This is a genomic window from Pseudomonas sp. Ga0074129 (assembly GCA_001465025.1).
Classification (GTDB): Bacteria; Pseudomonadota; Gammaproteobacteria; order Pseudomonadales; family Pseudomonadaceae; genus Aquipseudomonas.
Genome location: LNDO01000064.1, coordinates 1 through 92,706, shown reverse-complemented (window position 1 = coordinate 92,706; position 92,706 = coordinate 1). Strand labels below are relative to the sequence as shown.

Here is a 92,706-nt window from a genome sequence, read left to right as displayed (position 1 = left end):
AAGTTATGGGTGAGGTGATGCAGAAGGCCATGGCTATGCGGCATGATGCTCCAGCTTCAATTCAATGACCGTGTTGCACTCAGCTCCTGCAACCGCCGTCGGTTTTCTGCATCGCGTTCTTGATCAGGGTCTGTAGCTCACCCTTTTCGTACATTTCCATCAGAATGTCGCTACCACCGACCAACTCACCGCCCACCCACAGCTGGGGGAATGTTGGCCAGTTGGCGTACTTGGGCAGGTTGGCGCGAATTTCCGGATTTTGCAGGATGTCGACATAGGCAAACTTTTCGCCACAGCCCATCACTACTTGCGCAGCCTTGGAGGAAAAGCCGCACTGCGGAGCGTTCGGCGAGCCTTTCATGTACAGCAGAACGGTGTTGTTGGCGATCTGCTCTTTGATGGTTTCGATGATATCCATTGGGCACCTCAGGACTTAACTACCCGACTCATGGGTCGGCACGGTGGCGGCATTGTAGCGAAAAGCCTAGCGCAATGCTCGGCCTTTGCTGTCTGTTTAGCCCCGCTTACGGCATTGATCAAGCCGCCTCAACGTGCACGGGCACACCATTGAGCGCAGCGTTGCCGGAGAGCTTGTCCAGGTAACGCTCATCGGTCAGGTCATTAGCACTGGCACCTGGCTGGGCAGTGGCAATGCCCATCTGCACACCAGGCCGGGCATGCCCCCAACCGTGCGGCAAGCTCACCACCCCGGTCATCATCTCATCGCTGGCGGCGACTTCCACCTCAATCATCCCCACCCGCGAGCGCACGCGCACTCGCTGTCCGTCGGCCAGGCCGCGCTGCTGCAAGTCATCCGGGTGCATCAGCAACTGATGACGCGGCTTACCTTTCACCAAGCGGTGGTAGTTGTGCATCCACGAGTTATTACTGCGCACATGACGGCGGCCAATCAATAGCAACTCGCCCTCCCCGGCCACCGGCTGTTCAGCAAAGCGCGCCAGATCCGCCATGATCAACGGCGCAGCAGCCTGAATCCGCTGGTTTGGGGTTTTCAAGCGTGCGGCCAAGTTGGGTTTAAGGGCACCCAGATCAAGGCCATGCGGATGCTCGCGCAACGTGGCCAGAGACAGCTTGTGCGGCGACTTATCGCCATAGGTGCCAAAGCGCAGCCCCATGTCGATCATTTGCTCAGGCGGCATGGACGGTTTGAGCGACGCGCCGGTTTTCGCGGCAAACGCCTGGGCCAAGCCAACAAAAATCTCCCAGTCGTGCAGCGCACCGACAGGCTTGTCCAACACCGCCTCATTGAAGCGGGTGACGTTGCGCACGGCGAACATATTGAACGTGGTGTCGTAGTGATCATGCTCCAGCGGCCCAGTGGGCGGCAGAATCAGATCGGCATAGCGGGTGGTTTCATTGATGTAAAAGTCGAGGCTGAGCATGAACTCAAGGCCATCCAGCGCCTGCTCAAGTTGACGACCATTGGGCGTCGACAACACCGGGTTACCCGCCACCGTGACTAACGCCCGCACCTGCCCTTCACCGGGGCTAAGCATTTCTTCAGCCAAAGCCGAAACCGGTAATTCACCGCCGTATTCCGGCAAGGCCGACACCCGGCTCTGCCAACGATTGAAATGGCCACCCGATGTGCTCGCAACGATATCTACCGCAGGCTCCGTGCATAGCACACCGCCTACACGGTCGAGGTTGCCCGTAACCAGATTGATCAACTGCACCAGCCACTGACACAAGGTGCCGAAGGCCTGAGTCGAAACGCCCATGCGGCCGTAGCACACGGCCGACTCAGCTGCGGCAAAGTCGCGGGCCAGTTGCCGAATAACCGCCGCGGGTACGCCACACTGCAGGCTCATCGCTTCGGCCGTAAAGCCAGACACGGCCTGACGCACATCATCCAGGCCATCGACCGGCAGATGACTGCTGCGACCCAGGTTCTCTTCAAACAGGGTATTGAGCACAGCCAGCAAAAGCGCTGCGTCCTGACCGGGACGAATAAAAATGTGCTGATCGGCAATGGCCGCGGTTTCACTGCGACGCGGATCAATCACCACCAGTTTGCCGCCGCGTTTCTGGATGGCCTTCAAGCGCTTTTCCACATCCGGCACAGTCATGATGCTGCCGTTGGACGCCAGTGGGTTACCGCCAAGGATCAGCATGAAATCGGTATGGTCGATATCCGGAATGGGGATCAATAAACCATGGCCATACATCAGGTGACTGGTCAGGTGATGCGGCAACTGATCAACCGAGGTGGCGGAGTAACGGTTACGGGTTTTCAGCAGTCCCAGAAAATAATTGCTGTGGGTCATCAGGCCGTAATTGTGCACGCTCGGGTTGCCCTGGTAGACCGCCACAGCGTTTTGCCCATGCTCCGCTTGAATTGCGCTCAGGCGCTCGGCCACCAACTCAAACGCCGCGTCCCAGTCAATAGCCTGCCACTCGCTGCCAATACGGCGCATGGGCTGACGAATACGGTCCGGATCATTCTGGATATCTTGCAGCGCTACAGCCTTGGGGCAGATATGGCCACGGCTGAAGGTGTCGTGCGGATCGCCCTTGATTGAGCGGATTTGCACAGTGCCGTCAGGCTGCGTTTCGGTTTCGATGCTCAGGCCGCAAATGGCCTCACAGAGATGACATGCACGGTGATGGAGGGACTTGGTCATGGCCTGGCCTCTTGTTCTGATTCGAGACGACCGGTCGGGTCGGCAGAATCCAACTATGGAACCCACCACGTCAGTAAACCAGCAGGTTTTGCCTTATGAATCGACAGGCATCATGCCCACCGATGTATGACAGCCTGCGGGGGTAATCGCGAGTGGTTTGCGCCTGCTCGTCATTTCCTTATAAGATCGCCGCTTCCCCGTTTCGTCGCATAGTGCGGCCCCAAGCCGTAGGTTCTGCCGTTTTCTTTATTCAGTCTGGCCCTTGAACCTGCGCCCCTGCTGTTAAAAGGTAGTTAACGATGAGCGCAAGACACTTTCTCTCGCTGATGGATTGCACACCGGATGAACTGGTGGCGCTGATCCGCCGCGGCATGGAGCTGAAGGACTTGCGCAACCGCGGCGTTCTGTTCGAGCCGCTGAAAAATCGCGTGCTGGGCATGATCTTCGAGAAGGCCTCCACCCGCACCCGCCTGTCGTTTGAAGCCGGCATGATCCAACTCGGTGGTCAGGCCATCTTCCTCTCGCCACGCGACACTCAACTGGGCCGTGGCGAGCCGATCGGCGATGCCGCCATCGTCATGTCGCGCATGCTCGACGCCGTGATGATCCGCACCTTCGCCCACAGCACCCTGACTGAATTTGCCGCCAACTCGCGCGTGCCGGTAATCAATGGCCTCTCTGATGACCTGCACCCCTGCCAGTTGCTGGCCGACATGCAGACCTTCCAAGAACTGCGCGGCAGCATCAAAGGCAAAACCGTGGCCTGGATTGGCGACGGCAACAATATGTGTAACTCCTACATTGAAGCGGCCATGCAGTTTGACTTCCAACTGCGCGTGGCCTGCCCGGAAGGTTATGAACCCAATGCCAAGTTCCTGGCACTGGCAGGCGACCGCGTACAGGTGATGCGCAGCCCTCAGGCCGCCGTGGCCGGCGCGCATTTGGTCAGCACCGATGTGTGGACGTCAATGGGCCAGGAAGCCGAAGCGGCCGAACGCCTCAAGCTGTTCCAGCCCTATCAGGTCAATGCCGCCCTGCTCGACCTGGCGGCACAAGATGTCGTGTTCCTGCACTGCTTACCGGCACATCGCGGTGAAGAGATCAGCGAAGAACTGCTCGACGACCCACGCTCGGCCGCTTGGGATCAAGCGGAAAACCGCTTGCATGCACAAAAAGCCCTGCTCGAATTTCTGGTTGAACCGGCGTACCACCACGCATGAGCCAAACCCTGCTGACCCTGCGCAACCTGAGCTGCGGCTACCACGAACATCGCGTGGTGCAGCAGCTCAACCTGCATCTGAAAGCCGGTGACATTGGCTGTCTGCTCGGCCCCTCCGGTTGCGGCAAGACCACCACCCTGCGCGCAATTGCCGGCTTTGAGCCAGTCTGTGAAGGCGAAATCCAACTGGCCGACCAGGTCATTTCCAAGGCTGGCTTTACCCTTGCCCCCGAGAAACGCCGTATTGGCATGGTGTTTCAGGATTACGCGCTGTTCCCGCACCTGAGCGTGGCCGAGAACATTGGCTTTGGCATCCGCAAACAGCCCAACTGCGAGCGGGTTACCCAAGAGCTGATGGAGCTAGTCAAGCTTGGTCACCTCGGCAAGCGCTACCCGCATGAGTTATCCGGCGGCCAGCAACAGCGCGTAGCCCTGGCGCGCGCACTGGCACCGGAACCGCAACTGCTGCTGCTCGATGAGCCGTTTTCCAACCTTGATGGCGAACTGCGTCGTCGCTTGAGCCATGAAGTGCGTGACATCCTCAAGGCCCGAGGCACCAGCGCGATTCTGGTGACCCATGATCAGGAAGAAGCCTTCGCCGTCAGCGATCACGTCGGCGTATTTAAAGAAGGCAAGCTGGAGCAGTGGGACACCCCATTCAATCTGTACCACGAGCCGCTGACACCTTTCGTCGCCAGTTTTATCGGCCAGGGCTACTTTATTCGCGGCCAATTGCTCAGCCCGGACGCGGTGCAAACCGAGCTGGGCCTGATCCTCGGCAACCGGGCCTACACCTGGCCCATCGGCAGCGCGGTGGACGTGCTGCTGCGCCCGGACGACATCGTCTACGACCCGGAAAGCCCGCAAAAAGCCCTGATCGTCGGCAAGACATTCCTCGGTGCGGCAACGCTCTATCGCCTGCAACTGCCCACCGGCAGCCAACTGGAATCAATCTTCCCCAGCCATGCTGACCATCACCCCGGCCAGCAGGTTGGCATTCGCGTTGCCGCTGACCACCTGGTGGTATTTGCCGCCCCCGGCAGCATCGCCGCGCAAGTTAACTTGGGCGAATCGGGCGTACGCCGCTACAGCAGCGACAGTTGATTAAGCCGGCAGGTGTAAACGGCCGCTGGCTACCAGCACCGCCTGACCGGCAATTTTGACCCGCTCACCGTGTAATTCGCAGTGCAGCTCACCACCGCGCGCCGAACACTGATACGCCGACAGCGACTGCTTGCCCAACACCTGCGCCCAATAGGGCGTGAGCATGCAATGCGTCGAGCCGGTCACCGGGTCTTCATTGATCCCGATGGCAGGGGCAAAGTAGCGCGAGACAAAGTCATGCTGCTCGCCCGGCGCACTGATCAGCAGGCCCAAACCGGGTAGCCGGGCCACAGCGGCCAAGTCCGGTGTACAGGCGCGCACAGCGGCTTCACTGGGTAAAATCGCCAGTAACTCCTGAACGCCCTGCCGCTCGTGCAAAGCCAGTACCTGCTGCACCGGCTGGCCCAACGCCTGTTCCACCTCCGCGCGAAGGTCATAGGGCTGCACCGGACGCAGCGGAAAATCCAGCACCAACTTATTGCCCGCGCGAGCCACCTGCAGCCGACCCGAGAGGCAGGTAAAGTCGATCACCTCACCCGGCTCCGCGTAGAGCTCAAACAGTACGTAGGCACTGGCCAGGGTGGCATGCCCACAGAGCGGCACTTCTGCCGCTGGAGTAAACCAACGGATATGCCAGGCAGCGCCCTCCTTCACCATAAACGCGGTTTCCGCCAGATTGTGCTCAGCGGCAATGCGTTGCATCAGCTCATCGTCCAGCCAGTGTTGCAAGCGATAGACCATGGCTGGGTTGCCACTGAATGGCTGTGTGGCAAAAGCGTCGACTTGGTGAAATTCAAGCTGCATGGGCGCGTCCTCAATGATTGGGTTCAAGCATGCCTGAGCCTTAAGGCGCATGAGCGCTACAGCCACGCGCTCATTGAGCCATACAGCACTTAGCCTTCACTGCGCACACGCTTAACCGCATCCAGCCAGCCGTCGTAAAGCTTTTGTCTGTGGCTATCCGCCATGCGTGGCTCGAAGCGTTGTTGCCGGTGCCAATGGCGCGCGATGCTGGCCAGATCACTGTACAACCCGGCTTGCAGGCCAGCCAGGTACGCCACACCGAGTGCGGTGGTTTCGGTGACTTCCGGGCGTTCGACCGGCACACCGAGGATGTCCGCGAGAAACTGCATAACCCAATTGTTTTCCACCATGCCGCCGTCCACACGCAGGGCGCTCGGCTCGGCAGCGCCGTCCTGACGCATGGCCTCGAGCAAATCACGAGTCTGGTAGCACACCGACTGCAAACCGGCAGTGACGATTTCCTTGATACCTGTGTCACGGGTCAGACCAAAGATCGCGCCACGGGCTTTCGGGTCCCAGTACGGCGCGCCCAAACCGGTAAACGCGGGCACCAGATACACTCCACAGGCATCGCCGGTCTGCTCGGCCATGGCTTCCGTATCGCGGGCATGGCTGATCAGCTTGATGCCGTCACGCAACCATTGCACAGCGGCACCGGCAACAAAGATGCTGCCTTCCACCGCGTAGGTAACCTTGCCATTGAGGCGATAACCCACCGTGGTGAGCAGGCGGTTTTTCGAAGTAACCGGCGTACTGCCGGTGTTCTGGATCATAAAACAGCCGGTGCCATAGGTGCTTTTGACCATGCCTGGTTCGAAGCAGGCCTGGCCGATCAGGGCCGCCTGCTGATCGCCGGCCATACCCAGCACGGGAATAGCTGCACCAAGCAGGCTCGCCTCGGTACGGCCAAAGTCGGCCGCGCAATCAAGCACCTCGGGGAGCAGGCTGGCGGGAATCTCAAACAGCTTGAGCAGTTCTTCATCCCACTGCTGGGTGTGGATGTTGAACAGCAGCGTGCGCGAGGCGTTGCTGGCGTCGGTTTTGTGCGACTTGCCGCCGGTCAAACGCCAGAGCAGAAAGGAATCCACGGTGCCAAAGCGCAGCTCACCGCGCTCGGCACGCTCGCGGGCACCCGGCACCTTTTGCAGAATCCAGCGCAGCTTGGTGGCTGAAAAATACGGGTCGATCAGCAACCCGGTCTTGGCCGCGACTGCGGCTTCATGCCCGGCGGCTTTCAGCTCGGCGCAATAGTCGGCGGTGCGCCGGTCTTGCCAGACTATCGCCGGATGGATGGGCGTACCGCTTTGCGCATCCCACACCAAGGTGGTTTCGCGCTGATTGGTGATGCCGATTGCTGCGACGTCCGCCGCATTCAAACCGCTCTGCTGCAACGCCTCGCGGCAGACCTTGAGTGTGCTCAGCCACAGCTCTTCGCCGTCATGCTCCACCCAGCCATCTTGCGGAAAGTACTGCTTGAACTCCTGCTGTGCGCGCGCCACGGGCAAGCCTTGGGCACTGAACACAATCGCCCGGCTACTGGTGGTGCCCTGATCAATGACAAGCAGGTAATGAGACATGGGAGTTCCTTGTTCTTGTAGGGAGTAAATCGTGTTGTTAGTGACGACCGATGGGCGCGAATTCGGCCTGCGTCAGTTGCGCCAGCACAGCGGCGTCCAGCTGCACTTCCAGCCCGCGCCGACCGGCACTGACATAAATGTTGGGAAACTGCTGCGCGCTGTTATCAATAAAGGTGCGCAGGCGCTTTTTTTGCCCCAACGGGCTAATGCCGCCGAGCAAATAGCCGGTGGCACGCTGCGCGGCAGCCGGGTCGGCCATATCGGCTTTCTTCACCCCGGCGACATGAGCCAAGGCCTTGAGATCAAGCGTACCCGCCACCGGCACGACCGCCACCAGCAACTCGCCCTTCTCACTGGCCGCCAACAAGGTTTTGAACACCTGAGCGGGCTCAAGATTGAGCTTTTCCGCCGCCTCCAGACCATAGGAAGCCGCTTTGGGATCATGCGGGTAACTGTGCACCTGATGCGCAGCTTTAGCTTTTTTCAGCAGGTCGATGGCAGGGGTCATGTTCGAATGTGAAAATAATCTGACAAAGTTGGCGTACCTTAGCCGATCTATTCGGCTTTCGGCAGCCTATAATGTCGCGCAATTTCAAGGATCTGACCCATGACCCTGCCGCCCCGCCAACACGACATTCTTGAGCTTGCCCGCGAGCGCGGCTACGTCAGCATCGATGAGTTGGCCCAGGCGTTTGCCGTCACCCCGCAAACCATTCGCCGCGACATTAACCAATTGGCCGACCAAGGCCTCTTGCGCCGCACCCACGGCGGCGCTGCCAGTGAAAGCTCCAGCACGCAGAACACCGCCTACAGCATGCGCGCCGGGCAGATGCGCGAAGAAAAACAACGCATCGCTGCGGCCATCGCCGCACAAATCCCCGACCACGCCTCACTGTTCATCAACATCGGCACCACCACTGAAGCCATCGCCCGCGAACTGCTCGGCCACAAAGGCTTGAAGGTCATCACCAACAACCTGCATGTGGCCGCCCAACTGAGCGCCAAGGCTGACTTCGAGGTGCTGCTGGCGGGGGGCAATGTGCGCAGCGACGGCGGCATCGTCGGCCAGGCAGCTGTGGATTTTATCCAGCAGTTCAAGGTCGACTTCGCTCTGGTCGGTATCAGTGGCATTGATGATGACGGCAGCCTGCTCGACTTCGATTATCAGGAAGTGCGGGTTTCCCAAGCCATCATCCACAACGCGCGCCAGGTCTTGCTGGCCGTCGACTCCAGCAAATTCGGCCGTAATGCCTTGGTGCGCTTAGGCTCGGTTGCACTGGTCGATCGGGTGTTCACCGATGCCGCGCCGTCCGCGGCCATCAACCGCCTGCTCGCCGAGCACAAAGTACACCTCGATCTGGTGTAAGACCGCCAGCACTGGCCTGGCACCTGCCTAGCCGACATCCCGTTACCAATTCCTCACAACCGCTGGGCGCGAATGCGCACATCGGGGTGGCGAAGCCGTGGATATTCGACTAGCATATTTTCGAAATTGAACATTCAAAGCTCAATAACGAATATTGGTGCCACCATGCCGTCTCGCCTCGCCAGCCCCACCCCACTTGCAGAAGTTTATGATGTTGCCGTGATCGGCGGCGGCATTAACGGTGTGGGCATTGCCGCCGACGCCGCTGGGCGCGGGCTGTCGGTGTTCCTTTGTGAAAAGGACGACTTGGCACAGCACACCTCATCAGCCAGCAGCAAGCTGATCCATGGTGGCCTGCGCTACCTGGAGCACTACGAATTCCGCTTGGTGCGCGAGGCGCTGGCCGAGCGCGAAGTGCTTCTCACCAAAGCCCCACACATCGTTAAACCAATGCGGTTTATCCTGCCGCATCGCCCACACCTGCGCCCGGCCTGGATGATCCGCGCGGGCTTATTTCTCTATGACCACCTGGGCAAGCGCGAGAAGCTCGCCGCTTCACGCAGCCTGCGCTTCGGCGCTGGCAGCCCGCTGAAGGCCGAGATCAGCCGTGGCTTTGAATATGCCGATTGCTGGGTGGATGACGCGCGCTTGGTGGTACTCAACGCCATGGCGGCCCGCGAAAAAGGCGCACATATTCACAGCCGTACCCGCTGCGTCAGCGCGCGGCGCAGCAAAGGGCTGTGGCACATCCACCTGGAGCGCAGCGATGGCAGCCTGTTCTCGATCCGCGCACGCGCCTTGGTCAATGCTGCCGGGCCTTGGGTGGCGCGGTTTATCCGCGAAGACCTGAAGCAGGAGTCGCCCTACGGCATTCGCCTGATCCAGGGCAGCCATATCGTCGTGCCGCAATTGTTCGAAGGCGAACAGGCCTACATCCTGCAAAACGAAGACCGCCGCATCGTCTTCGCCATTCCTTATCAGGAACGCTTCACCCTGATCGGCACCACAGACCGCGAATACCAGGGCGACCCTGCCAAGGTGGCGATCACTGACGAGGAAACCGATTACCTACTGAACGTGGTCAATAACCACTTCAAAAAGCAGTTGCAGCGCAGCGATATCTTGCACACCTACGCGGGCGTGCGACCGCTGTGCGACGACGAGTCGGATGATCCGTCGGCTGTGACCCGCGATTACACCCTGTCGCTCTCCGGCCATCCAGGCGAAGCACCGTTGCTCTCGGTGTTTGGCGGCAAGCTCACTACTTACCGCAAATTGGCAGAATCGGCCCTGACCGAACTAGCCCCTCATTTCCCCAAGATGGGGCCCAGTTGGACCGCCAGCAGCCTGCTGCCGGGTGCCGAGCAACTCGACAGCCAAAACTCGCTGGTTGAAGCCCTCTGCGACCGCTTTGGCTGGCTAACCACCTCGTTGGCGCGGCGATGGGCTAGCAGTTACGGCAGCCGCACGTGGGTCATGCTCAAGGGGGTGGTTAACTTAAGCGACCTTGGCGAGCACTTGGGCGGCGGGCTGTACACCTGTGAAGTGGATTACCTGTGTCGGGAAGAATGGACCATGCAGGCCGATGACATTTTGTGGCGGCGCAGCAAGCTTGGCCTGTTCACCACACCGGCGCAGCAGGCCAAACTCGACCGCTACCTGGGTATTGAAGCGCCGCGTAGCCCGGAAGATGCTCACGCGGCGTAAGGACTGGAATCCCTTAAAGTCGGCCTATCAGTTCAGCCATAAAAAAGGGCGACCGAAGTCGCCCAAATTGCCTTGCGTGCCCCTGACAGCAGAATCAGCCCTGCTTGCGCTTGTGCGAATCCTGCCAGATGAAATAACCGACACCAGCGAAGAAGGCGACCATCAGGCCGACGGTGCCGATACCGGCGAGAACTACGACATCGATAAACATGGTTGCCTCCTGCGTGAAGCCTGTGTGGGTATGGCTTCAAGTTAGCAGGGCAGATCCGAGCACTCTTGATCCAGATCAACAGCCAGCCCGCTGGGAATCGCGTATGCGCCGCTTAACTGATCCAGATCAAAAAACCAGCCAGTTGCAGCGACGAATCAGGGCTTTTTGGGTTTGCCCTTGGGCTTCTTCTTGGCTTTTGGCATGGGGAACGCCTGGGCAAAAGCATCACGCATGTCGTTGAGCTTTTTATCGTGCAGGTCGTGGATGCGCTTATCACGCTCGGCGGCGAAATCAATCAGCTTGTCGTCTTGGCTCATGGGCTTGGCTTGATCAAACGGAAGGTCAGATTAAGGCGCGGCGCGCAGGGTGTGCGCGTCTTCGCCACTTGGTGCTGCCAATGATGCTGGGTTGGCCCGCGCATGACCAGCAGCGATCCGTGTTGCAGATGCAGCGAATGCTCGATGCGGTTATGGCCTTTGCGGCGCAGGTCGAAGCGGCGTGTACCGCCCAGGTTGAGTGAGGCAATAAGCGGATTCGCGCCCAACTCGGCTTCATCGTCACTGTGCCAGCCCATGGAGTCCTGACCGTCACGGTAATAGTTGAGCAGCACACCGTTAAGCGGCTGCCCCGCCGCCTGCTCCACCTGCGCGCGAATCTGCGCCAGCAGCGGCGTCCAGGGCAACGGTTGATGGGTCAAGCCTGAATAGCGATAGCTGGCCTCGGCATCGCCATACCAAGCCACCAGACGTGGCACCGCCACATGCCGGCCGTAAATACGTACCTGCGGCTGCTGCCAGGGCGTTTGCTGCGTCAGCTGCTCAAGCCACTGATCTGCCACATACGCCTGCTGCCAGTGCGACAGCAACTGCAGGTCGGCATTGGGTAGCTGCAAAGGGCTTTCGGCGAATAGATCCACAGTTGCGACTCATCAAGATTCTGCGCGCAGTGTGCCGCGAGCACGCCTCACACTTCCACATCCACCCACAGGCCTTGGCGCGGTAATTCGTCGAGCAGCGCTTGATCGGCCTCATGCACCTCGCCTTCAGCCAACTCTTCCGGGCTATAGCCGTGGCGACGCTGGCGCCGACGCTGCTCCTCACGCAAGAGCAATTGCGATTCTTGCGGATGGCGCTTATCGAGACTCACACCACTTTCCTTGGCGCTTTCAGCGCTCGGGGTGACCGGCGGAATTTCCGGGCGCGGCTTGACCGCATCATGCTGAGTGGTCACGGGGGCCAAGCTATGGGGTATCGGCGGCAGCATCTGCATCACCCTCCTTTGGTCAGACTGTCGGCCAGGCATGCCTCGACTTGAACAGTGCCTCGCTACACTTTTGAGCATTCAACTTACATAAAGTGCCGCTATAGCTGATTGCGCCTTGGGCCTGAGCCCCGCGTTCCGTTACCATAGTCGGCTTTTTTACGCAGGAGACAAGCATGGCGCAGTATGAACCGGGGCAACGCTGGATCAGTGACAGCGAAGCGGAGCTGGGTTTGGGTACCGTTCTGATGCAAGACGGGCGCATGCTCACCGTGCTCTACCCGGCCACTGGCGAAACCCGCCAGTACGCCATGCGCAACGCACCCTTAACGCGTGTGCGCTTCTCGCCGGGTGATGAAATCACCCATTTCGAAGGCTGGAAAATGACCGTGCAAGAAGTCGATGACATCGACGGTCTGCTCGTCTATCACGGCCTCAATGCGCAGCACGAAAGCGTCACCCTGCCCGAGACTCAGCTGTCGAACTTTATCCAGTTCCGCCTGGCCAGTGACCGTTTATTCGCCGGGCAGATCGACCCGCTGCCCTGGTTTGCCCTGCGCTACCACACCCTCGATTACACCAGCCGCCAGTTGCAATCCACGCTGTGGGGCCTGGGCGGCGTGCGGGCGCAACCAATCGCCCACCAACTGCATATCGCCCGCGAAGTGGCTGACCGTATCGCCCCGCGCGTATTGCTGGCCGACGAAGTGGGTTTGGGTAAAACCATCGAAGCCGGCTTGGTGATCCACCGCCAACTGCTCTCCGGCCGCGCCAGCCGCGTGCTGATTCTGGTGCCGGAAAACCTGCAGCACCAATGGCTGGTGGAAATGCGCCGACGCTTCAACCTGGATGTCGCGCTGTTCGACGAAGAACGCTTTATCGAAAGCGACGCCAGCAACCCGTTTGAAGACTGCCAGTTGGCCCTCGTGGCCCTGGAATGGCTGTGTGAAGACGAAAAAGCCCAGGACGCGCTGTTTGCCGCGGACTGGGACCTGATGGTGGTCGATGAAGCGCACCATCTGGTCTGGCACCCGGAACACGCCAGCCCTGAATACGCGCTGGTTGAACAACTGGCGCAAGTGATTCCCGGCGTCCTGCTGCTTACCGCCACCCCGGAACAGCTCGGCCAAGACAGCCACTTCGCCCGTTTGCGCTTGCTGGACCCCAATCGCTTCCATGACCTGGCCGCCTTCCGCGCCGAAAGCGAGCACTACAAGCCGATCGCCGAAGCCGTGCAGGAACTGCTCGACCAAGGCCGCCTGTCAGATGCGGCGCACAAGACCATTCATGACTTCCTCGGTGAAGGCGGCGAAGAGCTATTGGCCGCTGTCAATGCTGGCGACAGCGAAGCCTCGGCGCGCCTGGTGCGTGAATTGCTCGACCGCCACGGCACCGGCCGCCTGCTGTTCCGTAACACCCGCGCAGCGGTCAAGGGCTTTCCTGATCGCGAACTGCACCCCTACCCGCTGGCAAACCCCGACGAGTACATGGAGCTGCCGCTGGGCGAGCATGCCGACCTGTACCCGGAAGTCAGCTACCAGGCACAGCCGGATGTGGATGATGAGCAACGCTGGTGGAAATTTGACCCGCGCGTTGAATGGCTGATCGACACACTGAAGATGCTGAAAAAATTCAAAGTGCTGGTGATCTGCGCCCACGCCGAAACCGCCATGGACCTGGAAGACGCCCTGCGTGTGCGCAAGGGCATCCCTGCCACGGTGTTCCATGAAGGTATGAGCATTCTCGAACGCGACCGCGCGGCGGCCTACTTCGCCGATGAAGAGTTCGGCGCGCAGGTACTGGTCTGTTCGGAAATCGGCTCGGAAGGTCGCAACTTCCAGTTCGCCCATCATCTGGTGTTGTTCGACCTGCCGGCTCACCCCGACCTGCTCGAGCAGCGCATCGGCCGTCTCGACCGTATCGGTCAGAAGCACCGCATTCAACTGCACGTGCCGTACCTGGAAAACAGCCCGCAGGAGCGCCTGTTCCAGTGGTATCACCAAGCGCTGAATGCCTTCCTCGCCACCTGCCCAACCGGCAACGCCTTGCAGCATCAGTTCGGCAGTCGCCTGCTACCGCTGCTGGAAAGCGGCGACGACGGCGAATGGCAGTCGTTGGTCGATGAAGCCAAAGCCGAGCGCATTCGCCTGGAAGGTGAACTGCACGCCGGCCGCGACCGCCTGCTGGAACTCAACTCCGGCGGTGCCGGCGAAGGCGAAGCACTGGTCGAGGCTATTCTTGAGCAGGACGACCAGTTCGCCTTGCCGATCTACATGGAGCAACTGTTCGACGCCTTTGGCATCGACAGCGAAGACCATTCCGACAACGCCTTGATTCTGCGCCCCAGCGAAAAAATGCTGGACGCCAGTTTCCCGCTCGGTGACGACGAAGGTGTAACCATCACCTATGACCGCGAGATGGCCCTGGCCCGTGAGGACATGCAGTTCCTCACGTGGGAACACCCCATGGTGCAAGGTGGCATGGACCTGGTGCGCTCAGGCTCGATGGGCAACACCGGCGTCGCGCTGATCAAAAACAAAGCGCTCAAGCCTGGCACCGTGTTGCTGGAACTGCTCTACGTCAGCGAAGTCGTAGCGCCGCGCGCCCTGCAACTGGGCCGCTATTTGCCGCCCATCGCCCTGCGCTGCCTGCTCGACGCCAACGGCAACGACCTGGCCAGCAAAGTTTCGTTTGAAAAACTCAACGAGCAGCTGGAAACCGTGCCACGCGCCAGCGCCAACAAGTTTGTGCAAGCGCAACGCGACAGCCTTGGCCCGCTGATCAATGCTGGCGAAAGCAAAGTCGGCACGCGCCATATTGAGCGCGTGGAAGAAGCCAAGCGCCGACTGGCGGCGGAAACTGAAGAGGAGCTGGCGCGCCTGATTGCCTTGCAAGCGGTCAACCCAAGCGTGCGCGACAGCGAACTGAACGCCCTGCGCAGGCAGCGCGAGCAAGGCCTGGCCATGCTCGACAAAGCGGCACTGCGCCTGGAAGCCATTCGTGTGCTGGTGGCCGGCTAAACACCACGCGCTACAGCGTGTCGTGATGTTTGGCACTCGCTGACGCGACCTACGGCCATAAAAAAGGGGCTGGGTTTATCAAACCCAGCCCCTTTTCTTTTTAGCCTGACTTAGCTACCAGAGCGCGCCTGCATGCCTTGCTGCATGGTGGCGGCATCACTGACAAAGCAGCGCGACGCTTGCAGCAAGGCCACCATGGTCACCAGCAGCGCCACTGGAATCAGGTACATGGCATTGTGCAGGCCAACAGCCTTGAAGGTTTCATTCATTTCACTGGCACCCGCCGCCAGCATGGCCGCGTTGGAGTAATGATCCGACAGCATGCCCACCGCCAATGGGCCAAGGCCACCACCCAGCAGGTACAGGCCGGCAAAGAACAACGCCATGGCCGTGGCGCGCAGGCGCGGCTCAATCACATCCTGAATCGCGGTGTAAACGCAGGTGTAGAAGTTGTAAGCAAACAGCCAGCCGATGCTGAACAGCGCGACAAACACGGCGACTTCAACGCGTCCAGCCAGCAAGGCATAGCCGGTGGCCAACGCCGCGATCAACATGCTGACGGCAGCAAAGACCAGACGGCCTGTCGCCCAGCGCTGGTGAATCTTATCGGCCAACCAGCCGCCCAGCGTCAGCCCCACCAAACCGGTCAAGCCAACGATCACGCCCGTGGCCATTGCAGCCTGCTCCAGCGGCAGCAGAAAGTAGCGCTGCAGCATTGGCACCATAAATGAGTTGCACGCGTAGGTAGCAAAGTTGAACGCTAAACCCGCCATCACCAGCCACCAGAAGGTGCGAATGGCCATGACCTTGCGCAGCGGTTTCTCAACGGCTTCAGTGCTCGACTGCACCTGCTCGGCCGCACCACGCTTGGGCTCTTTTATAAAAAAGATAAACACCGCCAGAATCAAACCCGGCACGGCTGCGATAAAGAACGGCGCGCGCCAGCTGTCGAAGGCTTCAACCATCGCCCCGATGGTGAAAAACGCCAGCAGCAAACCAATGGGCAGGCCCAGCATAAAAAGGCCCATGGCGCGTGCGCGTTTGTGCGCAGGGAACAGGTCACCAATCAAGGAATTGGCCGCTGGCGCATAACTGGCCTCGCCAATGCCCACGCCCATGCGGATCAGCAGGAAGCTCCAGAAGTTCCAGGCCAGGCCGTTCACCGCCGTCAGGCCACTCCACACGGTCAGGCCCCAACCCATGATCTTGCGCCGCGAACCGGTGTCTGCCATGCGCCCCAGCGGCACACCGGCAATGGCGTAAACGATGGTGAAGGCCGTGCCGATCAAGCCCAGCTGCAAGTCGCTGAGGCTCCATTCCATCCGAATCGGCTCAATGATGATCGCCGGAATGGTGCGATCAAAGAAATTGAACATGTTGGCCAGGAAAAGCAGAAACAAAATGCGCCAGGCATTCGCCGCTTGGAGGGACTGCTGCATGGAATTGATCTCTGATTGTTGTTATTAGGGCACGCTACCGGCGCCTGGTCAAAAAGCTAAACCAGCACGCTGGAGGGCAATCTAGAGCCTCTGACAAGGGCTGTCTGTGACTATTTGTAGTGTGTATGCCGAGTAATCGACTACCGCGCCGAGCCACGCGACACAACAGCCTGCTAAAAAACCTGCCAAGTCAATACAGTTAAACCCGATCAAACAGCGAGATTTTCTGTTTTTCATGCTACAAACAAGGCAGTTGAGTGCAATGTGGCCAATTGCCCGCCCCCTCTCGTCAGCTGCTGGATGTCTGGATATGAAAACAAAAAAAGAAGCTGTGACCCCACTCGCGACTGAAGCCACTCTGGCTGACTTGGCTGACACCTTACTTCCACCGCTTGAACCCTTACCGCCACCCGCCCCACTGGTGCCGGTGCACGTCGACGGCAGCGGTGAGCAGTACATGTACTTCACCGAGCGCGACATTGATCGCATCCTCGACAACCTCGACGGTTTGCGTAGCCTGGTGTTCCCACCCGCGCCGCATGACGAGGAACACGACCGGCGCGTACAGCATTTCCCCTCGGTGTGCTTGATCGGCCTAGGCCGCTGCGGCTCGAACATCGCCCTCGATGTCGCCTCGCTGGTCTACAACGCTCGGCAGTTCTACCTGAGTGAATTCAAGAACGAAGATAAAACCGTCACCGAGCAAGACTTCCGTCCCACGCGCTGGATCCGCAGCAACCTGCTGCGTGCACCTAGCAAAGACAGCAAGCCAGTATTCCTGATCGAGCCGTTGGTTATGCTCGGCGACCTGGACAAAGACATCGAGGGGCGTATCCGCTTCTCGCGCAAGGGCGAAACCAGCGGCTTCCTGAGCGACTACAGCAAGATGAAGATCATGGACCTCTCCGAGGTGCATGCTGGCGGTGCGGGTAACGCGCCAATTCTGGGTCAGTACCTGGCCAAGATCATCCTGAACAAAGACACCCAGCGCTTTACCAACGAAGACTGGAAGTTTATCCACAGCTACCTGATCGACTCGTGCGGCATCAAAGCCAACCAGTCGCGGTTGTACTTCTACATCTTCAGCGCTGGCGGCGGCACCGGCTCGGGCATGGCCTCGGAGTTTGGCCTGGCCCAGCAATTTGCTTATATGAGCAAGACCTTCGACACCAAGAACTTCGACGAAAGCCCGGAGAACCGTGACCACAGCTTTGTCTTCGAGCCGATCTTCACCAGCGGCATTTGTATCCTGCCGAACATCTCCGACCGCCGCAGTGAAATGTCCGAGGCGCTGCACATCAACGCCGGCCGCTTGCTGTGCAAGTACCTCGCGGAAGAGTGGGACTTCTCCTACAACTTTGACAATGAAGAGAACAGCGAAGAGAGCGTGATGCGCCGCATCCGCCCATGGAACGCCATGATGCTGATCTCCAACGACATCATGCGTTACGCCGAAGAGAGCGATGACGGCAATATCCAGAACATCGACGTCAACGCCATGGAGCGCCACGCCAACCAGTACATCTCCCAGCAAATCTTCAACATCCTCACCGCTCAAGCAGTGACCACTGACTACGACCAGAACTACTTCCGCCGCGCCGGCATCGACATTGGTGAAACCATTCGCCTGGACGCCAACGACTTGTTTATGAGCCTCGCCGGCCCGGTGGCCGTGGCCTATGCCGAGTCAGTGGTGCCAGAGCAAAGCGCCGCTGCGCTGGACAAGTTCCGCGTGCTGGAAAAAGAACCAACACGGCTGAATATCGACGACCTGTTCTTCCGCTCCATCGACCTGCCGCACTTCAACAAAGTTACCCAGGCCATCGAAGGCATCAGCCTGCTGCCGATTGAATCCAAGCGTTATCGCGAAGCGCTGCAGCAGTACAAAGCCAGCGGCTATGACGCGGCGCAACTGAGCGATTTGCACTTCTTCAAGAATTGCTCTTCGGTGGTCTCGATTGTCTCGCTGCCCAAGGATTACAAGCTGTCCTACATGGACCTGAACCGGCTGAAGACCCACCTCAACAGCCTGTTCCCTAACACCACGCTCAAGCGTTATGCGCTGGTGATCGGCGCGTCAGCCAACCTGTCGCTGACCACCCTGATCGCCAAGAGCCCGTGCCTGTCGGATGACTTCCTGACGCTGATCGTCGCGTTCATCAAGCGCTGCTTCGCCCGCGATCCGCACCGCTTCGACGAGACGCTGGATAACGCCATTCTCGATTTCATCATGCAGGAAGAGTTTGATGAAAGCCGGGTCGACGCCATGCTCAACGAGTTCGAGAACCCGGCGAAAATTCTCGACACCAACTGGTACGCGATCAAGCCAATGTATGAGAAAAAGTACCGCGAGCTGATTCACGATCAGAGCAAGTTCGTCTCGATCAATGACATTCGCCTGTCGCGCGAGAGCGTGAAGAAATCCATCAAGTACCTGCGTGAGATCTACCGCCACCGCATCGGTAAAACCCGCGTTATCTCGCTCAACAAGTACGCGGAAGACAAGCACGAGTAAGCCTCAACACCTGCACACCGACGCCAGCGCGTCAGTGTGCAGGTGGTTTACCCCTTCTGCCACTCGCTTAACCAGCCCAGGCTGGCCAGAGTACCCGCCTCACCCGGCCGATATTCGGCCCCCAGCCAACCGTCATAACCGCTTGCGCGCAACGCATCCAGCAGCGGTTTAAAGGCTAAGTTGCCCGTACCCGGAGCGCCACGCCCCGGCACATCGGCAAACTGCACATGGCCTATCCGCCCGGCTAACAGTTCAATACCGGCCTTAACGTCCAGCCCTTGGCGCGCCATGTGATAGAAATCGTATTGCGCCCGCACGTTGGGGTGCGCCACCTGCGTGAGCAACTCAAGTAGCTGCTCTGGGATGTTGATCAGAAAGCCCGGCATATCGAGGGGATTGATCGCCTCAACCACCACGCCAATGCCCAGCAGCTGAAAGGCCTCACCGGTTTTGCGCAGGTTATTGATTAAGCAAACCATCGCCTGCTGCGGCTCAAGCCCTTCGGCCAAACGACCGGGCAACACATTGACCAAGGCCGGACGCACTAGGGCGGCGTAACTCAAGGCCTGTTGCAGCGCCGCATCAAATTCGTCCTGGCGCTCGGGCACGGCGGCCAAACCCGCGCCGCCACTTATCAAATCGCCGGCTGGCAAGTTGATCAAACGCAGCGGCATGTCAGCGGCCTGCAGCGCCTCTTTCAGGCGAATGGCCGCCAGTTCATAAGGAAACTGAATTTCGACGCCATCAAAGCCAGCGGCGGCGGCGGCCACCACACGCTCGATCAACGACAACTCGCTAAATAGCAGCGACAGGTTGGCAGCGATTTTCATGACTGCGACTCGTGCACCGGCGACTCGCGATACAGATCAACCAAGGTAGCGGGATCGCGTTCCAGATTGCCGTGGCTGCCATGCTGGCGCATCAACTGTGCGGCCAGACCGCTCAGCGGTGTGGCACTGCCTATCTGCTGCGACAGCTTTACCGCCGTGTCGAGGTCTTTAAGCAGGGTGCGCACATGCCACTTGATGGGCTCAAACTGGCTGGCTGCCATCTGCGGGGCGAGGATTTGCAGCGGCTTTGAGTCGGCAAAACCGCCAGCCAATGCCGGCGCGATGAGGCTCGCATCCACTCCAGCCTTTTCCGCCAGCGCCACCACCTCGGCAATCACCAGTGCATTGCAGGCCACGATCATCTGGTTGCACACCTTGGTCACCTGCCCCGCCCCCACATCGCCCATGCGCGTCAGGCGCTGCCCCAAGTGAGAAAGAATGGGTCGCAGCCGTTCAATGTCTTCTATCCGCCCACCCGCCATAATCGCCAAGCTGCCTGCTACGGCCCCTGCCGTGCCGCCGGATACAGGCGCATCGACCCACTGCATGCCGCAACGGGCATGCAGCTCAGCGGCCATTTCGCGAGTGGCTGCCGGTTCCAGGCTGGAGAAATCCACCAGCAATTGTCCAGGCTTGGCCGTTTCAGCAATGCCGCCGGGGCCAAAAATCACCTCACGCACCACCTCGGTATTGGCCAAACACAGCATGACGATATCGGCCTCAGCGCAGAGCTGTGCAGGCGTCTCGACCACCCGTGCGCCCAAGGTTTGCAGGGTGGCGCACTTATCGGCCGTACGATTCCACACTGATACGGCATAACCGGCAGCCAGTAATCGTTGCGTCATGGGCAAACCCATCAGGCCAATACCGGCGAACGCCAGGCTGGGCAATGTGTCAGGCATGAGGATTCTCCGAAACAAACAAGGACGTGGGCATAAGCCACAAAGTCAGCCGGTCAATGCGCCAATGAAGGCTCGTGGCGCTCCTGAGCCAATACCCAGGGCGCTACTACCACGGCCCAAAGTGCGGGGTTACGTGTCAGCAAGTCTTCGGCATGCGTGTCTTGCGCTTTGCTCAGCACGCCTTCGGCAAGCCAGGCCGCTACTTTGTGCTGCTCGTTTTGCGCCAGGGCTTCGGCTACGGCAATAAGGTCTTGGCGACCGTCCACCAGCAACAAAGCGCCACGGGCGAAAAAAGGTTGGAGTTCTAGCCAGCTAATAGCTGCAGTTTCTCCAAGCAGCTTGGCATAGAGGGTGCTAGGTTGTTCTGTCATGGATTGACCTGTGGTGAATGACCGCCAAGTGGCCGGCGCAGCATGATAGCGCCGGCCCGCAGTCAGGCAAATTCGCGACGTTGGACAAGCCGTTTAAGACACGCCGTTTTTATATACATTTATTGCATTAAAGCGACACAACCCGGCTCTTCCCCCGACTAGCTGCTTTTCAAGCCGCAAAGCCGCGCTCTACACTGCACCGGTACAGTTGCCGGGGGGATGGCCGGGGAAAACCCGGTTCTGCAGCTTTGGCCGCCAGAACTAAAAAAATCAAAACCAATAAGAGTGGAGCATGTATGAACAAGGCTACTAAGCAGATTTCCAAGCTGTTTGCCGCCATGGCCATGGCAGGTGTTGCCAGCTATTCGGTAGCGGCTGACACCATCAAGATCGGCCTGGCCGGCCCGGTTACCGGCGCTGTCGCGCAATACGGTGAAATGCAGTTCATCGGTGCCAAAATGGCCATCGAGCAAATCAACAAGGCCGGCGGGGTAAACGGCGCTCAACTCGAAGGCGTGGTCTACGACGACGCTTGCGACCCCAAGCAAGCTGTGGCCGTGGCTAACAAAATCGTCAACGACGAAGTTAAATTCGTCGTGGGCCACCTCTGCTCCAGCTCCACTCAGCCAGCGTCTGACATTTACGAAGACGAAGGCATCCTGATGGTAACGGCAGCATCCACCAGCCCGGACATCACTGCCCGCGGCTACGAACTGGTGTTCCGCACCATTGGCCTGGACAGCCTGCAAGGCCCAACTGCTGGTAACTTCATTGCCGACAAGGTCAAGCCAAAAGCTGTTGCCGTGATCCACGACAAGCAGCAGTACGGTGAAGGCATTGCCACTGCGGTCAAGCAGACTCTGGAAAGCAAAGGCACCAAAGTGGTCATGTTCGAAGGCATCAATGCCGGCGACAAAGACTTCTCCGCGATGATCGCCAAGCTCAAGCAAGCCGGTGTGGACTTCGTCTACTACGGTGGCTACCACCCGGAGCTGGGCTTGCTGCTGCGTCAGTCGGCTGAGAAAGGTCTGAGCGCCAAGTTCATGGGCCCTGAAGGCGTAGGCAACAAGGAAATCTCGGCCATTGCTGGCCCGGCATCCGAAGGCCTGCTGGTGACCCTGCCGCGTTCTTTCGATCAGGACCCACGCAACCAGGCACTGGTTGATGCGTTCAAAGCCAAAAACGAAGACCCAAGTGGCCCGTTTGTGTTCCCGGCTTACGCCGCCGTTCAAGTGATCGCTGAAGGCATCACCAAAGCGGGCGACACCGACACCGCCAAAGTGGCCGCCGCACTGCGCGCCAACACCTTCGACACCCCGACCGGCAACCTGGCGTTCGATGAAAAAGGTGACCTGAAAGACTTCAGCTTCGTGGTGTATAACTGGCACCAAGACGGTACCAAAACCGAAGCCAAGTAACCTTCCCGCCTGAACCCAAAGCCCACTGCCTGCGCAGTGGGCTTTGTTTATTAAGAAGAATTCCGGTTGCGTGCTGCGCCATAAGCGTTGCCTTGCACGACGGCCCAGGAGTTAGGCAATGCCTGAACACTATCACTACCTGCAACAGTTGGTTAACGGCCTGACTGTTGGCAGTACTTATGCGTTGATCGCCATTGGCTACACCATGGTTTACGGCATCATCGGCATGATCAACTTCGCTCACGGCGAGGTTTACATGATCGGCTCTTACGTCGCTTTTATCGCGATCGCCGGCCTGACCATGATGGGCCTCGACAGTCTCCCGCTGCTGATGATCGCTGCCTTTGCCGGCAGTATCATTATTGCCAGTGTGTATGGATACAGTATCGAACGGGTCGCCTACCGCCCCCTGCGCGGCGGTAACCGCTTGATCCCATTGATTTCCGCCATTGGCATGTCGATCTTTTTACAGAACGAAGTGCTGCTCGCGCAGGATTCGAAAGACAAAGCCATCCCCAACTTGCTGCCCGGTAACTTCGTGCTGGGCGAAAGCGCAATGAATGGTGTGGTGATTTCCTACATGCAGGTGCTGATCTTTGTCGTCACCTTTGTCGTGATGCTGGCACTGACCGCGTTTATCTCGCGTTCGCGTCTTGGCCGCGCCTGCCGCGCCTGTGCCGAAGACATCAAGATGGCCAACCTGCTGGGCATCAACACCAACAACATCATCGCCCTGACCTTCGTCATCGGCGCTGCACTGGCCGGTATTGCTGCGGTATTGCTGGGTATGCAATACGGTGTGATCAACCCACACGTGGGCTTCCTCGTTGGGATCAAGGCCTTTACTGCTGCAGTTCTAGGCGGTATCGGCAGCATTCCTGGCGCGGTGCTGGGTGGTCTGCTGCTAGGCCTTGCTGAAGCCTTTGGTGCCGACATCTTCGGTGACCAGTACAAGGACGTGGTGGCTTTCAGCCTGCTGATTCTGGTTCTGCTGTTCCGTCCTACGGGCATTCTCGGTCGTCCGGAGGTTGAAAAAGTATGAGTCTCGTCATCCGCAAAAACCTCAAAACAGCCTTTTTCAGCGCCCTGCTGGTGCTGGCATTGGCCTATCCGGTGCTTGGCCTGAAGCTCACCACCGTTGGCATCAAGCTCGAAGTGCATGGGGCCAGCCCCGCCATCCTGTGGACCATCGCCGGCTGCGCCATTGCCATGTTCTTCTGGCAGCTGTTCCGTAGCCAGTTAACGGCCGCCTGGAGCCATGCACCCAAGCTGCCAAGCATGCCGGCACAAGCCAGCAACTTCCTCACCCTGCCTTCTACTCAGCGCTGGGTAATTCTGGGTCTGATCATGGTGGCGCTCGCCTGGCCATTTTTTGGCAGCCGTGGTGCCGTGGACATTGCCACGCTGATCCTGATCTACGTAATGCTCGGCCTGGGCTTGAACATCGTGGTCGGTTTGGCCGGCCTGCTGGACTTGGGCTATGTCGGCTTCTACGCCGTAGGCGCCTACACCTACGCGCTGCTGTCGCATTACTACGGTTTTGGATTCTGGATCTGCTTGCCGATTGCGGGACTGATGGCGGCCTTCTTCGGCTTTGTGCTGGGCTTCCCGGTGCTGCGCCTGCGCGGCGACTACCTGGCCATCGTGACCTTGGGCTTTGGCGAGATTATCCGCATCCTGCTGCGCAACATGACCGAAGTAACAGGCGGCCCCAACGGCATCAGCAACATCGAAAAACCCACGTTGTTCGGCTTGTCGTTTGACCGCCGCGCAGCGGAAGGCATGCAGACCTTCCACGAGTATTTCGGCATTGCTTATAACGGCATCAACAAGGTGATCTTCCTCTACTTGATCGCCTTGGTGCTGGTGTTGCTCACCCTGTTCGTAATCAATCGCCTGCTGCGCATGCCGATTGGCCGAGCGTGGGAAGCACTGCGTGAGGATGAAATCGCCTGCCGTGCGCTGGGCATGAACCCAACGGTAATCAAACTCTCGGCCTTCACCTTAGGCGCAGCCTTTGCCGGTTTTGCCGGTAGCTTCTTCGCCGCCCGCCAGGGCTTGGTCACGCCGGAGTCGTTCACCTTTATCGAGTCGGCAATCATTCTGGCCATCGTTGTACTGGGCGGCATGGGCTCGCAACTGGGCATCATCCTGGCGGCAATCGTGATGATTCTGCTACCGGAACTGATGCGTGAGTTCAGTGAATACCGCATGTTGATGTTCGGTGCCTTGATGGTACTGATGATGATTTGGCGTCCGCAGGGCTTGCTGCCCATGCAGCGCCCGCACCTGGAGCTGAAACAATGAGCCGCCCTATCCTTGAAGTAAGCGGCCTGTCCATGCGCTTCGGCGGCCTGCTGGCCGTCAACGGGGTAAGCCTGTCGGTCAATGAAAAACAAGTGGTGTCGATGATCGGCCCTAACGGCGCGGGCAAAACCACCGTGTTTAACTGCCTGACCGGTTTTTACCAACCTACATCGGGCAGCGTAAGCCTGGATGGCGAAGCCATAGCAGGTTTACCCGGCCATAAAATCGCGCAAAAAGGCGTGGTGCGGACCTTCCAGAACGTGCGTCTTTTCAAAGACATGACGGCAGTGGAAAACCTGCTGGTGGCGCAACATCGCCACCTCAACACCAACTTCCTTTCCGGGCTGTTCAAAACCCCGTCGTTCCGCCGCAGCGAGCGCGAGGCCATGGAATATGCCGCGTATTGGCTGGATCAGGTCAACCTGACCGAGTTCGCCAACCGCACGGCAGGCACTCTGGCTTATGGCCAACAGCGCCGCCTGGAAATCGCCCGCTGCATGATGACGCGACCGCGCATCCTCATGCTCGACGAGCCTGCAGCCGGTCTAAACCCGCGTGAAACCGACGACCTCAAGGCGCTGATTGGTGTGCTGCGTGACCAGCACAACGTCACCGTGCTGCTGATCGAGCACGACATGAAACTGGTCATGAGCATTTCCGACCACATCTACGTGATCAACCAGGGCACGCCTCTGGCGGACGGTACACCGGAGCAGATCCGCGAAAACCCGGACGTGATCAAAGCCTATCTGGGGGAAGCGTGATGCTGTATTTCGAGAATGTTTCCACCTTCTACGGCAAGATCCAGGCGCTGCACAGCATCAACGTTGAAGTGCGTCAGGGTGAAATCGTTACCCTGATCGGGGCCAACGGCGCAGGTAAATCCACCTTGCTGATGACCTTGTGCGGCACACCGCAAGCCAGCAGTGGCAGCATCCGTTATCAGGGTGAAGAACTGGTCGGCCAGGACACCCCCAGCATCATGCGCAAGAGCATTGCCGTGGTGCCGGAAGGTCGCCGGGTGTTCTCCCGCTTGACCGTGGAAGAGAACCTGGTGATGGGCGGTTTCTTCGGCAGCAAAGCCGACAATCAGGAGCAAATGGACAAGGTGTTGCACCTGTTCCCGCGCCTGAAGGAACGCTTTGCCCAGCGCGCAGGTACCATGTCGGGCGGCGAGCAGCAAATGCTCGCCATCGGCCGCGCCCTGATGAGTAAACCCAAGCTGCTGCTGCTTGATGAGCCGTCGCTGGGTTTGGCACCGATCATCATTCAGCAGATCTTCGACATCATCGAACAACTGCGTAAAGACGGCGTGACGGTGTTTCTGGTTGAGCAAAACGCCAACCAGGCGCTCAAGCTAGCCGACCGTGGCTATGTGCTGGAAAACGGGCGCATCGTCATGCAGGGCAGCGGTCAAGAGTTGCTCAACGACCCGAAAGTGCGCGACGCCTACCTGGGCGGTTAAGCACTCGGGGCTGCTGCAAAAAAACCGCTCTTTAGGAGCGGTTTTTTTATGCCGCGAGAAATGCCCACCACCACAACGTCCAAACAAGCCTTGACTTGCCATGCTGGAGGGACGGCATGATTAAAACCCAACCACTCGATGCATACGCGCTTCGTGTCCACATCTACCCCGTCAACAAGGATGACCCATGGCCTTATCAAGAACCTCGCTACTGGTACTCGCCTGCGCCCTGCCACTGACCGCATGTGCGGCGACACCGGATGCGCTAAAGCCCTTCCCGCAGGCGCAAAACGGTCAACAACGGCATGTCATCGAATTACCCGCACAACCCGATGAAGCGGCTTTCAAGGTTGAGTTGATTGCCGGCAAAACGCTGGCGGTGGACTGCAACCAGCAGCGCTTGAGCGGGCAATGGCAGGAAAAAACACTGCAAGGCTGGGGTTACACCTACTACGAACTGAGCCAAGTCGGCCCTGGCATGAGCACCCTGATGGCCTGCCCCGATAACAACCGGGCTAAGGCTTTTGTCCCGGTTGCCGGTGAGCCGCTGTTGCTGCGTTACAACAGCCGACTGCCGCTGGTGATCTATGCACCCGGCGATGTAGAAGTGCGCTATCGCATTTGGTCAGCGGGCGAGAAGACCAACACCGCTCCGGTCAAATAAGCTGACTAAGGCGCGGCAAACACTGCCGTCCAGTAAATGCCCGCATCGCTTTTCGGGTCACTGGCGTAGGCCGCGCCCAGCTCAGTGAACAACGGGCTCATCAGGTTGGCGCAATGTGCCGGGCTGGCTAACCAACCGGCAACCACCTTGGCTGGGCTGTCCAACCCGGCGGCAATGTTTTCCCCCACCCGCTGGCCGCTGTAACCCGCCAGCTCTGCACGGTCTCCTGGCGTGCGGCCATCACGGTCCTGATGATCAAAGAAGTTGCCGTTGGCCATCGCACGGCTGTGTTGCTCAGCCGTTGCGCCCAGGGTGGCATTCCAGGCCAACGGTGCAGCGGCGTTAAATGCCTGAGCGCCGCACTGACGTGTCGAACTGCGGGCCTCATTAATCTGCTGCAAGAGTTTCTGCCCTTCGGCCTGCCAATCACCCAGACGCCCGGCGAGCATGGGTCGAGCCAGCACAATGCGCCAGTCGCGATCGGCCCGGCTGATGCCGATATCGACAAACTGCGGATCCAGCACAATCTGGCAGAAGCTGTCCTTGATGATCTGCAGGGCGGCATTGGCATCACGCGGGCCAGAAAGGCTAATGGCCTGCACGTTGACCATCGGATAGCCACTACGGGTCATCGCCGCCTGCAAATCACTGCGGCCAACGGCAGGTAACAGCAAGCGCGCGTCCGCCGCCAGAGGTGGCAACGGCGGCGAGGCATCTTTGCCACAGCGCTGCACATCACTGCGATAGAGGTTGATCAGGCTGAGCAGTTGCGCTTCCTCGGCTGCATGCGCGACGCCCGACTGCCCCATCACCAGCATCAGCGCTGCACACACCCCAAACCAATACCTTGTAGCCATAAGACTCCCCAATAAACCGCACCACGGCTGTATAGAAGCCGATCTTGGCGCACCTTGGGTTTGGAAACCAGATCCAGATCATGCCGGGCGCATGATCAGCTAGGCATCAGACGTAAACGCTTACGCCGCCTTTGGCCTGTAGCCAATCGCGGTAGGTGGTAAGCGAGTTGGTTTGTTGATCGCCGTTGTAGCCGACAAAGCTGTCGCTTTTATCCAAGCCGGCATCGACCAGCTTGTTGATTTGCGCCAGCAACTTGGCCGCATCATCACGGTCCATATTGGCCACGTCTGGCAGGGCGATTTTGCTGTTGGCCACTTCCGGCTCGGCCACGGCGCGAAACCGGTCGCTGGCGATGGCCGAGCTGGCACCGCTGCTTTGCGCATGCATGGCGCGCAATAATCCGCCGCGGCTACTGTCCACCAAGTTGCTGGCGAAGCGGCGAATTTCCGCGAGTGGGTCTTTTGCAGCAGCCGGGCTGGATTCAGCTTTTTCGCTACTGGCAGCGCCAGCAGGTGCAATGGTTTTCGCGCTGTTGGCAAAGTAGCTCGCGAGTGGCGAGTTGGCGGAAATACTGGTCATGGCGAGTCCCTGCGACTGTCAGTTGCACAGGCCTAAGCAGGATATGGGCCATACGCTTGCAGCCAAGGCCACAAGCGGATCTGACCCTTAAGCACGGCTATTGAACGCGGACAGATTTTGCCGCGTTGGCCAGTGGCTTGCCGCCAAACGGCAGCTTTTGCGCAAGCCAGAAACGACAGCGCCCGCGCAATCTAATGCGCGGGCGCGAGCAGTAAATGATTAGGCTGCACGCCATGCAGGCAGCCCGTAGGAATTAAACCGCGCGCAGTTGCTCTTCAGCGAGGAAGTCTTCACGCAGCAGCGCGTCTTGGCTGATATCGGCGGCGTCATCAGCCTGCAGTGGAGTGGCGCGTTTGTTACGCAGCTTGCCGAACTGATGTTCAAGCGCGTGGTGCAGTTTTTCGATGGAGCCGTCGATGGCTTGCTCGAGTGATTCGGCTTTGTGGGTGACGGAAAGTGGTTGCAGGCCTTTTGGCCGTGCTTCGATCTGGCAACGTTTGTCGTGTGCGCCAGCTTTGGCGCCATTGTCGTCATGCAGGTGGACAACGATACGGGTCAGTTCGTCGTCAAAGCGTTCCAGCTTGCTGGCAACACTGGCACTTACCCACTCAACCAGCCGTGCGCTGCCTTCGATATGGTTATCGCTGTGAACTTGGATTTGCATAAAGCTTTCCTTCTTCAACTGTTCGCGAATAGCGCCGCTCAACTAAGCGACAATCTCAGCCTACGCCACCTAGCCCCCCTTTAGGCAAGCCCCCAAATTGAATATCTTCAGCCCGTCGCCCCGGTCGTGACCTCGCCAATGTGGCCAATGCCATGCGCTCCGTGGGTTACAGGCTGATGACAGCAAATCAAACAAAAGTTGTCCGAAGCGTTAAAACGCATCAGCTTTTGAGGCGATAGCCGGTTTTAAAAATCCAGCCCACCGCCAAAATGCACAGCAGCAAAAAGCCCAGAATCATGGCCAGGCTCAGCCCCACATTCACATCGGACACACCGTAAAAACTCCAGCGAAATGCGCTGATCAGGTACACCACCGGGTTGAACAAGGTCACGGTCTGCCAAGCCGGCGGCAGCATGCTGATCGAGTAAAACGCGCCACCGAGGAAGGTCAGCGGCGTGACGATCAGCGCCGGCACCACCTGCAATTTCTCCCAGCCATCGGCCCACACGCCGATGATGAAACCGAACAAGCTGAAGGTCAGCGCGGTGAGCACCAGAAACGCCAGCATCCACAGCGGGTGAAGAATCTCGAAATCGACAAACAGCCGCGCGGTAATCAGGATCACCAAACCGAGAATGATCGACTTGGTCGCCGCCGCGCCAACATAGCCAATCAGGATTTCCAGGTAGGACACCGGCGCGGACAGCAGCTCGTAGATGCTCCCCGAATACTTGGGCATGTAGATGCCGAACGAAGCGTTGGAAATGCTCTCGGTGAGCAGCGCCAGCATGATCAGCCCTGGCACGATAAACGCGCCGTAACTGACGCCCTGCACTTGAGTCATGCTCGAGCCGATGGCCGAACCGAATACCACGAAGTACAGCGAGGTGCTGATCACCGGGGTGGCGATGCTTTGCAGCAAGGTGCGCCAGGTGCGCGCCAGCTCGAACAGGTAGATGGCCTTGATGGCATACAGATTCATGCACGTGCCCCTTTTACCAATTCGACAAAAATCTCTTCCAGTGAACTTTGGCTGGACTGCAAATCCCTGAAATCGATGCCGTGCTGGGCCAAGTCCTTGAGCAGCTCGGCAATGCCGGTGTGCTCACTCTGGGTGTCGAAGGTGAACACCAACGCACGGCCCTCATCACTCAATTCCAGCGGGTAACGGGCCAGCTCGGCGGGGATGCTCACCAGCGGCTGTTGCAGTTGCAGAGTCAGCTGTTTCTTGCCGAGCTTGTGCATCAGCGCCTGCTTGTCTTCCACCAGAATGATCCGGCCCTTGCTGATCACCCCAATGCGATCGGCCATTTCCTCGGCTTCTTCGATGTAATGGGTGGTGAGGATGATGGTCACGCCACGCTCACGCAGACGGCGCACCATGTTCCACATGTCGCGGCGCAGCTCGACGTCGACGCCGGCGGTGGGCTCGTCGAGGAACAGAATCTGTGGCTCGTGGCTCAGCGCCTTGGCGATCATCACCCGACGCTTCATGCCGCCGGACAGTTCGAAAATCTTTGCGTCGCGCTTTTCCCACAGCGACAGGTCTTTGAGCAGTTGCTCCAGATAGGCCGGATCGGGCTTCTTGCCGAACAGGCCGCGGCTGAACTTCACCGTCGCCCAGACGGTTTCAAACACATCGCTGACCAGCTCCTGCGGGACCAGACCGATCTGCGAGCGCGAGGCGCGGTAGTCCTTGATGATGTCCTTGCCGCCCACCAACACCCGACCGCCGCCTGGATTGACGATGCCGCAGATGATGCTGATCAGCGTGGTCTTGCCCGCACCGTTGGGGCCGAGCAAGGCAAAGATTTCGCCGGGGCGAATGTCCAGATTGATGTCCTGCAGCGCCGGATGGCCGCTGGCGTAGGTTTTGTTCAGCTGTTGAATCGAGATCACCGCGTGCACAAAACCTCCTACGTGGGGCAAAAGCGCCATTGTAGGGAGTTGTGCCGGCGGGCGGAAATGCCGAACGCAGGATGGGGTGAATTAGCATTGAGTGCCGGTGTAGACGACTGCTAGGCTGACCCACGTTCGACCTCAGACAAGGACATCGACCATGGCGCTTCGTCACCTCCTCGCCAGCCTCAGCGTGCTCGCCCTGCTGGCTGGGTGCAGTTCACAGCCTGCCGCCGAACAGGCCGCTGAAATCAGCGGAGCCTGCAACGTCGACAACATTCGCGACGTACTCGGGCAAACCGCCAACGCCAAACGCATCGAGCAGGTGCAGCAACAGTCCAACGCCGCCACCCTGCGCGTCCTCGCCCCCGGCGACGCCGCCACCATGGATTACAACCCGCAGCGCCTGAATATCGATATCGATGAAAGCGAAGTGATCATCCGCCTCAGCTGCGGTTAAGCGCCCTTCGGTTAACTAAGCCCCGCAGACCGGGCATACTGGCGCACCTGTAAACCAGTGGGCCGCCCGCATCCATGCGTATTCACGTCACCTTTATCGACCGCGTTGGTATCACCCAGGAAGTGCTGGCCCTGCTCGGCGGGCGCAACCTCAACCTGGATGCGGTGGAGATGGTGCCGCCCAACGTTTATATCGACGCCCCCACCTTGAGCCCCGAGGTGCTGGACGAACTGCGCGAGGCGTTGTTCAAGGTGCGCGGCGTGCAGGCGGTGACCATCGTCGACATCCTCCCCGGCCAACGCCGTCATCTGCAACTCGACGCCCTGCTGGCGGCAATGACCGACCCGGTACTGGCGGTCGACAGTCAGGGCAGCGTGCTGCTGGCCAACCCGGCATTGATTGAGCTGTGCGGCCAGCCTCCCGAGGGGCTGAGTATCGGCGAGTTGTTTGCCGACAACCCGCTGCAACTTGAATTGCTGGAGCACGGCTTTCGCCTGCCGATGCGTGAAGTCACGCTCAAAGGCCAAGCCCTGCTGCTGGACGCGCAGCCCATTACTGAAGGCGTGGAGGGCCACGCGCGGCAACTGGCGGGCGGCTTGCTGAGCCTCTATGCACCCAGCCGGATTGGCGAACGCCTGGCGGCGCTGCACCACGATCATGCCGAAGGTTTTGATTCGCTGCTGGGCGACTCGGCAGCCATCCGCAACCTGAAAGCCCGTGCACAACGCGTGGCCGCGCTGGATGCACCACTGCTGATTCAAGGCGAAACCGGCACCGGCAAGGAGCTGGTCGCACGCGCGTGCCATGCCATCAGCACGCGCCGGACTGCGCCATTCCTTGCGCTCAACTGCGCGGCATTGCCGGAGAACCTCGCCGAAAGCGAGCTGTTCGGCTATGCGCCCGGCGCGTTTACCGGCGCCCAACGCGGCGGCAAACCGGGCCTGCTGGAACTGGCCAACCAGGGCACGGTGTTTCTCGATGAAATCGGCGAGATGTCGCCCTACCTGCAGGCCAAGCTGCTGCGTTTTTTAAGCGACGGCACCTTTCGCCGGGTCGGTGGCGAGCGTGAATTGCGGGTCAACGTGCGCATTCTCAGCGCCACTCACCGTGATCTGGAAAAGATGGTCAGCGAGGGCAGCTTCCGCGAAGACCTGTTCTATCGCCTGAACGTCCTCAAGCTGGACGTGCCACCGCTACGCGAGCGTGGCCAGGACATTCTGCTGTTGGCGCGCCACTTTATGCAGCACGCCTGCGCACAGATTCAACGCTTGCCCTGCCGCCTGACGCCCGACACCTACCCGGCATTGCTGGGCAACCGCTGGCCGGGCAATGTGCGGCAATTGCAGAACGTGATCTTCCGTGCGGCCGCTATTTGCGAAAGCAATCTGGTGCAGATTGATGACCTCGATATCGCCGGAACGGCGGTGGCGGCGCAACAGGCTGACGGCGAGGTCGAAAGCCTAGAGACGGCAGTGGCCACGTTTGAGAAAGCCCTGCTGGAAAAGCTCTACCCCAGCCACCCATCCACACGGCAACTGGCGGCACGCCTGCAAACGTCACACAGCGCCATTGCCATGCGATTACGCCGCTATGGAATACCGGGCAAGTCGTGAGGGTTGGCGTTTAACGTGCTTAATTAGAGTGTGCGGACAGCGCCCCGGATTACGCTTCGCTATCCAGGCTACGAGACTACGGGCTGCGCGACGTTTACGGGGACGTGGGCGCAGTAGCCCGGATGCAATCCGAGGCCGCTACAAGAGCGGCCCAGATTCAGCTCAACTCAGCAAAGGCTCAAACCACGAACTTTTGCAGATTTGCCATCATTTCTTTCATGGCTTCGATGTTGTCCTTCGGGTGAGCAGCGCCGTCGAAGTCGCAAATCTGCGCAAAATTGGCCGCTACATCTTCCGGGCTGAAACCTTCGCGCGGGTCAAAACCGGCACCCAAGCTGCGTTCCCAGCGGACTTTACCCATCCAGCCGCCGCCGACTTCAAACAGGCCTGAGGTTTCTTCGCAGGCATTGCTTGCCAGGTACACCACCAGCGGGCTGACCAGTTCAGGCTTGAGTTGCTCGAACACCTGCGGCGGGATCAGACCTTCGGTCATGCGCGTGCCGCCCGTAGGGGCGATGGCGTTGACGAAAATGTTGTTCTTACGACCTTCGATGGCCAGGGTGCGGGTCAGGCCGTACAAGCCCAGTTTGGCCATGCCGTAGTTAGACTGACCGAAGTTGCCGTAGATGCCAGAGGTGGATGAGGTGAAAATCACCCGGCCATAGCCTTGCTCGCGCATGTGCGGCCAAGCGGCGCGGGTGACTTTGTAGGCACCCTCAACGTGGACCTTGTAAACCAGCTCCCAATCAGCGTCTTCCATCTTGTGGAAGGTCTTGTCGCGCAGAATGCCGGCGTTGTTGACCACCACGTCGATGCGGCCAAAGTTGTCCAAAGCGCACTGCACGATTTTTTCGCCATCGGTCACCGAGTCGTGGTTGGCCACTGCGGTGCCGCCTGCGGCGCGAATTTCTTCAACCACCTTATCGGCGGCCGATGCATTGGCGCCTTCACCGTGGGTGCTGCCGCCCAGATCGTTAACCACCACTTTGGCACCGTGTTTGGCAAACAGCAGCGCATGGGCACGACCCAAACCACCGCCAGCACCGGTAACGATTACAACCTGATCTTGAAAACGGATGGCGTCGCTCATGCAGCATTCCTCGGCAGATTAACAATGTCCTGAGTGTCCAGCAGACGTGCTCGGGTCACAATAGATACAAGTCACGCTGAATGGTGCGCGATAAAGCAGCGGGATAGTCAGGTAAGGCAAGCGCATTAAAGGTGCCCGTTCGTCGCGGCTAAAGCCCCTCCCACACCTAGCGTCAGTTGAAATCAGCGGTGGGAGGCGCTTTAGCGGCGAATGCTATGGGTCTTCTGTTTCACGCAGTGGCGGTACGGATCAGGCTCATGTGGTTGTACAGGTGCAACACATGCGCTTGCGCGTAGTCGGCATGGCTGAGCGCGCCGTAGGCGAAATGAGGTTGCAGCTCGCCTTGGTACGCCGCGAAATCGCTGAAGGCCTGCTGTAAACGTTGCAGCGCCTGGGCCAGCGTGGCCGGCGAATTAAGTGCGGCAGCACCGGGAATGACCTCATCCAGCGGATGACGCATCGCTCCGCGCGCGGCAAATACACTAAAAGCCAGCGGCCCGACGCTGCTGCGAAACCACTGGGGTTTGAGTTCGGGATAACCGCTGATGGAGTACTCAATACTCTGCGCGCAGTGGTTGAACACCTCAGTGGGGCTCCAGCCCTTGAGGCTCAGCAAGGGCTTATCCACCAAACCGGCCAGCACCTGCTGCGCGCCTTCCAGCGTCACAGCCGCAGGCGCGTCGGCAACGGGCAGCGCCCAAAAACCAGCCCCCACTAGGGCCACGCCGCCCAGGGCCGCGCCTTTTAAAACAGTGCGTCGTTGCATGCAGCAGACTCCAAACGTTGACGAAATTGCAGGTAATGCTCAAGCACCTGTTCAGGGGCTTCGGTTTGTGGGTAATGACCAATGCCCTCGAGCAGCACGGTATCGGCGTTGCTGATCAGCTCACGGTAGCGCGCCACCATGTGCGCACCGGAGATGGGGTCCACAGCGCCATCAATCACCCGCATCGGCACGCGGGTCGCCTGCATGGCGGCCACCCAGCGATCACGCTGCACACGGCGCTCCGGCATGTAACGGATCAACCGGTGCATCACCGCCGGGCCATCATTGGCGGCAATCAGGCTCCAGAAATCATCCAGTTCACGGGCACTGGGCTGGGTCTGCGGGCCGAACACCTTGGCAAAGCTTTGCGCCAGCTTTTTGCGGCTGAACAACCGACCGATCAGCGGGCCAATGGGGCTGAGCAATAGTTTTTGCACCAAGACCGGGTGGTGGGTTTCTGGAAACAAGCCGCCATTGAGGAACACACAGCTCGCCAGTTGTGCGCGGCCTGCTTGATGACGCGCCAGCAACTCTTGCGCCACGCTGTCGCCATAGTCATGGGCCAACACATGCACCGGTTTGCTGACACCCAGATGCGCCAGCAATGCCTGCTGCAGATCAGCCTGTTCCAGAAGGCTGTAGGCATGCCCGCGAGGCTTGGCCGAATCGCCGAAGCCGAGCATGTCACAGGCAATCACCTGGTACTTTTCGGCCAGCGCCGCCCACAGGTAATGCCAATCCCAACTGGCGGTCGGAAAACCGTGAATCAGCAACAGCGGTTCACCCTGCCCGGCTGTCCAGTAACGAATGGCATGGCCGTTAAAGCTGAAATCCAAACCCGCCGCACGCCACTGCGCCAGGGCAATACCGGGCAGCGTACTCATGCGGCGTAACCCGGCATCTGCTGATCGAGTTTACGCAGCAGGGCCGGCCACGGCAGAGCGCCGCCCATGCCCTGTGGGCTTTTCATCACCCCAGCCATCATCGCCCGTGCGCCGTCGAGAATCGCTTGCGGGATATGGATCAGCTCCGCCCCACCGCTCTGCGCCATCACCTGAATTTCGCAGGCACGCTGCAGGGTGAACATGCCGAGGAAGGCATCGGCGATGCTGCCAAAAGCGGTCAGCAGGCCATGGTTGGGCAGGATCATAAAATTCTTGTCGCCCAGATCCGCCTGCAAGCGCGCCTTTTCATCGTGGTTCAGCGCCACCCCTTCATAACCGTGGTAAGCCAGGCTGGCGAGCACAAACAACGACTGTTGCGACAACGGCAGCAAGCCCTGTTTCTGCGCCGAAACGGCAATGCCTTGCGGGGTATGAATGTGCAACACACAGCCGACATCGTGACGCACCTCGTGCACGGCACTGTGGATGGTGTAACCCGCCGGGTTGATGTCGAAGGGGCTGTCCATCAGCTTGTTGCCGGCCAAATCGATCTTCACCAGGCTGGAGGCGGTGATTTCGTGGAACATCAGGCCGTAGGGGTTGATCAGGAAATCTTCGCTGCCGGGGATCTTGGCGGAAATATGGGTGAAGATCAGGTCATCCCAGCCATACAGGGCGATCAGGCGGTAACAGGCAGCGAGGTCAACGCGGGTTTGCCATTCGGCGGCAGACACTTGGTCTTTGAGGTTGGCAACAGGCAGAGCGTGGGCGGCAGTCATGGTTGATCCCTCAGCATTTGTTGTTATGAATGCCGAGGAGTCTAGCCAGTCTGCAACTAAAACGAAGTTGCTCTGGCGGCCAGCATGGTGGCCTTAGGGGTCACAGCAGTTCGGGGTAGCCGCGCAAAAGCGGCCATTCATGCTGCGCCAGTGGCTCATCTCGCAGCAGGCTGAACCCGGCAAAATCAAACCCCGGAGCGACTGTGCAGCCAACCAAGGTGAAATCGCCCAAACTGCGCGCCGCCTGCCAGGCGTGCGCCACCACCGCACGCTGCGGCATTTGCTCCGCCGCCACAGGGCCAAGTCGCTCATGCCGAACGGGTTGATCCGGCTGTTCGGCAATCAGCAACTCAAGCGGTGCGCCTTCATAGAAGTGCCACAGTTCATCGGCATCCACCCGGTGCCAACGGCTGACGGCACCGGCGGGGAGCAGAAACACAATCGAGGTGCTGCACAACCTGCCATCAGGCGCTGTCTGCGGCGACTCAAACAGGCGGCGGTAATAGCCGCCCTCTGGATGCGCCTGCAAGTTCAGCGCTTCGATCAACGCCTGCGCGCGCGGGTGCATCAGTTTTTTAACGCCGCTATAAAGTCGGCCAACCAAGGCTCGGCATCGGTCTCGGGTGTGACGCTTTCGCTGCTGTCCAAACGCAGCATGGGCTGCACTTCACGCAGGCCCAGTTCGGCATACAACTCACGAACCAACTCACCACCGCCGCAAAACGTGTCGCCATAGCTGGAATCACCCAGGGCGATCACCGCGCCCGGCAGGCCGCTCCAGGCGGGCAAATGATCACGGATGGCGTAATACAGCGGCTGCAGGTTATCTGGCAATTCGCCCATACCGGTGGTTGAGGTCACGGTCAAAAAAGCCTCTGGGGCAAAGGCCTGCACGTCGGCCAGCGTTGCCCGCGGGTTGTGCCAGGCGTCAAAGCCAGCGGCTTTCAGCACGCGCTCAGCGTGACGGGCAACTTCCTCGGCGGTGCCGTAAACCGAGCCGGAAAAGAGGGCGATCTTCATGCAAAACTCCGAAACATACAGAACCAAGTCGATAATCACGGCATTATGCCGCAAGTAGACAGCCCGCCCGGATGTTTTAGAATGCAGCGGACATAGACTGGGAACTCGCCTCATGATCAACGCCAAACTGTTGCAACTGGTGATCAACGCCTCCAACGACGGCATCGTGGTTGCCGAACAAGAAGGTGATGACAACATCCTGATCTATGCCAACCCGGCTTTTGAAAAGCTCACCGGCTATGCCAGCGAAGACATCCTGTATCAGGACTGCCGTTTTTTGCAGGCGGGCGACCGCAACCAAGCCGGTCTGGATGCCATCCGCGAGGCCGTCAAGCAGCACCGCCCCTGCCGACAGATCATTCGTAACTACCGCAAAGACGGCAGCCCGTTCTGGAACGAGCTGTCGATTACGCCGGTGGTCAACGATGCCGATCAGCTGACCTACTACATCGGCATTCAGAAAAACGTCACCGAACAAGTGCTGGCCGAAGAGCGCGTCAAAGAGCTGGAAGCTGAATTGGCCGTACTTAAAGCCGAACTGGAAAATCTGCGGGCGACGACAGGCCGTAACTAAACAGCACGCGCGCGGTCACAACTGTTCCAACGCTCGATATAGACCGCGCCCATGAATGCCCCTGCCCTGCTGACGCAGGCTGAACTGGCCTTTATCCGTCAGTTGCAGCAAACCTCAAGCCCACCTGACACCACTGTGCAGGTACAGCCAGACCTGCTTGAGTCGCTCAACGAGTTTCTCGCGCAGTATGCCGCCACCGAGCAACTGAGCCTGAGCGCACACGTCGCCAACCAGTTGCTGACCTTTGATGTGCGCCTGAACGACGATCGCTTGCAGCTGAGCGCCCCGAAAATAGTCGATGAAGGCGACATTAATCGTGCCTGGCGCTCACCGCTGCCGCAGCCTATTGCACTGCAAACCCCAAGCGGAGAGCCCAGCGGTTTGTGGATTCATCAACTTTCGTTAAGCGGCGCGCTGATTGAACAAGGCACCAGCCACGCACCAGCCGAACGCTTGCAACTGCGCCTGCCGATGGAGGACGGTCACACTATTGAGATCATCGCTGAGTTCGTTCGCCCAACCGAAGGCGGCCTGCTGGCTTACCAACTCCATGCAATCGATGCCCACAATGATGAACAACTCCGCCGTTTTATTTATCAGCGACATCGCTGCGAACAACACTTGAATGCAGAGCCGATTCAGCTGCAAAAAAAAGACCCGCGATAATCGCGGGCCTGAGGTGCAGGAAAATCCTGCAGTAGGGATAAAAAAATCCGACAGTCGAAAAGGGCGTAGATGACTATCGGATTGCGCAGTCGTATCAGGCGGCGAATTCCTCTTCGCTAAAGGCCATCAAAGTGCTCTTGCCGGCTTTTACTTCGGCCAACAAGCTGTCTGTTTCGGTCAGCACGCGTGCCATGTAGAAGTCGGCGGACTTCAGCTTGGCGCCATAGAAAGCTGTTTCGGTGCTGCCTTCGGCGAGCTTGGCCTTGGCCACCGCCGCCATGCGTGCCCACATCCAGGCCAGGCTGGTCAGAGCGAAGAGGCGCAGGTAAGGGGTTGCTGCCGCACCGGCCTGCTCGGGGTCTTTCATGCCTTCGGTAGCAATCCACATCGTGGCTTGCTGCAGTTGCTTGAGTGCAGCGCCCACAGCAGCCACATGGTCGGCGTGTGCATTGTCTTTCAGCCAGCCTTCGATCAAGCCGAAGTAGTTGCGCACCGCGCGGCCGCCACCCAGCGCCAACTTACGACCTACCAGGTCAAGCGCCTGAATGCCGTTGGTGCCCTCGTAGATACGCGTGATGCGGGAGTCACGCACCAGTTGCTCGATGCCCCAGTCTTCGGTGAAGCCAGAGCCACCCAACACCTGCAAGCCTTCGTTGGCGCTATTGAAGCCCTCGTCTGTGAGGAAGGCTTTAACCACTGGCGTCAGCAGTTGGACCAAATCATCGGCGCGCTCGCGAACGCTCGCGTCTTCGTGATCGTGGGCAACGTCTTCATGCAGGCCGGTGAAGTAGGCCAGTGCACGGCAGCCTTCAATGGTGACCTTCTGACGAAGCAACATGCGACGTACATCCGGGTGCACGATGATCGGATCAGCTGGCTTGTCAGCCGCTTTCGGCCCCGACATCGAACGGCTTTGCAGACGCTCTTTGGCAAAACCCAAGCTGACTTGATAAGCGCTCTCGGCAATACCCAGGCCTTGCATCCCGACCATCAAGCGAGCCGAGTTCATCATGGTGAACATGCACTTAAGGCCTTTGTTCGGCTCACCGATCAACCAGCCTTGCGCACCTTCAAAGTTCATCACACAGGTGGCAGAACCCTTGATACCCATCTTGTGTTCCAAACCGCCACAGAAGGCCGGGTTACGGCTGCCATCTTCAAGGAACTTAGGCACCAGGAACAAAGAGATACCTTTAACGCTGTCCGGAGCATCGGGCAGCTTGGCCAGCACCAGGTGCAGGATGTTGTCGACCAAATCGTGCTCACCGCCGGTGATCCAGATTTTGGTACCACTGATGGCGTAGCTACCGTCGGCCTGAGGCACAGCACGGGTGCGAATCAAGCCCAAGTCGGTGCCGCACTGCGGCTCGGTCAAGCACATGGTGCCAGTCCACTCGCCGCTGATCAGTTTTGGCAGGTAACGTTCTTGCAACTCGCGGGCACCGTGAGCAGTCAGCGCGTTAATGGCACCGTGAGTGAGGCCGGGGTACATGCCCAAAGACAGGTTGGCGGAGCAGACCATCTCTTCAACCATCATGTTCAGCACATGAGGCAGGCCTTGGCCGCCAAACTCGGTGTTGCACGCCAGGGCAGTCCAGCCGCCTTCAGCAAACTGCTTGTAGGCCTCGCGGAAACCGTCAGGCGTTTTCACCGTTTTGTTCTGCGGGTCGTAATGGCAGCCCTGCTTGTCACCTGAGCCGTTCAGCGGAGCCAGAACGTTCTCGGCAAGCTTGGCTGCCTCTTCCAAAATGGCGCCACCGAGGTCGTTTCCGAACTCGCGCTGACTAGGCAGCGACTGCAAGGTGGCATAAGCATCGAGCACCTCGTCAAAGACGAAACGCATGTCACGAAGGGGTGCGCGGTATTGGGTCATGTTGCTAAGTCCTCAGGCTGTACAAGTAGAGACAAGCTGTACATAAACATTTCATGTACAGCTTTTGTATAGCCAGAGAAGGTAAATGGCAAGTAATTTTTTGTACAACCTGTACAAGTAAATTACGAAAAACAGAAATTCTGGGCAACACTAAGGCTTCGCCCACTCAGCAGCAGGCGAAGATCAAGAGGCGTTAAACGCTTATTCAGGTATCGAGGTGACCGGCAAGAAACTGCTGCAGGCGGCGCTGCATCAACCGCCCTTCACTGCCCAGGCAGGCAATCGGTGAGCCGCTTAGGCTTTCTTCGGCCAAGTCTGCACCGTCACCGGCCAGCACCAACGGGCAATCCAAGGTCAATGCCAGGCGGGACAGAACGCGTGGCAGGTCATCGGCCGGCGGCTGATTGGAGAACAGCACCAAGGCTTGCGGCTGCACTTTTTCACAGACCAGCGCCAGCTCTTCAAGCGGCTGCCCAAGACCAAGGACGCTGATGGAGACATCACTGCCGCCCAGCAGCAAACCGGCAACCAGCAATTCCAACTCACGGCAATGCCCAGGCAGCGCGGCCAGCAGAACGCGCTCATCCACCTGCGCACGCATCACCTGCAAGCGCTGCAGCGTACGGGCGCGCAAAAAGGTATCGAGAAACAGCCACTCACTGGTTTGACCATACTCATCCTGGCGCAACAGGTACTCCTGCCAAAGCGGCATGAGGATGTCCTGAAACACCACAGGCAAGGGGTAGCTGGAAAAAATCTGCCCGTACAGGCGATCCAGCCCCGCTTCATCAAAGGCACCGATCACGCGCCGCAGTTGGGCCTGCCACTCGCCCCACTCACTGGCGCTGACTTCTTCATAGACCGGGGCGCTGGCTGATTTAATCGCACTGCTTTTCGCCAGAATTTTGCCGACCTTGCTGACCGCAACACCACGCTCAATCCAGGCCAAAATACTGCGCACCGACTCAATGTCGGCCTGCGAATACAAGCGATGGCCGCTGTCGGTGCGGGTTGGCCGGATCAAGCCGTAGCGGCGCTCCCAAGCGCGCAGGGTGACCGGATTGACGCCCGTCAGGCGCGACACCTCGCGGATAGGAAACAGCTCTTCCTGCTTGAGGGCACTCGAAACGAGGGACGAAGCACCAACGAGATCGGACATGGGCGGAGGCATCGCAGAAAAAAGGATGCGCGCATTGTAACTCAGCTGTTTAGCGCATACTTTGTACAAGACCTATACAGAGCGTTAAACCATGATCAATCAACCACAGTGGCCCTTAACCCTCTATTTCGACGGTGATTGCCCACTCTGCGCCCGCGAAATTCAACTGCTGCGCCGCCGCGCCGACGAGCATCGCCTGAACCTGGTGGACATCAGCCTGGGCGACTTCGACCCCGCCGTAGTCGGACAAAGCAAGCAGACCCTGCAAGATTGCCTGCACGCCCGCTTTGCCGATGGCCAATGGGTCACCGGTCTGGACGCGACGCTGTGGAGTTGGCGCGCTGCCGGCTTAGATCGTTGGGCCGTACCGCTTACCTGGAAGCCTTTGCGTCCATTGCTTGAACTGGGCTACCTGTTGTTTTGCCGCTTGCGCCCGCACCTGAATTGGTTGCCGCACCCTCAAGGCAGCAAGCGCTGCACGGACAAACAGTGCGACATTCATCAGCGCTAGGCGACTGGCACTCAATCAGCGCAAAGGCATCCACAACCCCGGATCGGCCGTTAGCAAAACAGGCCGACCGATGATTTCGTCGTGGCTCTCCGGCTGCAGCAATAACACCTTGCGCACACCGCAGCGCAGCAAGCGTGATTTCACAACAGGCATGGCGGGCCACAACGACCGCCCAGCGGCAAAGTGCACCGCACGCACAGCGCCGTCGCTCATCACCACCCGCACGTGGTAGCCACTGCAACGCAGCGCCAAAACCTCTACTCGGCGAACCCGCCCACACACCACCGCCACACACAGCTGCCAGAGCTTCATAGCCACACCTGTACAATAAAAACCAACTTGTACACGATTAAAACAATTTTATTGGCACTAAGCGAAACAAAAATATCGATGCAGCTCAATGAAATAGGCGATCCAAGCAAAAACAGACGAGTAACCGCACAGCGCGCATGGTTGTACAAAACCAATCACTGGTATAAGTTTGTTCTAGGTTCAGTCGAGGCCGCGTCTTACTGGTCAGGTATCCCGGCGCGACATCGCTGAACCCACCCCTTTTCTTGTGCAGAGTCGACCATGAGCGCCAGCACCGCCCCCATTCTGATTACCGGAGCCAGCCAGCGAATCGGCTTGCACTGCGCGCAGCGCCTGTTGGCCGATGGCCACCCGGTGATTGTCACGTACCGCACCCTGCGCCCGGCTATCGAGGAGCTCAAAGCGGCAGGCGCAATTACTCTGCAAGCGGATTTTGCCAACGAAGGGCAAATCCTCGCTTTTATCGAGCAACTGAAGTCGCACACCGACAGCCTGCGCGCCATCGTGCACAACGCCTCCGACTGGCATGCGGAAACGCCAGGCGATGAAGCGGCGGTGTTCACCCAACTGTTCAACGTGCACATGCTCGCGCCTTACCTGATCAACCTGCATTGCGAAGGCTTACTGGCCCAGTCAGCCGTTGCCGACATCATTCATCTAAGCGATGACGTAGCGCGCAAAGGCAGCGCCAATCGCCCGGCCTACTGCGCCAGCAAAGCCGGTCTCGACAACCTTACGCTGTCGTTTGCGGCCCGTTTTGCCCCCCGAATCAAGGTCAATGGCATTGCCCCGGCATTGATCATGTTCAACCCCGATGACGATGCGGCTTACCGCGAAAAAACCCTGAAGAAATCGGCTCTGGGTATCGAGCCAGGCCCTGAAGTGATCTACCAAAGCGTGCGTTATCTGCTCGACAACCCTTATGTCACAGGCACAACTCTCACCATCAACGGCGGCCGTCACCTGAAGTGATGCAGCTGCGAGGAACGATCATGAATCCACAAATGCCCGAGCATTACCGCGAAATCCTCGTCGGTGTCGGCGAAAACCCAGAACGCGAAGGTTTGCTCGACACACCCAAGCGCGCGGCTAAAGCCATGCAGTACCTGTGCAATGGCTACCACAAGAGCCTCGACGAGGTGGTTAACGGCGCACTGTTCGAGTCGGATAACGACGAGATGGTGATCGTCCGTGATATCGAGCTTTATTCACTTTGCGAACACCACATGCTGCCTTTTATCGGTAAAGCCCATGTGGCCTATATCCCGACTGGCAAAGTCTTGGGCTTGTCCAAGGTGGCTCGCATCGTTGATATGTTTGCTCGCCGCCTGCAAATTCAGGAAAACCTGACCAAGCAAATCGCCGATGCCATTCAGCAGGTAACCAATGCTGCAGGTGTGGCGGTGGTGATCGAAGCCAAACACATGTGCATGATGATGCGCGGCGTCGAGAAGCAGAACTCGATCATGACCTCCTCGGTGATGCTGGGTGCGTTTCGCGAGTCGTGCAACACCCGCCACGAATTCCTGCAACTGATTGGACGGGGTAAATAATGCCGAGACTTGAACCTGGCATGGCGCGCATTCGCGTCAAGGATCTGCGCCTGCGCACCTTCATCGGCATCAAGGAAGAGGAGATCAACAACAAGCAGGACGTGTTGATCAACCTCACCATCCTCTACCCGGCAGCCGATGCGGTGCGCGACAACGACATTGATCACGCCCTCAACTACCGCACCATCACCAAAGCGGTGATCCGCCATGTGGAAGAAAACCGCTTTGCCTTGCTGGAGCGCATGACCCAAGAAATCCTCGACCTGGTCATGGTCAACCCTGACGTGCGCTACGCCGAAGTTGAAGTCGATAAGCTACACGCGCTGCGCTTTGCCGAATCGGTGTCCATCACCCTCTCCGCGCACCGTTAACCTTTACCTGCCTCACACAGACTCCCGGCGCTTCATGCGCCGGAGCCGTTGCCGTAAATCGGGCATGCTCTTATCATCGCCGCCATCACCCCCCGCCTGCCCCCAGAGAGCATCGCCATGACCGAGCAAGAACGCCTCGAACTTGAAGCCGCCGCTTTTCGCAGCCTGGTGCAACACCTGCGTTCACGCCCTGACGTGCAGAACATCGACATGATGAACCTCACCGGTTTCTGCCGTAATTGCCTGTCCAAGTGGTTCAAGGCCGCAGCAGACGACATCGGCGTCGCCATCACTCCCGACGAGGCCCGTGAAGAGGTGTACGGCATGCCTTACGCCGAGTGGAAAACCAAGTACCAGAAAGAAGCCAGCGCTGAACAACAGGCGGCGTTTAATAAAGGAAAATCTTGATGTCTGCCCTACACGACTTTCGCACCAAGCTGCACGGCGAGCATTTTATGTTCGCCGAGACCCTGGCTTTTATTGCGCAGCACTACCAGTACCAACCCAGCGCCTTTAGCAATGGCAACGTGCATAACGCCGCCGGGCAGAACGAAGGCTCGTGCAAAACCCTCGGCCTGGCGCTCCTGGAAAATTTCAGCTTGGAAGAAACCCTGCGCTGCTTTGGCGAGCATTACCGCAGTGTGCTGGCCACCCCAGACGACAGTGATCACGGCAACATCCGCGCCCTGATGAGCCATGGCCTGGTCGGCGTTCAATTTGAGCAGCCATCGTTGCAGCGTATTAACGCCTGACAACTACGACCGCTTTGTGCAGACTCTTGCGCAGCTGTCGGCAATCGCTGACAGACAGCGGTCAGGCGGCGTTTTAAGCTGCGCGCCACAAGTCGACCGAGCGCTCAACGGCTGCAGCCCCCGATCAGCCTAACGCGCTCGCCACCTGCCGACATGGAGTCGCGTACATGCAACAAACCCTGGTATGGAAGCCGTGGCACAACCCTGGTGTAGAAAATCTGCGCCTGAACATCGACGAGCATGGCATCAACGCAACCAGCCACCTGATGCAAAGCCTACGTGGCAACAGCATCGTGGCCAGCTACGTGATCAACTGCGATCCGCGCTGGCGCTTTCGCCGCCTGTGGCTGAAAGTCGACAACCATGGCCAGCGCAGCCTCAATCTCAGACGTGACGTGCGCGGTAACTGGCTGCTCAATGGCGAGCTGCGCCCAGACCTAAGCGAATGCCAGCAGGTGATGCTCTCCGACTCGCCCTTTACCCACACCCCTGCTTTGCAGCGCTGCGCCTTGGAAACCGGGCAGAGTGAATCCCTGCAAGTGGCCTACATCGATTTGCTCACCCTGACCGTAGAACCACGCCGCCAACGTTATCAGCGCCTGCGTGACGAGAACGGCGGCACGCTTTATCGCAGTGAGTCACAAGGCCGCCCAAGCCACGAACTGATGGTTGACGAGCACGCCTTGCTGGTCAAAGCCAGTGACCAGTTTCTGCGCATGAGCTCGCGGGATTTGAAACTCAATACCTGGGTTTAAACCGCCACAACTGATGTGGAAGGGGCTTAAACCACGACACAATCACTGCAAAAGCTCGCCGCTAAAGCGCCTCCCACGCAGTTTTGCCATCGCCACACAGTACCTGCCACATAAAAATGCCGCTCACCTGATTCAGGTGAGCGGCATTGCGGTTTACATCAAGTCTTTCGCACTCACAGACCTACTGCCCGTCGAGGTAACGCTCCACATCCAGGGCGGCCATGCAGCCGGCACCGGCCGAGGTAATCGCCTGGCGATACACATGGTCGGCCACATCACCCGCGGCAAACACACCGGGGATATTGGTGGCGGTGGCATTGCCGTCGCGCCCGCCGTCGACCACCAAGTAGCCATCCTTGAGCAGCAACTGCCCCTCAAAAAGTGAGGTGTTTGGCGTATGGCCGATGGCCACGAACAAACCGTCGACGCTCAACTCGTCATAGCTACCGTCATTGTTCTTCACGCGTACGCCGGTCACACCCATGTTGTCGCCCAGCACTTCAGCCACTTCGGCATAGAGTTTGAGCACGATCTTGCCTTCGGCTACCCGCGACTGCAGTTTGTTCTGCAGGATTTTCTCAGCCCGGAAGCTGCCACGGCGATGAATCAAGGTCACTTTGCTGGCGATGTTAGCCAGGTACAACGCCTCCTCCACCGCTGTGTTGCCACCACCGACCACAGCCACTTCGCGGTTACGGTAAAAGAAGCCATCGCAGGTGGCGCAGGCGGAAACACCCTTGCCCATAAACGCCTCTTCACTCGGCAGCCCGAGGTAACGGGCGCTGGCACCGGTCGCAATAATCAGCGCATCGCAGCTGTAGGTGCCGCTGTCGCCCACCAAGGTGAACGGTTTACCAGCCAGATCCACGGCATTGATGTGGTCATAGACAATTTCAGTTTCAAAGCGCTCGGCATGCTCCTGCATACGCTGCATCAGTGCAGGGCCGGTCAAGCCGTGCACATCGCCCGGCCAGTTATCCACTTCCGTGGTGGTGGTCAATTGGCCACCCGCCTGCAAACCGGTGATCAGCAGCGGCTTGAGATTAGCGCGGGCAGCGTAAACGGCAGCACTGTAACCCGCAGGACCAGAACCCAGAATGATCACGCGGGCATGACGATCAGCAGACATCAGCAACTCCTTAACAGCGTGCAGTAAAGGGAGGCTTTCAGAATTACCAGGGGAAGGCAGTCAAGTTGAAAGCCCCGCAAAGGGACAATGCCGCGCAGCCTATGCGCGGCAGCCATCCTGCGGAAATTTGCATTGCCAATGCCAGGCATAGGCAAGCCCTATCAGCCCCGACTGAATCGTTAGCACCCATTGCAGAAGCTTTCACCGGCCATGCAAAGCCGGTAAGGTCGGCGCGACTTCAACCTAGAGGAAACCTCACCATGTCTGCCCCCGTGCTGACCGGTCCGCAATACCTGGGCCAGGGCCTTAAACTGATCCTCAGCCCCGGTTTACGGCTGTTTGTGCTATTGCCGCTGACCATCAACCTGATTCTTTTTAGCGGGCTGATCGTTTTGTCCATGCAGCAATTCGCCGGCTGGGTCGACACCTTTATGCCAACCCTGCCAACCTGGCTGAGTTTTCTCGAATACGTGCTGTGGCCGCTGTTTGTGGTGCTGGTGCTGTTGATGGTGTTTTTCACCTTTAACCTGCTGGCCAACATCATTGCCGCGCCGTTCAACGGTTTTCTGGCGGAAAAGGTCGAAGTGGTGGTGCGTGGCCAGGATGACTTCCCACCCTTTAGCGGCGCAGAGTTGATGGCCATGGTGCCACGCACCCTGGGCCGTGAGATGCGCAAGCTGGGCTACTTTTTACCGCGCGCCATCGCCTTGTTGATCCTCAGCTTTATTCCGGTGCTGAACATTCTGGCCGCGCCACTGTGGTTGCTGTTTGGCGTGTGGATGATGGCTGTTCAATACATCGACTACCCCGCTGACAACAACAAGATGAGCTGGGACGACATGCTCGCCTGGCTGCGCGAGAAACGCTGGCAGAGCCTGAGTTTTGGCGGCGTCACCTACCTGTGCCTGCTGGTGCCTGGGCTCAATATCGTGATGATGCAGGCCGCCGTGGCCGGTGCCACGTTGTTCTGGGTGCGCGAGCGCGGCTAAGCGCCTTGCACCTCAAGCCCAAGTCAGGAAGCTGCGCAGCCCTCAAGTACAGCGCGCAGCGCCTGCATGGAGGCCTGCGATTCACGCTCGATGCGCCGGCTCAGCAGCAGGCTGTTGGCCAGGCGCATCAGGGCGTTGTCAAAGCCGTATTGCAGGGTGCGAATAAATTCGCAACCGCCCTCCACCGCCACACATTCGTAGGTCAACAGCAAAGCCAATCCATGATCGCCTCGGGCGCTGGCTTGCCAGCGGCGGCCGGGTTGGTAGTCGAGTACATCCCAACGCAGATGGCCCGCACGACCACCAGCATGAATGTCTTCTGCAAACACTTCCCCTGCAGCTAACGCCCCTTCGCGACCATAAATGCGCAACGACGAGGGATGCCACTGCGGCCAGTTGGCCGGTGCAGCGGCGTAACTCAACACCTCGTCCGCTGAACGTGACAAGCGCAGGCGATGCTGCTGGCAGTTCTGCTCATGGTCCGCTTCAGGCTCCCAATGCAGGGTGCCGTAGAGCCAATCCATAAGCGGATGAACAATACCGAAATTGCGGCTGTGCATCAGATCACGGCGATGATGCAGTGTGTGCAAACGGCGCATCTGGCGGATCCACGGCAGGCGCGACAACGGGTGCTCAGCAGGCAGGTGTTCACAGGCATGCACCACCTCGTAACTCATGTAACCGAGCAACATGCTGCCGGCAACCAAGGCCGCCAGGTTGCCGTCGAGTTGCGCCAGCAGCCACCAGACGGCCAGCAACGGCAGGCTGTAGAGCACGATCAGCCACGCCGGGAACAGAATCACCCGCCAGTCGCGCGGCATGTCATAACGCATCAACCCTTCAACAAAAAAGCTGTGGTGGTCGCCCGTGTGGCGCTTGTAGAACAGCTGACCGAAACGCGTTTTGTTGTGCCCTAGGCGCTTGTGCACCTGGTATTCACCCCAACTGAAAAACACCAGCGTGAGCGGCACCAGCAACCATTGCCAAGCCGGTACGGCATGCAGCGTACTCGCCAGCAGCACCAGGCAGGTCAGGCCATAGAGCAGCACAAAAGCTGCATGCAGCCAGGGGTTGTAAAGCGGATGAATGGCTGCCCGGTAACGTGTGCGGAACGCCTGGGCATTGTCGTTGTTATAAGCCATGGCAAAACTCCTCTGCGGATTGACAGGAGTTTAGGCGCGGGCGAATCATTCGGATAATGGATAGTTCAAAAGAGCATTATTCTTGATCACGAATTTGCGCCAACTCGACCTCAACCTGCTGCTGGTTTTCGACGCCCTGATGCAGGAAGGCAACCTGACCCGCGCCGCCGAGCGCCTGCACCTGAGCCAATCGACGGTGAGTAACGCCCTGGCGCGTCTGCGCCAGCAACTGGGCGAGGAATTGTTCCTGCGCACCGCGCGCGGTATGACCCCCACCGCCCGCGCTCAGGCCTTGTATGTGCCAGTGCGCCAGGCCCTGCGCCTGTTGCAAAGCGGGCTTGGGCCAACCGCCGCATTTAATCCGCAAACGCCGCACACGTTCAGCCTGTCGCTGAACGACTACGCGCAGACCGCTTTACTGCCACGTTTGCAGGCGCATTTGGCGCATATCGCAGCGCAGGTTGAATTACAGGTGCAAGTCGACGACGCCGACTCGCTGGTGCAACGCCTGACCAGCGGCACGCTGGACCTGGCCATCGACTATCTGCATTTCGAGTGCGCCGAACTGCATTACGCGCCCCTGCGTGAAGAACCGCTGGTGGCCATCGGCCGTGCCGGTCACCCGGCCTTTGTTGGCGGGCTGACCCTGGAGGGTTACCAGCAAGCCCGGCATATCAGCGTGACCCCACGGGCCGGACGCGGTTCGCCGCTGGAGATCGTGCTGGGTTCGGCCAAGGTGCGGCGGCACACAGCACTGCACCTGCCCAACTACTTGCCGATCCCTGCCATCGTCGCGCAAACAGACCTGCTCGGCACTGTGCCTGCACGCCTGGCTGCGGCGCTTGCGCCCCTGCATGCCTTGCAGAGCGCGCCACTGCCGTTTGATATGCCGCCGGTACAGGTCAGCCTGATCTGGCACCGGCAGCAGCAACACGACCCCGCGCATGCCTGGCTTCGCCAACAATTGATAGACCTGCCCGACTGACACATAACCGCCACCTAATCGTCACAGTCACTACACACCAGCAGCCGACACTGCAGGCATGAGCACAGCTACCCTGCATATCGCGCTGATCAGCGAAACCTTCCCGCCGGAAATCAACGGTGTGGCCAATACCCTCGGGCGCCTGGTCGATGGCCTGCGCGGTCGCGGTCATCGCGTGCAACTGGTGCGCCCACGGCAATCCAGCGACCCACGCACAGCCGCCACTGAAGATGAACTGCTGACCCGTGGCTGGCCGCTGCCCGGCTACCCCGGTTTGCAGTGGGGGCAATCATCCATGCACAAATTGCTGCGCCGCTGGCAACGTCAGCGCCCGGACGTGCTGTACATCGCCACCGAAGGCCCGCTCGGGTTGTCCGCCCTGCGTGCCGCGCGGCGTTTGCAGATCCCGGTGGTCAGCGGTTTTCACACCAACTTTCAGCAATACACCGGGCATTACGGCTACGGCTTACTGACCCGCGCCCTGACCCACTACTTGCGTGGGTTCCATAACCGCACGCAAATGACCTTGGTGCCCAGCGCCAGCCAGCGCATCGAACTGCAACGCCGTGGCTTCGAGAACCTAGCCATGCTGGCGCGCGGCGTCGACAGCCAACTGTTCCACCCGGCCAAACGCAGTGCCGACCTGCGTGCGCAGTGGGGGCTGGGCGATACAGACATCGCCGTGCTGCATGTCGGCCGCCTGGCCGCCGAAAAGAACCTAGCCCTGCTCAGTAAAAGTTTTCTGGCCTTGCAACAAAAGCATCCAGAGCGGCGCTTGAAGCTGATTCTGGTCGGCGACGGCCCGCAGCGCAGCGCCCTTCAGCAACAACTGCCCGAGGCGGTTTTCTGCGGCCTGCAACGCGGTGAAGCACTGGCCGCGCATTACGCCTCGGGGGATGTATTCCTGTTCCCCAGCCTCTCGGAAACCTTCGGCAATGTGGTGCTTGAGGCGCTGGCTGCAGGCCTTGGCGTGGTGGCGTTTGACCAGGCCGCCGCCGCGCAACATATCCGCCACGGGCATAACGGTGCGCTGGCGGTGGCGGAGGATCAACAGGGTTTTATAGACGCAGCCAGCGAGTTGATCAGCAACAACGAAAGCCTGCGCCGGGTGCGTCTGAATGCACGGTTGCATGCCTCACGCCAAGGCTGGCCGGCGATCGTCGAGTTATTTGAACAGCATCTGCGCTGCGCCATGCAGCCCGAACAGGAACTGCCAGCCGGCAGAACTCAGCATTGAACAAACAGCTGTGGGAGGCGCTTTAGCGGAGATCTTTCAGCACCGTAGCGCTGATACCGCAAAAGCTCGCGGCTAAAGCGGAACGCCGCCCGGCCCCTCCTACAACCTGCGCTCTGTTGGGCTTCGCTACGCTCAACACCAACCTACCTAATATGCGCCTGGTCATCCGGAGCAATCGCGGGACAACTCAGCGGCCCATGCAACACTTGATTGAAGCGAAAGCCTATATCAACACATCCAAACGTTTGACCAGACGCACCTCCTGCGCGCTGATCGTGGTGCCGTATGCGAGCACTTCCACACCGGCACTGACCGCTTCACGCAGGGCCGCGGCATAGGCCGGGTCGATTTCTACGGCTGGGCGCACGGCATCGATTTCGCTCAGGTTCACGCAATACAACTGCACCGCACGCGTGCCCGCACGGGCCAGGCTGGCCAGTTCACGCAGGTGTTTACTGCCACGCTCGGTGCGTGCATCAGGAAATGCGGCGACGCGATTGCCTTCGAACCCCAGCGTTACGCTCTTAACTTCGACAAACGCCGCGCCCTGCGGGTAGTCCAGGCGAAAGTCGATGCGGCTGCGTTCTTCGCCATAAGGCACTTCGCGCTTGAGCTGCGTGAAGCCATTGAGTTCGCTGATCACACCGGCGTGCAGAGCCTCTTCAACCAAGGCATTGGCGCGCGCGGTGTTGATCACGGCCAGGCGGCCATGGGGTGTTTCGCCAATCTCCCAGCTACCCGGCAATTTGCGTTTGGGGTCGTTGCTGCGGCTGAACCAGATGCGCGCACCCTCGCTCATGCAGTTGAGCATCGAGCCGGTGTTGGCGCAGTGGATCGTCAGGGCCTCGCCGCTGGCGGTCTCAATGTCGGCGAGAAAGCGCTTGTAGCGGCGCAGCAAGCGCCCCTCTTCCAACGGGGGGTCAAAGCGCATGAGCGCGCCAACTGATCAGCCCGCGCTTGATGCGGTCTACGGCCTGCTGCAAGCGCGGTAAATCCTGGGTGTAAGCAAAACGCACATGCTGCGCAGCCTGGTAGCGGCCAAAATCCAGACCCGGGGTAAAGGCCACGTGTTCGGTTTCCAGAAAGTGCTGACAGAAGGCAAAAGCATCACCGCCAAAGGCGCTGATGTCGGCATATAAATAGAAGGCCCCTTCAGGCTCCACCGCAATTTTGAAGCCCAACTCACGCAGCGCGGGCAGCAGGAAATCACGGCGCTGCTGAAACGCATGACGGCGCTGTTCGAGAATCTCCAGGGTCTGCGGTTGAAAGCAGGCCAACGCCGCATACTGGGCCATGCTCGGCGCACTGATGTAGAGGTTCTGCGCCAGTTTCTCCAACTCCGGCACTGCCGCCGGGGGCGCCACCAACCAGCCCAGTCGCCAGCCGGTCATGCCGAAATACTTGGAAAAACTGTTGAGCACAAAGGCGTCGTCGTCCACTTCCAGCACGCTGGCGGCGTCCACCCCGTAGGTCAGGCCATGATAAATCTCATCGACCACCAGATGCCCGCCACGCGCCTTCAACGCCTGTGACAGCCCGCCCAGCTCATCACGACTGAGCAAGGTGCCAGTTGGGTTGGCCGGGGATGCGACCAACGCGCCGACGCTGTGTTCATCCCAGTGCCGATTGATCAGCTCGGGGGTGAGTTGATAACGCACCTCCGGCCCCACCGGCACCAGTTGCGCGGCGCCTTCAACCAGACGCAGAAAGTGCCGATTGCACGGATAACCCGGATCGGCCAGCAACCAGTGTTTGCCGGGGTCGACCAGCAAGCTGGTGGCCAGCAGCAAGGCACCGGAACCGCCTGGCGTGATCAAAATACGCTGTGGATCAATCGTCAGACCGTAACGTTGCGCGTAGAAACTGGCGATCGCCTCACGCAGCGCTGGTAAACCGCGTGCGGCGGTATAGCGGGTGTGCCCATCGGCCAGCGCTGCTTGGCCGGCAGCGACAATCGGCGCGGCCGTGGTGAAATCCGGCTCACCGATCTCCAGGTGGATAACATCATGACCATCGGCCTGCAATTGATTGGCACGGGCCAACAAGGCCATCACATGAAAAGGTTCTATGGCGCGGCTGCGCGCACTGTAGGGCTGGGCCATGGGGCTGCCTTGGTTGGAATAAAGAGGCGGATTCTAAAGCATACCCGTCTCAGCTTCGACAACCGGGAGTGGCGCAGGGGGAGTTGTTCTGGTAAGTTCGCCCGCTTGCAGCCGCAGGGCCAGTTCTACTCGACGTAGAATCGGCAAGGGACACCGTCCTGCGCAGTGGATTAGAGAGAGTGAGAGGCGGTCATCCATGCCCACAAAAGCAAAAGCAAAAAGCAGTCAATTGACTCGTGGTTTCGAACCCTACAAAGAAACAAAGGGCGAGGAATACATGAGCGACGGGATGCGCGTCCACTTCACCGGCATCCTCAATAAGTGGAAGCTGGAGTTGATGCAGGAAGTTGATCGTACTGTGCACCACATGCAGGACGAAGCCGCTAACTTCCCTGATCCCGCGGATCGCGCCAGCCAGGAAGAAGAATTCAGCCTGGAACTGCGTGCCCGTGATCGCGAGCGCAAACTGATCAAGAAAATCGACGAAACCCTGCAACTGATCGAAGACAACGATTACGGCTGGTGTGACTCGTGCGGCGTAGAAATCGGCATCCGCCGACTCGAAGCCCGCCCAACAGCGACCCTGTGCATTGACTGCAAGACGCTGGCGGAAATCAAAGAAAAGCAGATCGGTTCCTGATCTGACCCAGAGGGTGCTTCGGCACCCTCTGTTGTTTCTGCCTTGCGCGTGTGCAACAGCCTATGACCCCACCTGCTTACACGGGCCGTTTCGCCCCCACCCCAAGCGGTTATCTGCACTTCGGCTCCTTGGTCGCAGCACTGGCGTCCTACCTCGACGCGCGCGCGGTAAATGGCCGCTGGCTACTGCGCATGGAAGATCTCGACCCGCCACGGGAAGTGGCCGGTGCTCAGGCGGGCATTCTCAGCACGCTGGAGAGCTATGGCTTTGAGTGGGATGGCGAACTGGTGCGCCAGAGCACACGTCACGCTGAATACGCCGCACTGGTCGACCGCCTGCTCAATCAGGGCCTGGCCTATGCCTGCACCTGCTCGCGCAAACAACTGGAAGGCCATCAGGGTATTTACCCCGGCACCTGCCGCAATGCCGGGCACGGGTTTAGCGATGCCGCCATTCGCCTGCGCGTCCCCGAGTTGGTTTACCGCTTTACCGATCGGGTGCAAGGGGAATACCAGCAGCACCTGGGCCGCGAAGTCGGGGATTTTGTGATTCGTCGGCGCGATGGCCTGTACGCCTATCAACTGGCCGTGGTGCTTGATGATGCCTGGCAGGGCGTCACCGATGTGGTGCGCGGGGCCGATTTGCTCGACTCCACGCCACGCCAGTTGTACCTGCAAGAATTGCTCGGCCTGCCACAGCCGCGCTACCTGCACGTGCCGCTGATTATCCAGCCCGACGGCCACAAACTGGGCAAGTCCTACCGCTCGCCCCCGCTACCCGTCGACCAGGCCACGCCGCTGTTGATTCGCGCCCTACGCGCCCTTGGCCAAGCGCTGCCGCACGCCGCCGATTACGCCAGCCCCGGCGAACTGCTGCGCTGGGCCAGCCAACACTGGGACGCCACTCGCATCCCGCGCTGCCTGACCCTGGCCGAAGCGCAACTGCGTTAGCCAAGCATTCATTTGTGCTTATGTCCGTTAGCGAACAGACACCCACACACTGCGCTCTGTAGGGTACTGCGAATGCTGCGACAGCATTCTTAAGCGCTGTATGCGAGCGCCTTCGCCTGCACCGACCAGGCCGTACTGAATTCGCAGGTCCGCTGTCGCGGCTTCTCAGATGGGTATCGCGCCTCGACACCCATCGCGCACGCCTCGATGGCTGGAACCGCGCCACATGACCTCAGTCTTCACTGCCCTGCTGCGCCGTACATCCGGCGTTTCGCCATGGTTTGATCACGCCCCGGTGCGCGAGGAGCTGTTCGGCATCGAACGCCTCGAACAACACGCCGCAACCTTGGCCGCCGCCCAGCAAGTGCACAGTAAACCGCCAGCGGTATTGTCGCTGCACCGCCGCCTGGACGATAACGCCAAAGTGCTGCTCGCCGCCTACCGCGCCAGCGCTGCCGAACTGGCGCAGGGGCGCGGCGTGGTGCCAGCGGCCGAGTGGCTGTTGGACAACTACCACCTGGTCGAAGAACAAATCCGCGAAATCCGCGATGACCTGCCGCCCGGCTACTACCGCCAACTGCCCAAGCTGGGCGTGGGACCGTTTGCCGGTTACCCACGAGTGCTGGGCTTGGCTTGGGCCTTTATCGCCCACACCGACAGCCATTTCGACCCCGACACCTTGCAGCGTTTTATCGTCGCTTATCAGCAGGTCCAACCGCTGACCATCGGCGAGTTGTGGGCAGTGGCCATTACCCTGCGCATTGTGCTGATTGAAAACCTGCGCCGCCTGGCCGACCAAATGACCGCCGGACGCCAGGCTCGGGCCGAGGCCGACGCGCTGGCCAACCGTTTACTGGAACCACAGACCGGGCCGTTATTGCGCGACAAGCTACTCAACGAACAGGCAAACGCGCCCCTGAGTGAACCCTTTGCCGCACAACTGGCAAAGCGCCTGCGCGACCATGATCCACTGACCACGCCTGCCCTCGGCTGGCTGGAGGATCGCCTCGGCGCGCAGGGCAGCAGCCTTGATGAAGTGGTGCAACATGCGCAGCAGCGTCAAGGCGCGTCCAACCTCACGGTGCGCAATATCATCAACAGCATGCGCCTGATTTCCTCCATCGACTGGGCGCAACTGTTCGAGAATGTCAGCCTGGTGGATGCCTGCCTGGGCGCGCGCAGCGACTTTGCCGCGATGGATTTTGCCACCCGCAACCACTACCGCAGCGCCATTGAGCAATTGGCGCGGGGCAGCACCTGCAGTGAGTTGGATGTTGCCGAACGCGCCTTGCAGGCCGCGCACCAGGCGCGCCAAAACCCAACCTGCGACCCGCGTTGCAGCGACCCCGGTTATCACCTGATTGCTGAAGGCCGCAGGGCTCTGGAACAGCAGATCGGCTTTCGTCCACCGCTGCGTTTACGCATCAGCCGAGGCCACATCCACCTCGGCATGCGTGGTTATGTGGCCGCCATTGTTGGACTGGGCAGCGTGCTGTTGGGTCTGGGGCTATGGCTGCTTGCAGGCCAAGGCGTCAGCCACGGCTGGCTGCTGGCACTTGCTGTGCTGGGTTTTCTGCCCGCCAGCGAAGTGGCCACTGCGTTGATTAATCGTGCGGTCAGCGCCAGTTGCGGGGCCATGATTCTGCCCGGCCTGGAGTTGAGCGAAGGGGTGCCCAGCCACCTGCGCACACTGATTGCCGTGCCGACCCTGCTGGGCAGCGAGGCCGACCTGCTGGAACAGATCGAGCGACTGGAAGTGCATCACCTGGCTGGCCAGGGTGGCGACCTGACCTTTGCCCTGCTGACCGACGGTCTGGATGCCGAGCAAGAACACCGGGCCAGCGACGACGCCCTGCTGCAACTGGCGAGCAGCGCCATTGCGCAGCTCAACCTGCGCTATGGCGCCGGTATGGGTGGCAGTCGGTTTCTGTTGCTGCACCGGCGTCGCCAGTTCAACCCCAGCGAAAACACCTGGATGGGCTGGGAGCGCAAACGCGGCAAGCTGCACGAACTCAACCGCCTGCTGCGCGGCGCAGCTGACACCAGTTTTTGCAACGTGCCCGGGCTCAGCCAGCGCATCCCCGCAGACGTGCGCTATGTCATCACCCTGGATGCCGACACCCGCCTGCCGCGAGATGCCGCGCTGCGCCTGATCGGCAAAATGGCCCACCCGCTGAACCAGCCGCGCTTCGATGAGCACCTGCAACGGGTCGTCGGTGGCTACGGCATTCTGCAACCCCGGGTCACCCCTGCACTGCCCTTACAGCGTGAAGGCTCGCTGTACCAAAAGGTTTTCTCCAGCCCAGGCGGCATGGACCCGTACGCTGCGGCGGTGTCCGATGTGTATCAAGACCTGTTTGGCGAAGGTTCCTTTACCGGCAAAGGCATCTACCACATCGATACCTTTGAGGCTGCACTGGCTGGCCGCGTGGCAGAAAACAGCCTGCTCAGCCACGACCTCTTCGAAGGGGTTTTTGCCCGCGCCGGGCTGGCCTCGGATGTCGAAGTGGTCGAAGAATTCCCCTCGCGCTATGACGTTGCCGGTAAACGCCAGCACCGCTGGACCCGCGGCGATTGGCAGTTACTGCCTTGGCTTCTCGGGCCATGCAGCGGCCCACAGGCGCTGCCGAGCATCGGCCGCTGGAAGATGCTCGACAACCTGCGCCGCTCGGTGCTGGCCCCCACCACGCTGGCGGCCCTGGGCCTGAGCTGGTGCTTGCCCATGCCAGCAGCACTCAGCGCCAGCCTCATGCTGTTGGCCAGCCTGCTGATTCCGGCGTTGCTGCCGCTGTGCTTCGGCCTGCTGCCGGCGCGTGCCGGAATTCGCTGGCGCAGCCACCTGGGCACCCTGCGTGACGACCTGTTACTGGCCGTGCAGCACTGCGCCCTCGACCTGAGTTTCCTTGCCGACCAAAGCTGGCGGATGCTCGATGCGATCAGTCGCACCTTGTATCGCCTGCTGATCAGCCGTCGCCACCTGTTGGAATGGACCACCGCAGCACAAGCCGCCATCAGCCCACGGCTTAAGTTGCCCGGTTTTTACCGTGGCATGGCCGGCGGTACCGTACTCGGTCTGCTGATAGGCGCTGCGGCCCTGCTCGTCTCACCTGCCAATTGGCCGCTGATACTGCCCTTTGCCGTACTTTGGCTCAGCGCGCCCGCCATTGCGCTGTGGGTCAGCCGTTCGCCAGCCGCAAGCAAACGCTTGGTTATCGAGCCTGCGCAAACCGTCGAACTGCGCCTGATCGCGCGCCGCACCTGGCGCTTCTTCGAAACCTTCGTCACCCCCGCAGACAACCAACTGCCACCGGATAATTTTCAGGATGATCCCAAACCCGTTATTGCCCACCGCACCTCACCGACCAACATGGGCCTGTACCTGCTCTGCGCCATTGCCGCGCGTGACTTCGGCTGGATCGGCACCCAGCGCAGCCTCGACCGCCTGCACGCCACACTGACAGTCATGGCGCAATTGCCGCGTTATCGCGGGCACTTCTACAACTGGTACGACACCCAGAACTTGCACCCACTGGCACCGGCTTACGTGTCCTCAGTTGACAGCGGCAACCTGGCTGGCCACCTGCTGGTGGTGGCCAATGCCTGTGAAGAATGGCTGCACAGCCCCATCAGCCTCGATGCGCGCCAGGGCCTGCAAGACAACTTGCAACTGGCCTGCGCCACGCTGGCGACAATGTCCGCCGCTGCCAGCGAGCGCGGCCGCCAGATGGATGAGTTGCTGCAACAAATTGCCACCGATCTACAGGGCAGCCAGCCGCTGCTCAGCCTTCTGCCCACCCTTCTACGTCTGACTGACAAAGCCGCGCTGTTGGCCAGCGGCATCGCGCAACTCGACGATGAGCAGCAAGTGAATGACCTGCAGTTTTGGCTGCAAGCACTCGCCCAGGCGATTGGCGATCTGCTGCACGATGCGCAACTCACAGATACGCAACGCAGCCAACTGCATGTCGACCTGAGCCGCACCGCTGCGCAAGCGCGCGCCATGGCCCTGGCCATGGATTTCGCGTTTTTGTTAGAGCCTGAACGCAAACTGCTGTCCATTGGCTTCTGCCTGGCCGACAACAACCTCGACAGCAGTTGCTACGACCTGCTCGCCTCGGAAGCACGCTTGGCCAGCCTGTTCGCCATCGCCAAAGGGGATGTCTCAACCCGTCACTGGTTTCGACTGGGACGCACGTCCACCCCGTTGGGCAATGGCTCGGCACTGATTTCCTGGTCGGGGTCGATGTTCGAATACCTGATGCCCTCGCTGGTTATGCGCGCGCCAGCCGGTAGCCTGCTGGAGCAGACCAACCGCCTGGTGGTGGCACGGCAGGCCGCCTATGGCGCGTCGTTGAACATCCCCTGGGGGATTTCCGAATCAGCCTACAACGCCCGCGACATGGAGCTGACCTACCAGTATTCCAACTTCGGCGTGCCGGGCCTTGGCCTCAAACGCGGCCTGTCCGCCAACCGGGTGATCGCGCCCTATGCCACGGGGCTGGCCACCATGGTCGACCCACACGCCGCGCTGGCCAACTATCAGCGGCTGGACGCGTTAGGCGCTTTGGGCCGTTACGGCTTTTATGAAGCGCTGGATTTCACCCCCACGCGCCTGCCGGATGAACAACCCTTCGCCATCGTGCAGACCTTTATGGCCCACCACCAAGGCATGACCATCGTGGCCATTGCCAACGCCCTGCATGACGGCCAAATGCGCGCGCGCTTTCACCGCGAGCCGATGATTCAGGCTTGCGAGCGGCTCTTGCAAGAACGCATGCCGCGCAATGTTGCCGTGGCCCATCCGCGCGCCGAAGAAGTCAGCGCCTGCGCCGCAGCGGCCGACTGTGCCTTGCACAGCGAACGACGCCTGAACCACTTCAATGGCGGCCCGCCGATCACCCACCTGCTCAGCAACGGCCGCTACAGCGTCATGCTCACTGCCAGCGGCGGCGGTTACAGCCGCTGGCGCGACGTCGCCGTGACCCGCTGGCAAGCCGACAGCACCCGCGATGCGCATGGCTCCTTTATCTTTCTTTGGGACATGCACAATGACCTGCACTGGTCACTGGGTGCCCAACCCAGCAGTCACAGCCCCTACGACGAAGTGGTGTTTGCCGAAGACTACGCCAGCTACAGCCGACAAGATGGCTCCCTCGGCACCGCACTGGAAGTGCTGGTTTCCGGTGAGGATGACGGTGAAGTACGCCGCGTCTCGCTGACGAACAGCGGCCGTGTCATGCGGGAAATCGAACTGACCTCCTACGCTGAACTGGTACTGGCCAGCGCGGCCAGCGACAGCGCTCACCCGGCGTTTTCCAAACTCTTTGTGGTCACCGAATACCTGCCAGCCTTTGCCGCCCTGATTGCTTCGCGACGCCCGCGCAGCGCCAATGAGCAGCCGCTGTGGGCCGCACACTTTGCCGTGGTGGAAGGTGAGCAGAGCGCCGCTGTGCAATATGAAACCGACCGTGCCCGCTTTCTCGGGCGCAGTTGCGCCCTGCATGCCGCTGCGGTGATCCGCCAGGGACAGGCGCTGTCCGACACCGTCGGTACGGTTCTCGACCCGATTTTCTCGCTGCGCCAGCGGGTGTTGATCGCGCCGGGCAAAGTCGCCCGCGTGGCGTTCTGGACACTGGTCGCCCCCACGCGTGAAGCCCTGCTAGACCTGATCGACAAGCACCACGACCGCAGCGCCTTTGACCGGGCCAAAACCCTGGCCTGGACCCAAGCCCAGGTGGAGTTACGCCACCTCGACATACTCGCCGCCGAAGCGGCCGACTTTCAGCGCCTGGCCGCGCCCATTCTGTATGTGGATGCGCGTTTTCGGACACCCGCCGCCAGCTTGCTACGCGGTTTGGCAAGCCAGTCGATGCTGTGGTCGCAAGGCATTTCCGGCGACCTGCCGATCGTGCTGCTGCGCATCAGCGATGCCGAAGACATTGCCCAGGTCAAACAACTGCTGCGCGCCCACGAATACTGGCGCATGAAACGCCTGGCGGTTGACCTGGTCATCATCAACGAGCATGCCTCGTCCTACCTGCAAGACTTGCAAGTGGCCATCGAAACGGCCGTGCGCAGCAGCCAGTCACGTCCACGTTTTAATGCCGAATTGGCGCAGGGTTCAGTGTTTGTGCTGCGCGCCGACTTACTCAGTGGTGCATTTCGTGAACACCTGCAAGCCGCCGCGCGCGTGCTGCTGCTGAGTCATCGCGGGGCCATTGCCGAGCAACTAGCGCGCCTGCCCGCTTGCCCCCGCCCAGCGCCCGCCAGCGCGCTCAACCACAGCGCCCAGCCCATCCCGGCCGTGCTCGCCACACCGCCCAGCCCACTGGAATTGGCCAATGGCCTGGGCGGGTTTGATCGGGATGGCCGCGAGTACGTGGTGCGCCTCGACGCCTGGAGCAACACCCCGGCACCGTGGATCAACGTAATCGCCAATGCGCAGTTTGGCTTTCAAGTGTCCGCCGAAGGCAGCGGCTACACCTGGGCCGACAACAGCCGGGAAAACCAACTCACGCCGTGGTCCAACGACCCGGTAAGCGACCCGCCCGGCGAGGCGGTGTATGTGCGTGACGAGGACAGCCTGGCGCTGTTCAGCCCCACCGCTCAACCGCTGCGTGACAGCGGCCACTACGAGGCCCGCCATGGCTTTGGCTACAGCCGCTTCAGCCACCAAGCCAGCGGCATCGCCATGCAGTTGCTGCAATATGTCGCGCTGGATGACCCAATCAAGATTTCCCGGCTAACCCTGCATAATCTCTCGGGGCGGCCACGGCGGTTAAGCGTCAGCACCTATGCCGAATGGGTGCTGGGCAGCACGCGGGCGGCCAGCGCCGCGTTTATTGTCAGCCAGCGCGACAGCAGCACCGGCGCGTTGTTTGCCAAAAACCCCTGGAGTATCGCCTTCAACCAGCGCTGCGCGTTCAGCGACCTGGGCGGCCGACAAAGCAGTTGGACGGCTGATCGTTGCGAATTTATCGGCCGTAACGGCAGCCTCGCTCAGCCTGCCGCACTCGGTCGCCAGGCAGCCTTGAGCAACAGCTTGGGCGCCAGCCTGGACCCATGCGCGGCGCTGCAATGCCAGGTGGAACTGAACGCTGGAGAAAGCATTGAAGTGCTTTGGCTGCTCGGCCAATGTGCCAGCGACGCGCAAGCCAGCGCACTGATCACGCACTATCGCCAAGCGGATCTGGACGCCGAACTGGCCCGCGTCGAACAGCACTGGCAAGGCGTGCTCAACGCCGTGCAGGTGCAAACGCCGAGCCGCGCCATGGACATCATGCTCAACGGTTGGCTGCTCTATCAAACCCTGGCGTGCCGCGTGTGGGCGCGCGCGGCGTTTTATCAAGCCAGCGGGGCCTATGGTTTCCGCGATCAACTGCAAGATGGCATGGCCTTGAGTTTCGCCAACCCGGCGCTGACCCGCGCCCATCTGCTGCGCGCCGCCAGCCGTCAGTTTATCGACGGCGATGTGCAGCACTGGTGGCTGCCGCACTCTGGCCAAGGCGTGCGCAGCCACATCTCTGACGACCGTGTGTGGCTGGCTTACGCCACCGCGCACTACCTGCAGAGCAGTGGCGACACAGCCATTCTTGATGAGATGTTGGACTTTCTGGACGGCCCGCCATTGGCCGCCGACGAGCACGACGCCTTCTTTCTGCCACTGCCCGCCGATGCGCCAGCCTCACTCTTTGAGCATTGCGCCCGCGCACTCGACCAGTGCCTGACGCTGACCAGCGAGCGCGGCCTACCCCTGATGGGCGGCGGTGACTGGAACGATGGCATGAACCGCGTGGGCGAACGCGGCAAAGGCGAGAGTGTCTGGCTGGGCTGGTTTCTGCTGCGCACCCTTGCCTTGTTCACACCTTATGCCGAGGGTCGCGACAGCGCCCGCGCCACGCGCTGGCAAGCACATGCCGAACGTCTGCGCGCCGCGTTGGAGGCTCACGCCTGGGATGGCCAGTGGTATCGGCGCGCCACCTTTGACGACGGCACGTGGCTGGGTTCGGCGCAGAACACGGAATGCCGCATCGACTCCATTGCCCAATCCTGGGCGGTGTTGTCGACCAGCGCCGACCCACAGCGCGCACGCCTGGCCATGGCCGCCTTGCAGCGCGAGTTAGTTGACGAAGACGCAGGCATCGCCCTGCTGTTCACCCCGGCGTTCGACCAAACACCGCTGGAGCCCGGCTACATCAAAGGCTATCCACCGGGCTTGCGGGAAAACGGCGGGCAATACAGCCATGCGGCCATGTGGGCGATTTTGGCTTACTGCCAACTGGGTTCAGGTAATCAGGCATTTGCCCTGTTTGACCTGGTCAACCCGATCAACCATGGCAACAGCCCAGAGGCCTGCCAACGCTACAAGGTCGAACCCTATGTTCTGGCGGCTGATGTCTACGCGGTGGCCCCGCATGTGGGGCGTGGCGGCTGGACGTGGTACACCGGGGCTGCTGGCTGGATGTACCGCGCCGGTGTTGAGGGGCTCTTGGGGATTCGCCGTGAAGGCCACTGCCTGCTGCTAAACCCGTGCATCCCTACCGACTGGCCAGGCTTCACTGCGCAGATCCGCTTGGGCGAGAGTCATTATGAGATTGAACTCAGCAACCCCATGCAGCGCAGCCAGGGCATTCGCCAGGCGTGGCTGGATGAACAACCGCTCGTGTGTGCAGACGGATCACTTAACGTGGCGTTGGAGCCTGGCACGCATCGCTTGCGGATTGAGCTGTGACAAGACCGCCCGGCAACAGCGAGCAGGTTAGATGAAGGGAGGTAACGTAGGGCGCGGGGCGCAGCCCTACGCCTTTGGCTGAAGCCTGCTGGGCCGCCCATTGCGTGCAACACGCAATGGGCACACAGGTTTTACAAGCAGGCCTTGACAGGCCGTTGAAAAATGTAGGCGAGGCAGGCAAGACAAGGCGCTACGTAGTAACAGCCTTCGGCTGGTCAAAGCGGCGAGGAAGCGGAGTTTACGTGCTGTAAATGAGCATTACTCGTTTCACTCGCCCCTTCGGGGTCGCACTGAAGCGCGTTAGCCACAGCGGCTTGCCGAGCCTGTTTTTAACGCAGTATTGCCAACGTAGGTAGTTTTTCAACGACCTGTCAGATGCGGCCCAGTAATAGCAACACCACCAGCACAATAACGATCACGCCCAGACCGCCCGTAGGCCCGTAACCCCAGTTTCGGCTATGCGGCCAGGCGGGGATGGCACCGACCAATAGCAAAATCAACACGATCAATAAAATGGTACCCAGGCTCATGGCGTTCTCCTTGATGAGTCATAGCAGCACGCCGGAACAACAGAAGCCGATATGGCTCCCAAGCGTTCCGGCATTCTGCGCGTCATCACCTGAGCCGTCGGTGCGCCAGCGAACCGATGACCTCAGCCTTGTGCACTGGCCAGTGCCGCATCGACGATCTGCTGCGCCTCGCTAAAGATGCGCTGCAAATGCGCCGCATCGCGAAAGCTCTCGGCGTAGATCTTGTAAATGTCTTCAGTGCCCGATGGCCGTGCGGCGAACCAGCCGCCCTCGCTGATCACCTTGATGCCACCAATCGCCGCGCCGTTGCCGGGTGCCTTATCCAACACCTGGGTGATGCTGTCACCGGCCAGGTCACGGCTGCTGATCTGCGCGGGCGAAAGTTTACCCAGGGTTTTCTTTTGCGCCGGTGTGGCGGGCGCATCGACGCGATCAGCATAAATCGCGCCGAATTCATCACTCAGGCCTTGGTACAGCTCACCTGGATCACGCCCGCTAACGGCGGTCATTTCCGCGGCCAACAGGGCCAGGGCGATGCCGTCTTTGTCAGTGGTCCAGACCCGGCCATCACGGCGCAGGAAGGTCGCACCAGCGCTTTCTTCACCGCCAAAGCCCAGCGAACCATCAAACAAGCCACTGGCAAACCATTTGAAACCTACCGGCACTTCCTGCATCGGCCGCCCCAAGCGTGTAGCCACACGGTCGATCATCGCGCTGCTGACCAGGGTTTTGCCCACGGCCGCGGTGGCGCTCCACTGCGGACGGTGTTGGAACAGGTAATCGATGGCCACGCTGAGGAAATGGTTGGCCGGCAGCAGGCCAACGCTCGGCGCAACAATACCGTGGCGGTCGTAGTCGGTGTCGCAGGCGAAGGCGATGTCATAGCCATTTTTCAGGCCAATCAGACGCTGCATGGCATGACTGGAGGACGGGTCCATGCGGATCTGCCCGTCCCAGTCCAGGCTCATAAAGGCGAACTGCGGGTCGATAATCTCGCTCACCACATGCAAGTTGAGGCCGTACTGCTCGGCGATACGGCCCCAGTAATGCACGCCAGCGCCGCCCAGCGGATCGACACCCAGACGCAAACCAGCAGCGCGGATCGGCGCAAAGTCGATGACATTGCCCAGGTCATTCACATAGCTGCCGAGGTAATCGTATTCCTGAACATTGGCCGCCTGCCGCGCCTGCGCCAGGTGCATGCGTTTGACTTCGTGCAGGCCGGCTTCCAGTAACGCGTTGGCGCGGTTCTGCACCCAGGTGGTGATGTCACTGTCGGCTGGGCCGCCGTTTGTGGGGTTGTACTTGAAGCCGCCGCTGTCCGGCGGATTGTGCGACGGGGTGATGACAATACCGTCAGCCAGGCCGCTGCTGCGGCCCTGGTTGTACACCAGAATCGCCTGGCTGATGGCGGGTGTAGGGGTGTACTCACCGCCCGCCGAGATCATGGTTTGCACGCCATTGGCCGCCAGCACTTCGATGGCGCTTTCCAGCGCAGGCTGCGACAAGGCATGCGTATCGGCCCCGATAAACAGCGGGCCATTGATGCCCTGTGCCACGCGGTAATCACAAATGGCCTGGCTGATGGCCCACACATGCGCCTGATTAAAACTGTGCGCCAATGAGCTACCGCGATGCCCAGACGTGCCGAAAGCCACACGCTGGCTGGCCACGCTCAGATCGGGTTGCAAGTCGTAGTAGGCGGCCAGCAGCGCGCTGATGTCAGTCAACAAGGAAGCAGGTGCCGGCTGACCGGCCAAAGGGTGCATACGCGGGCTCACAAAAGGCTCCAGAAAAATACTCAACGGGTAAAAACGTGTGCCAGTCTACCAGCTCATCAGGCGCAAATAGGCCGTCTTTGCACGCTGATGCCTAGGTGCGATAGCGCACTGACAAGCCACGCCCAATCGCACATTCTAACCACCCATGATGCTCGCCCTAGTGGCAGAGCAACTGGGTTATTTGCCTGGCCAGGACGGCTCCCTGACGCAGTAGGCCCCTTTGTTGACGCTGAGCCAGCCTCCACAATGTGGAATCACTTCATGCACAGGTTCGTTAGCCATCACTGGGTTCTCGGTTACAGCACACTGTTGCTGAGCATGCTCAGTACAAACGCGCACGCTGACTGGCTGTTCGCTCCGCAGGTATTCACTCAACCCGTCACCCTTGAGCGAACAACCACCCCTCAAGACGCCGATGACTTAACCCTACCCCAACAGCCAGAGCCCGCTGCCCGCGCACTGCGTCACAGCGCATGGCAACTGACGCCCAAGGCCGACCCCGCTGCGCAGGTACACCCCGAACCTGAAGCCGCACCGCCCGGCCTGCGTTTTTAAGGCCCATGCCAGCACAGCGCTAACTGCGCCGCCTCACAAGGGCGGCGCAGCCATGTTTAACCCACTGCAAGACAGGAAATACACCCATCATGGTCAACCGCATTCTGATCATCACCAGCAACAGCCATGATGCCGCGACACTGGAAGAGGCGCTGGAGCGAGCCCAAGATGGCCCTTTCGCCATCGAATGGGTCACCCGCCTCAGCTTGGCTCTGGAGCGTTTAGAGCCTGAACAGGGCCACGGCATTGACGCCATTCTGGTAGACCTCGCACTCCCCGACAGCCAGGGCATGGACACTTTCAATGCGCTGTTCGCGCGGGTGCCCAGCATCCCGATCATGACCCTCAGCAACCTCAATGACACGCAGCAAACCAGCGAGGCGATTCGCAGCGGAGCCCAAGGCAGCTTGTGCAAAGGTCACTTCGACAGCGCACTGGTGCCGCAATCGCTGCGCAATATCATTCTGCGCAAGGCGGTCGAAGAGGCGTTGTTTGATGAAAAAGCACGCCAGGCCATTACGCTCAACTCCATCAGCGACGGCGTCATCGGCACCGACCTGCAAGGCAATGTCGACTACCTCAACGCAGCCGCTGAGCGCATGACTGGCTGGCTCCGCGAGGACGCACAAAACCAGCCCATAGAACGCGTAATGCACCTGCTGCACCACAAAACCCGCGAAATCGTGGCTAGCCCCACGGCCAAAGTGTTGCTGGAAAACACCTGCAAACTCTTGGCCTCCGGCACGCTGCTGGTGCACCGCGACGGCCACGAGTCGATGATTGAAGACTCGGCTGCGCCCATCCACGACTCAGCGGGGCGTATTAAAGGTGCGGTGATGGTGTTCCACGACATCACCGCCACGCATGCCATGAGCGAAAAGATGACCCACCTGGCGCAGCATGACAGCCTGACCAACCTGCCCAACCGCGCCCTGCTCAACGACCGCATCAGCCAGGCGCTGGCACTGGCCGAACGGCACAGCGGTCAATTGGCCCTGCTGTTTATTGACCTGGACAATTTCAAACACATCAATGACTCACTCGGCCACGGCATCGGTGATCAACTGCTGCAAAGCGTTGCGCAACGCTTGAGCGATTGCGTGCGCAGCGCCGACACAGTCAGTCGCCTGGGCGGTGATGAATTTGTTGTGGTGCTCAGCGAACGTCACAGCGTCGAGGATGCGGCACTCACCGCCGAGAAAATTCTTACGACCCTCAGCCAGGTGTTTGTCATCGACGAGCAACAACTGCACATCAGCGCCAGCATTGGCATCAGCACCTACCCAACGGACGCCGACAACGGCGCTGATCTGATTCGCCATGCCGACACGGCGATGTATCAAGCCAAAGAAGAAGGCCGCAATAACTACCAGTTTTTCCGCCGCGAAATGAACGAGCGCGCCGTGGAGCGTCAGGCGATTGAAGCGCACCTGCGCAGTGCCATGGAGCGCGAGGAGTTCGTTGTGCATTACCAACCCAAAATCGATTTGCAAAGCGGCCTTATCACCAGCGCTGAAGCGCTTGTGCGTTGGCAGCATCCCACCTGGGGCACCATCTTGCCGGGGCGTTTTATCCCCATCGCCGAGGCGTGCGGTTTAATCGTGCCGCTGGGCCGCTGGGTGCTCCAGCAAGCCTGCGATCAGGCCAAGCGTTGGGAGAATTGCGGGTACGACCTCAACTCCGTCGCGGTGAATATTTCCGCCTTGGAGTTCCGTCGCCCCGACTTTATTGCCAGCGTTACCCAAGCCCTGGACAAGAGCGGACTGCAGCCAGACAAACTGCAATTGGAGATCACCGAAGGGGTTTTGATGCGCGATGCCCAAGCCAGCGCCGACATCCTGCAACAGCTGAAAAAACTCGGCGTGCAGTTGGCTGTGGATGACTTTGGTACAGGCTACTCCAGCCTCAGTTACCTCAATCTATTCCCCATCGACGTGCTGAAGATTGACCGCTCGTTTATTGAAGCGATTAGCGACTCCAATGGTGTCATCGTCAGTGCGGTGATCGCCATGGGGAATAGCCTCAAGCAACGGGTGATCGCTGAAGGCATCGAAGAAAAGGCGCAACTGGTGTTTTTACGTCATCACCAATGCGCCGAAGGTCAGGGCTTTCTGTTCAGTCATGCGGTGAGCGCCGAACACTTCACCCACCTGTTGCGCAATGGCATCAACTCGCCCATCAACACCCTCACAGGTGAAGCCTGAGGGTTTAACCTGCGCGGCTGCATCAGGCTAAACAGGGGGGCAGCGTGCAAGCACGGCTAAAACTGCGCCTGATAATCCGCCACCAGTAAGCCGTAACACTCGCAAGCGGCCTGCTCCAAACCCTCGCGATCAAGCACGATGATCTGCCCGCGCCGATAGCTGATTAGCCCCCGCGCCTGCAGGGCCGCCGCCGCGATAGAAACGCCGCTGCGGCGCACCCCCAGCATGTCCGCGAGAAACTCATGGGTGAGGTGAAAGTGGTTGGCATGTGAGCGGTCTTGAGTCATCAGTAACCAGCGCGCCAACCGCGGTTCAATCTCATGAAAGTGGGTGCACGCAGCGCTCTGCGACAACTGCACCATCACCACATATAAATAGCGCTGCAAAACGCGCAGCAGCGCCGGGCTGTTGGCTATCTGCTGGCGAAATAGGCTGCTACTGATACGCAAGGCACTGCCTGAGCCTTGCACCACGGCACGTAGAGGTGCCAGCCCAACGCCTAGGGCCAGGCTTGCGCCCAACACGCCTTCGTTGCCAATTAATCCCATCTCCAACGGTGGGTGCCCTCGCAAGGTGGTCACCAGCGAGATAAAACCACTCAAGGGAAAGTACACCTGGCGAATTGGTTGGTTGACCTCTTGCAGCACAGTGCCAAACACCAACTGAGTGGGTTCGCAATTGTCTAACAACTGTTTGCGGGGTTTGCTCGGCAGGCTTTCGATCAGGTGACTGAGAATCCGCAGCGGTGCATTAACAAACATGCAAGTGTCCAGAGCACAACGCGGGCCAAAGAATGGCGCGATGGCGGTGCTTGACGCCATCACCGCTGCAGTCTGCCCTATACCACAGTTATGACTCTGTGCGCTGCGGCACTGAGGCCTGGGCTTTAGCAGCACGCCCTGTTTTGTAAGGCAACAGGCGATCGGTTTCACGCTTGACCACCTCATAGCACTCACAAGAAAGGTGTTCGAGCTTGTCCCGGTTAAGCACCGTAATCAAACCACGGCAATAGTCGATGACCCCCAGGCGATGCAGCTTGCCAGCGGCTTCCGTTACGCCTTCGCGGCGCACGCCAAGCATGTTGGCAATCAGTTCCTGAGTCATGGCCAACTGATTGCCCGAAAGCCGGTCCAGCGATAACAACAACCAACGGCACAATTGCTGATCGATGCTGTGGTGGCGATTGCACACGGCCGTTTGCGACATCTGCGTGATCAAGGCCTGGCTGTATCGCAGCATCAAATTCAGCATCTCACCATGACGGTTAAATTCTTCTTTGCAGCGCTTGCCCAACACGCGATACGCACTGCCGGCACTTTGCACAATGGCGCGGTTGGTAGTGCTCTCACCGCCCATAAACAGCGCGACACCAATCACCCCGTCATTGCCCACCACGGAAATTTCGGCCGATGCGCCGTTCTCCATGACGTACAACAACGACACAATCGAGTCAGTCGGAAAGTACACATGGCGCAGCGTATCGCCCGATTCGTACAGCACCATGCCAAGCGGCATGTCCACCAATTCAAGGTGAGGTATCAGACGCTCGCGCGCCTCAGAGGGCAACATGGCAAGCAGATGATTTTGCTGCGGACTGGCTGGGGCGGCGGACATCACTGTCTCCAAAAAGTGAGTAAACAACCACTGCTACTCCTGGGCTGCACGCCTAGCATAAGCGATTCTCATTATTTATCTGTTCGATACCGCACATAGGGTTGTATGCAGCGCGGTTGGCCATTACCGGCTATCCTTGCCGACCTTTTTGCGCCGCAGGATGACCACCATGAAAGCCCAACTCGAAGAACTGATCAGCAAAATAAGCTCGGGCTGCCTGCTGGCCGAAGAAGTGGCGCGCATCGCCGATGAAGCCGCCCAGGCCTATGCCGACCCGCAGGCGTTTCTTGCCGCCAACCCGGATATCAACTTCGACGACAGCTTCCCCATTCCGCTGGGCGAGTGGGTAGTGGTTGGCAGCCTGCCGGAGACAGTGCTGTTTCAGGCCGACAGTTACGACGCGCTATTCCAGCAGGTCACCGAATCGTTCGGCCCGCAGGTGAGCTTTGTGCTCAAGCCCAAGCAATTGGTGAAAGTCGAACCGCTGAAAGCGCTGAACCGCATTCAAGTGCAGCTCTCCAGCCTCAGCCCGGAAACCCAAGGTTATGTGCTGCTGGATTTCAGCGAACCGCTGGATGACGAACTGCAAGCCGTGCTGGTGTACAGCAGCGACCTGGCGCGGGTGATGGAGTTGGCGGTGGAAGTGGGCATCTACGCCGCGCCAGCTTATGAGGCGCTGAAGGCCGCACAAAACGAGGAATAGAGAGCCTCAGGCAGCTGAGTTTTCAGCGCTGCTGCCGACGCAACTCCGCCAGTTTGGCCGCCAGGGCATCCAACTCGGCGCTTTGCCCCGGCGGCAATTGACGCAACACGGCCTGGCTCAGACGCATCTGTTTGATGAAGCGCCGGCAGTGCTGACACATGGCCAAATGCATACGCACCGACAGGCGTTGGCGCAGGCCTAACTGCCCATCGAGAAACTCACTCGAGCGGGCCACCAGCTCTTTACAACTCAACATTGGTCAGTCTCCTCAAAATGCTCCAGGGTGGCAAATACCTTGAGCCGTGCGCGGTGCAGCAGCACCCGTACATTGGAGAGCGAGACCTGCAAAAGATTACAAATATCTTCCAATTCCAGGCCTTCACGCTCACGCAGGTGCAGCACGCTGCCTTGCATCTCGGAGAGGCTGGCCAGGGTTTTCTCCAGGCATTCGCGCAATTCGTCCTCGGTCAACAAGGCGTCCGGGGAGTCGTGATGCCAGGCATGCGGGGCCAGCAACCAGTGGCCATCTGCACTGAAACGCTCATCCCCCACGCTGCCGTGGGGCGCGGGAATATCGTCGAGTAGCACTTCGCGGCGATTGCCCTTGAGGCGGGTTTTCGCGGTGTTGGCGGTGATGGTCAGCAGCCAGGTTTTCAGGCTGGAGCGTGCCTGAAAACCATCGAGGCCACGCACCACGGCTAGCCAGGCGTCCTGCACCACTTCATCGGCATTACGGCTGCCGACAATGGCAAAGGCCACCGCACGCATCGCCCCTTGGTAGGTGGCGACCAGCTCGCGGTAGGCCTTCTGCTCGCCTGCACGCAGACGAGGAAGGAGATCAGCGTCATTTACCGACATGGTCAAAATCGCCTTAATGTCGTAGCGAGCGCAGGGCAGGCAGCGAAACGCAGTAACAGCCGCAGGCTGGTCAAACAGGCGAGGACGCGGAGTTTACGAGTTGTAAATGAGCAGTCCGAGCCTGTTTTCAACGCAGCATCCCCAAGCGCAGTAGACATTAAGGTGATTTTTAATGCTTACGGAGGATCACGCTACCAATCGAGTAGCCCGCACCAAACGAGCTGAGCACACCCAGCGCGCCGCTCGGCAGGTCTTCCTGGTATTTGTGCAGGGCGATCACCGAACCGGCCGAGCTGGTGTTGGCGTAGGTGTCGAGAATCACCGGGGCTTCGCCTGGCTCGGCGTCGCGACCGAGCAGCTTGCGCGCGATCAGCAGGTTCATGTTGAGGTTGGCCTGGTGCAGCCAGAAGCGCTTCACATCACTGACATTCAGCTTGTTCTCGGCCAGGTGGGCGGCAATCAGTTCGGCGACCATCGGGCACACATCTTTGAATACCTTGCGGCCTTCTTGCACAAACAGTTTGTCGCGCGCGCCGATGCCCTCTTCCGCACAGCGGTTGAGGAAGCCGAAGTTGTTGCGGATGTTGTTGCTGAATTGGGTGATCAGCTTGGTGCCAACGATGTCGAACTGGTAGTTCGAGGTGGCTTGATCGGCACGCTCGATGATCACGGCGGTAGCGGCATCACCGAAGATAAAGTGGCTGTCGCGGTCACGGAAGTTCAGGTGGCCAGTGCAGATTTCCGGGTTGACCATCAGAATCGCGCGAGCCTGACCCAGTTGCACGCTGTTAGCAGCGGCCTGAATACCGAAGGTGGCCGAGGAGCACGCCACGTTCATGTCGTAACCGAAGCCCTGAATACCCAGTGCAGCCTGTACTTCAATCGCCACAGCCGGGTAGGCGCGCTGCAAGTTCGAGCAGGCGACGATCACCCCGTCGATATCGGCGGCGGTTTTACCGGCACGCGCCATGGCTTCCTTGGCGGCACCCACGGCCATTTCACAGAGGATGCCCCAGGTGTCATTGCTGCGCTCAGGAATGCGCGGCGTCATGCGCTGCGGGTCAAGAATACCGGCCTTATCGATGACAAAACGGCTCTTGATGCCCGACGCTTTTTCAATAAAGCCGCTGCTGGACTCGCTCAATGCTTCTACTTCACCACTGGCAATCGCCGCCGCATTTTCGGCGTTGAACAGCTGCACATAGGCGTTAAACGATTCAACCAACTCATCGTTGGAAATACTGTTAGCCGGGGTATAGAGGCCGGTACCACTGATCACGACGTTATGCACAGTCATTCCTCTTGTTCTTCGCCGCAGGCAGCGGCCGGTTATGCAATGCGCCCTGGGTTATAAAGACCGTAGGCAGAATAGGCTGACAGGCTCAGTAAACTCGATCCATGAAACGTCCTGTTACGTGCCGCAGAGTTTGCCACAGCCAAAGGGGCTTCGTCCGCTCAGCACGTCAGGCCGATTGCAACAAGCTGCCGGCTATTGAAGCAAAGATGCACGCAACATCGGGCAAGACACATCCTGCAGCGCCCGTCAGACGGCGCGAGCAGCCTTGCCGGGCGCTCACCCATCCGGGCGATAGTGGATTGTCGGACAACCGATATGCTGGCCTTTCCTAATAACAAGAAAAGGCTCCCACCATGCGCACCCTGATTGTCTTCATGCTGCTGAGTTTCAGCTCCTTGAGCCAGGCCGCTGTCGGCGTATTCCCCGACAGCACCTTCCAGAACCTGGATCACGGCCTGTACTGGTTTGGTTATGGCGAGAGCTGGCAGAAAGCCGTGCCCGGCCAGACCAACGCCTACTACGTGGCCAGTAAGCCGACGATGATTTATATCCACGGCTGGCAGAACGGCTCGACGCAAAAGAAAAACCGCGAAACCTTCAACCGCAAGGACGCTGGCGGCCCGGACCTCGACCTGGCGCATGCCTGGTTGGCGGCGGGATACAACGTGGGGGTGCTGTACTGGAACCAATTCGCCGATGAAGGCGAAGTGAGGGATGCCGAAGCCAAAATCTGGACCGCCACCGGCCCACGCGCCATGCGCTGGCGCAACAGCAGCGGGGTGTACAGCACGGGCCCCACGCAGTCAGCCAGTGATCTGCTGTTCAACAGCTACCGCACCAACCTGGCGGGCTACACCGGCAACAACATCCGCATTGCCGGGCACTCGCTGGGCAACCAAATGGCCATCGTCCTGACCAAGAAAATCAGCGATGCCGTCACCGCTGGCACGGTCAGCAGCAACCTGCTGCCCAAACGCGTCGCCCTGCTGGACCCCTTCTATTCCAACAATGCCAAAAGCTACCTGGGCAATCGCTGGGTGGGCGAAGTGTGCCGCACCTATGTCAGCGAGCTGAAAACCAAGGGCGTGATCTTTGAAACCTACCGCACCTCCGGGGTGAGCAGCACCGGGTTTATCGGTGACAGCAACACAGGCCTGATGCGCATGACCGCCTTCACTGAACTCAAGCCTTGGTATTTCAGCTCCACCCAACTGACCGAGAAGCACAACGCGGCCGTGTGGCATTACCTGTGGTCATTCAGCAGCAACCCACCGCTGATCCGCGGCACCAGCAACCAAGCGGCCTCAGCCAAAACCAGCGACAGCCGCATCACCACCCTGATGAACGGCACGAAAAAGCTGGTGCATGATCAAGGCGCGTACAGCAAAGAACCGTCTGACGACACTTTCACCGAAGCCAATCGCTAGCCCGCACAGCGCCCTGCTCAAGCCAGCAGGGCGCTGCCTTTTTGCGTGGCACTTGACTAAGCAGTCAGCGCGTGAAAAAACAAAGCTCCGCAGGTGCCCACCTGCCTCCCCGAGCTTTTGGACACCTGCCTTATGGCCCTGCATACCTGGCTGCTGTTTGTCACCGCTGTCACAGGCCTTGCCCTAACTCCTGGCCCTAACGGCCTGCTCGCCCTGAGCCATGGCGCACGCTATGGACACCGCAAAACCCTGTTCACCATCAGCGGTGGCGTGCTCGGTTTTACCTTGCTGATGGCCTTGTCGATGATCGGCATCGGCACCCTGCTGCAAGCCTCGGCACAGGCGTTAACCGTCCTCAAATGGCTCGGCGGGGCTTACTTGATCTGGCTCGGCATTCAACTCTGGCGCGCACCAGCACTGCACCTGACGAGCGTTGAAAACGCAGGCCTCGTCAGCCACGCCAGCTTGTTTCGTCAGGGTTTGCTGTCAGCGCTTTCCAACCCTAAGGTGATTCTGTTTTTCGGTGCGTTTCTCCCGCAGTTCCTCGACCCCACGGCTGACCTCTGGCTGCAATTTGCGCTGATGGCCCTGACCTTTGCTCTGATTGAAGGCAGCGTCGAATACCTGCTGGCACGCACCGCACACCGCATACGCCCCTGGCTGCAACGCAGTGGCAAAGGCTTTAACCGCAGTTGCGGCGCGCTGTTTGCGCTGATGGGCGCCGCATTGCCCATGGCCCGCTAATTAATGAGGACGCAACGGGTGCTCAAACTGATTGCCGCCCTGCTAATACTGCCTGGCTGCGTATTAGCGACTGAAGAACGTCCGGTGCGTTTTTCCATCAATGAAAGCTGGGCCATGCCGATGGTGAAAATCGAGCAAGGTCAAGCCGTCGACGGCATCCTCTTTGACCTGCAACACCGCCTGGCAGCCAAAATCGGACGCAAGGCTGAACTGGTGGTGATGCCGCGCCTGCGTGTGCAACAGGCGCTGGAAATCGGCGAGATCGACGTGCGTTGCTACGTCAGCCCCAACTGGTTAAACAACAGCCATTACCACTACATCTGGAGCCTGCCGTTTATGACCCAGCGCGATTTGCTGGTCAGCCGCCAGGCCGAGAACCGGCGCGTGCAAAACCTGCGCAACCAGCGCATTGGCACTGTGCTGGGCTTCAGCTACCCAGCACTCGAAACGCTGTTTAACAGCGGACAACTGGAGCGTGAAGATGCCCGCACCCAGCATCAGGTGCTGCTGAAACTGGCCGCCGATCGCTATCAGTACGCCATCAGTAATGAACTGTCACTGCACTGGTTTAACCGGCAGCAACCACCCGGCCAAAAGCTCCACGCCCTCAGCGAAGTGGAGGCCGAGCCGATTGCCTGCATCGTTCGCGACGCACCGGATGTACCGACCATGGCCCTGCTGCGCGCCATGGTGCAGATGAAACAAGACGGCGAATTCGACGCCCTGCTCGCCCGCTACCGCTGAACTCAATCCCCCACCGACGCCGCCACTGGTCTGCACGAGGCTTGCCTTGCTTCTTTTAGTTAGTTAGCCTAACAAAATACAAAGGAGCACAGCATGACCCTCACCGACAGCCTGAAACGCCTGCAATGGCACATGTGGCACCACTGGCGGCAGTACGCCCAGCACAGCGGCAGCATGGACTTGAGCAACAGTGAACTGGATTACCTCTACGCCCTGATCTCTGCCGAACACGGCCTGCGCCTGACCGAACTGGCTGAGCGCATGAATGTCAGCAAGGCCAGCGCCAGCACCATGGCCAGCAAGCTGGAAGCGCGCGGCTATTTGCAGCGCCAGCCCTGCGCTGAAGACGGACGCGCCATGCGCTTGCTGGCCACGACCAAATCCAGCGCACTGGAACAGGAAGAACGTGATGTCTACGTGCACACCGCCGCCAGCCTGGCCGAGCACCTCAGCCCGGAAGAAATGCAGCAACTCAGCCACCTGCTGGCAAAAGCCTGCCAAAGCCTCGAAACCGATTGATACCACCGCTTACCCGTGACCCTCTTATGAACAGCCACAGCCTCACCCGTACCTTCTGGCACTACACCATCCCGGCCGTCGCCGCCCTGATGATCAGCGGCCTGTACATGGTCGTAGATGGCATTTTTATCGGTCACGCCATGGGCGCAACCGGCCTCTCCGCGATCAACATGGCCTGGCCACTGTCCGGCGTCATGCTCGCCATCGGCATGATGATCGGCATGGGCAGTGGCGCGCAGTGCTCACTGGCGCAAGGCGCTGCCCAGTGGCCGCAAGCACGCAGCTACCTGGCACAGGCACTCTGGCTGCTGGTGATACTGGGCATCCCGACTGGTGCGCTGGTAATCCTGATCGGCCCGGCGTTTATGGCCATGCAGGGCGCACAAGGGGAACTGGCGGCGCTGGGCAATGACTACCTGCAAGTGATCGGCTGGGCCGCGCCGCTGGTGTTTGGCTCTATCGCCCTGCCGCTGTTGGTGCGCAACCTCGGCGCACCGCGACTGGCCACCCTAGCCATGCTGGTCGGCGCACTGACCAACGTCGCACTGGATTACCTGTTCATCATCGTCTGGCAATGGGGCCTGCATGGCGCGGCGCTGTCCACGGTGATGGGCGAAAGCCTGTCGGTGTTGATCTGTTTGGGCTACATCTTCAGCCGGCACAACCCGCTGAGCCTGCAACGAGCGGCCTGCCGCTTCAACTTGCACCACAGCCTTGAGTCACTGACCACCGGCTTTTCCAGCATGTTGATGTACCTCTACATGAGCCTGGTAGTGGTGTTGCACAACCTGCTGTTTATGCACTACGGCAGCCCGCTGCAGGTGGCTGCCTATGCCATCGCCGGTTACCTGATGGCGTTTTATTACATGTTTGCCGAAGGCGTTTGCGGCGGCATGCAGCCCTTGGTCAGCTACTTCTACGGAGCCCGCGAACCGGACAAAGTGCGCCGCGTGCTGCGCCTGGGCTTGCTCACGGCGGTCGGCAGTGGCCTGCTGATGACGGCGGCCCTGCTGCTGTTGCCTAAAGCCTTTGCCAGCATATTCAGCGGCAGCGATGAGGCCTTGCTCGACGCCAGCGCCACGGGTATTCGCCTGCACCTGTTCGCCATGTTTCTGGATGGTTTTATCGTCCTAGCCGCCAGCTTCTTCCAAGCCATGGGCCAGGCCCGCAACGCCACGTTGGTGACGGTGGGCAACATGCTGATCCAACTGCCCTTCCTGGCCATTCTGCCGCTGATATGGGGCCTCAACGGCGTCTGGCTAGCGCTGCCGCTGTCCAACGTCTGCCTGAGCTTGGTGGTGATCTGGATGCTCTGGCGTCAGTTGCAGCAGCTAAAAACACTCAACAAAGCCTCCCCATGAACGCAAACGCGGAGCAGCCGCTGTAAGTGACGCACGAGCAAGAGCATCACTTACAACCTTCAAACCTTGCAGATAAGAACCCAACTACAGCGCATAACGCGCACGGGAGCGGAGGCTGTTGTTATCAAGCACCGCTCGCTCAATCTGGATCGCCAATCTTGAGCACCAGCCGAATGCCGCGCAGGCCCTGCTCGCGCTCACGCTGCAAGGCATAGCTGGCCAGTTCAGCCATGGCCCGGCGATGCACATAGGCCAGGCTGTCGATCAGCGTGGCGCTGTTGCGCAGGAATTCGACCGGTTCGCCGGCCTGGGCATTCAGTCGTGGGCAGCGCAGGCGTAGATAACCACCCAGCGTGCTGCCATCGAGCAAGGACTGTGGAATCTGATCCGCCGCTTTGAGCAAGCGCAGGGCCAGATCCTGATAGCGCGACAAGGCATCCTGGCTCAAGCGCTCAGTAAGACTGTCCGGGTTCTGCTGATGCCAATCCAGAAAACGCTCGGCCAGCTCACGGGCCTCCAGCAGGCGCGCATAGTCGACATACAGCTTGCTTAATTGCAGCGCCAGACGGGTTGTTTCACGCAGCGCCGTGGTTGCACCCGCCAGGCTCAACTCCAGACGACGCCGGTATAACGAAGCAGCCTGGAGTAACTGCAACTGCGCCGGTGTCTTGCCCTCATCGATTTGTCGATACAAGGGCAAGTGCTTAGCCGGGTCAAACGCCTCGCTGTCACTGAGTCGCGAGGTCACCCCGTTGCGCTGCAACTCGCCACACCAGGCCAGCGCCACCCGTTGGTCTTCATGCGCTTCAGCCTGGGTCCAGGCCTGAGTAATTTCCGGAGAAAGGCGGCGCAATTCGTCAATTACAGCCTGCCAGCCCAGCGTGGCATGGGCTGCCTGAACCGGCTGATGCAACGCCAGCCAGGGCAGGTTGCGCCATTGCCGACCTGTCCATTCCCAAAGCTGATCAAGCGCCTCTTCGCGCTGGGCGCTGATCTGGAAGATCTGCTGGCTGTCCTGCAACTGCTGCTCGTCATAGTCCAGCCCTAACTCCGCGTAGTACGCCTGGGTGACACGCTGGCAATGCTCGGCGAAGTGCTCGAACAGAACGGCCGCCGGGCGGGCGTCATGCAAGTAGCCAGGCGCCTGCAGGGTTTCACTGTGCTGGATACGCGCCAGATCGGCTGGGTGCGTGTGCCAGTAGCGGGTACTGCCCTCTTCGAGGCTTTGCTCCATCTGCTGCCGCGTGGCCTTGCTCATGCTGGAAGTCTTCTCGGCAGTGGCGTGCGGCATATCGCGCAGAAGACGACGCTCACGCCAAGTACGGGCATTCTGCTGATCCACTTCGCGCCAGGCCCAAGACAACGCACGCAGCTGCAAGGCACTGCCACGAAATGCCGCACTCCCGGCGAGCAAACTCTCGTAGCGGTCGGCGTCGAACTCCAGCTGCCGCGACAGCGAGCGGGACAGGCGAAAGCTCAGCCAGAAACAGCCACGCATCAGCAGCCGCGACAACTCGATACCCTGCTGCGCCACCCAGATGGCCAACTGCAGAATCCACCAGGGATCGTTTTCCAACCATTCCTGAAGGCGATCATCCCAAGGGTCGCGGCTATTGCTGCGCACTTCCAGCCAGGCATTGACCGAGTTGACCAGGAAGTTACAGCGCATACCCAGACGCTGAGCAAAGTGGCCAAACTCGTGCCCCAGTACGCCGACAAACTGCTGCACGCTCATCCCGGCAACCAGTGGCATGCCGATGGTCAGCACCTTGCGGCCAGAAAAGAACCCACTCCAGCCATCCTCGAAATGCACGCTGGCATTCACTTCATTGGACAGCTGCACCGCCACCGGTGGGCGCAGGCCAATCGCCTGACACAACTGGCTGATCACCAACTGCAAACGCGGTTCGCGGGCCAGATCTAGCTCCAGCGGCTTATCGCCACGCTGGCTAGGAAGAAAGAATGGCCGCGCCATAAACAACAGCAAAATGCCGCCACTGATCGCGGGAACGCCATAGATGCAAAGCAACAACCAGATATTGCGCAAGCCGCCGAGGTATTCGTGGATATGCATCAGGTACCAAGCAAGTCCCACGCCCAGGCCAATCACCAACCCTGCATAAAGCGTCGGCACCAGCAGGCAGCAGAGCGTGACCAGAAACAACTGCAGGGCATAGGCCGGACCGGGGCGGGCGCGCTTAAGGCCCTTCTGGGCTAACTCCTGCAAGACCTTCAGAGGGTCGACTGCCGCAGGCGTGGCAACCTCTTCGACCGAGACTGCCAGGCCTGCCTGTTGCAACCGACTGCACCAGCGCTCGGCACTTGGCTGATCCAAACTACTCTTGACCACCCGCCGTGCCGGCGGCAACAGGGCCTTTACCTGGGCCTCGGAGAACTTCAGCTGCGTCTGTAGATGCTGAGCAATCTGCTCAGGCGTAAACCCGGGCAATGCCCGGCCACTCAGCACAACACGGAACGACACGGCGATCCCTCGCGACAAATTGAAATGGGTGATCAGATTAACAAAGCGTGCAGCACTCGCGGCCTGTCACACATGACTCAAGTCACTGACAGCTGAGCAGTATTTGGGGCGGGCGCACGTTCATCTAGCCCCTGCGCCTCAGGCTGGCCATTCCAGACCTGCAACGGCCGCTCGGCCCCCTTCAGTAACCAACCACTGCGCCCACCGACTAGGGTGCTGACTGCATGCGCACGGCCAAATGGATTGTGCCGAGCCAGCAACAACACACTGTCGCGCAGCCAGGCCAAGCTGCGGCTGTGGGATTGGAACAACGGGGTGAGCAAACGGCTGGCTTGGCGGTAGTAGCGCAGGTGATCACGCCGGCTGCTCGCATAGGCGGCGAATACCGCTGACCAGTCGCAGTCCGTCGCTGTGTTCTGTGCGGTAACAGCTGCGCAGAGAGCCGCCGCATCCACCAAGGCCATATTCGCGCCTTGGCCCAGTTGCGGGCTCATGGCATGGGCGCAGTCGCCAATGGCAATTACCCGGCCGTCGTGCCACTGCTGCATGCGTACATCGGCATACACCGCCTGGCTCAGTTGTTCAGGATGCTCAATAAGCTCAACAAATGGCTCGGCCGCGCGGCCGGCCAGTTGCAGCACCTGAGCTTTCCAGGCAGCCAATCCAGCTTCGCGCCAGGCACCGAACTGCGCCACCGGCAGGCTCCAGAACAAACTGCTCAGTTCTTGCTCGCGGTTCTGGTGAGTACGCCCGGTGGGCATGATGCCGAACATTTGCGCGCTATCCCGATACCACTGGCGCAGGTCCGTGGCATCCGGCGCGTGTGGCGACGGTGCCGGGGTCGGCAAAATGCTCCACAGTGCGCCCCAAGGGTAAGGCTGCAGCCATTGCTTGACCTGCATCTGCCCACGCAAGGCCGAACGCACGCCATCGGCCAGCACCAGCGCGGCGAACTCGCCGAATGGCTGCTCGACGCCCTGTTCGTCCTGACTATATAGCTTCACATGGCTACCGTGCTGGCTGAAACGACTGATATGCACACCGGTTTCAATCTGCACACCGGCGTGCCGCGCCGCGTTGAGCAACTCCGTAAGCAAAACACTGCGGTGAATACCCATGCCGAAACTGTCGGGCTGCCAATGCGCGTAACGGGTATCGAGAATCACCCGGCCATTGGCCGAGGTGCCGTACAAGCGACTGACCGCCGCGCCCAGGCTGCTGCATTCAGCAAACAGCCCCAACTGTTGCAGCACGGCCAACCCCGACGGCTGCAACAAAATACCGGCACCCACGGGCTGCAACACTGGCACACGTTCCAGCAGGCGCACGCTAAAACCTTGGCGCGCCAGAAAAAGCGCGGTGGCCAACCCCGCTGTACCGGCCCCTACAATGGCAATCGACAATCCCTTCACGCCCCGCCTCCACTCATTAGCTGGGTGGAGTCTACCCGCGCGAACTGCCTGTATCACCCTGACAGCAACTCCGCGGTGAACTACGACACAGCAAATCGCCCCCTGTAGAACAAGGAACAGCGCATTAGCGCGTTATGGGCTTAGCGGCACAATGTCAAAGCCCTTGCGGTTGTCGCTGAGGATGCGGAACTGTTGCTGCGTGCCCGGCGTAACCTTCACGGCCAGTTCGCGGCGCAGGCGGCCTTTGCCGCACAAGGTGTCATCCATTTCATCGATGCCGATGCCGAGTACACGCGTGCCGACCGGCACTTGAAACTGCGCCTGTTCGCCGACGCCAATCCGCGCGGCCACTCGGCGATCGACCAGAATGGCCACGTAACACCCGCCGCCCATGCCGCCGAAGTCGCGGTTGACGGTCAACTGACCGCCTTGCGTCAGCGGCGTCTGATAGCCGAGCAAACGTTCAGCCGGTACAGGTTTGATGTACTCAGCTTCGGGCTGCCACGAAGAGCAGCCCGCCAACAGCAACACCGGTAAAACCGCCGCAATCAATCGCATAACCGCCCTCCATGGGCACCGAACAAGGGGGAACAGGCTGTCGTTGCTTCTACGCGATCAACCCGCCATGCGCGCGACGATTCGCGCCTGCAACGCGGCCAATGCCTCTGGCTCAGCCTGGCCACCAGCATGCACGGCCAGCGCTTCGCCTTCATAGCGCGGCACAATGTGCATGTGCAGGTGGAATACGGTTTGCCCGGCCGGTGCGCCATTGAACTGCGCCACTTGCACGCCAGCGGGCTGCAACTCGGCCACCAGCACGTTGGCCAGCATCTGCACAACGGTGACGACCTTGGTCAGGCTGTCGGCATCTATTTCCAGAATATTGCGAGCCGCTGCGCGCTTGGGAATGACCAGCGTGTGGCCGAAGGACTGCGGAAACACATCGAGAAAGGCCAGCACATCGTCATCTTCGTACAGCTTGTAGCAGGGGATTTCGCCGCGGATGATCTTGGCAAAGATGTTCTGGTTGTCGTAGTCGCCGTGCAGGCTCATCGGGGTTCTCCGTTGCGCGAGGGATGAAAGGGCTTAACCATACCGACTTCTGCGCAACAGGCAAAACCCACGCTGCTCCAACCCGTCTGGTGCGTTAGAACCCGACCATCACCTCACGCAATTCATCGCCTTCACGGACAACAAAAATCACACTCAGGCCCCTCGCTATAGCCACCTGCGTACCGCGCTCCACGCCCAACACCATCAGTGCGGTCGCCCACGCATCGGCGTACATGCAAGTGGCGCAAAGCACCGATACCGAAGCCAGATCAGAGGCAAGAGGTGCACCCAGATAGGGGTCCATCGTGTGGGAGAACACGCTGCCATCACGCTCGCGCCAATGGCGATAGTCGCCCGATGTCGCCATCGCCGTGTTGCTCAGCGCCAGTGAGCCCAGCACCTCACGGCGACCCTTAGTAGGTTTTTCCAACGCTATGCACCAGTCACTGTCATCTGCCTTGACACCTTTGGCACGCATTTCACCATCAATACTCACCAGGTAAGCCGCCACGCCATGGCTGTCGAGGCAACGGGCCAACTGGTCGACGGCAAAACCCTTGGCGATGCCGTTCAGATCCAGGCTTAGCGGCGCGTGTTTGCGCACACGGCAAGCAGCCGAATCAAGTTCGAGTACAGCACGTGCGCTGACCGGCTTATCGGGCAAGGCTAACGACGGCGGCTGCGGGCCAAAACCACAGGCAGTGACCAACGCGCCCACACCAATCTCAAATGCACCGTCCGACTCGTCACTCACATGCAACGCACTGAGCAAGACCCACATCAGCTGTTCGGGCACGCTAAGCCACTCGTGACACGCGGCCCGATTCAACTTCATCAAGTCAGATTCGGGATTCCAGGTCGACATTTGCTGGTCGACCGCCTCCACCGCCTGTTGCAGCTGCGCAGCCAACATCGATTGATCAAGGTCGCTGGACGCATAAAAAATGGCGCTGTAGCGGGTGCCCATCGTCATACCGTTAAGGTTGAAGCGTTGCTGCACCAGCGGCTTAGTAGACATCTTCACGGTAGCGCCCTTGCAGCTTCAGCTGCTCAATGCTGGAACCTAATTGCACAAGCAGCGGCTCCAGGACAGCGCGTACACCGGCGGCCATGTCCCGCGAACCACAGACCAATACCTGCGCCCCTTGCTGCAACCACGTGAGTAATGCTGGGGCGTCCTGTTGCAAACGCTCCTGCACATACATCGGCTGGCTCGACTGAGAGAATGCCAACCCCAGGCTGGTCAGACGGCTATCGGCCAGGCAGTCGCTTAACTCCGTTTCATAGAGGAAGTCGGACTGCGCATTACGTCCCCCCCAATAGAGATGCAGTGGTCGCTTATGGGTATTTTTACGGACGAAACCAATAAGCGGTGCAACACCGGCACCCGCGCCCACCAGTATCAGCGGATGACGCCCGGCTGTTGGGCGGAAAGCCGGATGTGACTGGGTGCATGCCTCAATACGCTGCCCGACCTCAAGCTCATGCAGCCAGGTTGAGCAGCGCCCTTGCGGCTGTTTACGCACACAGATTTCCAGAACGCGGTCCTCGCTACTGCTGGCAATTGAGTAGTAACGCGGCGACAAATTGCCCCCAGGACTCACGGCCAGCAAATCGCCAGGCTCAAAGCGCGGACGACGGGCACGCAACCAGCCTCGTTTGGGCGACGCCGCAACCGCAAAACGCAGGATCGCAGCCGGTGACTCGCTCTGCTCGCCATAGAGCTTGCGGCTGATCAGTTGCAGGGTTTGCGGGTGGGTCTGGTTCGTTTCCTGGCTGAAGTGCAGGTCAACTGAGAGGCGCTGGCTCAACGCAGCAGCCCATTGATTAAGCCCCTCAAGCGACTGACGGTCGATGCAGTGCAACGGCAATAATGCCGGCAACCCCTGTTGCCGCAGACCTTGCTCAACATCATGGGCGTATGCGCAGAAGCCCTGGAATGTGGAATCACCAAACCCCAGTAACGCCACCGACATCCCCTTATCCAATTGGCTCTGCTGCAAGCGGGCAAGAAAGTCACGCGCCGACTCCGGGGCTTGGCCGTCACCATAGGTCGAGGTGAGCAGCAGCATATGCCGCGCCTTGGGGTAGCAGGGCTGCAGCTGATTCATGCTCGCGCAATGCACCTCAAGCCCCTGCGTACGCAGTTGTGCGTAGAGCTGCCGGGCATAGCCCCACGTCGCACCCCCTTGGCTGCCGACCAGAAGAACAATCTCCGCCCGCTGGGCCGACGAATTACCGCGCAGGTTGCTCGCCTGACGCGAGCGCCGCCACCACGCCAGCAGACCGCTCGCACTGAGAAACAGCACACTCAGACAACCACTGCCCAGCACCAGCGCCCACAGGGGCGAATGTGCCCCGGTATGCAACTCATACAACGCCTCATATACACGCGCGCCAAACCCGTGGGGCTGATAGCTGATCCATTGCCCGCTGCTCGCATTAACGAAACCTGTGCCGGCCGCTGTGCGAACCAGAAAGTAGTTAGCGCTCGCAGGATCACTGGGGAATTCCAACTCTCGAAGCTCGTGCAACGTCAGCGCATTCAAGGCGGGCAGACTCGCCAACGCGGCGGCAGGCTCGGCGTAGGTGGCGGTGGGATAAGCCGGTTCTGCATCCTCAACATCACCCAGCCATCCTTGGCTGCTGGCAGCCAGGTAGAGCCCACTTACGGCCAACATCGCCAGCACAGGCAGCGCCCAACGCGACACCACCGTATGCCAATGCATGAGCCCCTGAGCAGCGGGAATCGGCATAAAGAGCCGACGCCATCCGCCCAGTCGCCTTGCCAGCAACCCGCAGCCGGTCAGCACCAACAGCAACAAGGCCAACGCCGACAAGGCGCTCACCCACCGCCCCCAATCGCCCACCATAAATTCGCGGTGCAGGCTGCGAATCCAGCTGAGCGCAGGCGACGATTGATAAGGCGCCAGGGTCGCCCCCGTGAGCGGATCAACCACCACGGTATCGCTGGACAGGTCATTGCTGAACGCGACGCGCAATTCACCGCTGGGCGCGCGTTCGATACGTTCGACGCCTTGTATCTGGCCCGCGATGCGATCGACCACGGCCCCTACTGGTAACTCGCTGCCGGGGGCTGCGCGCAAATGATCAACCAGCGTATTCGTGGACAGCATCAGCCCCGTGACGGCAGAGACCATCAGCACAGCGCTCAGCAGCAAGCTGATGAGAACATGGGTGCGATTCAGCATGGGCGTGCTCCAAGGTCAGAACTGATAGCGAAAGCTGTCGACAAAGCCGTTTGCACTGCCGCTGGCTGCTGCACCTTGGCTGCTTAACGGCACAGCGATATCGGCACGGCTGTCACGCTTATCCTCGACAGCAGAGTCGATACGCGCCTCATAGCCCGCATCGATCAAAGCGTTTTCGAGTTCCACAACCACTTCCAGTGTTTCTCCACTGCCCACACTGGCGCCGGTGAGCCCGTCATATTCAGCGGGTTTGTTGCCTGCACGCGCCCAGTCACGTAAATGTTTGTAGTACTTGGCTTTTTTGCCAGAGACCCACAGCGTCCGCTGGTAGTTGCCCTGGGCGTCGGTGACATAAATCGCCAGGTAGGCCCCATTGCCGCGGTAGTCTTTGAGCGTGGTTTGAAGGGTAATTTCACGGGCCTGCGCCATGCTGGGGATGGTCGCCATACCGGCAAGGGCAAGGACTAAAGCGGTGTTGTTCATGACAGGTCTCTCCGAGAGGAATGAGCCAACCCTAACGGCCTAACCTGAAGCCAAACTGAAGCAAAAAAATCGCTGACTTAATGTGCATTTAAGCTTGCTCTGCGCCTCCACTCTGCGGCGCAGGCGCGTCAATTCCCACGCCACAGGCTGGCGGCCCATTTGCCCACACCACCCGACAAACTAATCTGCCAATGACGGCCCGCAGCACGTAAAGTAGCGCCCCGTGCTGGCCGTGATGGCGGGCGCGTTCTTGTCTCTTAGCCTTTTGCAGTTCAGCCATGCCCTTGATCACTGAAGACCTCGCCCTGTGTACCCAACGCCTGCGTGACGGGCATCTGCTGGCCATGCCCACCGAGACGGTTTACGGCCTGGCGGCGGATGCGCGCAATGACGACGCGGTGCATAAGGTGTTCGCGCTCAAGGGTCGGCCCAGCAGCAACCCGCTGATCGTGCACCTGCACGATGCCGCGCAGGCCGGTGAATGGGCCGCGCTGATTCCCCCGCAGGCGGCGCGGTTGATGGCCGCCTTCTGGCCGGGGCCACTGACGCTGGTGCTGCCGGCGCGTGATGACGTGCTGCGCAGCGTCACCGCCGGACAAAACACCGTGGCTTTGCGTGTGCCAGCCCATCCGCTGGCACGCGAACTGTTGCAGCGTTTTGCCGGTGGTTTGGTGGCTCCGTCGGCCAACCGCTATATGTCGATCAGCCCAACCAGCGCCGAACATGTGGCGCAACAGTTTGCCGAGAGCGATTTGCACATCCTCGATGGCGGCCCGTGCCGGGTGGGTTTGGAGTCGACCATTGTCGGCGTGTTGCCGGGCGAGCCGCCGCGCTTGCTGCGCGAGGGCATGTTGACCGCCAGTGAGATCGAACGTGTGCTAGGTGAGCCGCTGCAACACGGCGCAGCAGGCCAACTGCGCGTGCCCGGCCAGCATCACAAGCATTACGCCCCGGACACCCCGGCGTTGCGCTTTCAGCAACCGCCCACAGATGCACTGACAGACCCGCAATGCGCCTGGATCTGGTGTGGCACACCGCAGATCACAGCAGGACCGGCGCTGGATTTAAGTGCGGACCCCGAGCAGTACGCTCAGGGTTTGTATGCCGCACTCTATGCACTGGACAACCTGGGCGTGCAGCGCCTGCTAATCCAGACCCCACCGCAGGGCGAGGCCTGGGGCGCGGTACACGACCGTTTGGCCCGCGCCAGCCAGCCGCTGGACTGATACAGGCCACAAAACGCCGCGACGGCGCCACCAATCAATTTAGCGCCGCCCATCAATTGCTGATCAGCAATGAATCCCCTTCCCGCACGAAATCACTGAAGGCTGCGGCCACCGGCGACAGCACCTTGCTGCGCCAGCGCACAAGGTACCAGCGGTTGGGAATGGGGAATTGTTCAACGTCCAACTCCACCAAGTTGCCCGGCGCGGTGTGCACCAGGGTATGGCGCGAAAGGATGGCAATACCCAGCCCGGCGGCGACGGTTTCCTTGATCGCTTCGTTGCTTTCAATGGTCATGTGCGGGCGCAGCGTCCAGCCAAAGCGGCTGAAATGCTCTTCGATGGCGCGCCGGGTGCCGGAGCCGGGCTCACGGCTGATAAACGGCTGATCGGCCAAGTCTTCCCAGCGCAAGCGTTTACCGGCCAGCGGATGCCCAGCGGGGGCGATCACCACCAGCGGGTTATCAGCCAGTGGCGTGGCGAGGATATCCAACTGCAGCGGCGGCTGGCTGAACACGTAGAGGTCATCGCGGTTGTCTTGCAGGCGATGAATGATTTCCGAGCGGTTGCCGATGTTGAACTGCACCTCCACCTGCGGATAGGTGCGGCAAAACGGCCCCAAAAGACGCGGCACCAGGTACTTGGCCGTGGTCACCACGCCCAGGCGCAACTGGCCCGCCGTTAGCCCGCGCAGTTGGCCCAAGCGCATCTCCAGGCCGTCGAGAGCATCAAACAACTCGCGCGTACCTTGCAGCACTTCGCGGCCGGCATCGGTCATGTGCAGGCGCTTGCCGATCTGTTCAAACAGCTTCAGCCCCAAGGCTTGTTCGAGCTTGCCCAATTGCGTGGACACCGACGGCTGGGCCAGGTGAAGCGCGTGCGCCGCTTCCGTCACGCTCAGGCGTTCAGCCACCTCGCGGAAGATTTCCAACTGGCGAAAGGTGGTCTGGCGGGTGTGGAAGCGCAGTTTATCCATTGCCATTTAGCAATACTCAAGCCGGTTAAATTCGATTATCAACAATTCATACAGGTGACCAGAATAGCCCCAACCCCACCGCAATGACGAGGCGCATCATGCACAAGACTCCCATCACAGTTGCTTACGGCGACGGCATCGGCCCGGAAATCATGCAGGCCACCCTGCGCATCCTTGAAGCCGCTGGCGCGGCCATCGAGCCAGAAATCATTGAAGTGGGCGAAGCCGTCTACCTGCGCGGCGAACAAGCCGGGATCGCCCCCGAGGCGTGGGAATCGCTGCGCCGCACCAAGGTGTTCCTCAAAGCACCGATCACCACGCCACAGGGCGGCGGCTACAAAAGCCTCAACGTCACCACCCGCAAGGCACTGGGCCTATACGCCAACGTACGGCCCTGCATTGCCTACGCGCCCTTTGTGCACACCAAGCACCCGACCATGGACCTGGTGATCGTGCGCGAAAACGAGGAAGACCTCTACGCCGGGATCGAGCACCGGCAGAGCGACGAGGTGTTCCAGTGCCTCAAGCTGATCACCCGGCCCGGCTGCGAGCGCATCGTCCGCTACGCCTTCGACTACGCCCGTCAGCAAGGGCGGCGCAAGGTCAGCTGCTTCGTCAAAGACAACATCATGAAATTCACCGATGGCCTGTTCCACGAGGTGTTTGACGAAATCGGCAAGGAATACCCGGATATCGAACAGGAAACTTGGATCGTCGATATCGGCGCGGCCAAAATGGCCGACACCCCCGAGATGTTTGACGTGCTGGTGATGCCCAACCTGTATGGCGACATCCTCTCCGACGTCGCCGCGCAAATCGCCGGCAGCGTGGGCATGGCTGGTTCGGCCAATATCGGCGAGCAATGTGCCATGTTCGAGGCCATTCACGGCTCAGCACCGCGTCGCGCCGGGCAAAACCTGGCCAACCCATCCGGCCTGCTGCAAGGCGCGGTGCAAATGCTGCTGCACATCGGTCAGGGCGAGGTCGCCAGCCGCATACAGAACGCCTGGCTGCGCACGCTGGAAGAAGGCCTGCACACCTACGACATCTACGACGAAGCCCACAGCCGGCAAAAGCTCGGCACCCGTGAGTTTGCCGATGCCATCATCGCGCGCCTTGGTCAGCGTCCGGAGCAACTGCGGGCAGTGGATTACCCGGCCGACAGCCGCCTGCCGCAGCGGCCGGTGCAACCGCGCCCAGCCGCGCACAAAGTGCTGGTCGGGGTGGATGTGTTCCTGCATCAACGCGCCCTGCCCGCCAGCGAACTGGGCGCACGCCTGCAAACACTGGCCAGCAGCGAACTGCCGCTGTCAGTCATCACCAACCGTGGGGTCAAGGTGTGGCCAAACGGCTTCAGCGAAACCAGCTGCGTCGATCACTGGCGCTGCCGGTTTATCGCACCCGCCGGGCAATCGGTGGACTTCGCCGAACTGCTGGCCTTGCAAACACGCCTGAACATGGCGGGTTTTGAGCCGATCAAAACCGAGAACCTCTACACCTTCGACGGGGAGGCGGGCTTTGCAGCGGTGCACGGATAAGCACAGGCCGCTGCAACGCGCGGCCTTTCTCACCTGTCATCACAAAGCGCCGCTGGTGGAGGCGGCGCTGGCTGACTGCGGGCTGGCGGTGGAGACGCTGGACAGCTTCGACACCGACCAGCTCGGCACCTTCAGCCGTGAGGTGAACCGTCCGCAGAGCGCGCAAGAGACAGCCCTGGCCAAGGCCAAACTGGCCACCGACTTAGCCGGCACGCGTTACGGCCTGGGTAGCGAAGGCAGCTTTGGCCGCGACCCGCATGTGGGCTGGATGCCCTGGGATTACGAACTGCTCTGCCTGTGGGACGCCGAACGCGAATACGCGGTGTATGCCCTGGCCGGTTCCGGGGCCACCAACTACGCGCAGGCGGAAGTCGACAGCCTGGAGGCGGCGCAGGCCTTTATGGACAAAGCGCAGTTTCCCGAACACGCGCTGATCATCGGCCGCGCGGGCGAGCCGTGGTTTCGCAAAGGCATACGCCGGCGCGAAACCCTGCTCGACCTGTTGCACACCCTGCTGCCCATCCACGGGCGCGTCTGGCTGGAAACCGACATGCGCGCCCACCTCAACCCCCTGCGCCAAGCGGTGATTCGCGACGCCGCAGCGGCACTGGCCAAACGCCTTAGCCAGTGTTGCCCGGCCTGCGCCGCACCGGGGTTTGCCCTGGCGCGCAGCGAACCGGGCTTGCACTGCGAAGCCTGCGGCATCAGCACCGCGCTGGCCGCCACACACATCTGGGAATGCCCGGCCTGCGCCTACGCCGAACGCCACCCGGTCACCAGCAAAGCCCCTGCGGCGCACTGTGGATACTGCAACCCATGACTACCCTGACGCCCTCCATACAACACCTTGGCCACCTACGCGCGCTGGAAGCCGAAGCCATTCACATCCTGCGTGAAGTGGTGGCGGTGATGCGCAACCCCTGCCTGTTCTACTCCATCGGCAAAGACTCCACGGTGCTGCTGCACCTGGCGCGCAAGGCCTTCTACCCCGGCACCCTGCCCTTTCCGCTGCTGCATGTGGACACCGGTTGGGAATTTGCCGAAATGGCGCAGTTTCGCGACCGCCTGGCCGAGCGCCTGAACCTCGACATGCGCGTGCACATCAACCCGGACGGCGAACGCCTGGGCATCACGCCCTACTCGGTTGGCTCGGCCAAATACACCGACGTGATGAAAACCGACGCGCTGAAACAGGCGCTGGACCAGTACGGTTTTGATGCCTGCTTTGGCGGCGCACGGCGCGACGAAGAAAAGTCACGGGCCAAAGAACGCGTCTGCTCCTTCCGCGACCCCAACCACCGCTGGGACCCAAAAAACCAGCGCCCGGAGCTTTGGCAGCTGTACAACACCAAGGTCAACGCGGGCGAAAGCCTGCGCGTATTCCCCCTGTCGAACTGGACCGAGCTGGACATCTGGCAGTACATCCACCTGGAAAACATCGACATCGTTGACCTCTACCGCGCCGCACCAAGGCCGGTGGTGGAACTGCACGGCACGCTGATCTGCATCGACGACGAACGCATCCTGCCGCACCTGAGCGCCGAACAGCGCGCCAGCATCGAAACACGCTGGGTACGCTTCCGCACGCTGGGCTGCTACCCACTGACCGGCGCCGTGGAATCCACCGCCACCGACCTGCCGCAGATCATTCAAGAAATGCTGATGACCCGCACCTCAGAACGCCAAGGCCGAATCATCGACCACGACCAGGACGGCTCTATGGAGAAGAAGAAAATCGAAGGGTATTTCTAGCGGGCGGTTGAAACATCAACTGCGTGGCTATTGCTGGATTTAAAACAGGCTGGAACGTCGCGTTTCAGCTTGCTTGTTTGCAGCGTGTCACCGTGCGGGTGGCGCGGCCTGCGAAGCTGCACGGAATTGACTTGCGAAGTGCAGTCGGTCTGACCGGGTATGTGCGGGGGTATAGAGCCAGACACAGCGTAATGGCGACTGGCAGGTATCGGCCAAAAGCGGCCACTAATTTCTTGGCAATCAACAGCAGAAAAAGCATTATGGAAACAACTGCTCACGCGCAGTCCCATCTTCGGCGGCATGGATGCCTTGCTTATCTCACACAAGCATTCATTCCTGCTAGCTTTGGCGACATGCTGTGAAGCGCGGGC

At 60.1% G+C, this 92,706-nt stretch carries 87 protein-coding genes; 41 read left to right on the top strand and 46 right to left on the bottom strand.

The window, feature by feature from the left end:
• Positions 1-79: 79 nt before the first annotated feature.
• Both grxD and AUK77_RS07220 read right to left on the bottom strand, forming a co-directional pair.
• Complete coding sequence (gene grxD / locus AUK77_RS07225) at positions 80-418, bottom strand: Grx4 family monothiol glutaredoxin (RefSeq protein ID WP_296127649.1); 339 nt, start codon at positions 416-418, stop codon at positions 80-82.
• 118 nt (positions 419-536) lie between these two features.
• Positions 537-2,645: a molybdopterin oxidoreductase family protein gene (locus AUK77_RS07220; RefSeq protein WP_296127646.1), complete on the bottom strand. Its 2,109-nt coding sequence runs from the start codon at positions 2,643-2,645 to the stop codon at positions 537-539.
• A gap of 299 nt (positions 2,646-2,944) precedes the next feature.
• Between AUK77_RS07220 and argF the strand changes: the two genes are divergently transcribed.
• Positions 2,945-3,865: an ornithine carbamoyltransferase gene (gene argF / locus AUK77_RS07215; protein ID WP_296127644.1), complete on the top strand. Its 921-nt coding sequence runs from the start codon at positions 2,945-2,947 to the stop codon at positions 3,863-3,865.
• Positions 3,862-4,968 (top strand): ABC transporter ATP-binding protein, encoded by a 1,107-nt coding sequence (locus AUK77_RS07210; RefSeq protein ID WP_296127641.1) that lies wholly within the window; start codon positions 3,862-3,864, stop codon positions 4,966-4,968. Before argF ends, AUK77_RS07210 begins: the two co-directional genes overlap by 4 nt.
• On the opposite strand, the gene AUK77_RS07205 is transcribed toward AUK77_RS07210, so the two are convergent.
• From AUK77_RS07205 to ybaK, 3 genes are all read right to left on the bottom strand, one after another.
• A complete protein-coding gene (locus tag AUK77_RS07205) occupies positions 4,969-5,772 on the bottom strand; it encodes a PhzF family phenazine biosynthesis protein (RefSeq protein ID WP_296127640.1) in 804 nt (267 codons plus the stop codon).
• 89 nt (positions 5,773-5,861) lie between these two features.
• Positions 5,862-7,349: a glycerol kinase GlpK gene (gene glpK / locus AUK77_RS07200; RefSeq protein WP_296127637.1), complete on the bottom strand. Its 1,488-nt coding sequence runs from the start codon at positions 7,347-7,349 to the stop codon at positions 5,862-5,864.
• 37 nt (positions 7,350-7,386) lie between these two features.
• Positions 7,387-7,857: a Cys-tRNA(Pro) deacylase gene (gene ybaK / locus AUK77_RS07195; protein ID WP_296127634.1), complete on the bottom strand. Its 471-nt coding sequence runs from the start codon at positions 7,855-7,857 to the stop codon at positions 7,387-7,389.
• Between the two features lie 99 nt (positions 7,858-7,956).
• On the opposite strand from ybaK, the gene AUK77_RS07190 reads away from it, so the two are divergent.
• Both AUK77_RS07190 and glpD read left to right on the top strand, forming a co-directional pair.
• Positions 7,957-8,715 (top strand): DeoR family transcriptional regulator, encoded by a 759-nt coding sequence (locus tag AUK77_RS07190; RefSeq protein ID WP_296127631.1) that lies wholly within the window; start codon positions 7,957-7,959, stop codon positions 8,713-8,715.
• Between the two features lie 165 nt (positions 8,716-8,880).
• Positions 8,881-10,422, top strand: a complete 1,542-nt coding sequence (glpD, locus tag AUK77_RS07185) for a glycerol-3-phosphate dehydrogenase (protein ID WP_296127629.1) — start codon at positions 8,881-8,883, stop codon at positions 10,420-10,422.
• 94 nt (positions 10,423-10,516) lie between these two features.
• On the opposite strand, the gene ccoM is transcribed toward glpD, so the two are convergent.
• The 4 genes from ccoM to AUK77_RS07165 form a co-directional block, all read right to left on the bottom strand.
• Positions 10,517-10,633 carry a cytochrome c oxidase subunit CcoM gene (gene ccoM, locus AUK77_RS07180; protein WP_275941110.1) on the bottom strand — a complete coding sequence of 39 codons (117 nt, stop codon included), beginning with the start codon at positions 10,631-10,633 and terminating at the stop codon, positions 10,517-10,519.
• 155 nt (positions 10,634-10,788) lie between these two features.
• Complete coding sequence (locus tag AUK77_RS07175; protein WP_296127627.1) at positions 10,789-10,950, bottom strand: hypothetical protein; 162 nt, start codon at positions 10,948-10,950, stop codon at positions 10,789-10,791.
• The gene (locus tag AUK77_RS07170) at positions 10,947-11,549 is read right to left on the bottom strand and encodes an alpha-ketoglutarate-dependent dioxygenase AlkB (protein WP_296127625.1); all 603 of its coding nucleotides are present in this window, start codon (positions 11,547-11,549) and stop codon (positions 10,947-10,949) included. Before AUK77_RS07170 ends, AUK77_RS07175 begins: the two co-directional genes overlap by 4 nt.
• A 47-nt stretch (positions 11,550-11,596) precedes the next feature.
• Positions 11,597-11,896 carry an aspartate-semialdehyde dehydrogenase gene (locus AUK77_RS07165; RefSeq protein WP_296127664.1) on the bottom strand — a complete coding sequence of 100 codons (300 nt, stop codon included), beginning with the start codon at positions 11,894-11,896 and terminating at the stop codon, positions 11,597-11,599.
• Between the two features lie 173 nt (positions 11,897-12,069).
• On the opposite strand from AUK77_RS07165, the gene rapA reads away from it, so the two are divergent.
• A complete protein-coding gene (rapA, locus tag AUK77_RS07160) occupies positions 12,070-14,913 on the top strand; it encodes an RNA polymerase-associated protein RapA (protein ID WP_296127623.1) in 2,844 nt (947 codons plus the stop codon).
• Between the two features lie 110 nt (positions 14,914-15,023).
• Here rapA and AUK77_RS07155 read toward each other — a convergent pair whose 3' ends face one another.
• The gene (locus tag AUK77_RS07155; RefSeq protein WP_296127621.1) at positions 15,024-16,352 is read right to left on the bottom strand and encodes an MFS transporter; all 1,329 of its coding nucleotides are present in this window, start codon (positions 16,350-16,352) and stop codon (positions 15,024-15,026) included.
• 310 nt (positions 16,353-16,662) lie between these two features.
• Here AUK77_RS07155 and AUK77_RS07150 point away from each other — a divergent pair, with 310 nt between their 5' ends.
• Positions 16,663-18,867, top strand: a complete 2,205-nt coding sequence (locus AUK77_RS07150; protein ID WP_296127620.1) for a hypothetical protein — start codon at positions 16,663-16,665, stop codon at positions 18,865-18,867.
• Between the two features lie 47 nt (positions 18,868-18,914).
• Here AUK77_RS07150 and AUK77_RS07145 read toward each other — a convergent pair whose 3' ends face one another.
• From AUK77_RS07145 to AUK77_RS07135, 3 genes are read right to left on the bottom strand one after another with little or no spacing between them, the layout of a single operon-like run.
• On the bottom strand, positions 18,915-19,697 hold the full coding sequence (locus AUK77_RS07145) for a TIM barrel protein (protein WP_296127618.1): 783 nt from the start codon (positions 19,695-19,697) through the stop codon (positions 18,915-18,917).
• On the bottom strand, positions 19,694-20,599 hold the full coding sequence (locus tag AUK77_RS07140) for an NAD(P)-dependent oxidoreductase (RefSeq protein WP_296127616.1): 906 nt from the start codon (positions 20,597-20,599) through the stop codon (positions 19,694-19,696). Before AUK77_RS07140 ends, AUK77_RS07145 begins: the two co-directional genes overlap by 4 nt.
• Positions 20,600-20,652: 53 nt before the next feature.
• Positions 20,653-20,970, bottom strand: coding sequence for a DUF2288 domain-containing protein (locus tag AUK77_RS07135; protein ID WP_296127614.1), 318 nt, complete (start codon positions 20,968-20,970; stop codon positions 20,653-20,655).
• A gap of 296 nt (positions 20,971-21,266) precedes the next feature.
• On the opposite strand from AUK77_RS07135, the gene AUK77_RS07130 reads away from it, so the two are divergent.
• From AUK77_RS07130 to eco, 6 genes are all read left to right on the top strand, one after another.
• Positions 21,267-22,388 carry a branched-chain amino acid ABC transporter substrate-binding protein gene (locus tag AUK77_RS07130; protein ID WP_296127612.1) on the top strand — a complete coding sequence of 374 codons (1,122 nt, stop codon included), beginning with the start codon at positions 21,267-21,269 and terminating at the stop codon, positions 22,386-22,388.
• Between the two features lie 118 nt (positions 22,389-22,506).
• Positions 22,507-23,430 carry a high-affinity branched-chain amino acid ABC transporter permease LivH gene (livH, locus tag AUK77_RS07125; RefSeq protein ID WP_296127610.1) on the top strand — a complete coding sequence of 308 codons (924 nt, stop codon included), beginning with the start codon at positions 22,507-22,509 and terminating at the stop codon, positions 23,428-23,430.
• Positions 23,431-23,438: 8 nt separating this feature from the next.
• Positions 23,439-24,695 carry a high-affinity branched-chain amino acid ABC transporter permease LivM gene (locus AUK77_RS07120; RefSeq protein ID WP_296127661.1) on the top strand — a complete coding sequence of 419 codons (1,257 nt, stop codon included), beginning with the start codon at positions 23,439-23,441 and terminating at the stop codon, positions 24,693-24,695.
• Positions 24,692-25,459, top strand: a complete 768-nt coding sequence (livG, locus tag AUK77_RS07115; protein WP_296127608.1) for a high-affinity branched-chain amino acid ABC transporter ATP-binding protein LivG — start codon at positions 24,692-24,694, stop codon at positions 25,457-25,459. The genes AUK77_RS07120 and livG overlap by 4 nt, the downstream gene beginning before the upstream one ends.
• A complete protein-coding gene (locus tag AUK77_RS07110; protein WP_296127606.1) occupies positions 25,459-26,160 on the top strand; it encodes an ABC transporter ATP-binding protein in 702 nt (233 codons plus the stop codon). Before livG ends, AUK77_RS07110 begins: the two co-directional genes overlap by 1 nt.
• Positions 26,161-26,347: 187 nt before the next feature.
• Positions 26,348-26,824 carry a serine protease inhibitor ecotin gene (gene eco, locus AUK77_RS07105; protein WP_296127604.1) on the top strand — a complete coding sequence of 159 codons (477 nt, stop codon included), beginning with the start codon at positions 26,348-26,350 and terminating at the stop codon, positions 26,822-26,824.
• A gap of 5 nt (positions 26,825-26,829) precedes the next feature.
• Here the strand turns inward: eco and AUK77_RS07100 are convergent, their stop codons facing one another.
• From AUK77_RS07100 to AUK77_RS07080, 5 genes are all read right to left on the bottom strand, one after another.
• Positions 26,830-27,642, bottom strand: a complete 813-nt coding sequence (locus AUK77_RS07100; RefSeq protein WP_296127660.1) for a CAP domain-containing protein — start codon at positions 27,640-27,642, stop codon at positions 26,830-26,832.
• A gap of 145 nt (positions 27,643-27,787) precedes the next feature.
• The gene (locus AUK77_RS07095) at positions 27,788-28,261 is read right to left on the bottom strand and encodes a hypothetical protein (protein WP_296127602.1); all 474 of its coding nucleotides are present in this window, start codon (positions 28,259-28,261) and stop codon (positions 27,788-27,790) included.
• 253 nt (positions 28,262-28,514) lie between these two features.
• Entirely contained in the window at positions 28,515-28,925 is a 411-nt protein-coding gene (locus AUK77_RS07090; RefSeq protein WP_296127600.1) for an HPF/RaiA family ribosome-associated protein, read from the bottom strand.
• A 220-nt stretch (positions 28,926-29,145) separates the two neighbouring features.
• On the bottom strand, positions 29,146-29,907 hold the full coding sequence (locus AUK77_RS07085) for an ABC transporter permease (protein WP_296127599.1): 762 nt from the start codon (positions 29,905-29,907) through the stop codon (positions 29,146-29,148).
• A complete protein-coding gene (locus AUK77_RS07080) occupies positions 29,904-30,833 on the bottom strand; it encodes an ABC transporter ATP-binding protein (RefSeq protein ID WP_296127598.1) in 930 nt (309 codons plus the stop codon). The genes AUK77_RS07085 and AUK77_RS07080 overlap by 4 nt, the downstream gene beginning before the upstream one ends.
• Positions 30,834-30,984: 151 nt before the next feature.
• Here AUK77_RS07080 and AUK77_RS07075 point away from each other — a divergent pair, with 151 nt between their 5' ends.
• On the top strand, positions 30,985-31,284 hold the full coding sequence (locus AUK77_RS07075) for an I78 family peptidase inhibitor (protein ID WP_296127597.1): 300 nt from the start codon (positions 30,985-30,987) through the stop codon (positions 31,282-31,284).
• Positions 31,285-31,358: 74 nt separating this feature from the next.
• Complete coding sequence (locus AUK77_RS07070; protein WP_296127596.1) at positions 31,359-32,897, top strand: sigma-54-dependent transcriptional regulator; 1,539 nt, start codon at positions 31,359-31,361, stop codon at positions 32,895-32,897.
• 178 nt (positions 32,898-33,075) lie between these two features.
• Here AUK77_RS07070 and AUK77_RS07065 read toward each other — a convergent pair whose 3' ends face one another.
• The 6 genes from AUK77_RS07065 to AUK77_RS07040 form a co-directional block, all read right to left on the bottom strand.
• Entirely contained in the window at positions 33,076-33,987 is a 912-nt protein-coding gene (locus AUK77_RS07065; protein ID WP_296127594.1) for an SDR family oxidoreductase, read from the bottom strand.
• 229 nt (positions 33,988-34,216) lie between these two features.
• Positions 34,217-34,753 carry a DUF1569 domain-containing protein gene (locus AUK77_RS07060; protein WP_296127593.1) on the bottom strand — a complete coding sequence of 179 codons (537 nt, stop codon included), beginning with the start codon at positions 34,751-34,753 and terminating at the stop codon, positions 34,217-34,219.
• Positions 34,732-35,637, bottom strand: a complete 906-nt coding sequence (locus tag AUK77_RS07055) for an alpha/beta hydrolase (RefSeq protein ID WP_296127591.1) — start codon at positions 35,635-35,637, stop codon at positions 34,732-34,734. The genes AUK77_RS07060 and AUK77_RS07055 overlap by 22 nt, the downstream gene beginning before the upstream one ends.
• A complete protein-coding gene (locus AUK77_RS07050; protein WP_296127589.1) occupies positions 35,634-36,416 on the bottom strand; it encodes a class II aldolase/adducin family protein in 783 nt (260 codons plus the stop codon). The genes AUK77_RS07055 and AUK77_RS07050 overlap by 4 nt, the downstream gene beginning before the upstream one ends.
• Before the next feature lie 100 nt (positions 36,417-36,516).
• Positions 36,517-36,984, bottom strand: a complete 468-nt coding sequence (locus tag AUK77_RS07045; RefSeq protein ID WP_296127586.1) for a cupin domain-containing protein — start codon at positions 36,982-36,984, stop codon at positions 36,517-36,519.
• Entirely contained in the window at positions 36,984-37,436 is a 453-nt protein-coding gene (locus AUK77_RS07040; protein ID WP_296127584.1) for a flavodoxin, read from the bottom strand. Before AUK77_RS07040 ends, AUK77_RS07045 begins: the two co-directional genes overlap by 1 nt.
• Before the next feature lie 112 nt (positions 37,437-37,548).
• Between AUK77_RS07040 and AUK77_RS07035 the strand changes: the two genes are divergently transcribed.
• Both AUK77_RS07035 and AUK77_RS07030 read left to right on the top strand, forming a co-directional pair.
• Entirely contained in the window at positions 37,549-38,010 is a 462-nt protein-coding gene (locus AUK77_RS07035) for a PAS domain-containing protein (protein WP_296127583.1), read from the top strand.
• 51 nt (positions 38,011-38,061) lie between these two features.
• Entirely contained in the window at positions 38,062-38,676 is a 615-nt protein-coding gene (locus AUK77_RS07030; protein WP_296127581.1) for a PilZ domain-containing protein, read from the top strand.
• Between the two features lie 94 nt (positions 38,677-38,770).
• Here the strand turns inward: AUK77_RS07030 and AUK77_RS07025 are convergent, their stop codons facing one another.
• Both AUK77_RS07025 and AUK77_RS07020 read right to left on the bottom strand, forming a co-directional pair.
• Positions 38,771-40,549, bottom strand: a complete 1,779-nt coding sequence (locus AUK77_RS07025) for an acyl-CoA dehydrogenase C-terminal domain-containing protein (protein WP_296127578.1) — start codon at positions 40,547-40,549, stop codon at positions 38,771-38,773.
• A 205-nt stretch (positions 40,550-40,754) separates the two neighbouring features.
• Positions 40,755-41,708 carry a MerR family transcriptional regulator gene (locus AUK77_RS07020; RefSeq protein ID WP_296127576.1) on the bottom strand — a complete coding sequence of 318 codons (954 nt, stop codon included), beginning with the start codon at positions 41,706-41,708 and terminating at the stop codon, positions 40,755-40,757.
• A 91-nt stretch (positions 41,709-41,799) separates the two neighbouring features.
• Here AUK77_RS07020 and AUK77_RS07015 point away from each other — a divergent pair, with 91 nt between their 5' ends.
• Positions 41,800-42,219, top strand: coding sequence for a DUF393 domain-containing protein (locus tag AUK77_RS07015; RefSeq protein WP_296127574.1), 420 nt, complete (start codon positions 41,800-41,802; stop codon positions 42,217-42,219).
• Between the two features lie 15 nt (positions 42,220-42,234).
• On the opposite strand, the gene AUK77_RS07010 is transcribed toward AUK77_RS07015, so the two are convergent.
• Positions 42,235-42,531 (bottom strand): DUF6482 family protein, encoded by a 297-nt coding sequence (locus AUK77_RS07010; protein WP_296127573.1) that lies wholly within the window; start codon positions 42,529-42,531, stop codon positions 42,235-42,237.
• A gap of 261 nt (positions 42,532-42,792) precedes the next feature.
• Here AUK77_RS07010 and folM point away from each other — a divergent pair, with 261 nt between their 5' ends.
• The 6 genes from folM (at position 42,793) to AUK77_RS06980 (ending at position 45,962) form a co-directional block, all read left to right on the top strand.
• Positions 42,793-43,503 (top strand): dihydromonapterin reductase, encoded by a 711-nt coding sequence (folM, locus tag AUK77_RS07005; RefSeq protein WP_296127571.1) that lies wholly within the window; start codon positions 42,793-42,795, stop codon positions 43,501-43,503.
• A 20-nt stretch (positions 43,504-43,523) separates the two neighbouring features.
• Positions 43,524-44,084 (top strand): GTP cyclohydrolase I FolE, encoded by a 561-nt coding sequence (gene folE, locus AUK77_RS07000; protein ID WP_296127569.1) that lies wholly within the window; start codon positions 43,524-43,526, stop codon positions 44,082-44,084.
• Positions 44,084-44,455 (top strand): dihydroneopterin triphosphate 2'-epimerase, encoded by a 372-nt coding sequence (gene folX / locus AUK77_RS06995; protein ID WP_296127567.1) that lies wholly within the window; start codon positions 44,084-44,086, stop codon positions 44,453-44,455. Before folE ends, folX begins: the two co-directional genes overlap by 1 nt.
• Positions 44,456-44,572: 117 nt before the next feature.
• A complete protein-coding gene (locus tag AUK77_RS06990) occupies positions 44,573-44,863 on the top strand; it encodes a DUF1244 domain-containing protein (protein ID WP_296127564.1) in 291 nt (96 codons plus the stop codon).
• The gene (locus AUK77_RS06985; protein ID WP_296127563.1) at positions 44,863-45,207 is read left to right on the top strand and encodes a HopJ type III effector protein; all 345 of its coding nucleotides are present in this window, start codon (positions 44,863-44,865) and stop codon (positions 45,205-45,207) included. Before AUK77_RS06990 ends, AUK77_RS06985 begins: the two co-directional genes overlap by 1 nt.
• A gap of 167 nt (positions 45,208-45,374) precedes the next feature.
• Positions 45,375-45,962, top strand: coding sequence for a putative glycolipid-binding domain-containing protein (locus AUK77_RS06980; RefSeq protein WP_296127560.1), 588 nt, complete (start codon positions 45,375-45,377; stop codon positions 45,960-45,962).
• Between the two features lie 181 nt (positions 45,963-46,143).
• Here AUK77_RS06980 and trxB read toward each other — a convergent pair whose 3' ends face one another.
• On the bottom strand, positions 46,144-47,091 hold the full coding sequence (gene trxB, locus AUK77_RS06975) for a thioredoxin-disulfide reductase (protein WP_296127557.1): 948 nt from the start codon (positions 47,089-47,091) through the stop codon (positions 46,144-46,146).
• 260 nt (positions 47,092-47,351) lie between these two features.
• Here trxB and cysZ point away from each other — a divergent pair, with 260 nt between their 5' ends.
• Positions 47,352-48,080: a sulfate transporter CysZ gene (gene cysZ, locus AUK77_RS06970; RefSeq protein WP_296127555.1), complete on the top strand. Its 729-nt coding sequence runs from the start codon at positions 47,352-47,354 to the stop codon at positions 48,078-48,080.
• Between the two features lie 23 nt (positions 48,081-48,103).
• Here the strand turns inward: cysZ and AUK77_RS06965 are convergent, their stop codons facing one another.
• Positions 48,104-49,222, bottom strand: coding sequence for an SRPBCC family protein (locus AUK77_RS06965; protein ID WP_296127553.1), 1,119 nt, complete (start codon positions 49,220-49,222; stop codon positions 48,104-48,106).
• Between the two features lie 82 nt (positions 49,223-49,304).
• Here AUK77_RS06965 and AUK77_RS06960 point away from each other — a divergent pair, with 82 nt between their 5' ends.
• Complete coding sequence (locus AUK77_RS06960) at positions 49,305-50,207, top strand: LysR family transcriptional regulator (RefSeq protein WP_296127552.1); 903 nt, start codon at positions 49,305-49,307, stop codon at positions 50,205-50,207.
• A gap of 58 nt (positions 50,208-50,265) precedes the next feature.
• Positions 50,266-51,444, top strand: a complete 1,179-nt coding sequence (locus AUK77_RS06955; RefSeq protein ID WP_296127550.1) for a glycosyltransferase family 1 protein — start codon at positions 50,266-50,268, stop codon at positions 51,442-51,444.
• A gap of 223 nt (positions 51,445-51,667) precedes the next feature.
• Here AUK77_RS06955 and sfsA read toward each other — a convergent pair whose 3' ends face one another.
• Positions 51,668-52,375 carry a DNA/RNA nuclease SfsA gene (sfsA, locus tag AUK77_RS06950; protein WP_296127549.1) on the bottom strand — a complete coding sequence of 236 codons (708 nt, stop codon included), beginning with the start codon at positions 52,373-52,375 and terminating at the stop codon, positions 51,668-51,670.
• The gene (locus AUK77_RS06945; protein ID WP_296127547.1) at positions 52,365-53,546 is read right to left on the bottom strand and encodes a pyridoxal phosphate-dependent aminotransferase; all 1,182 of its coding nucleotides are present in this window, start codon (positions 53,544-53,546) and stop codon (positions 52,365-52,367) included. Before AUK77_RS06945 ends, sfsA begins: the two co-directional genes overlap by 11 nt.
• Before the next feature lie 196 nt (positions 53,547-53,742).
• On the opposite strand from AUK77_RS06945, the gene dksA reads away from it, so the two are divergent.
• The 3 genes from dksA (at position 53,743) to AUK77_RS06930 (ending at position 63,867) form a co-directional block, all read left to right on the top strand.
• Positions 53,743-54,186: an RNA polymerase-binding protein DksA gene (gene dksA, locus AUK77_RS06940; RefSeq protein ID WP_296127545.1), complete on the top strand. Its 444-nt coding sequence runs from the start codon at positions 53,743-53,745 to the stop codon at positions 54,184-54,186.
• A 62-nt stretch (positions 54,187-54,248) separates the two neighbouring features.
• Entirely contained in the window at positions 54,249-55,136 is an 888-nt protein-coding gene (gene gluQRS / locus AUK77_RS06935) for a tRNA glutamyl-Q(34) synthetase GluQRS (protein ID WP_296127543.1), read from the top strand.
• A gap of 226 nt (positions 55,137-55,362) precedes the next feature.
• Positions 55,363-63,867, top strand: a complete 8,505-nt coding sequence (locus tag AUK77_RS06930) for a glucoamylase family protein (RefSeq protein ID WP_296127541.1) — start codon at positions 55,363-55,365, stop codon at positions 63,865-63,867.
• Positions 63,868-64,238: 371 nt separating this feature from the next.
• On the opposite strand, the gene AUK77_RS06925 is transcribed toward AUK77_RS06930, so the two are convergent.
• Together AUK77_RS06925 and pgm are read right to left on the bottom strand one after the other, a co-directional pair.
• Entirely contained in the window at positions 64,239-64,397 is a 159-nt protein-coding gene (locus tag AUK77_RS06925; protein WP_296127539.1) for a DUF3309 family protein, read from the bottom strand.
• A gap of 122 nt (positions 64,398-64,519) precedes the next feature.
• Positions 64,520-66,166, bottom strand: coding sequence for a phosphoglucomutase (alpha-D-glucose-1,6-bisphosphate-dependent) (gene pgm / locus AUK77_RS06920; RefSeq protein WP_296127657.1), 1,647 nt, complete (start codon positions 66,164-66,166; stop codon positions 64,520-64,522).
• A gap of 273 nt (positions 66,167-66,439) precedes the next feature.
• Between pgm and AUK77_RS06915 the strand changes: the two genes are divergently transcribed.
• Both AUK77_RS06915 and AUK77_RS06910 read left to right on the top strand, forming a co-directional pair.
• Positions 66,440-66,733, top strand: a complete 294-nt coding sequence (locus AUK77_RS06915) for a hypothetical protein (protein WP_296127537.1) — start codon at positions 66,440-66,442, stop codon at positions 66,731-66,733.
• An 89-nt stretch (positions 66,734-66,822) separates the two neighbouring features.
• Positions 66,823-68,937, top strand: coding sequence for an EAL domain-containing protein (locus tag AUK77_RS06910; RefSeq protein ID WP_296127534.1), 2,115 nt, complete (start codon positions 66,823-66,825; stop codon positions 68,935-68,937).
• Positions 68,938-68,993: 56 nt separating this feature from the next.
• Here AUK77_RS06910 and AUK77_RS06905 read toward each other — a convergent pair whose 3' ends face one another.
• On the bottom strand, positions 68,994-69,698 hold the full coding sequence (locus AUK77_RS06905; protein WP_296127532.1) for a Crp/Fnr family transcriptional regulator: 705 nt from the start codon (positions 69,696-69,698) through the stop codon (positions 68,994-68,996).
• Between the two features lie 88 nt (positions 69,699-69,786).
• Positions 69,787-70,551, bottom strand: coding sequence for a Crp/Fnr family transcriptional regulator (locus AUK77_RS06900; protein WP_296127530.1), 765 nt, complete (start codon positions 70,549-70,551; stop codon positions 69,787-69,789).
• A 169-nt stretch (positions 70,552-70,720) separates the two neighbouring features.
• Here AUK77_RS06900 and AUK77_RS06895 point away from each other — a divergent pair, with 169 nt between their 5' ends.
• A complete protein-coding gene (locus AUK77_RS06895; protein WP_296127528.1) occupies positions 70,721-71,254 on the top strand; it encodes a hypothetical protein in 534 nt (177 codons plus the stop codon).
• Between the two features lie 22 nt (positions 71,255-71,276).
• On the opposite strand, the gene AUK77_RS06890 is transcribed toward AUK77_RS06895, so the two are convergent.
• The 3 genes from AUK77_RS06890 to AUK77_RS06880 all read right to left on the bottom strand — a co-directional run bounded on the left by AUK77_RS06890 (position 71,277) and on the right by AUK77_RS06880 (position 73,403).
• Entirely contained in the window at positions 71,277-71,510 is a 234-nt protein-coding gene (locus tag AUK77_RS06890) for a zf-HC2 domain-containing protein (RefSeq protein ID WP_296127526.1), read from the bottom strand.
• Positions 71,504-72,112, bottom strand: a complete 609-nt coding sequence (locus AUK77_RS06885) for an RNA polymerase sigma factor (protein WP_296127524.1) — start codon at positions 72,110-72,112, stop codon at positions 71,504-71,506. The genes AUK77_RS06890 and AUK77_RS06885 overlap by 7 nt, the downstream gene beginning before the upstream one ends.
• A 169-nt stretch (positions 72,113-72,281) precedes the next feature.
• On the bottom strand, positions 72,282-73,403 hold the full coding sequence (locus tag AUK77_RS06880) for a beta-ketoacyl-ACP synthase III (protein ID WP_296127654.1): 1,122 nt from the start codon (positions 73,401-73,403) through the stop codon (positions 72,282-72,284).
• A gap of 359 nt (positions 73,404-73,762) precedes the next feature.
• On the opposite strand from AUK77_RS06880, the gene AUK77_RS06875 reads away from it, so the two are divergent.
• From AUK77_RS06875 to AUK77_RS06855, 5 genes are all read left to right on the top strand, one after another.
• Positions 73,763-74,836 (top strand): hypothetical protein, encoded by a 1,074-nt coding sequence (locus tag AUK77_RS06875; RefSeq protein ID WP_296127521.1) that lies wholly within the window; start codon positions 73,763-73,765, stop codon positions 74,834-74,836.
• 132 nt (positions 74,837-74,968) lie between these two features.
• Positions 74,969-75,580: a LysE family transporter gene (locus AUK77_RS06870; RefSeq protein ID WP_296127519.1), complete on the top strand. Its 612-nt coding sequence runs from the start codon at positions 74,969-74,971 to the stop codon at positions 75,578-75,580.
• An 18-nt stretch (positions 75,581-75,598) separates the two neighbouring features.
• Complete coding sequence (locus AUK77_RS06865; RefSeq protein WP_296127516.1) at positions 75,599-76,324, top strand: transporter substrate-binding domain-containing protein; 726 nt, start codon at positions 75,599-75,601, stop codon at positions 76,322-76,324.
• Between the two features lie 93 nt (positions 76,325-76,417).
• Positions 76,418-76,843, top strand: coding sequence for a MarR family transcriptional regulator (locus AUK77_RS06860; RefSeq protein ID WP_296127514.1), 426 nt, complete (start codon positions 76,418-76,420; stop codon positions 76,841-76,843).
• A gap of 26 nt (positions 76,844-76,869) precedes the next feature.
• Positions 76,870-78,204, top strand: coding sequence for an MATE family efflux transporter (locus AUK77_RS06855; RefSeq protein ID WP_296127512.1), 1,335 nt, complete (start codon positions 76,870-76,872; stop codon positions 78,202-78,204).
• Positions 78,205-78,343: 139 nt separating this feature from the next.
• On the opposite strand, the gene AUK77_RS06850 is transcribed toward AUK77_RS06855, so the two are convergent.
• From AUK77_RS06850 to AUK77_RS06820, 7 genes are all read right to left on the bottom strand, one after another.
• Positions 78,344-80,686 (bottom strand): M48 family metallopeptidase, encoded by a 2,343-nt coding sequence (locus tag AUK77_RS06850; RefSeq protein ID WP_296127510.1) that lies wholly within the window; start codon positions 80,684-80,686, stop codon positions 78,344-78,346.
• A gap of 77 nt (positions 80,687-80,763) precedes the next feature.
• Positions 80,764-82,098: an NAD(P)/FAD-dependent oxidoreductase gene (locus AUK77_RS06845; protein ID WP_296127508.1), complete on the bottom strand. Its 1,335-nt coding sequence runs from the start codon at positions 82,096-82,098 to the stop codon at positions 80,764-80,766.
• 132 nt (positions 82,099-82,230) lie between these two features.
• The gene (locus AUK77_RS06840) at positions 82,231-82,656 is read right to left on the bottom strand and encodes a 3-isopropylmalate dehydratase (RefSeq protein ID WP_296127506.1); all 426 of its coding nucleotides are present in this window, start codon (positions 82,654-82,656) and stop codon (positions 82,231-82,233) included.
• 57 nt (positions 82,657-82,713) lie between these two features.
• Positions 82,714-83,151 carry an HIT family protein gene (locus AUK77_RS06835; RefSeq protein ID WP_296127504.1) on the bottom strand — a complete coding sequence of 146 codons (438 nt, stop codon included), beginning with the start codon at positions 83,149-83,151 and terminating at the stop codon, positions 82,714-82,716.
• Positions 83,152-83,245: 94 nt separating this feature from the next.
• Positions 83,246-84,169, bottom strand: coding sequence for an FAD:protein FMN transferase (locus AUK77_RS06830; RefSeq protein WP_296127652.1), 924 nt, complete (start codon positions 84,167-84,169; stop codon positions 83,246-83,248).
• Entirely contained in the window at positions 84,159-86,363 is a 2,205-nt protein-coding gene (locus AUK77_RS06825) for a PepSY domain-containing protein (protein WP_296127503.1), read from the bottom strand. Before AUK77_RS06825 ends, AUK77_RS06830 begins: the two co-directional genes overlap by 11 nt.
• 15 nt (positions 86,364-86,378) lie before the next feature.
• Positions 86,379-86,846, bottom strand: coding sequence for a DUF2271 domain-containing protein (locus AUK77_RS06820; protein WP_296127501.1), 468 nt, complete (start codon positions 86,844-86,846; stop codon positions 86,379-86,381).
• Between the two features lie 278 nt (positions 86,847-87,124).
• Between AUK77_RS06820 and AUK77_RS06815 the strand changes: the two genes are divergently transcribed.
• Positions 87,125-88,072, top strand: a complete 948-nt coding sequence (locus AUK77_RS06815; RefSeq protein ID WP_296127498.1) for an L-threonylcarbamoyladenylate synthase — start codon at positions 87,125-87,127, stop codon at positions 88,070-88,072.
• Between the two features lie 52 nt (positions 88,073-88,124).
• On the opposite strand, the gene AUK77_RS06810 is transcribed toward AUK77_RS06815, so the two are convergent.
• Positions 88,125-89,051, bottom strand: coding sequence for a LysR family transcriptional regulator (locus tag AUK77_RS06810; RefSeq protein ID WP_296127496.1), 927 nt, complete (start codon positions 89,049-89,051; stop codon positions 88,125-88,127).
• A gap of 92 nt (positions 89,052-89,143) precedes the next feature.
• Between AUK77_RS06810 and AUK77_RS06805 the strand changes: the two genes are divergently transcribed.
• Genes AUK77_RS06805 through cysD form a run of 3 tightly spaced genes read left to right on the top strand, consistent with a single transcriptional unit; the run spans position 89,144 to position 92,335 of the window.
• On the top strand, positions 89,144-90,583 hold the full coding sequence (locus tag AUK77_RS06805; RefSeq protein ID WP_296127494.1) for an NADP-dependent isocitrate dehydrogenase: 1,440 nt from the start codon (positions 89,144-89,146) through the stop codon (positions 90,581-90,583).
• On the top strand, positions 90,564-91,403 hold the full coding sequence (locus AUK77_RS06800) for a DUF6671 family protein (protein ID WP_296127492.1): 840 nt from the start codon (positions 90,564-90,566) through the stop codon (positions 91,401-91,403). The genes AUK77_RS06805 and AUK77_RS06800 overlap by 20 nt, the downstream gene beginning before the upstream one ends.
• A complete protein-coding gene (gene cysD, locus AUK77_RS06795) occupies positions 91,400-92,335 on the top strand; it encodes a sulfate adenylyltransferase subunit CysD (RefSeq protein ID WP_296127490.1) in 936 nt (311 codons plus the stop codon). Before AUK77_RS06800 ends, cysD begins: the two co-directional genes overlap by 4 nt.
• The last annotated feature ends 371 nt before the right edge of the window (positions 92,336-92,706 follow it).

Bases quoted from the DNA above. Each gene is read 5' to 3' on its own strand.
- folE (WP_296127569.1), top strand. From the start codon at position 43,524: ATGAATCCACAAATGCCCGAGCATTACCGCGAAATCCTCGTCGGTGTC.
- AUK77_RS06815 (WP_296127498.1), top strand. From the start codon at position 87,125: ATGCCCTTGATCACTGAAGACCTCGCCCTGTGTACCCAACGCCTGCGT.
- AUK77_RS07110 (WP_296127606.1), top strand. From the start codon at position 25,459: ATGCTGTATTTCGAGAATGTTTCCACCTTCTACGGCAAGATCCAGGCG.
- AUK77_RS06980 (WP_296127560.1), top strand. From the start codon at position 45,375: ATGCAACAAACCCTGGTATGGAAGCCGTGGCACAACCCTGGTGTAGAA.
- AUK77_RS06910 (WP_296127534.1), top strand. From the start codon at position 66,823: ATGGTCAACCGCATTCTGATCATCACCAGCAACAGCCATGATGCCGCG.
- AUK77_RS07010 (WP_296127573.1), bottom strand. From the start codon at position 42,531: ATGAAGCTCTGGCAGCTGTGTGTGGCGGTGGTGTGTGGGCGGGTTCGC.
- folM (WP_296127571.1), top strand. From the start codon at position 42,793: ATGAGCGCCAGCACCGCCCCCATTCTGATTACCGGAGCCAGCCAGCGA.
- AUK77_RS07175 (WP_296127627.1), bottom strand. From the start codon at position 10,950: ATGAGCCAAGACGACAAGCTGATTGATTTCGCCGCCGAGCGTGATAAG.
- AUK77_RS06805 (WP_296127494.1), top strand. From the start codon at position 89,144: ATGCACAAGACTCCCATCACAGTTGCTTACGGCGACGGCATCGGCCCG.
- AUK77_RS07055 (WP_296127591.1), bottom strand. From the start codon at position 35,637: ATGAGTACGCTGCCCGGTATTGCCCTGGCGCAGTGGCGTGCGGCGGGT.
- AUK77_RS06855 (WP_296127512.1), top strand. From the start codon at position 76,870: ATGAACAGCCACAGCCTCACCCGTACCTTCTGGCACTACACCATCCCG.
- AUK77_RS07165 (WP_296127664.1), bottom strand. From the start codon at position 11,896: ATGCTGCCGCCGATACCCCATAGCTTGGCCCCCGTGACCACTCAGCAT.
- AUK77_RS07025 (WP_296127578.1), bottom strand. From the start codon at position 40,549: ATGACCCAATACCGCGCACCCCTTCGTGACATGCGTTTCGTCTTTGAC.
- AUK77_RS07075 (WP_296127597.1), top strand. From the start codon at position 30,985: ATGGCGCTTCGTCACCTCCTCGCCAGCCTCAGCGTGCTCGCCCTGCTG.
- AUK77_RS06985 (WP_296127563.1), top strand. From the start codon at position 44,863: ATGTCTGCCCTACACGACTTTCGCACCAAGCTGCACGGCGAGCATTTT.
- AUK77_RS06835 (WP_296127504.1), bottom strand. From the start codon at position 83,151: ATGAGCCTGCACGGCGACTACGACAACCAGAACATCTTTGCCAAGATC.
- AUK77_RS07220 (WP_296127646.1), bottom strand. From the start codon at position 2,645: ATGACCAAGTCCCTCCATCACCGTGCATGTCATCTCTGTGAGGCCATT.
- AUK77_RS07190 (WP_296127631.1), top strand. From the start codon at position 7,957: ATGACCCTGCCGCCCCGCCAACACGACATTCTTGAGCTTGCCCGCGAG.
- AUK77_RS07155 (WP_296127621.1), bottom strand. From the start codon at position 16,352: ATGCAGCAGTCCCTCCAAGCGGCGAATGCCTGGCGCATTTTGTTTCTG.
- AUK77_RS07100 (WP_296127660.1), bottom strand. From the start codon at position 27,642: ATGCTGGTGATGGGGCAGTCGGGCGTCGCGCATGCAGCCGAGGAAGCG.
- AUK77_RS06860 (WP_296127514.1), top strand. From the start codon at position 76,418: ATGACCCTCACCGACAGCCTGAAACGCCTGCAATGGCACATGTGGCAC.
- AUK77_RS06930 (WP_296127541.1), top strand. From the start codon at position 55,363: ATGACCTCAGTCTTCACTGCCCTGCTGCGCCGTACATCCGGCGTTTCG.
- AUK77_RS07045 (WP_296127586.1), bottom strand. From the start codon at position 36,984: ATGCACCCGCGCGCGCAGGCGTTGATCGAAGCGCTGAACTTGCAGGCG.
- AUK77_RS07020 (WP_296127576.1), bottom strand. From the start codon at position 41,708: ATGTCCGATCTCGTTGGTGCTTCGTCCCTCGTTTCGAGTGCCCTCAAG.
- AUK77_RS07060 (WP_296127593.1), bottom strand. From the start codon at position 34,753: ATGCAACGACGCACTGTTTTAAAAGGCGCGGCCCTGGGCGGCGTGGCC.
- rapA (WP_296127623.1), top strand. From the start codon at position 12,070: ATGGCGCAGTATGAACCGGGGCAACGCTGGATCAGTGACAGCGAAGCG.
- folX (WP_296127567.1), top strand. From the start codon at position 44,084: ATGCCGAGACTTGAACCTGGCATGGCGCGCATTCGCGTCAAGGATCTG.
- pgm (WP_296127657.1), bottom strand. From the start codon at position 66,166: ATGCACCCTTTGGCCGGTCAGCCGGCACCTGCTTCCTTGTTGACTGAC.
- dksA (WP_296127545.1), top strand. From the start codon at position 53,743: ATGCCCACAAAAGCAAAAGCAAAAAGCAGTCAATTGACTCGTGGTTTC.
- AUK77_RS06825 (WP_296127503.1), bottom strand. From the start codon at position 86,363: ATGCTGAATCGCACCCATGTTCTCATCAGCTTGCTGCTGAGCGCTGTG.
- ccoM (WP_275941110.1), bottom strand. From the start codon at position 10,633: ATGTTTATCGATGTCGTAGTTCTCGCCGGTATCGGCACCGTCGGCCTG.
- cysD (WP_296127490.1), top strand. From the start codon at position 91,400: ATGACTACCCTGACGCCCTCCATACAACACCTTGGCCACCTACGCGCG.
- grxD (WP_296127649.1), bottom strand. From the start codon at position 418: ATGGATATCATCGAAACCATCAAAGAGCAGATCGCCAACAACACCGTT.
- sfsA (WP_296127549.1), bottom strand. From the start codon at position 52,375: ATGCGCTTTGACCCCCCGTTGGAAGAGGGGCGCTTGCTGCGCCGCTAC.
- AUK77_RS06820 (WP_296127501.1), bottom strand. From the start codon at position 86,846: ATGAACAACACCGCTTTAGTCCTTGCCCTTGCCGGTATGGCGACCATC.
- cysZ (WP_296127555.1), top strand. From the start codon at position 47,352: ATGTCTGCCCCCGTGCTGACCGGTCCGCAATACCTGGGCCAGGGCCTT.
- AUK77_RS06875 (WP_296127521.1), top strand. From the start codon at position 73,763: ATGCGCACCCTGATTGTCTTCATGCTGCTGAGTTTCAGCTCCTTGAGC.
- AUK77_RS07145 (WP_296127618.1), bottom strand. From the start codon at position 19,697: ATGAAAATCGCTGCCAACCTGTCGCTGCTATTTAGCGAGTTGTCGTTG.
- AUK77_RS06890 (WP_296127526.1), bottom strand. From the start codon at position 71,510: ATGTTGAGTTGTAAAGAGCTGGTGGCCCGCTCGAGTGAGTTTCTCGAT.
- AUK77_RS07090 (WP_296127600.1), bottom strand. From the start codon at position 28,925: ATGCAAATCCAAGTTCACAGCGATAACCATATCGAAGGCAGCGCACGG.
- AUK77_RS07065 (WP_296127594.1), bottom strand. From the start codon at position 33,987: ATGAGCGACGCCATCCGTTTTCAAGATCAGGTTGTAATCGTTACCGGT.
- AUK77_RS06955 (WP_296127550.1), top strand. From the start codon at position 50,266: ATGAGCACAGCTACCCTGCATATCGCGCTGATCAGCGAAACCTTCCCG.
- gluQRS (WP_296127543.1), top strand. From the start codon at position 54,249: ATGACCCCACCTGCTTACACGGGCCGTTTCGCCCCCACCCCAAGCGGT.
- AUK77_RS06895 (WP_296127528.1), top strand. From the start codon at position 70,721: ATGAAAGCCCAACTCGAAGAACTGATCAGCAAAATAAGCTCGGGCTGC.
- AUK77_RS07150 (WP_296127620.1), top strand. From the start codon at position 16,663: ATGAAAACAAAAAAAGAAGCTGTGACCCCACTCGCGACTGAAGCCACT.
- AUK77_RS07210 (WP_296127641.1), top strand. From the start codon at position 3,862: ATGAGCCAAACCCTGCTGACCCTGCGCAACCTGAGCTGCGGCTACCAC.
- AUK77_RS06810 (WP_296127496.1), bottom strand. From the start codon at position 89,051: ATGGCAATGGATAAACTGCGCTTCCACACCCGCCAGACCACCTTTCGC.
- livG (WP_296127608.1), top strand. From the start codon at position 24,692: ATGAGCCGCCCTATCCTTGAAGTAAGCGGCCTGTCCATGCGCTTCGGC.
- eco (WP_296127604.1), top strand. From the start codon at position 26,348: ATGGCCTTATCAAGAACCTCGCTACTGGTACTCGCCTGCGCCCTGCCA.
- AUK77_RS06830 (WP_296127652.1), bottom strand. From the start codon at position 84,169: ATGTCTACTAAGCCGCTGGTGCAGCAACGCTTCAACCTTAACGGTATG.
- AUK77_RS06900 (WP_296127530.1), bottom strand. From the start codon at position 70,551: ATGTCCGCCGCCCCAGCCAGTCCGCAGCAAAATCATCTGCTTGCCATG.
- AUK77_RS07050 (WP_296127589.1), bottom strand. From the start codon at position 36,416: ATGACTGCCGCCCACGCTCTGCCTGTTGCCAACCTCAAAGACCAAGTG.
- AUK77_RS06945 (WP_296127547.1), bottom strand. From the start codon at position 53,546: ATGGCCCAGCCCTACAGTGCGCGCAGCCGCGCCATAGAACCTTTTCAT.
- AUK77_RS06965 (WP_296127553.1), bottom strand. From the start codon at position 49,222: ATGGCTTATAACAACGACAATGCCCAGGCGTTCCGCACACGTTACCGG.
- AUK77_RS07085 (WP_296127599.1), bottom strand. From the start codon at position 29,907: ATGAATCTGTATGCCATCAAGGCCATCTACCTGTTCGAGCTGGCGCGC.
- AUK77_RS07095 (WP_296127602.1), bottom strand. From the start codon at position 28,261: ATGACCAGTATTTCCGCCAACTCGCCACTCGCGAGCTACTTTGCCAAC.
- AUK77_RS06915 (WP_296127537.1), top strand. From the start codon at position 66,440: ATGCACAGGTTCGTTAGCCATCACTGGGTTCTCGGTTACAGCACACTG.
- AUK77_RS07040 (WP_296127584.1), bottom strand. From the start codon at position 37,436: ATGAAGATCGCCCTCTTTTCCGGCTCGGTTTACGGCACCGCCGAGGAA.
- AUK77_RS07130 (WP_296127612.1), top strand. From the start codon at position 21,267: ATGAACAAGGCTACTAAGCAGATTTCCAAGCTGTTTGCCGCCATGGCC.
- glpK (WP_296127637.1), bottom strand. From the start codon at position 7,349: ATGTCTCATTACCTGCTTGTCATTGATCAGGGCACCACCAGTAGCCGG.
- AUK77_RS07070 (WP_296127596.1), top strand. From the start codon at position 31,359: ATGCGTATTCACGTCACCTTTATCGACCGCGTTGGTATCACCCAGGAA.
- AUK77_RS07035 (WP_296127583.1), top strand. From the start codon at position 37,549: ATGATCAACGCCAAACTGTTGCAACTGGTGATCAACGCCTCCAACGAC.
- AUK77_RS06840 (WP_296127506.1), bottom strand. From the start codon at position 82,656: ATGCGATTGATTGCGGCGGTTTTACCGGTGTTGCTGTTGGCGGGCTGC.
- AUK77_RS07030 (WP_296127581.1), top strand. From the start codon at position 38,062: ATGAATGCCCCTGCCCTGCTGACGCAGGCTGAACTGGCCTTTATCCGT.
- AUK77_RS07135 (WP_296127614.1), bottom strand. From the start codon at position 20,970: ATGACAGAACAACCTAGCACCCTCTATGCCAAGCTGCTTGGAGAAACT.
- AUK77_RS06885 (WP_296127524.1), bottom strand. From the start codon at position 72,112: ATGTCGGTAAATGACGCTGATCTCCTTCCTCGTCTGCGTGCAGGCGAG.
- ybaK (WP_296127634.1), bottom strand. From the start codon at position 7,857: ATGACCCCTGCCATCGACCTGCTGAAAAAAGCTAAAGCTGCGCATCAG.
- trxB (WP_296127557.1), bottom strand. From the start codon at position 47,091: ATGTCTGCTGATCGTCATGCCCGCGTGATCATTCTGGGTTCTGGTCCT.
- AUK77_RS07205 (WP_296127640.1), bottom strand. From the start codon at position 5,772: ATGCAGCTTGAATTTCACCAAGTCGACGCTTTTGCCACACAGCCATTC.
- AUK77_RS06905 (WP_296127532.1), bottom strand. From the start codon at position 69,698: ATGTTTGTTAATGCACCGCTGCGGATTCTCAGTCACCTGATCGAAAGC.
- AUK77_RS06870 (WP_296127519.1), top strand. From the start codon at position 74,969: ATGGCCCTGCATACCTGGCTGCTGTTTGTCACCGCTGTCACAGGCCTT.
- AUK77_RS06990 (WP_296127564.1), top strand. From the start codon at position 44,573: ATGACCGAGCAAGAACGCCTCGAACTTGAAGCCGCCGCTTTTCGCAGC.
- argF (WP_296127644.1), top strand. From the start codon at position 2,945: ATGAGCGCAAGACACTTTCTCTCGCTGATGGATTGCACACCGGATGAA.
- AUK77_RS07140 (WP_296127616.1), bottom strand. From the start codon at position 20,599: ATGCCTGACACATTGCCCAGCCTGGCGTTCGCCGGTATTGGCCTGATG.
- glpD (WP_296127629.1), top strand. From the start codon at position 8,881: ATGCCGTCTCGCCTCGCCAGCCCCACCCCACTTGCAGAAGTTTATGAT.
- livH (WP_296127610.1), top strand. From the start codon at position 22,507: ATGCCTGAACACTATCACTACCTGCAACAGTTGGTTAACGGCCTGACT.
- AUK77_RS07015 (WP_296127574.1), top strand. From the start codon at position 41,800: ATGATCAATCAACCACAGTGGCCCTTAACCCTCTATTTCGACGGTGAT.
- AUK77_RS06925 (WP_296127539.1), bottom strand. From the start codon at position 64,397: ATGAGCCTGGGTACCATTTTATTGATCGTGTTGATTTTGCTATTGGTC.